Source organism: Cerasicoccus sp. TK19100 (assembly GCF_027257155.1).
Taxonomy (GTDB): Bacteria; Verrucomicrobiota; Verrucomicrobiia; order Opitutales; family Cerasicoccaceae; genus Cerasicoccus; species Cerasicoccus fimbriatus.
Genome location: NZ_JAPWDU010000005.1, coordinates 113,302 through 228,644, shown reverse-complemented (window position 1 = coordinate 228,644; position 115,343 = coordinate 113,302). Strand labels below are relative to the sequence as shown.

The window sequence follows — 115,343 nt, the reverse complement described above, 5'->3', positions numbered from 1 at the left end:
AATGACATCTGGCGCACAGGCGTTTTGCTGCTGTTGGCGCGGATGATGTAGCTCACGTATAGAGGGCGATTGTCATTGGACGTATCGAACTGGAAATTCGGGTCCAACGTGCCAAACGCATCCAGCCACTCGCGCGCCCAGCTCAGTGAGTTGCCATTGGTCTTAAAAGGAAATGCCGACCCCTGCGTCGGGATGCTGCCATTGACCACCTGAATATTATAGGCGTAAGGCGAGCGCGAAGCATGCGTGTCAATCTCGGCAAAATACTTCAACGGTGTGCCGTCAGGAGATTTATTCGTCACCGGCCACAGGGCGGGTGACTGTTTCATCACCGGATATTGAAATCCTTCGTAGGCAATTAGTTGAGCGGATATGCGAGGAGCAAACGACAATGCAAGCAACGCAATTAGAGCGAAAAATGGGGTGCAGCTACGCATTAAGAGTTCAGGTGGTTGTAGGTTCAGGAGGAGAAGAATTATTGAGCAGACAGTCGAAATCACAAATGCACTTGGGCAGGGATGCAATCATGTATGAGAACATCGGCCGACAATTGCGAAAATTAACCAGCAAACGCCTCATGAAGAACTGTTAGTGAATAAGTTCCGAGTATTGTTACGCATACCCCCCTTGCAATTTTGAAATTTCACAATTATGACACTGGGTTTGGTATGTTAACCGCAGTATTCAGAATGTGGCTCTTGGCCGGGATCGCTCTCGTAGCTGGCACATCAGCGGGCCATGCCCGAGAGCCGATCTGGACGCATAACGAGCCGCCGCTCAGGCTGATCGATCAGGAAGACAAGACGCCGGTCCGCGTGCTCCCTGACAACGCCAAGCCCCCCACACTCTCCCCCACCGCGCTGGGCAACTTGCGTCGATATTGGTTGGAGCTGATCAGCGATTACCGTTTGCCCGGTGCCGCCATTGCCATTGTCCAACCCGAGGGCGTTGTGGAGGAGACCTGTGTCGGCCTGCGCAATATCCGCGAAAGTGATGAAATCGATGCGGACACCCTCTTCAACCTAGGCGAGGCTACACTGGCATTCACCACGTTGCTCGCCGCAACGGAAGACCGCCCGGACCGCCCCATATTCGAGCGCAAGGCGACCACGATCAGCCCGCTATTCAAAATGACGGAGCCGCGTGCGCAGGCCAACGCCACCGTAGGCGACCTGTTCGCCATGACTGCGGGCGTGCCGACTTACAGTGATAAAATCCTGGACCCCCAATGGGCGCAGCCCGAAGACGTTTTTGCCCTGCTCGGACAAGCGCCCGTCATGTCCCAACCCGGCCAACATTTTCGCTACAGCCAGCTTAGCGCAACGGTCGGCGGCTATCTCGCCGCCATGGAGGTGGGGAATCAAAAGCGTGGCCTTTACAGCAATTTTATCGATGTAATGCAGCAACGCCTGATCAGCCCGCTGGGCATGACACGGGCCACCTTCTCCCCCCGCAAGGCCAAGGAAAGCGGCAACGTTGCCACCGGGCACATTAAGGCGGAGTTCAGCTACAATCCGGCCTATTTTGAAGAACCGGAACGCCACCCCATGGCCCCACTGAGCGGCTTACGCATCTCCCTGAATGACGCCGCCCGCTGGCTCCAAACCGAGCTTGCCCAAGGCATTGCCCCGGACGGAACGCGCATTGCGCAACCAATTAGCATCCGCGAACGCTGGCAGCCTGCCGCAGTGCAAAATTCCGAGCACCGCGGCCTCGGCTGGACACGCCTTTACCACGCGGAGACGGAAGTCGTTCTCGCCATTGGGCAATACGGCGAGCAATCGGCCGCAATTGGAATTTACCCCGCCTACCGCACGGGATTCGTCGTGCTGACCAATTCCGGCGACGCCGACGCGGAGCGCCTCCTCCAGGCTGTCGCTCTCGGATGCGCTGAAATGCTCAAAGAATCGCGCCAATCGGACCCTACTCCGACTATTGCCCGCGAAGTTACCGCACAGTAACAATTAAATAATTGTAAAAACCGGTGCTAAGTATTTTGAACTGGCTCGGAGGTTGCTCAAAGTGCTATCTTTAGCCACAATTAGGTAATCAATTCAGTTTGGATAGGCCCTACCACCTATACGAACGATACTTACCAAGCGTAAGTAGCCGACCACACTGCTAAATCATGAACATTTTATTCCTCGAGGACGAAATCGAGTTGAACGCGATTGGCGTTGAACAGCTGCGTCACTTGGGGCATAATGTGTATCCCGCACTTGATATCGCGGAGGCCCGAAGCATCGTCGAGGAAAACTGGCAATCGGTCCACCTGATCATGGCCGACCACCGCCTGCCCGATGGCCGGGGAATTGATTTCCTCATGGAGATCAAGCAGCTCTACCCTCGCATCAAGCTAGCCGTGGTCTCCGGATGCCTCACGCCGTCCGACGAGGACACGCTCCGCTTGGCCGAAATTCCTTATTTCACCAAGCCACTACTCTACCGACAGGTCATGAAAAAGCTCCGCGAGCACTACATGATCACCACTCAGCCGCCGTTTAAGAAGAAGACGGATCCACCCATGAAGATCCCGACTCCGCCCAGCCCGCCCTCGGCGAAGCGGACGCCGCCCCCCGGGCCCATCAAGTCTCCACCCAAACCGGTTTACGAGCAGCCACCACCCGCACCACCAAGCCCACCAGTCAAAAGCAACCCTGGTACCGGCCTCTTGGCGTCCGCGGGCTACGATGATAAACCGCCACCCAAGCGCAAAGGCCTGACGGCGTCCATCTTTGGTAAACTGACGCGCAAGGACTAATCGGCAATTAGTTCCGCGAAAGCCTTACCAAAAGCTGACAAATCCCTGACAACTACCATAGCGGGATCTGCTAACTTAGGGCATGAACTTGCAACTCATCCCTCCCGCCATCGCCGCAGGCTACCTGCTCACCGTCACCGGCATTGCCCAGACGGTTTTTCTCGGTGCTGACACGGGCCTCCCAGCCTTCTCAGCTCAGTCAATTCCCAACGCCCATATCGACGCGCCGGGCTTCGTAAAATTGGTCAACCACTCCCAGGCCGACCGGGAAAACAAGCGCCTTACCGAAGCGCAATTTCTCACGGCCCTGACATCGGGAGACTACGTGCTCCTCGATGCCCGTAGCGCCTCCATGTTCAACCTGCGTCACATCGACGGTGCCGTAAATCTGCCACTAACGGAATTCACAGCGGACACCCTAGCCGCCATCATTCCGAACACGGACACAAAGATTCTGATCTACTGCAACAACAACTTTCTGAACAGCCCGTCGTCTTTCGCAACGAAATCCGTCCGCGCCTCGCTCAACCTGCATACGCAAGCCTCCCTACGTGCCTATGGCTACGAGAACATCTACGAGCTTGGCCCCCTCCTCGACGTCAACCAAACCACGCTGCCCTTTGCCGGCAGCGAAGTGGATGATTAGGCAATGCGCAGTTGAAGTTACCAACGCTGAAGTCTCACCTTGCTGATGCTTGCTGTAGCCAACGGAAAAAGTAAGCTCAGCAGTGCAAGGTGAGGTGCCTTTAGCTGGCAATCGTTTCTTTGTCTTTCTTGGCTGGCTTCTCGTCTGACTTCGATTGCTTGCGCTCTTTTCGATCGCGTCGCTGGTAATAGCGGTAGACGTAGTCCGTCGAGCTGTAGGAGTAGCCGTAATAGCCGTATCGCTGAGCACCAGCGCCCTTTACCGAGTTCAAGATCACACCGAGCACGGTAACGCCGATACGGTCGAAGTCCTGCAGCACACGCTTAGCCTTATTTCGGTTAACGGCGTTCTGGCGGGCGATGTAAACGACTTCGTCGATAATCTCACCCAGTTGGAGAGTTTCCACGAAAATACCAGCCGGAGGCGTATCAAACAAAACGAGATCATACTCCTTCTTTAGCTGGAAAAGCAACTCCTCGAAGCGTGGGCTGGACAGCATTTCAGTCGCATTCTTGGAGGTGCCACTGGAAGGCAGCAGCGAGAGGTTGTCCGTCATTGGAACGATACCCAGATCGTCATTCGTCTTGAGCGGAATGCATTCCTGGACTTCCTTTTTGCTGTTCCACCAATTCAGGAGACCCTTTTCGTTCTCCAATTTGTAGAAGCGGTGAAGTACGGGACGGCGCAAGTCGAAGTCAACAATCAGCACCTTCTTACCGTGCTTGGCGAAGGTGAAAGCCAAGTTAGCTGCCACGGTAGATTTACCTTCCCCCGGAACCGTGCTCGTGATGAGGAGTGATTTCGGGAACTCTCTTTCGGAGAGCATACTTATTTGCCCATACAAAACTCTGAATGATTCCGATATTGAGTCGTTCAGATCATCCCGAATGGCATAGGGAAGTTTCTCCGGGTCAATCCGGTTACTACGAGGCACTTCACCGAGCAATTCGCGCTGCAGGAACACGTGGACGTCCCAGTAGCCGTGGAGTCGATTATTGACCAGCTCCAGCAAGATCGGAACACCGATCGCCACGATGAAGAAAATGCCGACAGCCTTGGTAATGATCGCTTTACGGTCAGGAGCAAAGGGCGTCGATGATGCGGCAGCCTCGTCCAAAATACGGATGTTGGTATTATCCAATTGAGCCGAAATCGTTGTTTCGTTCATTCGGGAGAGAATCTGCTGATACAGCTGGCGGTCACTATCCACCTCACGACGCATGCCGTTATAGACAATGCGCAGTTCGTCCAAGTCGAGCGACTCCTGCTCAGCCTTGGTCATTTCCGTCTGCAGATTGGAGAACTTGCGGTTAGCACCGGCAAGCTGGGCTCGCAGATCGGCGATGGCTTTATTAACCGCTTCATCGATCAAAGACTGATTCGCCTTCATGCGATTTTCATTATCAATCATCTTGGGGTGGCGCTCCAGATAGCGATGCTCCAAAATCTCCCGCTCAGCCTTTAGTGACTGCTGAGCTTCCACCAGTTCGTTGACGTTGCCATACAGGTTGACCACGGGAATTTGCAAGAGGTTACTGTTGTTATCGAGTGCCTCTTCCACTTGCTGCAATTGCGTTTCCACTTGCAGCTTCTCCACGCGAGCCGTCGTCAACGCGGCATTCAGGCTAGTCAGTCGCGTCGCGATAACATTCTGCGACTCATCCAAGGAAATCATGTCATTGCTCCGGCGGAAGTCCTCAAGGGCCTTCTCCCCTGCCTGCACTTTCTCCTTCAGCTTATCGGCCTGAGCTTGCAGGAACTGGTTTGCCGAAGTTTCACCGACCGTGGTCCGCTCCAGCAAATACTGAATATACTCGGTCACGTAGCGGTTGGCGATCAGCGCCGCCATTTCCGGATCACGGTGCGTGGAGGTAAAGTAAAACACCTGGCCTTCAGGCAATCCGATGCTGATATTAGAAGCGATGGAGCCCAGATTCCCCTTCGACTCCGGCGTATCGTAGGGCTGCGTAATGCGCGCAGATTCCTTTTCAGTAAAGCTATCGATGACGCGCCGAGTGAAGCTACGGCTGCGCATCTGGGAAAGGTGATTGCGCAGCTCTGTCGAATTGCGAACCGTGTTATCCACAACCTCAGCAATATCAACAACGCGGTCCGCCTTGGACTCAATGAGGAGAGACGCAGTGGACCGGTAAAGCGAAGGCTCTTTGAGCGCGAAAAAGGCAAAGAGGCAGGCGCACAGCAAGCCCAGGCTAACGCCAATGAGCCACCGCTCACGGATCATTAGTAGATAGTCGCGCCAGTTTCGCACGGGCGCGGGAATTGCCAAGCCGCCGTGAGACTGGTTGGGATTCAGCGATGGTTTCGCTTGTTTATTTGACATGGTGTGCGCGTAAAAAAGTAGTAGTCAGGTAGTTACAGTGCTCTGCAAGAGCTATCCCAAAGCGAATTGCCTTAGAAGAGCCGTTGTGGAACAAAAATGATATCCCCGGGATAGATCAGGTATTCGTCCCGAGAGTTGTCCTCATCCTGATCTTCGATCATCGCCTCAACATCAACGATGAAGAATTCCTGGGTGCCATCCGGCTTTTTGCGGGTTACCTTGACTTCGGAGCCCCGGGCAATACCGGTAAACCCGCCAGCGCGGGAAACGGCTTCAACAATGTCGATGGAATCTTTTTCCAATGGAAATGGCACCTGCCCCTGTGAACCCAACTGCCCAAAGACAGAGTATTCTCTGGCCACGTAATCCGAGACTGTCACGTAAACTTGCGGATTCCGGAGCAAGCGCGCGTCAATGAATGCGTTTTGGATCTTGTACTCAGCTTCGCGGATCGTGAGCCCCTCCAAAGAAATTTCCCCCAGCAGCGGTATGCGGATCTTGCCATTAGCCGGAATGCGCTGACTGACCTTTAATTCAGGCTCTTCATAGACATCAATTGAGACCATATCCGTCACGCTAAGCTTATAATTAGCAGGCAGCGCGACCGCTTCGGATTGCCCCATACCGGATGAAGTAGCCGTTGCCTCCTTCTGGGCAAAGGCATGGTGACAAAGGCTCAACAGAGTAAGAACTGTTAAAAATGCTGTTTTGGCAGTAGCTATCATATAGACAATATTCAAACGACGAACTGTAGAGAACCCGCCTAGTTAAGGCAAGACTCATTTCCCCAATACTCCAGACAGAGACCGACTTTGGAGCGGCTTGTTCCTCCACCAAGCCCAATCGCATAACTCAGGTGTTTGATGTAGCTCTAACGGTGATTCCCGTTGACAGGTCTTTTTTGTTCAATAGAAATTGAATCATTTGATAACTTGGCATCCAAGTTAGCCAGCTCACCACACATGCAATATTGGTTTTCTCAAATAGCAGGGATCCGACCAAGGGCGGCAGCGTGTCAAAAACATTAGTTGCAAAGGTATGAAGGAGACAATTATCAGCCCAGATTCTGGCCTAGGTTCCATCAAAGCTACCCTACTTAGTATGGTGAAGAACTTAGGTCCAACGTGGGAGCTCGCACGGCGCATGTTCCTTCGAGATATACGGGCAATGCATCGTCAATCCATCCTAGGATACGCATGGATCATCCTCCCGCCACTGGCCAATAGTCTAGTGTGGATATTCTTGAACCAGCAACAAGTGCTGAACATTGATACCAAAGGCACGCCATATCCGGTATTCGTGCTGACTGGCAATTTACTTTGGGCGGCATTCAACAGCGCCATCGTCGGCCTGCTTGGTGCGGTAAATGAGGCCAGGAATCTGATATCCAAGATCAACTTCCCACACGAATCCCTGCTTTTATCAGCGTTCATGAAGGCAGCGTTTAATGGGCTAATTCCGCTGATAATACTAATACCGATATTACCCTTTTATCTTTCATCGCTGCACTGGCAAATGCTACTTTTTCCAATCGGCGTCCTGTCTTTATTAGCGGCCGGCTCTACAATTGCCATTTTGCTGTTACCCATCGCGACTCTCTATACCGATATAGGCAAAGGCATTCAATTGATTTTACGATTTGGCTTCTTCCTGACGCCAGTCATCTATCCGATGCCAGAACACGGCCTCGCAAGAATCATTGCCGAAATAAATCCCATAACTCCCCTACTCATAACCAGCCGAAGTTGGTTAATTGGTGGGGAATTAGACATGCTCTTACCATTTTGGTGCATCACATTGACCTTACCCCTATTGTTAATAGTAAGCGTGATAATCTTTAAGATCACAGTCCCATATCTGGTCGAACGACTTTCAGCCTAATTATCCATGAACGAAGAGCCACTCATAGTCGTAGAAAATTTGGGGAAGAAATTCTGCAAATCGCTGAAAAGGTCTCTTTATTATGGGACTCATGATATCATTAAAGCCATCAACCCCTTTGCAGGCAGTGGAACAAGCGCGCAAAGCACAATTCCAGAACTACGGAAAGACGAATTCTGGGCATTGCAGAACATCAATTTCGAACTGCGTCGTGGCGAATGTTTAGGCCTAATCGGTCACAACGGCGCCGGCAAAAGCACGCTATTAAAAGTCATAAATGGTCTGATTAAGCCAGACACCGGCAAGATCACCATCCGAGGGCGAGTATGTGCCCTGATCGAGCTCGGTGCCGGCTTCAGCCCCATCCTGACGGGAAGGGAAAACATATATAATCAAGGAGCGCTCTACGGCCTAAGCAAGTCAGACATTGACGAAAAAATTGAAGACATCATCGAGTTCTCAGAAATTCGGGAATTCATCGACATGCCAGTCCAGAATTACAGCTCTGGCATGAAAGTACGATTGGGATTCGCAGTAGCGACAAAGATCGAGCCAGACGTTTTGATCCTTGATGAAGTGCTCGCAGTGGGCGACGTGGCCTTTAGAATGAAGTCACTGAATGCTATCTGCGAAAAAATGAAACGAACGGCAGTTATTTTCGTATCGCATTCGATGCCGCAAATCCACCGTGTCTGCAATGAGGTCTTGGTCATGAATCACGGCAAAAGTGAGTATCAAGGCAACGATATCTCTGAGGGCGTTTCCCGCTACCTTGCGCTGCTAAACAATATAGATCAGCAAGTTTTTGGTGGTAGCGATCTCAATGTGATTGATATCCAAGTCCAAAACAGCACCGGCCAAATAAACAAAGGAGAGACTCTAGAGTGCAACCATGGAGATGACCTTAAAGCACGCCTAACCATTGGAGTCTCAGGCACAATTACCGAGTTTAGAGCACAGCTGGTAATATGGAATTCTGAATTGTTACCAGTAGTCGATATCATGTGTGAAGAATTCAATGGGCAACCAGTGCAAACGAATGGCCAAGGCGAAGTCGTTATCAGCGTAGACATTAATAACCTTGAGCTGAATGGCGGCAAATACGCCATCAGTGTTCACTTAAATAGCATGGATTTCAGCCAGAGTTATTGTCGACATGACAATGTTGCGTTTTTGAATGTAAAATCAGTCGCGTCCACGCACGCACTCGTCCTCAAGCCCTGCTCTTGGCAGCAGGAATAAATTTAGCGACAGAAGTCTTAGGCTCACCTACCGCTCGGGCGATCAGCTGTTAGTAATTGCAAGAGTGGATCAATAAATACCGCCGACTAACACAAATCTGATGGGTAATCAGGGCATTTTCGGATCACTTACAAAAAGATACCGTGGATATCTTCGCTTGCTGGAGCTCTATCTCGAGCAACGAAAAGCCCAACAAATCGAAGCGAAGCGCGATCGAATCTTCAATAGCTACCTGCAAAAATTAGAAGACGCAAAAGCCGAGGTTATCATTGGCGACGTTTTTTGCGGCGGAGGGGTTCTGAATCATATTGAAGCAATCAGAAAGCATTCTACTTTAAAAGTGGAGGCCGTTCCGAATCTAACCATATACCCAGATAGCCGAAACCTCCGAGAACGACACAAGGCAGCCTTACAAGAATACCTCCCCTCACAAATGCGAGCAATTCACACGCACGTGATGCCGTGGATTCTGGTTTGGGGAGAAAACGCCCAAGCCAAAGGCATTCGCTGGGTTCATACCTATCATTTAAACTATTTCCCCGAGCACAGCGGAAAAGCCGAAATGCCTCAGTGGCAATTGGATTATAATGAAAGCCTCATTCATCATGCTCCCCGCGCCGATATCCGCTTGTGTGTCTCCCGCTGGCATCAGCAAGAGCTGCTGGAAGACTATGGCATTGAATCGCTCTACCTCCCGAACGGAGTCGATGTAGCGATCTGCGATAAAGCTCAGGCTGAACGGTTCATTCAAAAATCCGGTCACGAAAACTTTGTGCTCTACGTCGGGCGGGATGATCCAGTTAAAAATCCACGCGCGTTTGCTCAGCTCGCGGAAAAAATGCCCGATCAGAAATTTTTAATGATTGGCCCGGGCCTTGACGCAAAAATCCTGCAAGAAAACTATCAGCAGCAAACACCGGAGAATTTGGTCATCCACGGCAAGGAAGACCGTGCAGGGGTGCAGGACGCCATAGCTGCATGCGCTGCGCTGGTGGTAACGAGTTACCGCGAGGGTTTGCCAACGCTCGTCCTCGAAGCCATGACACAAAATAAGCCGATTGTAGTCGCCGATGAAGCAGGTAGCCGCGAGGCCATCGACCAAGGTCGCTATGGCTTCATCTACCAAACCGACGACATCGAAGATCTGGTCCGGCAAACGCGCCTTGCTTTGGCCGACACCACTCGATGTGCTAAAGCGCGTGAACGCGTTCTGGATCACTACGACTGGCGTAAAATCGCCAAAGCATTGGACATTATTTACAGCGAGCCAGACCTAAACAAGGCCACCCAGGCGGTTGAGCAATGGCTGTAAATACGAACTATGATCGATGACTGGAGAATCTAATGATTCAGCAAATCACAGATTGTCTCGCCTTACACTCACATGCCATGTCTTGGACCAATCATTGGGGTCGAAACGCGAAGCAGAAAGGCTTTGGTTGGATGCACACGTATCATCTGAATCACCTTCCCAATCATGAAACGGCAGGGTTCAAGCCATGGCAAATTGAAGTAAATGATGCTTTACCGAAAGCCCCAAATCACCTGCTATAGATAGGTTGCTCTAGATGATTTTAGACTTAATTCAATCTAAATACACGGGCTACAAAAAGTTGGCAGCCCATAAATTGGCTATGCGCAGTCACAGGAAGCGGACGGAGCGCCAACGCAGACAATACGAGGCTTGGAAGAATGATACGAAAAAATTGCCGCCAGATGTTATCATTGGTGCCAACTTAAAATTTGGCGGCATTCGCAATCATATCCAAGCCATTCATCGCTACACATCCCATCGATGCGATATCATTCCAAGCGAAAAGTATTTTCCCGATCTTAATGATTTAACGCAAATAATCCGTGAAGAGCTAGTAACATACTGTCCAACAGGTGTCCGTTGCATCCACTCGCACGTATTTCCCTGGATGATGCAATGGGGAATGTCTGCACAGAAACATGGCATACGCTGGGTTCACACCTATCATAATAATTACTTCCCGGATAGTGACTCCAGCGCCGTCGAGCCATGGCAGCAGGAAATTAATGACGCCCTGCTCAATCTCGCCCCCTCGGCGGATATCCGCCTCTCAGTCGCTAAATGGCAGCGCGATGAATACCGCGAGAATCATGGCATTTCCACTTTCTATTTACCAAACGGCGTCGATGTCGAGAATTGCGATCAAGGCAGAGCTGAACGCTTCAGGAAAAAATTCGGGTTGAGTCGTTACCTGCTCTACGTTGGCCGAAATGAGTCGGTAAAAAACCCTGCAGAATTTGCGTTGCTCGCGAAGGCCATGCCTCAGCGAAATTTTGTCATGGCTGGTCCCGGTCTTAGCGCGGAGATATTGCGTAAGGACTATGGCGTTGAAGCTCCCGAAAATCTGCAGATCATAGGCGCACTCGATCATCAGGGAGTACAGGATGCAATTGCTGGCAGTGATGGCGTCATCGTCACCAGCAAGCGGGAGGGCCTACCAACCTTGATTCTGGAAGCCATGACCCACCAGAAACCCATTGTGGCCCCCATTGACAAGGGATGCTTGGAAGCCATTTCACACGGTCAATATGGTTTCGCCTATACCCTTGGCGACATTGACGATTTGGCTCGAAAAGTAGAAGCCTCCCTGAAGGACAATTCGCGTGGAAAAGCCGCCCGCGAACGTGTGCTAAAAGAATACGACTGGCGACGCATCGCGGAAAAACTGGACTTCATCTACATGGAAAAAGACCTTAGGTACGTCCGGGAAAAACTCGCCGAATGGGAGGCCAATTGAGATGACTGAAAAACCGCACATTACCTTTTGTGCCTTTGACAAGCCCGGCAATATCGGTGGCCCGGCGTCCTGGTTGATTTGGTTGATGCCCGCATTGCAGAAGCGCGGGTTTGCCATCCATTGCCTCGTGTTTCTACATACCGGAGAAGATGGACCGCTGGTCAAATTTTTAGAGCAGAACAAGATTCCACACGCAAAAACACACAATCCACATTACGTGCAGGACAGCATTCGCTGGACACTGGCGCAGCTTCAACAAACGCCCACCGATGTGTTTTTGCCCAACGTCGTTACCTCCGCTTTTTATGCGTGCAAGTGGGTGCGCCAGGCAGGCATTGCCACCGTCGGCATCCTGCACTCCGATTACGAATACTGCGATGCGCTCCAGGAAGAGTTTGTTGCAGGGCAGCGAGACTTTCGCCTGAGCGGCATGGTCGGTGTTTCCCGTGAGCTGAAGCGCCAGATCAACTCCTGCGCAAGTGACGCCACCAGCGTTTACCGCATTCCCTATGGAGCGCCGGTTCCGGGTCGATGCGTATCGCCTCCCACCGGTAAACTGCGCATCGGCTTCTTTGGCCGGTTAGTCACCGAGCAAAAGAAGATACTCAACGTCGTCCGCGCATTTTGCCACACGGCCAAAGAAGTGCCCGGCGTTGAGCTATATCTCTACGGCGACGGCCCTGAAAAGGATGCCGCTGCCGCACTCTTGACAGAAATCGGCCAAGGCTTGCCGGTCTATTTTGGCGGCTCCATCCCTAGCACGGAAATTCAGGACACGATGCTGCAGTGCCACGTCATCGTCCTGCTGTCCGACTACGAAGGGCTACCCATTGCACTCATGGAGGCCATGGCCTGCGGCGTGGTTCCGATCTGTCGTTTTAATAAAAGCGGCATCCCGGAATTAATCGAAGACGGCGTCAATGGCTACATTCTCGACGACTCGACCGAGGCCTTAACCGGCGCGATTAAAAAGCTGCTGGCCGAGCCAAATCGCTGGGCTGAATTCTCCCGCGCCAGCCGAGAAAAAATTCTCCAAGAATACACCATGGATCACGGTGCGGACATCTGGGCCGACGTCCTGCGTGACCAAATAAAGCGCTGGCGCAAACCGGGCCGTATCAACATCCCTAAATGGATTAGCCTCCCATCGCCCAATCCGGCGATCAACAATGCCGGTGAGCGCAAACGCCCCATCCAAAGCTATCTCAAACATAAAGCGGTTCGCAGCCGCATGTTTGCCGGGAAAATCAAGCGAATCATCATTCCCCGAGCCTGAAACCATGTCTAACCAGAAGAGCACTACCTGCGTAATCGGATTCGATGACGATAAAGTCATTAAAGACTTCATTCGCATTCACATTGAAAATTTGACCGGTGAGATCATCTGCCTTCACAAATATCCTCCCTACTACGAATACAAGGGCCGGCAGATTCAGCATTTCTACAGCCGCAATAAATTCGCGCTGAAGGCCAAGCGTTTATTACCACAGTTCCTATACCATCGTCTGGTAACGCAAAAACTGGAATCGGACGACGCCATCACGGATGCGCTCGGCGGGCTCTTCGATGAGCACGGCGTGGATTTGATTTTAGCAGAGTTTGGAAACATCGGTGCCAGCATCGCGCCTTACGCTAAAAGATTGGGCATCCCGCTGGTTGTTCATTTCCACGGTCATGACGCGCATCGCCAGCCCTACTTAACCAAGGAAATGCGGGCACAATATGAGGTAATGTTCGACTATGCATCTGGTATTCTCGGCGTTTCCAAATACATGATGCGTGAGATTGAGCAACTGGGCTGCAGCCCCACCAAGCTCACCTATAATCCATACGGCCCCCGCGATTCTTTTTACACATTGAGCCCGAGCTATGAGCCGACACTGTTGTCTGTTGGTCGGTTTACGAACATCAAGGCAAATTACTTAAACATCCTCGCCTTTGAGCGCGCCCTCAAGGAAGTGCCCAATGCCAAGATGATCATGATCGGCGATGGCGAGCTGCTCGAAACCTGCAAGACGATGGCAAAAGTCTTAAAGGTCGATGACAAGATTACCTTCACCGGCTCCATTCCCCACGCGGAGATTCAACAACACTTTACCCGGGCCTGCGGCTTTGCCCAGCACTCGGTCATCCCCAGTTATGGTGATGCGGAAGGCACGCCCAATACAATCCTTGAGGCCGGTGCCGCTGCGCTGCCCGTAGTCAGCACACGGCACGCCGGTATTAAAGACGTAGTCATCGAAGGCGAAACCGGCTTCCTGGTGGACGAGTTGGATGTCGACGGAATGGCCCAGGGGATGGTTCGCCTGCTAAAAGATTCCGAGCTGGCGCGACGCATGGGCACCAACGCGCGCGAGCACATCCGATCCAATTATAATACTCAACAGCATGTCCAACGCTTGCAGGAAGTGCTCGATGCCGCTCGCAACACGAGCCGCTGAGCAGGCAAATCCAAGCCGGATTCGGCAGCAATTAAATACTACTAAACCCACCACCATATTATAACTGCTACATGAAAACCTTAAAATTTGTATCCGTCGTTGGAGCGCGACCCAACTTCATGAAAATCGCGCCATTTCTGCGCGCCATCAGAAATAGCAACGAAAGTGAAGTGGGTAAATCCTGCCGCATCGAAAGCATTTTGGTTCACACCGGACAACACTACGATGACCGCATGTCGAAGACGTTCCTCGAAACGCTGCAAATACCGAAGATTGATTACTCCATGGGTATCGGGTCGGGCTCGCATGCGTGGCAGGTGGGGCAAACGATGATCGAGTTTGAAAAAATCCTGGAGGCCGAAAAGCCGGATTGGGTCGTTGTCGTTGGCGACGTGAATGCTACATGCGCTTGCTCCATTACCGCAAAGAAGGCGGGCATCAAAGTCGCCCATATTGAGTCCGGCTTGCGTTCCTTTGACTTAGGCATGCCTGAGGAAATTAACCGCATGGTAACGGACCGCTTGTCAGACCTGCTGTTAACCACAGATGAGTTTGCCGATAAAAATCTCCGCAGGGAAGGCGTCCGAGAAGAATCTATTGTGCAAGTGGGCAACATCATGATCGATACCCTGGAGCACGAGCTAAAGGCCGCCCGGGAGCTATCGCTATCGGAGATCATTCAAGAGAATTATCTGAGCACCGAAATTACCGGCGTGCCTCGCAAAGAGCTACCACAGCCGATGGGCGAATATTGCCTGATCACCATGCACCGCCCGTCCAACGTCGATAGTCCGGAAATCCTGGACCCGATCATTGATTTCATCATCGATGAGGTTGCTGCAGAATTTCCGGTGATCATGCCGCTTCATCCAAGGACGCGCAAAAACCTGCAGGGGACCAGTTCATGGGGCAAGCTAATGAGCTGCGCGAACTTCCACCCGCTTGAGCCGGTAGGCTACCGCGAGATGCTGAAACTTAATTTGGAAGCATCCGTTATGCTTACCGACAGTGGCGGACTCCAAGAGGAGTGCTGCGTCTTGGGCACCCCCTGTTTGACACTCCGGGAAAACACCGAACGCCCCGTGACTCTGGTCGAAAATGGTGGCGTCAGTATCCTGGCAGGCAATCAAGTTGACCGCATCCGCATGGCCTACCAGGAACTACGTAAAATCGCCCCCAAGCCCTACCGCCCCAAGCATTGGGACGGCAAGTCCGCAGAGAGAATCGTCCAATCGATGATCCAGGCATCCTAGCCGCTTTTCCGCCACAGAAGTTATCCAATGAAAGTTTTAGTCGCAAACATTCCACTCCCCGGAAATCGCTTTTTGGTCGATCTACACGAGGCCATGGCAGACATGGGCATTCAGATAACCCATTGCCACGAAACATTCTGGAACCGCGAGGGAGACTACGATGTGGTGCATTTGCACTTCCCCGAATACGTAACCTTTGAGGTCCAGGAAGCCTATCAGAAAGAGCTGACCGACGAGTTGCTAGAACGTGTGGCAGAGCGTCTGAAATTTTGGGCCGATCATTCTCGAATAGTAATCACGCGTCACGTGCTCCTGCCCCATGACTCGGTAAATGATCCGGCGTGGGAGCGGATGTATGAGCTCTTTTACCGCTACGCCGATGTCGTTGTGCACTTCGCCAATGCCAGCATTGAGGAGTTTAAGGAACGCTACCGGAATACGGATTTCTATCGCGACACGCCTCCCACGCACGCCATCATCCCCCACGCCAACTACGCATCCCTGCCCAACGAAATTTCAAGAAAGGAAGCCCGCCAAAAGCTTGGCATTCCGCAGGATGCCCAAGTGATGCTGGTATTTGGCTCGATTCGCAATTTCGAGGAATGCGATCTCATATTGCAGGCTTTCCAGGGTGCCAAAACCAAGAATAAACTACTGCTGGTTTCACGCTGGCGGGAGAAACTCGCAGACGTTTCGTGGATACGGCTCAAGTACTGGATACGGGACTGGAAGCGCCTCTACTACAAGCTTCACCCGCAGTACAATTTTAACTATGACTTTGTGGAAGAAGATGACGCGCAAACCTTCCTGAATGCGTCTGATGTCCTCTTCATCCCCAGGTTCAAAGTCCTCAATTCCGGCAACGTGACTCTGGGCATGACCTTTGGTAAAGTGGTCGTAGGTCCCAACTCGTGGGACGTCGGCGAACTGCTCACCGAAACGGGCAACGTCACCTTCGACCCGGAAAATCCAGCCACCGCATCTGCTGCAGTGGAAAAGGCATTTGAGCTGACTAAAACCGATCTGGGTGCCACCAACCGTAAACGCTCACTCGAAGATTGGACACCGAAGCAGTGCGCCGGTTTATATCGCAAAATTTACACCTCTAAACAGGAAAGCTACACCCGATAATACTATGAAGAAAATCCTAATCACAGGAGGCGCTGGCTTCGTCGGCCGCCGTTTCTGTAAACGCTTTTTGGATCAAGGAGCCGAAGTGCATTGCGTTGACCCGGTGGCAGAGTTCACCGGTGGCATTCACCCGGATAAGGGTTGGCCACTCTTTAACCCGAAGGACTATCCGAACTTCCATTTCTATCAGCAGGATTGCCGCGCGTGGTTCAAGCAACACCGCGACGACGACTTCGACTACGTTTTCCATCTCGCCGCGATGGTTGGCGGACGCGCTATGATCGAGAACCATCCGCTCGCCGTGGCTGACGACCTATCCATCGACGCCGAATACTGGCAGTGGGCGGAGAAGGCCAAGCCTGCCAAGACCGCGTGCTTCAGCTCCAGCGCTGCCTACCCGATTGGACGCCAGCGCGCAGAAGGCTATGAACTGCTCAAGGAAGACATGATCGCCTTTGATGATGACATCGGTATGCCCGACATGTCCTATGGCTGGGCCAAGCTAACCTGCGAATACCTTGCCCGTCTCGCCTACGAAAAGCACGGCCTCAAGTCCGCATGCTACCGCCCATTTTCCGGCTACGGCGAAGACCAGGACGACAGCTACCCCTTCCCCAGCATCTGCAAGCGTGCGATGGCGCATGTGGGCGAAGACACGCTGACCGTCTGGGGCACCGGCGACCAGATGCGTGACTTCATCTACATCGAAGACTGCGTCGACGGCGTGCTGGCCACCATCGATAAAATCGACGACGGCGATGCGCTAAATCTCTCCACTGGCATCTACACCAGCTTCAAGCAGTTTGCACGCATCGCAGCTGAAGTTTGCGGCTATGAGCCCGAGGTTGTCGGTCTGTCCGATAAACCTGCCGGTGTCTTTGCCCGCGGCGGCGACACCACCAAGCAAAAGGAATATGGCTTCGAATACCAAGTGTCTTTCCGCGACGGCATTCAAAAGGCGATAGACCTTTACCGCTCCGCAAAGTAGCGGAACGCCGACTGGCCTATTACACGATTTAGCAAACGTCATGAACATACTCTTTCTAGGCTTTGGCGTAGTCCCGTATTTTCGGGATCTCCTCAATAGACTCCAGAACGAACCGTCGCTTGAGATATATCAAATCTCGCCTGCCGGTACCAACACCCACTTGGGCAAAGGCGTCCACCAGGACTTCGACGGCATCGACTACCACTGGTCAACCTTGGAAGAAAAAGAGATACCTGCCAAAAGAATGCTTGGGCTGTACGACTTGGAAGTGCGGCCCAAGTATGCAACCTTCCTTGGCTTGGAAAGCTTTTTGGCGGAAAAGAAAATTGACTGCATCGTCGTGCAATTAGTTTACCAAGCCGCATTCGCGTTTGACGAAAAACTGAATGACGCGGTCAGGCGCATGGGCATCTCAGTGATCTTCCATAGCATTCCCTTCGAGACGCCTACCAAGGAAGAGGCCATTGATGCGGTGCCCAAAAACATCGAGCTTCAGTTGTCTAGCTTGGGACCAATTGGAGCGCCAATTAAGTGGCTGCAGTTGCACCGTCTTTACGGGAACTGCGTTCGGCGGCGCACATTACTAAAGCCCGTAGAATGGCATACCAGGATCGTCAATCATCCGGACTTGCATGTCGTCTACCACGAGGATGGGGTCCGCATCTACGAGTCATTTGGCGTCCCAACAGAAAAGATACAAGTCGTGCGCAACTCGACGAACACTGATGAAGTGATCAGCCAATGCGAAACGGCCAAAAAGAATGCTCCACCGCAGGACAATAACCCCTACCGCATGATCCATGTGGGCCGCTTGGTGGGTTGGAAGAGAGTGGATTTAATTCTTACCGCGATGACCGACTTGATCAGTCAATTCCCGGCATTGGAGCTCATCGTCGTCGGCGACGGACCGGAGAAAGCCAACCTGGAAGAGCAAAGCATGTCATTGGGTTTATCCAAGCATGTAAAGTTCCTGGGCGCGATTCACAAGGCCGACCAACTCGCCCCACACCTCAATGCCAGCTCGCTATACATTTTGGCTGGCATCGGCGGTCTGTCGATCAACGATGCGATGTGTGCTGGTTTGCCAGTCGTTTGTTCCCGCTGTGATGGCACCGAAAAGTTCCTGGTTCGCGAAGGTGAAAACGGCTACTTCTTCAAGGAAGGTGATGCCGTAAGCCTCAAGGAAAAACTGAGCATGGCATTTCAAGACACCACAAAATTGAAGCAAATGGGCCGCGAAAGCCGTCGCATTATCGACGAAGAAATCAATTTGGAAATTGTGGCGCAAAATTACATTCGAGCCATTCAAACGGTCCAGGCCCACTGACCGAAACCAGCGAATCCAATCCCTAGCAATGCACTGGAGATCCATAATACCCGGCAAGCTAAAATCCCGGCTGAGAGAGTTGGTCGGAAAACCGCCCCCTTCGGCATCGGTTAAATCGAATATGCGCGGCTAAAAAACTTTCCACGTTTTCAATCGGGACTTCGCCTTCTGTGACTCAGCCTCATTCCTCTCGGCGCACGACGAAATCTATATCCGCGGCATCTACGATTTCGAGTGCGGCAAAAAGGAACCGGTGATCATCGATGGTGGCGCAAACATTGGCCTTGCCACGCTCTTTTTAAAGCAGCGCTACCCGCAAGCCAAAGTCACCACCATTGAGGCCGATCCCAACATCAATGAAATCCTGATAAAGAACTGCAACACCTACGATTGTCAAAACGTCACCCATCGGCACGGGGCGCTTTGGGACGAACCGGGCTCCCTCAGTTTTTTATCAGATAATGCCGACGGTGGTGCAGCGGGTGATTCAAGCGATGCGAGCAACGAAGTGCCCGCACTTTTATTGTCAGAGATCATTGCGGACCAGCATGTGGATTTTCTGAAGCTCGACATCGAAGGTGCCGAAATGCGCGTCATTCAAGAAGCGAAGCACGCCCTGCCCCAAGTCGACCGAATCTTCATCGAGTATCATTCTATCAAAGGCGAAGAACAGGAGCTCGGTAAAATTTTGAAAATTTTAACCGAGAGCGGTCTGCGTTACTACGTCGAAGCAACCTGCTTCATTCCCAAGAAGCCATTTATTTCCGAACCGCAAGATGGGCGGTTCGACCATCAGGTAAATATCTTTGCTTGGCGCGAAGCTTAACCTTTCGCAGCATAGAAATCGTATCTCTGCCGCAGTTATGAAAATAGCGCAATACTCCACATTTTCGTCCGGAGGAGCCGGTATTGCGGCTACGCGCATTCACCATGGGCTCAGGGCGCTCGGTGTGGAAAATCAATTCGGCTCTCTTGATGGCCCGGAGGCTCCGCGTGACGGCTGCTTTCGCATTCCGAAACGTTACACGCGCTGGTATGAGCAAATCGCCTGGAGGGCTGGCATTGCGCTCAACGAATCCATGAAACGGCAGCAGGATCGGCAGCGTCTGGACACCGGACACGCCGCATTTTCCTGGCCCCGCAGTGACTACGACATCAACGCCTTACCCCAATCACAGCAAGCCGACGCCATCCACCTGCACTGGGTTTCCGACTTACTGGACTGGCCCACTTTTTTCCAAAGCACCGACAAAAAAGTTTTTTGGACGCTGCACGACATGCATCCATTCATGGGTGGCTTTCATTATGATTGCGACCGCGAGCAGGCATCGCACGCCGTTAAGGCCGAAGATGAAAAGCTCGCGGCGATCAAGGCCGAAAGCATCAAGGCTATGCCCACCGATCGCCTCGTCATCGTGACGCCTTCCCAATGGCTTAGCAATGAGTCCAAAGCATCCGCCATGCTGGGCCGCTTTGAGCACATCACGATCAACAACGGCATTGATACGAACACCTTTAAACCGTATCCGCAGACGTTCGCCCGTGATGTGTTTGGCCTTCCTCAAAACGCCAAGCTGCTGCTGACCGTCGCCGAGCAGCTCGGCAACTACCGCAAGGGAAGCGACATACTGGCGGAGGCGCTGAAACGTATCTCACCCAAGCAAGACCTTGCGGTTATATCCGCAGGCAGTGGTACCTTTTCCGTCGATGGCATACCGAGCTACTCCGTTGGTAGCGTCTCGGACGAGCGTCTGATGGCGTTGCTATACTCCGCTGCGGATTTGCTCGTTCTGCCAACCCGCGGTGATAATTTCCCCAACGTCATCATTGAAGCGCTAGCAACCGGAACCCCAGTCGCAGCCACCTCCATCGGTGGCGTGCCCGAAGCGGTGCTGGATGGCTTTAATGGCATGCTCGCCAAGGATCTGACGCCATCAGGTTTGGCCACCGCCATTGAGTCTGCATTACAGGCAGACTTCGACTTGCAGGCCATCCGGGAAGACGCCGTTAAGCGGTTCGATGTTTCAGTGGCTTCCGCTCGCTACAAGGCGCTGTATGAGAAAACTCTGCACGCCTAGGAGCACTGATAAACCCGCAACGAATTTCTGAATGATCCGGCTATTTACAACCGCCTATCCCATTAGCGATTCAACGCGGCGACAGGAGATCAACGAGTGCCTGCAAAACAATCTCAACCTGGATCTGATTGATGAAGTCAGTGTCCTCTGCGAAGGAAATCCCGAGCTGCCCGCGAGCGTAAAGCTAAGAATCCGCGAGGTGCAAAGCCGCCCGATTTTGCAGGACTACATTGATTGGGTGAATGAAATCGCTGCACCAGACGACATCAGCATCATCGCCAATGCAGACATTTATTTCGGGCAAAGCATACATTTAGCGCAGACCGAGTTACGGCGCGAGCAATGCTGGGCGCTTGCCCGCTGGGATGACCAACCGGCGGCGGCACCGATCCTGTTTGACCGCAATGACAGTCAGGACGCCTGGGTCTTTCGGGGGCCGATCTTACCGCTCAATGCTGACTTCCCGCTCGGCGTAGTCAGATGCGATAATCGCTTTTTATTCGAACTGCAAAACGCTGGTTACGAGGTACGCAATCCCGCCTTTAGCATCCAGGCCTATCATCGCCACTTTAGCCCCCAGCGCCATTATGATGTGGAGCACAAGGCGGACTATGTCGACCCACCCTACCGCTATCTTTGGCCGCACAACCTGTGGCCACTGGCCAAGACGATTTGCTACAACGCTACGGCAGGAAAGGGCCGAATCCCCTGGCGCTTTGATCAGCGAAAATTTGCCGCTACTCTACCAGTACGCGCCATCCGCAAGCTGGGACGCGTCGTTGGCGGGAAAGCTTCGCAGGCACAATGAAGCCCAAGGTTTCCATCGTCATCCCGCACTTCAATCGGAGTAAACTACTGCAAGCAACCTTGGCTTCAGTAGAAGCGCAATCCTACGATCACTGGGAAGTCGTCGTAGTCGACGATGGCTCGAGCGAACCCGAGCGCACAATGATCCAGCAGTATGCTTCGCACAAAGTGCGCGTCCTGGATCGCACCGGCGAACCCAAGGGGCCATCACGCTCCAGAAACTGCGGCATACAAGCCAGCGAGGGCGATTACGTGATGTTCCTCGATTCGGACGACATGCTGGCACCCTGGTGTTTGGAAAACCGCATGCGGCAAGTCAGCCAAAGCCCAGAATGCGACTTTTGGGTTTTTGTGGTCATGCTGTTTCGCGAAAAACCGGCGGACAGTGACGATCTTTGGAACCACCTCCAGGGCAGCGATGACCTTGGCCGCTTTCTACGTTCCGATTGCCCGTGGCAAACCACTTCAACTTTGTGGAAAAGATCTGCCTTGGAACGTATTGGCGGCTTCAATGACCAAGTCTTCTACGGTGATGACTCAGACTTGCACACGCGCGCCATTGCCTCGGAGCTGCAGTATGAAAAATACCCGTCGGCCCTGCCCGACGCATTCATTCGTCGCAGCGACATGGAACGTATCACCAACTCACTCTCGCCAACGCTCATCGCTTCGCGTCGCACGCGGCTGACTGAAGGCACGAAGTTTCTACGCAGGATCAATAGCCCAAGCAACCGGCTACAGGATTGGGAGGGACAGTATTTTTTTGAACTCGAGTTCCTCCTGTTTCAACCGGGAGACTACCGCGAAGACGTAAGCAAAGTTTACAACGAATGGCTGCGCGACTTTTCACCATCGCCCATGCGCAGGTTGGTCGTCGGCGGCTACGTTAAGCTCACGATGATGTTTCAAACCAAGGCCTACCTGCTGGTCCGCCTTGCCCGACGTCTTGCGATGAAGTTTTTGCCCGCCGCGTTCTTTCCGTTTGCCGTGCATTCTGAGCCCGCCCACGCTACCGCTCAACAAATGGAAACCATGCGTCAGTTATTAGTCGAAGCACCCAGGCCCTAGACGCGTTTCAAATCGCTTTTCGATTCAATCATTCCATGCCATCCACTTCGTCTCCAACGGTCTCAGTTCTGGTAACCATTTACAACCGCGCTCACTTCATTGAGGAGACCGTGCGGAGTATTTTGCAATCGGACTACGAAGACTATGAAATCATCCTGCTGGATGATCGCTCCAAGGATGACTCGTATGCCGTCGCGAAGAAGCTGGCGGAGTCCGACCCAAGAATTCGCGCCTACCAAAACGAAGAAAATCTTGGCGACTATCCAAACCGCAATGCGGTAGCGGCAAAAGCACGCGGAAAGTATTTAAAATACGTCGACGCCGATGACGTCATCTATCCGCACACCCTTGGCTTGATGGTGCGCGCAATGGAAAGCCATCCCGAGGCCGGCTTGGGCTTGGAGCATTCCGAACAGCAAGCCGCCAAGCCCTACCCTTTCCTCCTCTCATCCGAGCAGGCGTATCAGAAGCATTTCATTGACCGCGGTTGCCTGAGCTGCGGCCCTTCCGGAGCCATCATGCGACGCGACGCGTTTGCGAAGCTCGGCGGCTTTGGTGCCTATGGCGTGGCGAGTGATAACGATATGTGGCTACGCCTCGCGGCGTTGTCGGATGTCATCCTCTTTGGCCCGGGCTTGATGTGGTGGCGCATTCACGAAGGTCAGGAAATCCGCAGCGCGAAAGCACAGCGCGAGTATCTAATCCTCGGCTACCAAGTGGCCCGGCAAGCGCTCACTGCGGATACTTGTCCGCTAAAGCCCGCAGACCGCGAAGCCGCCTTGCAGAAGATACAACAACACCAAGCACGGCGGATAATTGCTTTGGCCGTAAAAGGAAAAAACCTGGCACTGGCCCGCGAGGCCTGTGAGGCATCCGGCCTGTCTTGGGCCCAACTGTTAAAAGGCCTCAATCGATACGCTAAGTAATGCGCCCGTTGGTATCCATTATCATACCCGCCTACAATGCCGGCCAGTGGATTAAAACCACACTGGAGTCGGCAATACAGCAGAGCTATGAGCATATCGAAATCATTGTCATTGATGATGGTTCCAAGGACGATACCGCGGCCATCGTCAAGACCTTCGACGACAAACGCATTAAGCTGATTGAGCAAAGCAACGCTGGTCAATCCGCCGCCGCCAATCGCGGTATTGCTGAGTCGGCAGGCCAGTACCTAAAATTTCTCGATGCGGATGACGCCCTCTCGCCAAATCACATTCACGCGCAGTTAGCGGCCATAGAATCTGACAGCAACGCGATTGCCGACTGCAGTTGGGGTTACTTTGTAAATGACTGGCAAAGTGCGCGCCCCAGAATTGAATCCACCAATCAGGATTACGAGAACCCCATGGACTGGCTGGTGGAATCGCTCACCAAAAACGAAGGCATGATGGGTGGCTGGAAATGGCTGATCCACAAAGCGGTCATTGAGCGAGCAGGCGGATGGAACTCAAAGCTCAGCCTCAACAACGATTTCGACTTCAGCATCCGGCTACTGCTGGCATCGAGCGGAGTGCGCCATGCACCGGAAGCCTTGTATGCTTATCGCAAAGCGGAAACTGCCTCGCTCAGCGGCTCACGCGGACGCAAGGCAATGGAGTCAGCCTGGCTAACCACCAAGCTCGGTTGCGATAATTTAATTGAGCGAGAATGCAGTGAGCGCATTCGGAAAATCTGTGCCGACCGCCATCAGATGTGGCTGTTTCAATTCTTCCCTGAGTTCGCAGATTTGGCAAAACAGGCGGAGTCAGAAGTCGCGCGGTTTGGTGGTAGCAACCTACAGATGCAGGGAGGCCGCGCATTAGGCATTTTGCTGCCAATTCTTGGCTGGAAGAATGTTCGCCGCTTACAGCAGCTCGCCTACAGCAGTGGTTGGTCTCAAGTTCTGGCTTGGAAGCAGAGTAAACGAATTCAGCAGTTGGAGCCAAAATCACTCCGAAGCTCAGACCGGTGAAACGCACCATCACATACATCACGGACCTGCCCCACCAACCATCCGGTGGAGGTTCCTTCGCGGTTAATTGGCATGCACAGGAGCAATTACGTCGACATTTCAATGTCATCGCCGGACCGCCCATCACACCCAAAGTCAGCGCCCGAGAGAACTTTACCTCGAAGATAAACCGAAAATTCCTAAAGCGGCCGGGCAAGTTTTCCTACTTCTCCGTGAAAACGCTGGATGCCAATGCCCGTCAGGTATCTGCAGCCATCGGTGAAGAATCTGACGCCGTGTTTTTCCGCTCCGCAACCCGCTGGTGCCACTCAGTACCGCGGCTGCCTTACTACGTTTACCTCGATGTCGTCTTCCATACGTTTTTTTTCAACACCTTCCAGTTGGAGGATTTCGAGAAATCAGACCTCGAGCGCATCTGGGCGAAAGAGGCAGAGTTTCTCGAAAATGCCAAAGGGGTTTTCTTTGAATCGCAGTGGGGGCTAGAGCGCGCGCGCGAAGCCTACCATTTGACGGGCGACCACTACCTGGCCCTCGGCCGTGGCGGCGTGCTGGAGCCACCCGAAAACATAGAGTGGCGCAGCGACACGCTCGACTTCGTGACCATCGCGATGCACTTTTATCAGAAGGGCGGTGACCTCGTGGCCGAAGCCTATCGTAAGCTCAGGGCGCAACATCCGGAAATACGCTGGCATATCATTGGCGGCACTCCTCCGGACGATGTACTGGCCCTACCCGGCGTTCAATTTCACGGCAAGCTGCGCCCGGATGTCGATGCCGAGCGACAGACGTTTCGCGAAATACTAGCGAACGCCTTCCTACTGCTACACCCAACCCGCGAAGACACCAACCCGCTCGTCATCACCGAGGCAGGATACTTTGGCTGCCCCTCGATCAGCGTGAACAAGTTCGGCATCCCCGAGCTCATCATCGATGGCAGAACGGGCATTCTGCTGGATGCACCGGTTTCTCCGGATGCGCTAGCCACGCAAATCGAGACACTGATTCAGGATCGTCCGCGCTACATGGCCATGCGCGAAGAAGCCCGCGCCCATGCCTTGGGCAACCACACCTGGGGCGCTATCGGAGATCGATTAGCCGATGTGATGTCCACCAGCTTGGACAAGCACTGAGCAAAATTCACCCGGTCAAACCTCGCCATGAACGCTGTCTACATCGGCATATTGACTCCCGGCACGACATCCCGGATGCGTGCTGAAACTTTGCGGACAATCACCCCGAGATGGCACTGGCATTGGATCGATACGCACAAACCGTATCTGCAAGCGTCTCGGTGGGGCCGCACCTTGGCCATGCGCTTTAAGATTGGCCCAGTCATGCAGGCCACCAATCGACTCGTCCAAAATGAGTTGGCTCAGATCGCCAAGACCAATCAACCGGATCTTATTTGGACGGACAAGGCCGCCTACCTTTCACTGGATACGACCAAGCTGCTGCGCCGCTCCACGGGAAAGCTAATCCACTATACGCCCGACACCGCCTTTCACACTAATAAATCCAAGGCATTCAACGCCTCGCTTCCGCTCTATGATTACGCGGTGAGCACGAAGTCATTCGAGACCGCAGAGTATGCCCAATGGATTCCCGCAGATCGCTTGCTCATGACAACGCAGGCCTATGACGCGAAGGTCCACTACCCACGATTTGCGTTCGAGGAAAAAGTTCCCGAAGTTTCCTTTATCGGCCTGTGCGAACCCGACCGGATGGACTGCGCTGAGCAACTGCTCGCAGCCGGCGTGCCATTGCGCATTGCTGGGGTTAACTGGGAAGACTTTTGCCAGAGGCATCAGCATGACGCGCACTTCAGCTTCGCCGGCCGCGAAGTCTTTGGCGATGATTACGTCAACATGATCTCCAAGTCGTGGATATCACTGGGCTTAATCTCAAAGCGCTTCCCTGAACTCCACACAACGCGCACCTTCGAAATCCCGGCCTGCGGAACGATTCTGGCGACAGAGACCAATCGCGAAACACAGTCATTCTTTAATGACGATGAAGCGCTGTTCTTTACGGATTACCAAACACTGGCTCAAAAAATAAAAGCCCTGTTGCAAGACCCGGAAAAGCTCCGGGCGATGGCGAGCGCTGGCACTGCCCGAGTCCGGCGGGACCAGCGCGACTATCACTCGATCTTGTCCAACATTCTCGCGCAAACCGGCACCCTCTCCCCAAGCTGATTATGCGGCTGGCCTACGTTCATATTTTACCGCTGGAGTATTACCCGCCAGCCACCAATGCGATCCGGATCTTCGCATCGATGGATGACGTCGATGCAGCCGTTTGGACCAGTGCCAACCGGAAGTCCTTACCAGAATTTAACTGCGACGGCGTGCGCATACACCGCCTACCGTTTGTCAACCCTGGCACGTCGGCATTCCTGCGGTTTTATCAATGCCTGAAGTGGCACTGGGATTGCGCCATCGCCCTCAGAAAATTCAAGCCCGACGCAATCCTCTACATTGAGCCACACTCAGCGATTGCGGCCTGGATTTACTACCGGTTGCTTGGCGGCAAAGCCCGGCTCTTCATCCACCACCACGAGTATTATGCCCCGCATGACTACGACCGCCCGGGCATGAAGCTGGTAAAGCTTGGCCAGAAAGCCGAGCAGAGTGAACTGTTTCCCCGCGCTGAATGGATTTCGCAGACCAACGAAAGCCGGAGCGGATTTCTCGCGAAGGATAATCCGGAGATTGCTGCGGAGAAATTTCAGATTTGGCCCAACTACCCACCTCTTTCCTGGAACCGTAAATCTACGCAACCCGCCATAAATGGGCCCGTTCGATTACTCTACCTGGGCTCGGCATCGTTTCACGACACCTACATTCGCGAGCTCGTAGAATGGGTCGCACGATTTCCCGATAAGGCCACGCTGACTATCAGCGGATTTAACGTCGACCCGGCGGTTTGGGAATGGCTCGAAAAAGAGAACTTTCCGAATGTGCAAACTTTCCCCCAAGGCTGGCAATACGATGAACTACCCGAACGGCTGCACAATTACGATGTCGGCCTCATCTTATACCGCGGCAATACCTTGAACTTTGTTTATAATGCGCCGAATAAACTCTTCGAGTATTGGGCGGCGGGCCTGGAGGTCTGGTATCCACAGGAAATGAAGCAGATCACGCATTTGCAGGAGGCCACCACACAAGCTCCGCTGCGTCGGCTGGATTTTAATGAGTTGCCGACAGAGGGTCCGTTTCCGCGCCCGGCCGCACTGCGGGAATTTAGGTCAGACTACAGTTGCGAGAATGCGATAGCCCCACTATTAAGGGCCTTTGATTTATGAATTTTCGCTTATTTTCGATATCAGCCTATGCGGTTATTGGCTTGTTGGGCAGCTTTCAATTGCTGCCCAACAGTACGTTAGCCCTCGCTGTATTCGCCGTTGCGTTTATGTCATTTTATCGGGGACTGGATACGCATATCCCGATTTTGGAGATCACGGCAACCATCGCGAGCTTACAGTGGCTGGTCGGTCCGGTGATTGGTTATGCAATTGGCTCCACGGATATTCGTTACGAAATGTACGTCGAAGAAGCGCGATACTTCGGATTCGTGCTGCCGGCAACCTGCGTATTTTTGATCGGTCTGGCGCTGTTTCCCTATGAAACACATCAGAAAGATTTTTTAACAAAACTTAGCGACAACAAACTCTTTTACCGAGGCATAGCGCTGTTCATCATCAGCCTTGTGGCGCAATACGCTTACCCCTATGCCCCGGGCTCGCTGGCGTTTTTAATGAAGTTGCTCACGCAGCTTCGGTATGTCGCAGCCTTGTATTTCCTCTACAGCGGGCACCAGCGGCGCTACATTTACACCGGGCTGGCGATGTCCACCCTGCTCCTGCAGAGTGCTGAGACGGCCATGTTCCATGACCTTATTATCTGGGTCAGCCTGGTGGCCTGCTATTGGTATCACACGATGTCGTGGAATCCCACCAAGAAGGCCATGTTCTTTGCCGCAGGATTCTTTTGCGTGTTCACGATCCAGGTTATCAAAGCGGATTACCGAAGCAAAGTCTGGGCAAACCAGGACGCTTCGATTGTCGCAGCGGTATACGACAAAGTGTTTGTAGACCATGCCTTCTTCGATACGCAGACACTCAAAGCTGCCGGCCAGCGAATAAACCAAGGTTGGATTATCTCCGCGATCATGCTCCACGTGCCGCTCGTGGAACCCCATGCCGAAGGCGAAACCGTCAAGGAAGCGATCATCAGCTCGATTTTCCCGCGCGCCATCATGAAAAACAAAGCTGAGGCTGGCGGTAAGAAGAACTTCGAGCGGTTTACTGGTCTCGTTCTTGAGCAAGGCACCTCAATGGGAACCAGTATTCTGGGCGAAGCTTATGCCAACTATGCCGGCTTCGGCGGTGCGATATTCATGTTCATATGGGGCGGGGTCTATGCGTTCATCTATCGCATCGCAGTCACTTACACGCATAAAGAAGCGATTTTTATCTTTTGGCTACCCTTCATTTTTTATCAGTCAATCAAGGCGGAAACCGAACTGGTAGTGGTGCTGAATCAGCTAACAAAAGGCGCGATCGTAGCCTTTGTAGCCTACATTGGCTTGCACAAATTCCTGATGCCTGAAGCAGATGACCCGGACGAAATAGAGGATTACGATGAAGACACTGAGGAGAATACTAGATCAGTGTCTCAAGCACATTGAGTAGAATTCTAGGCTGGCAATTGCCCAAAAAATTCATAAGGTAGCCGTTAAAATTATCGAAAAATTGCGGCTGCTGCTCAATTATACTTCTAAAAGAGTGTGGTTGGTATGTCGCATGCTACTATCCAATCCATGACTCGCGCATTTGCACAACTACTTTCGCAAATCACTTCCAATGAGGTGCTTGCGAATTTGCTTGTACAAATCACCTATCCCGCGCAACCAAGATGGCAACTATGTGGGGAGCATGCTACCTCCCTAAACATGTATACCTTAGCCCGTCAAAGCGCTCATGACTACACTACTGAAACATACAGCTCCGGTCTTTGCCAAGGATTCGGCCACCGTAAACTTAGGTTCTCTGACTCAAGTTTCTGGCCGAAGCGATCGTTCACAACGACGTGATTCCTGGCTCTACCGATCTGCGGAAAAGCTAAACTCCGCCAGCGTATTCCATTTTGTCAAAGACCTGGACGCAAGTTCCGGTGGTCTCTCCCGTTCCGTGCCCCAAGTCTGCAAAGAGTTGGTCACGCAAGGCATCGACGTATCCATCATTTCGCGCAGCAGCGCATCTCCGCTCATCGTCAATGGCCCGAAGTGCTACCTGCTCAACGCCGATGCGACCAATGCGGACTCCTATTTGAGCGAGCACATCACGCCGCATCAGGATTCGATTATCCACGTCAACGGATTGTGGCTTCCATTCCTGAACGCAGGTCCCAAATTTGCCCGCCAGACCAATATCCCCTACATGGTCTCTCCCCGCGGCATGACCGCGCCATGGGCCATGAAGCATAAGCGGCTCAAGAAAGAGCTGGCTTGGCGCCTTTACCAAAAGCGGGTGCTGCAGGAAGCGACCTGCCTCCACGCCACAGCGCAAAGCGAGCTGGAGCACATCCGCGCATTGGGCATCACCAGCCCGGTAGCCGTCATTCCAAACGGCGTCGAAATCATTTCCGACGAAGAGTTGGAAATGCTCAAAGCCCAATCAAGCAAGCGCGCCAATCCGGAAATCAGAACTTTGCTGTTCCTGGGCCGCATTCAGAAGGTCAAAGGACTCGTCAATCTGGTCAAAGCGTGGGCAAAAGTCCGTCAGCCCGGTTGGCGCATCCAAATTGTTGGCCCCGAGGAAGACAATCACAAGGCCGAGCTGGAGAAGCTCGCCACACGATTGGGTGTCCGCCAAGACATTACCTTCTGCGAGCCACTATGCAACGACGCCAAGTGGAAGACCTACCAAAACGCGGACCTCTTTGTGCTGCCAACGCACACCGAAAACTTTGGCCTCACTGTGGCCGAAGCGCTCAGCTGCGAAACGCCGGTTATTACGACCAAGGGCGCGCCATGGAGCGAAATCGAGAAGCATGACTGCGGCTGGTGGGTCGATATTGGAGCCGACCCGCTCGCGGACGCCCTTCTCGAAGCCATGAACTTAACCGATAAACAGCGGGCCGAAATGGGTGCTCGCGGACGCCAATTGATCCAAAACCAGTATGGTTGGAAAGGCATTGCCCAACAGATCAATGGTGTCTATTCATGGCTGAGAAACCAATCCAACATGCCAAGCTGTGTTCAACGAGTCGCCTGAAGTCATCGCGGCTGAAATGTCAGATCCAAACGCCATCCAACAGGATCTAGTCGCGCACCGAAACAACATCAACTACCCGCGCCACGTCATGGTCAAGCGGGTCATTTGGGGTGCGCTCAAACCGCTGTTCCGCTTCAGCCCGCGAAAGCTTTATTCCTTTCGCAATTGGCTGCTCACCAGAATGGGTGCCAAAATCGGAAAGAACGTCATTATCTATCCGCAGGCGGAGGTCATATTCCCCTGGAACCTCACCATCGGCGATCACTCCATTGTCTCGTGGGATGTTAAAATTTACAACCTTGGCCCTATCACAATTGGGGAGCACACACTGATCTCGCAAGGGGTTCAGCTTTGCGCGGGCACACACGATTTCCGCCAGCCAAATCTCCCCTTGAGGACACCTCCAATCAAGGTGGGCAGCGGTGTTTGGCTATGCGCGGGCAGCTTTATTGGCCCAGGCGTCAGTATCGCCAACAATGCCGTAGTGGGCGCTCGGGCGATCGTCGTTCGCGACGTCGAGGCCGGAGTAATTGTCGCCGGTAATCCGGCCAAGGTGATAGGCGTTCGCTAACTCCACACCAGCCTTGAGAACCAAAACCAAGCTGGCCATCGGCGGCGCATTTCTATGCCTGACCGCAGCCGGGCTCTACCTGGCCCAAAACCAAAGTCCGGCAGCGATCTTGCGAGACGCGCGGCCAAAGGCTTCAGACGACAGTACCGTTTACATCTGGCAGGAGCCGTCACCAAGCGGTTTGGGTGACTTCACCACCGCGCGGATCGAGATCAGTGAAGCGTCTGAGCGGTTTTTACTACTCGTAAACCCGCCGGGCAAAAATGCACCGGAGTCAGCCAACGCCCGGCTGGAATCACCCCTGAACATGGCTCGGGTTGGCAATTTTCTCGTCGGGATAAACGCCACATCCTACACTCTCCCCGACAAGACACCCGAAGAAACGGAAACGTGGAAAACGTTTCTGCCGGGGACAGATGTTACCCTCCGTGGTTTCGCCAAACTCACCGATGGGAATCAAATAGGCGACGAGCGCGCAGCGCCCGACTACCCAATCCTCTGGATGAGCAGCGATGGCATCATCAGTCTAACCAATGAACCAAATCCGCAGGACGCCGTTTGGGCATTCAGCGCTTATAATTGGCTCGTTCAGGATAGTGCGCCTTACAAAGCGATCAGGCCTTACACCAACCGCAAAAGCCGGACTGCCATTGGTCTATCCAAAGACAACCGCTACCTCTACCTGGTCGTGTGCGGTGCCAACCGCCCCTCCCCCATTCGCGAATCCGGCGCATCGCTGCCCGAAATAGCGGAATTCTTGATTTCACTAGGCGTCGACCGAGCTTTCAGCATGGATGGCGGCTCCAGCACCAGCATGGTCTTGAAAACCAAAGACTCCTACCAGCTCACACCAGCGCCAGAGAAACTCATATCTCGCCCGATTCCCTTCATGTTTGGTTTAAGCGCCCAATGAACTTGCTTCGATTCCTTCCCGGTCTCGCCTGCTGGCTGACCATTTTGTCCGCGAACCTGCAGGGCAATACAACCAGTTGGGACTCCAGCGAGGCGTTGCGACTTTTCCGCCAGTTATCTCAAAACTACCGCCCCCTCGATCCACCCCCAGCCGGGCCAATGCTACTCTGGTCCGGTTTTGGCTACGATCCGTTGTCCCCTGAGGATATTCAAATCATTCGGTCACTAGGCTTCAATCAACACCTGCCCTTGGAAGGCGACCATCTGGCGACAGCCCAAAGCCTGGCCGACGCCGGTGCCCCGCTCCAGATCATGCAGGGCTTAAAGCGATTCAATCTCCCCGACGAAAACGGACAAAGGACGCCGTTTCCCGAAACGCCCAAGGATTCCTTTAACCTCAGCAAATGGCGGCAAGTGGCTCAACATATCAGGGACACCCTCATCCGCTATCAAGACAATGGTTTGGTCATTCAGTCACTTTGGCTAGACTACGAAGGCTATCCTTTTTCAGCGCCATATACGCCAAGCCTGGAAGTTGGCGGACAGCGCGCCGCAACCCCCGAGGCGTGGGGCGACTTCAGACGGCAGATGGCCCATAACATCGCCAGCAGCTACCTTGCGCTGCCAGCCCGGGAAGTCTTTCCGTCCATCAGCGTCCTCAACTGGGTGGCCAATATCTCCTATCCGCAAACGCCAATCATCAATGCCCTCAACCAACCCACCCCTGCCACCGGACCAAGCTTCTTCACTCACTCCAATCCCTACGCCTACGGAAATACACTCTCCTTCGAGCTAGCGGAGCTTCCCCTCACCCTTCCACAAAGAGATATCGATGCATTCTACACTCAGTTGCTCCTAAGGTACACGAGCGTCGATTCGCTCAACCGAGCCCAATCAGCGCCCTACCTTGGCTCCATCCCTTGGGTGGCCCGCGTTGTTAGGGATTCCCCAAATAACAATCTCCCCACAATGAGCCGCGAAGCTTACCGCGAAGCCCTCCGGCACCTCTGGCTGCGCGACATCGACAGCATGCTCGTTTTCAATTCGCCTGCGCTGACACCCGACGAACACCGTGCCGAAATTGAGGACGTCGTTGCTGTCTGGAGCGAGTTTGAAGCTTTCCGAAAGCTACTAGCCGATGGCAAAGCACTGAACTTTGCCGTTACCAATTCTCAAAGCGAACGCTGCCTCTGGTCCGGCATGGCCAACACAAGCACCGCAGTCATCCGGGTGACTCCAATCGGAGATCAGCCAGCAGGTCAAATCAGCATCCCAATTTGGGAGAACGTGATTAAATTGACAATAAATGCCGATAAATGCTCAACCTACAAGATTTGGCGTAGTTTTGGCTCAACAAATTCAGTAATGGTAACAGTCGTAGATACCTCGTTCATAAGAAATTAGTTAAAATTAGCCTTGCGACTGTTATGCATAATGATATCAACATTCCAAACTGCAACTAACTGCATCTTTCAAGCTATGCGCACTAAAAACACTCTGCTTACTGCTACAGCATGCCTTGCTTTAGCGTCTTCAGCTAACGCACTTTACCCAGTTCTCGGTGGAGAGATTGGGGTTTCTCTCGGCACGAAATATGGATACGACTCCAATATTAATGCCAACAGCAACGAAAACGGGGACAATATCCTAACGATTACTCCCGCTGTGCAATTTGTGCGCAATCAGGGCCTAAACGTGATCTCCCTCGGTGGTGGCTTCAACATTATCCGATATGATCGTTTCGGCAATGACCAAACCGTCATCGGACCCAACGCATTTGGTGTGCCGACCCCAACTTTCGTTGAAGGCAACAACTCCATCAACCCGTATTTCTACGCCAGTGTAGCTGGTCCCAACGGGATCCAGGGAGCGCCGCTCACCTACAACTTAATGTTTGCCTTCACCCGTAACACCAGTGCCAACAGCTTGGTTGGTCAAATCACGGATGTTTTCAATTATGATTTCAGCGCGGACTTCAATTATAGCCTGAACGACCTCTGGGCCATTGGTGTTTCACCAGCCGTCCAATACCAAGACTACCGCACCAACGGATTCGCAGACGTCTTCTCCACCAGCTTGGCGCTGGACGGACAGTACAGCTACTCAGAAAAGCTCACTTTTGACGCCGGTTACCGCATTCGCTACCAATATGTGCCCAGCAGCAGCAGCGGCCCAACCAATGAATCCCTCGACCACACCTTGTTCGTCGGTGCATTCGGTGTCCTGGCTCCAAAGCTTACGGGTAACGTCCAGACCGGTATTTCTTACCGCGAATGGCTTAAGCCGAACTCCCAGAGCAATTTCGTTTACCCTTATGTGAATGCGACCGTAGACTGGGCCGTTAACGAAAAGACAAACCTCGGGGCCATGGTTAACGTCGACGTTGGCCAATCACCTGCCAACCAAGGCTTGGAAACGATCAGCGCTGGCGTCAACGCCACCCACTTCCTGACTGATCAATTCTCCGCACAAGCTGGATTCAACTACGTTCACACCTTCTTCACCGGTGCTACTAACCGACTTGACAACGCCTACGTCCTGAATGCTGGCCTATACTACGACATCAACCAGTGGGCGCAAGCTAGCTTGAACACAAGCTATCAGTGGAACGATTCCGACGTCAGCACATTCCAATATGATCGCTGGCAAATCTTTGCTGACCTGACCGTAAGTTTCTAAAAATCCCTACGACTCTGCTCTAACACTAACCACTGTTTACAATGAAAAGCATCATCTATTTCACCATCTGGCTTGCTACAGCATGCCTACTGTCTGCTGCCACAGTGGACAAACCAGTTATCCAAGTCTATCTGGTTAAGGGCGATGTCTCTTTGATCAACATTGAGACCAACGAGACACAACCGCTGAAGCGCGGCGACCTCATCAGCGAAGGCTACGCTATCGAAACACAGGCCGATTCATCCACACTCCTGCTCTTCTCGAATGGTGCCTCCGTCAACGTCGCCCCTGAGTCCTATGTGAAGATTGCTGAATTTACGCAGCAGCCTTTCGACATGGCCGTCGCAAACTACGCTCTGCTGGGCGAAGATCCTTCTCCCTCTTCCACCGAGCTGGAAGTGCACTACGGTAAGATCATTGGTAGCGTTCGTAAGCTCCAGCCCGAGTCCAAGTATGTCATCAACTCCCCGACCGGTAGTGCTGGCATCCGCGGAACAACTTGGGTATTCAGCACGATCACCAAGTCTCAGGCAGTTCAAGCTTCCCAAGGCAGCCTTACCTCGGCAATCACCTCCCTCTCCGTGGGTGAAGGTGTTGTAGAGCTCACTGTCGACGGCACCACCTATGTGGTCAACGCAGGTGAGACCAAGACTATCACCGTGACCTTCGCTGATGGCAGCACTGGTGAACTCGAAATCTCCAGCACCGAAGAAGCACCGGACTCCGGTCAAAGCGTCACCGATGCCCAGCTTCTTACCGAGCTGAACGAGATGCTCACGGAAGCCGAAAACAACACGACGTTGGTTTCACCAGGTGCCCCCGGAGAAAATCTGGTCCTTACTCCGCTTCGCACGGGCAACGATCCAACCAACTTCGATTCGACCAATAACATTACGAACCCGACGAACTCACCGTTCTAAGTTCGGCGTTAATATAACTTTAGAGCTGGAGTGCTTCACGCACTCCAGCTTTTTTATGTCGGGATATGCGCTACAAGGAGCATGAATCTGGTTCGATGCCCCAAATCGCCACTCAAATAGCGATAGGACAAGCCTCGATATTGATCGTATTTTCAAGTTGGGCCCTGGGCGGGCGCTACCCTGGCTGCGGCTACATAATCGCCCTCATTGGATTAGCTGGTTTGATTCCACTGATCAAATTTTGGAGTGACGCCGAATGGGAAGGCTTCAAGGGCTGGTTGATCAAACTAAGCCCATGGATAGCACTCATTTTCCTGATGCTGATTAGTTGGCTCAATCCAATGTATAATCCGGAAATTTCTCCGGAATCAGAATACATCCTCTGGCAACCCAACGAAACCATCCCCTTTCTGCCTATTTGCTACAACCCCATGCGCACGCAGGAGTACATTGCCATTTTCATTGGCTGCATGATCACGGGGGCTTCCGTGTTTACCGTGATTCGAGACCGCAAATCGATCATCACCCTCCTAAGCATTGTGGCAATCAACGGCGTGCTTCTGGCGGTGATCGGCGGTTGGTTCAAATTGTCCAACAACCCCAAGGTTCTCGGCGTATTCGATCCCGTAAACCCGCTATTCTACGCCAGTTTCCGCTATTATAACCACTGGGTCGCCTACGCGCTTCTCTGCCTGGGGGCAGCGTTAACGGTCGCCGAAGCCAAGATCAAGCAATACACTCTTGAGGAAAATTTCGACCGCATCAAGCAACGTTGGGATATCGTCTGGGTCGCCATTTCCGTGATGATTTGGATCAGTATTCCACTATCCGGCTCAAGGTCCGGCCTCCTCTTTGCCGCCCTCTTCATCACCATCGCGGGAATCCATCTAGCCTTTGCCTATAAAAACCGAAGCTCAATCTTCACCCACCTGTCCCGCCGCTCACGCAACACGCTGGGCATCTCGCTACTGGTTACCGCAACGATACTCGGCGGTATAGGTGCCAACTTGAGCTGGGATTTCGTCAACAAGGGCATCGAAAAATCTAAAGCTCAAATTGAATCCGGCGAAATCGACCAGCGGTTCTACGCATCACCGCGCGACTGCTGGCACATGTTCAAGGACAGGCCAATCTGGGGCTGGGGTTTAGGTTCCTACGCCCATGTATTCTACTCTTACGCAGGACCGGAATACCGCCATGAACTGGGAAAAATCAAGGTCCGCAACGAGTATGCCCACAACGATTGGATGCAGTATCTGGTCGAGTTCGGAGCCATCGGTTTTGCACTGCTCATTTCAATACCAAGCGGGATTATTTTCCTCACCATTAAGCATCAGAGAAAAAACTCAGAATCTTATTGGATAGCACTCAGTGTCGGCCTATTTCTCACTTTTGCTTCTTTTGATTTCCCTTTTGGTCCATCAGCGGGAATCGCCATATTTTTTGTATGCTTTGCCGCCTGCGCGAGGCTGAGTTTAGGCCCCAAAAAAGTAACGTTTCGAAGCGATCACTAACGGCATGCCAAAAGTAAAAGTAAAAAAAGAGACGTCTCCAAAACTGCTCGGCATCATCATCATCGTTGTCGTGGCCTCACTCTGCGCAGTGATCGTCTGGAATCGCTGGGTACAGTATGAAAGCAGCGAGGCAAGCAGCTCCATCGATAATCAAGAGGAAGACCAGGCGCTGTCCCACATCAAAAGACTGGGAGTACTGCAGCCAACCGCGGCGCGGAACAAACTCCTCTATGCCAAAGCAATCCAGGCCACCGATCCCGAAGAAGCGATGCAAGCACTGGAGACGCTCTTGCAAAATCCGAACTCCGATGTCTATCGCGAGAGCGCCATCGCTTATATTAATCTCTGCATCGTAACTCAGGAGTTGGAAAAAGCAGCCAACACCCTCAGCGCGATGAAAGAATCTTACAACGGAGACAGCGAAATAATGATGCTAAAAGTCCGCCTGCTCGCACAACAGGGCAAGCTCGAGGAAGCGATGGAGGAATTGACCTACCTGATCAACATTCAGCCGAACAGCGCTGAAGCACAACTGGCCCGGGCCGAGCTGCTCCTGAGCCAACCTCGAATCACTAATTGGATCGAAGCCAAATCAGCACTCAAAGAGGCAAGCAACGCCAAGGACGGCTTCGGCTTGGAAGCGTTGCTCACCATGGGCCGGCGCCCCGAGATTCAGTTGTTCCCGGATGAAAGAACCTGGTTGGCCGCTCAATTGACTGCGCATCCTATGGCCACAACCGAGGCTCACATGATGGCAGCCACGCAACGCATCATCGCCGATGAAGGCGCAAAACAGACCATCATCAGCGAAACGACGACTCAATTTGGTCAAGAACAACCGCTTGCAGTTGCCGAGTGGCTAATTAGCATTGGTGCCGCCAAAGACGCCATGGAACTGCTCAATCGAGCCGACCTACCCAAGTCCCGCGAAAGATGGGTTCTGCAATATCAAGCCGCTTTGCAGGATCAGAACCTTGCCGAATTAAAACGCCTAATTGCGTTGGATTATTCCGCCGCCAATGAAATCCAGAAGCAAACGCTTGAGCTCATTTTCAATTTGGAGGACAGCGAGCAGCTTTCCCCCGCTGTCTGGAAAGAGACGTTCCAAACTGCCGAGAAAGAGGAAGAAATCGACTCCCTGACAGCACTGGCGCGCCTCGCGGGCATCAACAAATGGTGGGATGACGCTGATCAAGCCTACCAAGCCGCAATTCGTTTTGCGCCAAGCCAATATGCTGAGGCCAACCTCAAGCGCGAATACTTGACAGTCATCCTCAGCCAAAATCGAACCGAGGAAGCCCTCCAAGTATCAACTGAGCTGCGGCAAGTTTTTCCGGCCAATCCTGTCTATCAAAACAATTTCTTCTACTTTCGCGCCTTGTTAGGAAAAAATGAGGAAGAAGACCTAAAGCAGCTCACGCATATTCAGCAAATTCTGGGGAGTACCGAACTGAATGCGACCGTTGCCTATCTTTTGTATCTGGATGGAAACCCCACCAAGGCATTGCAAAAACTGGACACCATACCTCAGTGGTTGAAGAATCAGGCCGACGTAAATTTACTTAAAGGGCTTATACTAATCAACTTAGGGGACATTGAGAGCGGAAAGTTACTACTTTCCGCCATTGATCCAGGCCACCTGCTTCCAGAGGAAAACCAACTTAGAACCAAGGCTTTAGCAAAATAAGCCATTCGAAAATTTGGTTAAAAATATCTTTACAATATCAACTGATTTCCTAAATTAAACCCATCATGCGCTACAATACACGTACACTACTGACTGCAACCGCGTTCGCGTCACTTTCGCTAGCGTCCCTAGACGCTGCCAAGCTGATTGAATTCACGTTCGATGCGTCGAACATCAACGAAACTACCGGCTACCTGCCAAATGCACCGGCGGATCATGTCATTGTTACATCGAATCCGGACACGGGCTTCTTCACTGGCACCGGTGGTATTACCATTTTCCAAGAAATTACTAGCCCATTCAGCGCTGGTATGTCTCCAAGCGCCGCACCCGGTTACGGTGCCACCTCGGTTGGCACGACTCCGACTTCGCCCGGTTTTGCTGTCTTCACTGGTATTGCACAGTTCAGCTTTATTAACGATACGGCTCCGGATCTGCCCGATGCACCAAATGGCTACAAAATTCTGCCCGACAGCCTCACCGTTGCTGGCACCGGTACCAACTTGCAGGGCATCGTAATCCGCAACTCCGCGAACCAGTCGATTTTCTTGACCACTGGCGCACCCGCCAACGGCCCCTTCAGCCTCACTTTTGACATTTCTGGCTGGAACGATATCGCATTCACCGGCGGTGAGTCCGAATCCTACTCACTCTTCCTCGTCGGTTCAAGCGGCGGCTCACCCGTTGGTGCTCAGTTCACCACTGGCGACAACATTACCTTCTACGGTGACGTGGTTCCGATTCCAGAGCCTTCGGTTTACCTAGCTGGCGCATCAGCCATTCTTCTCGGCTCGTTCCTCTACGTTCGTCGCCGCAAGAAGAGCGCCAAGCAAGAGAGCTAAGCACTCTCAAGTATCTTTTTTCACTAGCCTGCGATTGAAAATCGCAGGCTTTTTTTTATGGTTTCGTTCCAATGCTTCCTCTTGCAATTACATGCGGTGACCCAGCTGGCGTCGGCCCGGAAATAATCCAGAGCTGGTTGAAATCGAATCCAGGATCAGCAAACGACGTTTGCGTCATCGGACCAGCCTCTTGGCTTGAAAGCCTCCCTTGCGAGCACAAGCTGTCCGTTGACGATAGCGGCTACACTGCCAGCCCCGGCGAGCCAAATACTGAGGGGGCTCGCATTGCCCTGAACGCGCTGGAAGAGGCAGCATATGGGTGCCGCCAGTTGCGCTACCGCGGAGTCGTCACCGCTCCAGTCAGCAAGCATTGGATGGAGAAAGCCGGCTGGTCCTACCCCGGGCAAACAGAGTTTTTTGCCGATCGATGGCACGGCCAACCGTCCATGGCATTTGCCGGAGGAAAGCTCACTGTCGTGCTCACAACGTGGCACATCCCCCTATCCGAAGTCTCCAGTCACCTGAATGAAGAAACCCTCGAACGCGCAGTGAAAAATGCCGCCTTTTTGGCAGAGCGAATGGGTGCGCGTGAACCAAAGATCGCAGTATGCGGCCTGAACCCTCACGCTGGCGAAGGTGGCCTGCTTGGCTTCGAAGAACAGGGGGTGATCGACCCGATACTGGATCAACTCCGCGATCAGTATCCCGGTTTGTCCCCCACCCTGCCTGGCGACACCGTGTTCTGGCGGCAATTAAAGGGAGATTTCGATGTGGTCATCGCCATGTATCATGATCAGGGCCTAGCTCCCCTAAAGACGGTCGATTTTGATCAGGCCGTGAATATTACTTTAGGCCTGCCCTTCATTCGCACCAGTCCCGACCACGGAACCGCCTATTCTATCGCGGGAAAAGGCCTGGCCAGCGCCAAAAGCTTCGAGAATGCAGTCCATCTCGCTAAAAAATTGAGTTTGTAACCATTTTGTCGCCCCAGCGCGGTGATTTTGGAACAGGACGTGGTTACTATAGGCTCTATTCTAAGAATTCCTCAAAACCACGACTCAATCATGAAAAAGACTGCACTCATTCTCTCCGCTGGCGCACTGCTGGCGCTTAACGCTAACGCGGCCATCATCATTACTGGCGTAATGGACGGCGATCTCACCGGCGGCGAACCCAAAGCTATTGAGCTTTACAACACCGGCGCGAGTTCCTTTGACCTGTCGGCTCTTACTTTGGAGTTCTATGCAAACAGTTCTACAACCATTACCACTTCTTCGGCACTCTCCGGCACCATCCCAGCTGGTGGATTTTTCTACCTGCTAGGAACTGGCGACACTCCCGAATTCCAGTCACTGTTCGGCACTTCAGGTGATTTTGCGAATACCGCAGAATTTAGCGCTGTAAACAGCAATGGAGACGACACATATCAGCTTGTTGATGGCCTATCCACAGTATTGAGCAGCTACGGCGAATTAGGTGTGGATGGAACAGGCACTGCATGGGATTTCGTCGATTCTTACGCATACCGCATCAGCAACAACACCGACACGGGCGCATTCGACGTCAATGACTTTACCTACGCAGGGGCTAGCGCGCTCAATGATCTCGACGCTTCCCAGCAAGGCGCTGCCGTTCCTTTCGGCACCTTCACCGCCGTTCCCGAACCGCAAACCTACGCCGCAATCGCAGGCCTGATGGTTCTCGGTTTGGCCGTTTACCGCCGCCGTAAGTAAGCACTTTTTACCATACCACTACGCAGAACCCGGCTCTCGATGAGAGTCGGGTTTTTTATTTGCCCGGAAAGCTACCCGAGGACGCCGTTGGGCGGCAGGACATCCGCCCAGTCTTTAAGCCGTCGATTCCTTTTCCCCTTGTAACAATGCGCATGGCATCAGATTGCATTCATCCGCGATAAGACAGCCCTGAGCGCTTGAAATGAGTCAGCAGCGCTTCATCAGCGTCCCTTCCCTACTCGAAAACAGCCTATTTGCGCTGAAATGGGTCCGCGAGTTCTCGCAAGAGCGGGTTTTCGTCGGTATCATCGATTCCTTCAAACATGGAAGCCTCTGAGGACTTCAGCTTGATTTTGCGCTCGATGACCTCTTCCAGGTATCGCTTCCAGCCAGCCCAGGCTTCCTTGTAATCCTTGTTCAGGCGGCTTAGCTCACCCTGGTAGTAGTAGGCATAGGGCGGCGGCTTCTCCATCTTCAGGAGCTGTTCAATGGTCCATCGCGCGCCATCGGTGTCATTTTGATTCAACTGCGTTTGCAGAAGAATGCCGCCGCGCACGACATCATTGGGGCGCGAGGCGAATATCGCCCGCTGCTCACCTACGTCACGCACGGTCAGCGACTCCATGGCCGGGATCTGAGGCACCGGGGCAAATTGCTTGGCCAGCTCAATTGCGGCTGGATAATTCCCCATGCGGCCCAAAGCGCTGGCCCGATAATACCAAGAGTTAGGCGCGGCATCGGGGTTGGCTTCCAAAAAGCGGATCAGCTGCCCGGCGTCACCACGCTCCAGCCACATGTTCATGATCGAAGCGCGCTGGGCGGGAGTATAAAATGACAACTTAGGGTCACGCTTTAGCTCCGCGCTCAGCGTCAGCAAGAATTCGTCTGGCATGAGGCTGAGCAGGTAATTCGTCCGGAACATCGGATCTAGCTGGCTAAGCCGGTCAAGATCACGCGAAAAACGCGGGTTCTGGCGCGAGGCCAGGATGATGCGATGGTGCAGCTCACCAGGATTCTGCGACTGCCGGGTTAGCGCGTCTTTCCAAGCCTCATAAGCGTAATGGGTGCTGCGTGGCAGCCACACCTGCCCTTCATAAAACGAGGGTGCCACGAGGTTTGGCTCGATAGTTCGCGCGATCTGGAAGTCCTTGCGCGCAGCGGCCGTGTCGTTTTGCAGGTAGAGGTTGTATTGTCCACGCTGGAGGTAGAGCTCCCAGTCCATCGGCAGGAAGGTCAGCCCCGTCTCAATGTCCTCACCGATCTCGGCGCTGCTCCCGGCCTCCATCGCGGCGGTAACCCGGTCAGGCAACTCCCGCTTAACCACGGAGGAATGCAACATGAGCCCGGTCAAATCTGCCGTAATCCAAACCGACCCCGACAAGACCAGCACCACACCCACTCCACGCCATACCCATACAGGGATCAGGCAGCTCGGGCTTTTGAGCAGATAAGGGAACCCCATTCGGAACAGCCAGATCGCGATCAGCACGACGCCCAACTGGTGCCCGGAGACATCAAAAAATGTGTGGACCAAAAATACCGAAGCGGCCACTACCGCAGCCGTTCGCACTGAGGCCAAGCGGTCTTCCCCGAACTCCAGCAACATCCAATACATGAAGACGATCAACATCGCAAAGAGCGAGAATCCGAGCACCCCCATCTCTGAGGCCAACCACATCCAGTCACTTTCAGGGTGAATGATCGGCTCGGGAGACAGCGATTCATTTCGGTAATGAGGGAAAACGGCGGCGAAATTACCCAAGCCGACACCCGTTGCCGGTTGATTCGCCACCATCGCCAAGCTATCTCGGTAAATGCCCCAGCGAAAGTCTTCGAACATGCTGTTTTCTTCACCCAACCAGGTATTAAAACGCGACAGCGTCTGCTGACCGGTGATCAACATCATGCTGAAGCTAAAAGCCACCAGCGGGACGACAAACTTCACCGCACCCTGCCCGCCGAACACGGTAAACCGAAGGATGACCCACACCCCGCAGCCCAGAACGAACAGCAGCATGCCCGCACGTGAGAGGCTGACCGATATCGCCAGCGTCGCGCTCAGGAAAGCCAACCCGCAAATCAGCCCCACGATCTTATTTTGGGCAAAGCAATAGTAGGCCAGCCCAAGCGAGATCACGCCGATCATCACCATCAGAATCGAGGTCTGGTTACGATTATCAAAGAAGCTAAAGCTCGCCGCACGATCAGTGTTAAAATATTGCAGCCCAGTGCTGTCGCCGTAAACCACCACGCCGGCCAGAACGCCGCCCATGATGACAAAGGTCAGCAACAGTCGCGTGCGGTCCTGGATTTGAAAACGCGCATTGGCCAGCAGATAAACATAACTCAGCACGGCAATGAGCAACAGTAACGCCTCCAGCGACTTTAGCGGCTGGGTGGACATCGTTACCGGCAACTCCGCCCCTGACTGGTTGATTTCCTTCCACCACGAAGCGCGGCCGAAAAAGAGATCCGGCAAGAAAGTCAAAATACCGGACGGGACGAAGGAAAAGCAGGCCACCGCGACGATACCCAGGACAATCCAATCCATCTTCTTGTCCAGGCTGACCAAGGGCGGACAAGCCACCAGCAATAGCCCAATCAGCGCCACGAAGCTTCCCTCCACCCATAGGTAGCGGCCACCACTTAGCAGCACCAAGGCAAACAGGCCAATAACGGTCAGAAAGTGCTTCAGCGGAGTCGCCGGTGCAGGCTGCGCTGCCGCAAGATCCGACCCCACCGGCTTATCCGGAAGCGACCCCTTACTGGTGTGGATGGCAGCGTATTTCCTACGTTTGGGTTTCGATCCCATAAAGAGGGCAAGGTATTTATCTGCCCGCAGGCATGGCAACACAAAGTTATTGCCGTAAGGCAATCCAGGAGCCCGGAATCCGCACTACGAGGCGTTCAGCTTCGCCTTTGCTTTGGGATCTTTGCCCTTGGCCCGGTAATTGTAATAATCGTTGTAACGATTGTAGTAGTAGTAATGGCTCGGCTGGCGTGTATCGACAAAGTTCAGCACAAAGCCATCGACCGCGACTCCACGCAATTCCAGGATGTCGAGCGATGATTTGATCTGGCCGGAACGGGTCGAATTCGAGCGCACCATGAACAAAACCGCGTCTGCCTTGGTGGCGAAGGTCGGCGTATCATCTGTGGCAAGCACCGGCGGGCAGTCGAAAATGACATAGTCGTATTTATCGCGCATTTCCTGCAGCAGCTGCTGGAAACGTTGGCTAAGCAGGAGCTCGCCCGGACGCTCAGGATAATCACCACAGGGAATCACGTCCAAATTTTCGGTGTCCGTATGGATCGTCACGTCCTCCATATTCATGGTCGGATCTTCGATCAGCTCCGCCAAGCCCGGCTTGCTATCGATATCGAACTCCGTGTGCACGCGGCCACGGCGCAGGTCCGCATCGACCAGCAAGGTCTTGGAATGCGCGAAAGCCAGCGTAATGCTCAGGTTACTGGCCAGGGTGGACTTGCCCTCGGCGGGAACCGCGCTGGTCAACAGAATCACCTGTGGACGCTGCCCATCGAGGTCCATAAACAACAGCGACGAGCGAATATTGCGGCAGGATTCCGCGAACATCACGCGGTCATCGCCCGGCTGCAAAAGCTGCAGGCGTGAGCCCTTTTTGCTAACCTGTAGCGGGATCACACCAAGTACCGGCGGGCTAAAGCGAGCCCCAATATCTTCCGCGGAAACCACGCGTGTATCAAGCATCGAGAGCAACGCCAGGATACCGCAGCCAACGAGCAGCCCCATCACGCCGCCCAAAACGATCTGCTTATTCGTATCCATCGGCACCTCTTGAGCCTGGCTGGCATGTTGCAAAACCGAGATGGTTTCCTGGTGCGTGTTCTGCGTGATATCGATGGACTCAATCGAGGACAGTAACCGGGCATGCACGGTCTTGGCACTATCGAGGCGCGAATTCAATCGGTCAAACTCCGCCAGCAAGGTGCTGTATTTCAAGGCCTTCACTTCCCACTCTGCAATGATCTCATCCAAGTTCGTAAGCTCGGCTTCCAGTTGCTTGCGACGGTCGTCGAGTTGTCCCAAAGTTTGGCGGCGGTAAATATTCAGCAAGTTGGCCTGACGTTCGATCTCCTGGTTCAGGCGGCGAATCTTGGGGTGCGCCGGCTTCATGTAGATGGAGAACTCGTCGCGCTCCGCCTTCAGTTGCTCCACTTGGCGCTTGGCCTTTTCGTAGCCAATATCCAATGAACTCAGCTTGGACTCCGTGAGCGCATCCAACTCCTGGCCATCATTGCGCCCCATATTATTGAGGATACGGATTTCCGTGCGCAGCTCGGCGCGACGGTTATTCAGCTCGGCCAGATAGGTGCCGGCATTGCTGCCCTGCTCCGTAATGAATACGATGTTATTGGTCCGTTGGAAATTCAGTTTTTCCTCCTCCAGCGCCTCAATCTCCTCCTGCTTTTCGAGCACCTTCTCCATGACGGTCAGGAAGACTTTTTCCGTGGTCTGATTGCGGCGCTCTTCCTTGTAGGCGAGAAACTCATGCATCAGGGCATCCAGGTATTGCTGCGTATATTTCGGCTCAGAGCCTACCGCCGATAGGTCAAAGGCACTCGCATCAGCCGATTGCTGAATACTGACATAGACCGGCACCTTCTTCAGCTCCGGGTAAAGCGCGGCGACTCGTTGTTCGGCCATTTGGCGAACCTGCTGGCTGTTCATCAGCTTGATCTGTGTGCCGAAGAAATTGAGAAATACCTCCTGGTATCGGGCCCCTTCTGGAATGCTCACCTGCCCGTCGATCACCATCAATGCATACGAGCGATACTCCGGGCGGCGCTGCGACTGCTGATACCACTTAACGCTTACGCCAATAGCCACGCAAATAACCACGACCCACCAGAGCCGCGAAAGCGACATCCGCGCGCGGAAGTAAAATGACCGAAGCGCCTCCGACCACTCGAAATCGCTGTCCTGGCTGTTGAATCCGGATATCGCCATCGTGTCTTAGAATTTAATCCACTTCTCGCCGACAATGATGCGGTCACTTGGTTTCAGCAACACATCAGTGTCCATACGCCCTTTTTCCAGGATTTCCTCCACATCAATCTCCTGCTCGTCGCGATTACCCTCTTCATCAAAACGGATCAGCTTTACATCCGAACCGTCACCAAACTGAGTAAAACCGCCCGCCGTGAGGATCGCCTCACTGAGCCGAATCTTCTGCCCAATCGAGATCGGATAAACCCCGGGCCGGTTCACCGCGCCGCTAATAGTGTATTGGCCGCTGGTATCCCCGCGGCGCGCTACAAAAATACGGTCGTTAGCGCGCACAATGATATCCTGATCAAGCCGCCCGGTTTCCAGAATCTGGGCAACGTTGACATCGAATCGCTCCGACGCCTCGGGATTTTTAGGGTTAGGCCGAATTAACGATACGCGCGAGGAATCAGCGTAAACGGTAAACCCGCCTGCCCGCATGATGGCGTCACTCACGCGCAAAATATCGCCGGATGGAATTTCCACCATCCCTTCCTTGTTCACCTCGCCCATGACAATGACCATACCACGGCGGGCATTCCCCTCATGCTCGGAGACCAGAACGGTGGCCTGGTAATAGAAGTCCTGCTTAAGCGCATCGCTAACCTTGCGGGCAAACTGACGGGCTGTTTGACCCACGGCAGAGACATCTCCCAGCAGAGGCACATCCACATTGCCATCCTCATCAACCAACAAGACCTCGGGTGGCTCGCGGTCTTCAAGCACGGTGTACTCCAGGCGATCACCTACCTTGATGGCCTTCGAGTCATCCAACTCGCTCATGGCCACGTTGGAATCGTCTTGGTCAATGGGAGGTGCCGGGGCCCGATAATTCGGCGAGAGTTCGTCATCGGCATCATCCACCGCTGACTGCCCAACGCTAGCTTGGCTACCGGCTCCGGGCACGGGATTGACCGGAGTTGTATCCACTTGCCCGAAAGCGGTTCCCATCATGGCCAGCGCCACCAATGCGAACAGCCTAAAAGTCATACCGCAGACCCAGCGTAACAATATTGGATGTATACGACCGGTTAAACAAATTGGAATCTTTGTGCGAAAAAGCATAATCGAGGCTCGCCGTCAACTTGCTGGACAAAGTGTAGTCAAGACCAACCCCAATGCCATAGCGACCATAATCTTCTGCAGTGGATACCGGCATGCCGGCGGCGTTGAGGCCCGAACCGCCAGAGTCGGCACCAAGTTCGTAAAATATTTGTCCACGAGGATTTAAACGGCTGTTCATTCGCCAATTAAAGGCATAAACCACCGAAAAAACGGAGTCGATGTTCGATAAGTAACCGTAATTAAAGCTGTGACCGACGGTCAACGAATGCTCGTAAACGCTGGAAATACGGTGGCTCACGGTTGCCGAGCCGATAATACCCTGTGGCTGGCTGGAGTCGTTGATCGTTCCTCCGGTATCGAAGTAGAACTGCTGGTAAGCTGCGTTCGCCGCGAAGCTGAGGCTTTCCGTCGCCTGCCAAATCGCCATGGGACCAATCGACCAGCTCCAGCTGTTATTATTGACCCCCTCTTCGTAAACGTTGCGCGATCCGGTAGCTGTCACGCCGACCGTGAGATTGTCCTCCACGATGAAACGGGGGCCACCGGTAAGCTGATACTCATGGCGCTGTGTGTAGTCAAAAATAGATGATGTGGGGATGACGTCAGCACGGCTAAACCCGGCAAAAAGAATGACATCATTGAGTTCCCAGTCCGCATCCACGCCCGCTACGTTATAGAAGCGGCCATAATCGAGCGGGTTGTTCGACACCGAATTGCCGTTGAGCGCAAAGGCGTCCGCGGCATCCACCGTGTAAGACAGGCGATCGTAAATTTCAAACGTCACGTCATCCACAAAGACCGTGAAAGCAAGCTCGGTATTCGGCGTGAGCGTGAGGAAGTTATTGATGGAATCCAGCTCCGGATTACGAATATACTTCTGGTAGCCTGCGCCCACCGTGACGCTGAGCGTATTCAACTCCGATACTTGATACCGGCCGTTCAAAAAGATACCCGGCTGGAGAATAACGTCCCAGATGGGGTTATACTCCGCGTAATTGATATTGTCGTTGTATGTAATATCAAAAGTCGCCGCCAGATCGAATAGGAACCCGCCAATTTTGAAATTTTCGTTCTGCGCCTGCGCATTGGACATAAGGCAGCCAATACACACGGCCAATAGGCCCCAGCGTCGTTTAAAGTGGACTTTGCAGTTAAGAAGCATTATTACCCCTAGATATATAAAGAGAAAAGATTGAGTCCTGTCTATGAATGCAATCGCATTTAATTCAAGATTTCTTTAAAAAAATAGCGTTTTGACCGATAAAATAGCAGTGTCCAAGCTTCCAACGGCTTAATTTGCTGTTAATTTAGTAATAAGATCGTAGCATTAACACGCAATTCAATGAAATTTCTTCCGAAAGCGAAAATGTTCATCGGCCTCATGGCATATGCTGTGAGTGCCCTAGGCGCGCATGCCCAAGCAGGCAGTCCGCCTGTCCAATCGGCCCCAGCCAAGAGTGCAGCAGCTCAAGAAACACCCATTAGCCTGCTCCAAGTGCCTGAGATCAGCCAGGAAGACTTGCTCGACAAGCAGAAGAATTTAGCCCGTTGGCACATGGGGGCAACGCTTTATGACGCATCCGAGGACTTCCTGAATCCCATCACCTGGCAGGAAGCCGATAGCACCGAAACCATGGGCGTGCTCATGCTCGATGACCCGACCGGTGCCTTTGAGGTCAAGCCCGGCGAATATCGGTTCGTGATCGATTTGACGGATTTCTTCAACGTCACCCGTTTCAATTTTAAGAACTTCACCGCCAAAGGCTCCGTCCAGCTTTACTACTCGCGCTCTCTGGATGCACCAGACGCCAATACGTGGACGAAGGTCGCCGCGCCTGACGAATTCACTAAAAACCAGGTGGTGAGCCCAAAGTTCCAGCCCTTCAACGCCCGCTACATCATGGTCCACCTGAATATCACCCAGGCAGGACTCATTGGCAACATGGGCGCGTTCGGCGATCTCTCCGTCGCGGAAATCCGGATGAATAAGAATGAGCGCGACGAAAACCTGGCCGCCAACACTGCCCGGGCATCTGACTCCAAGCCAGTGAAATACAATTACGCCAGCGCCCACTCCGACTCCCGCGTCACCTACGTGAGCTCCGGCCAAGCCAACAACGCGATCTCCATGATCGATGATGACGTGGAAACATTCTACGACTTTGATGAAGGCGATGAGGAAAATATCGTCATTGTCGACCTCAGCGACCAGCGCGAGGTCAACAGCGTATCCATGCTATTTGAATCCGGCCCTGGCGAATTCGACTTCTACGTCGTCAATACGCTCCCAGACGATGTGCAACAAGTAATTGACGAGCAGGAAAAACAAAACCGCGCCAAAACCGAAGCCATGAAAGGCAAGCCCGACAAGGGCGAGGACGACATGGCCATGATCTTTAACAACGGCCAATGGGAACCCCTGCTGCTTGCCCAGAACAGCGCCGGCGACGCGCTCGGCTCCCTCATCGGATTCGCCGGTGACGCCATCTTCTCCACGGTCTCACTGCCAGGCACCTTTTTCTCTTCGATCTCACCCACCGTTAAACAAACGGTCAATGGCTCAGACGAGCGCTTCCGCATTGATTTCTCAAACTTGACGGGCCGTTTCCTGATCATCCGGTTTACTCCAGAGCCCGGCAGCGGTTCCACCATGCGCGTCTATGAGGTCAGCCTGATGGGTGACATTATTGCAGACACCGACGACCCACCCGTCGAGCGCGTCGAGGCCTTCAGCATGTTCAACCCCGGCTCCGGCTCGTTGGACCTGGCACCGCCGCCAACCCAGATTCTGGCACCGCCAGTCCCCTCACCCGCGCCACCGCCGCCAATTAGCCCGTAATGGCTAACTGCCGCTGAGGTATTTTTTAACGGTCCGGCGGTCTAATTCCAAACGACGCCCAAGCTCTTCGTAGTTGGGCGTTTTTTCATAGAGTAGGCTCACGTAGCGCGAAAGCAGATCATTGGCGGTCAGGTTGCCCATTTGGATTTCCAGCGCCAGTTCGCTGGCCGGGCTGTTGGCATCGGGCTTGCCCAAGGGCTGCGGCGCATACTCACCGTGCACGAGAATATTGCGCACACATTGCTCCAGCTCACGGAAATTTCCTGGCCAGGGGTAATCGGCGTCCAAGTCACGCTCCACCACTGCCATGACCTCATCCGTCAACACCGGTGCCTCATCCGCGCCTACCAATTTCCGCGCAATGTGCGACACCAGGTTCTCCAGCTCCCCGGGTGATTCGCGTAAAATCTCCCGCAAAGATGGCGTGCGCACATGGTCGGCGTTGAGCCGGAAATAGAAGTCCTCCCGAAAGCGCCCGGCCTCAATTTCGGCTAGGAGGTCCCGGTTGGTGGCAGCCATAATTTTTCCCTGAAAAGCATGCTGCTCGGTATCCCCAATGGGTGAAAACGAGCGGGTCTGCAACAAACGAAGGAGCTTCACCTGAATAGCCGGCTCGGTCTCGCCAATCTCATCGAGAAAAACGGTGCCATGCTGACCGCAAACCGAAAGGTAGCCCTTGCGGTCGTTCAGCGCGCCGGTAAACGCCCCTTTACGGTGCCCAAACAGTTCGCTTTCGATCAAATTCGAGGACAAGGCCGACAAATTGATCGGGTAAAATGCTTTAATGAAGTCCTCCTCGAACTCGCGCGTGTTTGGGTTAAACGGAATGAACCGGCTCAGCCCAATTGCCCGGGCAACCAGCTCTTTACCCGTCCCCGAAGGACCGGTGATCAGCGTAATGATGTCCCCCATGCGGTCGGCCAACACTCGCTGGTAGCGGTCCATATCGTGCGTAAAAATCGACTGCCAGATGCGCGCCCGTAATTTCGTGGCCGCCGGACTGGTCCCTACGATGTATTGAAAAATGTGCTGGAACGCCCGGCGCACCTGAAAAAACACCCCGAAGAGCCGCGTTTCATCGATCATCGCGTAGGCCCCGACAAAGCCCTGCGGCAACCAGTGGCGCACCTCCTGGCAAAAGCGGTCGTAAAACGGAATACGCTGCGCGGCGCTTCCCCGCACATGAGCCGCCTCGATCACTTTGTCGAAATCACGACGAAACTGGTGGAAGATATGGAAGAAGACCAACTCCTGATAAAGGTAGGCATCCCGGTCATTCGGAGCCCGGCTCAAATCCCAATTACTGCGGCCGGAGTTAATGGTCCGCTCCAAAAGGGCAAGAATAGCCGCCAGATCGGACTTCTCTTCGCCGCGCCCCCCTTGCCCATCCAGGATTTCACGCTCAAGTACTTTGCGTACGTCTTCAAACGGATTCATCCATACCAGCCGCGCCAGGCTCTGTGCCAGCGGCCGCTCTTCAGGGGAAAATAATCGGGTGCCCATTGTGCAAATTATGTAGGCACGTAAACATCTGATGTCAATCGCCGGAAAGCCACGCAACATCCTTTTCCACAAAACAATCAGCATAACACTGATACACAACAACTTATACAGCATTAACTCAAATTGGCATGCTGCGCGCAACTCATAGCGCATGAACACCAAACAACAGCCCAACATCGATCAACAGTCCCAAACTCCTCGCCGCTTCTGCGACAGCATCGGAATCACTGGCCTTGCGTGCCTCGCCTTCTTTGCGGCTTTTGTCGCCCTGATCGAGCACGCGGGAAAATTTTAGCGCAAAGCGGAAACCCTTACTAAACTCTAGCGCCGACGCCGCAGCCAACAAGCGGCACCTCCCGCCAGAACCACCAAACCCAATGCACTGGGCTCCGGCACGAGTGCGAAATTATCAAAGGTTTGGGCGGAAAAATCATAGAGCGCAACTTGGCCGGATGAGAATTGTGTCGTCGTTAGCGTTGTCGCAGCTGTCGGGGAGCCATCCACGAATACCGAATACGTGTCGCCCACAACGGTCACCCGCAAGTGGGGATCACTCACACCTGGCGTGAAAACGCCATTGGCAGTATTCAGAATGGAGCCATAGCCCGTGCCGTCGGTCACAATATGCCAATAAAGGTCCCCACCGCTCGGGCCCGCCACCAGCAACACGCCGCTCCGGCCAACCGCCGTACTGGGCACATCCGCACTGCGCAACCAGATGCCGCCGTCTTGCACATTTTCAATATCGAACTCCACTTCGAAGTCCGTCAGCTCAAACGGAAGCGCGGACAACGCATTCGGAAAAGACGACGGGCTCGCCGCGCTGTAAACACCGCCACTGGCAGCCCAGGAGCCTTGATTATTCTCCCACAATGGGTTGGCACCCGCGTTGAAATCATCGAAAAACAGAATAGCGTGCGCACTCGCGCCGCCAAAGACCAGCGACAGACACACTGCCGCGATTGAACGATTCGTAGTAAGATTTGCCATAGCCGTAGTAGTTGGGTTGCCGTAAGAACAGTGTGATCTTACCAAATTGCGATCTCAAGTCGAGAGCCTACCCTACCGGATACCCCCTAGTCATGATTGGTGGCAATTGACCTTTCGCAGATGGATACGCCCGACACCGACGCCGATTTTCCGCCAGTGCCAGACAGGGCGACATAAAGAAAAACCCGGGCCGCATCGACCCGGGTTGGAAAACTTCATCCAGAGCGCCACTGTGGGCGACCTAGCATTAAAGCGCTTCGACGATCTTCTTCTCGAGCTTTACGATGTCGGCCCCGAAGCGACGAATGCCATCGGAGAGCTTTTCCGTCGCCATCTGGTCTTCGTTCAGCATCCAGCGGAAGGTGTTTTCGTCCATTGAGATCTTTTCAATGTCGGCTTCCTTGGAGGCCTCGGCGTCGAGCTTCTTATCGAGCGTACCTTCGGTCGCGGCGAGCTCACCCAGGAGCTTCGGGCTGATGGTGAGCAGATCGCAGCCTGCCAACTCGATGATCTCACCGGTGTTGCGGAAGCTCGCGCCCATGACCTCGGTCGTGTAGCCAAACTTCTTATAGTAGGTGTAGATTTGCTGGACGGATTGCACACCCGGGTCTTCCGCACCTACGTAGTCCTTACCCGTGGAGGCTTTATACCAATCAAGGATGCGGCCAACAAACGGCGAGATCAACTGCGCGCCGACTTCCGCCGCGCCAATGGCTTGAGCCATGGAGAAGAGCAGCGTCATGTTGCAATTAATGCCGTCTTTCTTCAGAATTTCTGCGGCCTTGATGCCTTCCCAGGTCGTAGCGAGCTTAATCAGGATGCGCTCACGGGAAATGCCGTTCTTTTCGTAGAGATTGATAATGTCCTTGGCCAGAGCGACGCTACCGTCGACATCGAAGGACAAACGGGCGTCCACCTCGGTGGAAACGCGACCGGGAACGATTTTTAAAATTTCGCTGCCGAAGGCGACCAGCAGGTCAATCATCACCTGGCGGCTGAGGGCGTCGCCAGTGAGGCTGGAGCCTTTGTTGTCGGCGATGGCTTTGTCAAAAATCGCCGCATACTCGGGCATTTCGACCGCAGTGTAAATCAGCGTCGGGTTGGTCGTCGCGTCCTGCGGCTGGTATTCCTTCATGGACTCGAAGTCGCCGGTATCCGCAACCACCTTGGTGTATTGCTTCAGGGATTCGAGTTGGTTCGTGGCTGTTTGAGTGCTCATGGTGTGGTATTATAGATTTGGCAGTGTGGCCGGGTGTTAGTTTTTGAAATGGATGTTAGCCAACGCTGCCCCTGAATATGGCGCCAATGCGTGGGTGACTTCAATCTTTTAGCGCAGATTTCACGGCAATTACTGCCAATATCCCCCAGCCAATCAGAAAGCAGGTTCCACCCAGTGGCGTCACCGGCCCCAACCACCGCATATCACTCAACGCCAAAAAATATAGCGAACCGCTAAAGACCAGAACACCGACCGTCCAAAACCAGGCCACAGTCGCAATCGCTCGCCCCTTGGCTGGTGCCAAGCCGAGGGCAAAGAGCGCCAGCGCATGCCAGAATTGGTAGTCTGCCGCCGTCTGCCAAGTGCCAGCTTTTGCACTGGCCTCCAGCGTTTCCTTGAGCCCATGAGCCCCAAATGCACCCAGCGCGACGGCCAGGAATGCCATTACGGCGGCCACAGCTACCATACACGGATGAGAAAAATAAGCTGTTCGATTGTGATCACTCATACAGAAAATACCTTGGTTAAAGAATTTAATTGAGCGTATTTGATCGCATACTAGGGTTTTTGCAACAACTGCCCAAAATCCGGCACATGACATGCTTAAACAAATTCAGAAAAAAATCTTGTTTTTTTGAACAAATTTTGAAAATCTATGTCCTGTTGAGCCTAACCAGCTCATAAAACCTAGCAAACAAACCTAACTGACACACATCATGAAAAAAGCAATCGCGACTATCGCTATCGCAGGTGCCGCAACGGCAGCTTCCGCTGATTTCCTCAGCGACCTGTCCATCGCAGGTACCTTCGACTATGAGTCTTCCTACATCTATCGTGGTGCCAAGCTCGCACAAGCATCCTTCCAGCCTTCGGTTGACTTCGGTTACTCCGTTCTGGGCGGTGACCTCTACGCAGGCGTATGGACCAACCAGCCGATCTCCGGCGGTGCCAACGAAATCGATTTCTACACCGGCTATGCATACCCGGTAACTGACATCTTCACCGTTGACGCTGGTTTCACCTACTACTGGTACCCGGAAGCATTCGGTGCTGGCGCAATCAACCAGACTCGTGAAATCTTCATCGGTGCATCCGCTGACGTTCTCCTGAGCCCTGCAGTTTACGTCTACTATGACTTCGATCTGGAGCAGACCGTAGTAGAATTCTCCATCGGCTACAGCCTCGACCTTGGCGAATACGTTGGCACCGAAGGCCTGTCCTTCGACACCGGCGCATACCTCGGTATCCTGAATGCCAATTCCTACAATGCAGGAATGAACGCACCTAAGCTCGGCAACGGCTACACTTACGGTGGTATCACTGCTGACCTCGTATACGCGTTCAACGAAAACGTATCGAGCTCCGTTGGTGTTCGCTGGTCCGTTAACAACGACGGCGATTCCCAGACCGGTGGTGTTAACCCCGCAACTGGTAACTTCTACGGCGTTGGCCCAGCTAACTTGGCTGGTGCTGAGTCCCAAATCTGGTTCGGTGCTACCCTCGGCTTCGCTTACTAAGCTTAGTTGAGCAAACACTAAAATCACTTTCAACCCGCGCTGGAATTCCAGCGCGGGTTTTTTCTTTCCTGATTTCGTAAATTGGATTTTGCTGCCCTCTTGCCGACTATGAGCGAATCTTCCACCTCCTCCGCAAGCACCCAAAAGCTAACCGTCGATCTCGGCGACCGCAGTTATCCCATTTGGATTACCGGGGACGCCAGCCATCAACTGGCCAGCGATCTGCGCGTGCGCAAAGGCGCTACCGCCAGTCTGATCGATGAAGCACTGCTGGGAAGCCTGCCCGAAATTGAGCAAGCGGGCTTCGTCATTCCCCAACATCCAAAGGGAGAGACGGCCAAGTCCCTGACCATGCTTGGTGCCATCTACGACTCACTGGCCGAGCAAAAGGTCGCGCGCGATGGTTGCCTCGTAGCCATCGGCGGAGGCGTGACCGGCGACCTTGGGGGATTTGCGGCCGCCAGCTACTTGCGCGGTATCGACTTTTATCAGGTCCCCACCACCCTGCTCGCGATGGTCGACAGCAGCGTCGGCGGAAAAACGGGCATCAACATCGCCGCCGGCAAAAATTTGGTCGGAGCCTTCTGGCAGCCTAAAGCGGTGTATATATCCACCAGTATTTTGTCCACCCTGCCCGCCTGGGAGTTTTCTGCGGGCATGGCAGAAGTCATCAAATACGGCATGCTCTACGACCGGGCGCTGTTTGATCAACTCAACGCACTCGAGCAGCCGTTAACCTGGGACCACCCGGCTTTGCCCGGCATCATTCACCGCTGTTGCGCGATCAAGGCAGAGATCGTCAAGGCCGACGAAAAGGAAACCGCCGCCAGCGGCGGCCGCGCCCTGCTAAATCTTGGCCACACCTTCGCGCATGCCATCGAGAATGTAGCCGGTTATGGAGCCTACCTGCATGGCGAGGCTGTAGCGATCGGGCTCGTCCTGGCGGCGCGCCTCTCCGAAAAGCTGGATGGCTTCGACATTGACGCGGCAGATGTGTCAGCGGTTTCCGCCATGATCAGCCGCTATCACTTGCCGACCGATTTGCGCACACCACTCAAGCGGCGCAGCCGCGTGGCCGACTACCAATGGCACCAGCGCGATTCGCAGCCAGCGACTGCCGAGGACTGCCCAGCCGACATCGAGCCGCAGGCCTTGCCCGTCGATCGCCTGCTCGACGCCATGAAACGCGATAAAAAAGTGAAAGCCGGCAAACTGCGATTCGTTGCCATGGAGACCCTTGGCCAGGCCGTCACTGTGAACGAAGTCGACGAGTCACTGGTGAGAGAGCTTTGGCTGGAAGCGGGAGCCACCAGCTAATAGAGCCTGCAAAGGCTTCACATTTAACGACTTGCTAAATCAGACGAAGCTCAATAGTAATTATTTCAGTGAAACGCTTGTCCCTGAGAATTTAACACGCAAATGGCCGGAATCGACGAAACCATAGTCCGCGAATACTTCGAGCTGAACGGCTTTCTGGTCCGCCAAATGCGCAAGTATCAGGTCCAGAGTCGCGCCAAACGGAGCGAGGAAGAGATTGATTTAATCGTCCTCAACCCCGGCTATCGCCAGCAGACGCGCAAGCCGAATTTCATGCTGTTTTCCAACGAACTGCCGCTGATTCAGCGGGCAGTGGTCTTCGTCAAAGGCTGGCACAGCCAGAAATTCACTCCGGCCACCCTGCGGGGAAGCGCAGACATTTTCAAATTCCTGGAGAAGGATGTTTACAAGCGCGCGGAGGAGTTGTTTGCCATCGAGCGTGAGCAAGTGGGCGACCTCGGCAACTTCATGAAAATCCTGGTCCTGCCCGGCCTGCCCACGCACGAGCCGCACAAGAGCGAGTCCATCAAACTGCTGCAGGACGTTGGCCTCGACGCCATCATCTCCTTCCGCTCCATGCTGCAGGACATTGTGGGCAAAATCGAAACCAACCACAACTACTCCAAGGACGACTTCCTGCAAACACTCCGCATCCTCAAAAACTACGACATGGTCAAGAGCCCACAAATGGATCTTTTCAAATCCTAACCGGGGCAGACCGAAACCCGTCGATGTCGGCGTTGCATTGCTCGCTTGAATGCCGGCAAAACGGAGTTTAACGATAGTTCAAAAATGAATAGTGGCCAAGAATTTCAGGGCGTAGAGAACAATGTCGAGCTGGGCGAAGGCGTGCGCATCGCGCCCTTTGCGATCGTGAAGGGTGGCAGCATCCTCGGCGACCGCGTGCAGGTGGACCACTTTGCCGTCGTAGGCGGCAACCCGCAATTTCTCGGCTTTGATGAGTCCCTGAGCACTGGCGTCAAAATCGGCACAGGGAGCGTGATCCGCGAAGGCGTCACGATCAACCGCTCCACCCACGAAGGCGAATTCACGACCATTGGCGAGAAATGCTTCCTCATGGCCAACAGCCACGTGGCCCACGATTGCGCGCTGGGCAACAACGTCATCCTGGCCAATGGCGTGCTGCTGGCAGGCCACGTCACCGTAGGCGACAACGTGTTTTTCGGCGGCAACACAGCCGTGCAGCAGTTTACCCGCATTGGCGAAGGGGCGATGGTCGCCGGCCTCGCGCGCATCTCAATGGACGTGCCTCCGTTTGTCATGACCGGCTATGAAAACGATGTCGTCGGGTTGAACCTCGTCGGGCTCAAGCGGCGCAATTTTTCGGCGGACGAGATTGCAGACCTGAAGCGCTGCTTCCGCGCCGTCTATCTGAGCAAGCCCCACGGCTCCCCGACCAAGAAAGCAGCCGATGCCCTGAATTCACTTCCGGAAACTGCTCGTGGCGAACAGTTTTTGCGATTTTTCACCGACTGCGAAAAACGAAAATTCCTCCGATCTCGCATCAAATAATTAGCCAGCGCTACCTGCAACATGGCCTTGTCATTAGGGTGATTTTCAGCATCCTATTAGGGCCTACTGCATGAAAAAGCGTCGCAACCAGAAGAGCCGTTCATGGCTTAAAAATTTTCTTGATGACTACCACTACTTTCGCACTCACGGCCTATCCAATCGTCGCAAGAAGCTGAGGCAATGGTGGAAACTTCGCCAGAGCTCATTTCGTAAATGGAAGCTAAGCCGCCCCATCGAGAAAAAGATCCGCGAGCAGGAGCGGAAAAAGAGCGCAGAGAAATTTAACCGATCAGTCGCCAAGGCCCCCAAGAAAGCCAAAGAAGGAATCGGCGACTTCAGAAAGTGGGTATTCGGCTTACCTGGCGAAACCATCAAATCGGCACGCAGTTGGATCAAAAAGGCGCGCAAAATGACGCTCCGCGAGTTGGCGGGTGAGCTCTGGCAGGGGTACCTGGGTCTGATCGCCTACCTGATCATCATTCCGCGCAACTATCTCAAATGGGCCAAGCGGAAAAGCGCCTGGCTCCGCTACTCGATGCACGCCGGGATCGTGGGCTTCATCCTCGTCATGATCACCAGCCCACTGATCATCAGGCAGGCAAAGCATTGGCGGGCCAATACCCTTCACCAGGAAGCCAGCTCCCTCCTGGAGCGTGAGCAAGTCCAGCTCGCCTACGAAAAGTCACGCACAGCCTCACTGCTCGAACCCGATCAAAAAGAATCACTGGAGCAAACGCTCGACATCGCAGACCGACTGCGGCACCCGCACACCATTTGGTGGGCTGAGCGCGTGGCCCACTCGCGGAATTTCGATTCCGAATCCCTGGCAAACATCGTGGAGCACTCCATCGATTATGGTCAGTTGGGCATCGGCAACAAATACCTTTCCATCATGCGGTCACGGTATCCGGAGAGCCAGAGTTCCGCGGACATGGAGTTGGAGCTGCTGCTGCGCCAGGAGCGGCGGGAAGATGCCATCTCCAAGTCCATGCGCATGGTCCTGAATCAGAGCAACAGCCCTCTCGCCCACCGCGTGTTCGTGGAGCACGGTATGTTCGCAGGCGATTCGGAACTGCACCAGACCGCGCTCAACATCCTGTCCCAGCAAATTGAGCGCAAAGACGGCGTCGGCCTGGAACTGGCCAAACTGGGGCTTCGCCTGCCTCCGGAGTTCCGTAAAAACATCCCCTTTGATACCCGCGCGTTGCGCGATATCGTCGTCAACCATCCGCTGGCCACCAGCGAGGACCGCATTGAAGCCAACGGACTGGCGAGCTTCCTTGGGGAAATCTCACAAAAGGAGGCCTACGAAGCGATCCTGGCGGAATACGAGGACGATGAAATCGCCGATGCGTTGGAAAGCCTCAGCCGGTTCGACGTCTACTACGGCCGCAACCAACTGATCCCCGAGGAAAAGATTTTCACCGACTCGAACTACGCACTGTCCTACATCGAGTGGCTGGTGCTGGCCGAAGATGGCAACATCCCCGAGGCCGAAGCCCTCCTCACCGGTGAGGCTGAAAGAGCGCTGCCCATAAACAATTCCCAAAAGCGCTTTTGGCAGGCAATGATCGCCAACGTCCGCGGCGATGAAAAGGAATTCTCCGTCCGGCTGCTCCAGTCCCTGGAAAACTCCACCACGTCAGACTGGAACTACATGCATTACCTGCTCGTCAAGCACACGGAATCGCGCCATCAGCACGCATTTTATCGTGAGCTGTTTGGCCGCCCGGAAAGCCCGCTACTCTCTGCCGAGCGCTACCTGATCCTCAGTTATCAGCTCGGCTACGAGGAAGAGCTCCAAATCCTGCTGCGTCAGATTCAACCTGAGCGCTTTGCCAGCCGGCCTGACATTCTGAGCTTTCTGATGTATTTAAACGCCATTCATCAGCGCAACCTCACCTACACCCGGCAGCGCTTGGAAAAGCTCATTGGCCAATACCCGAAAAGCGTCCCGCTCTATCGCAACCTGGCCTTCGTATACGCCATGAGCGGCGAACGCATGCTGGCGCGCTCGATCAACAGCGAGCTGCCGCCCATCAGTGATGAGTCCAGCATCCGCGACCAGCTCATGTGTGCCTACATCATGGATGACCCTTCACTGCTTCCCGAACTGGAGGAACTGCCGTTAAAAATTGAGCAGGAGATGTGGCGGAAACTTGCCAGCGAACGCCCTGCGTTGTGAGGGCAGTCGCCACCCTGAAGCAAACCGGCAGAGGGGTCTTGATAAATACTTCCAAGTGAGCCTTATTGGGCAGCTGATGCCAACGCTACGTCAATCAGAATGAACCACACCACGCTCAAGATTTGGCTGCTGCCACTGGCGTTGCAGTTCGCATTTTACTACCAGATTTCCGGCTTCTGGGATCCCGATTCGCATTATTTCTATGGCTGGGGCATTCCATTTTTGAGCCTGTTTCTGTTCTGGACCCGCAGTGAGGACGAGCCCGAACGCGACGCTCCCTGGATGCTGCTTTTGGTCCCGGCATTGGTCTTTTTCCTGATGTTCGCCGGCATGCGTGTGCTGTGGGAAACCATGAGCTCCTGGCACATGCTGAGCTGGGCGCAGGGGGCTTGCCTGGCTGCGTTTTGCATAACCTGGGGCACTGCCTGGGGCGGATTCCGCTGGTCGTGGCACTACGCCTTTCCCCTGTTGTTCTTTCTGGCGTCCATTCCCTGGCCCGGACGGCTTGAGCTGGGCGTCAGCGATTGGCTCACCGGCCACATTGCCAACATCGTCACCTTTTCCCTGCAAATGCTGGGCATCCCGGCCATGCTACAGGGCATTCAGATTTCCATCGGCGACGCCAAGGTGGAAGTCGCCGAAGCATGCAGCGGCATCCGGTCACTGCAGTTTCTGCTGGTGGCCACGCTCTTTTTGGGTGAATACGGTAAATTTTCCATGCCCCGCCGGATTACGCTGCTCGCCTGCGGCATAGTGGCGTCCTTTATCCAGAATGCGATTCGTGCGTTGGCCCTGGGATGGATCACGGGCATTGAGGGGCAGGAAGCCTATGACCGCTGGCATGACAACGCCGGTGCCATTACCTTCGTGGTAGGCTTGTCCATGGTGCTGATCGCGTTCCTGATTATCGAGCCTAAGGACAACAATAAAGCCACCCCGAAGAAGACAGAGTCCGCGTATCCGATTCCCGGCATTTGCCTGGCACTCACCGCGCTGGTGCTGATTGCCTATGGCGGCGTCGAGCTCTTCCGCTACAAGTGGTATGACATGCCGACCATGCACGAAGCCAAAGCCTGGCAGTTGAACGAGGAGGCACTGAACAAACTGCCTTGGCACCGCAGCATCAAGGTGGATGAGGTCGTGAATAATGTCCTGGAAACAGAAGACATTCAAGCCGGCCAATTCCTCTACAACGACAGCCTGGTAAACTACAATTTCGTCTCCTGGCCGGAGGGCTACTCCGTCATGCGCGTCAACGCGCACAACCCCGAGTATTGCATGGGCTCTGTCCAGGGCCTCGAGCAAACGAAGCCTCTGGAAGCCCAGATGATGACTGGCAATTGGGATGGCATCGAATGCGAGGTCTTCGAATTCCGCCACACCATCAGCGCGGAGAAAATCACCATTTTCCGCAGCCTGATGCTGCCAGTCAGCACCCAAAATTACTATCAGTTTTATCAGCAAGCGTCCGGCAGTTGGTGGGACAAATGGAAAATGGCCTACCATAACTTTTGGGACCGCGTTGACGAAAACAGCATGCTCACCCGGCAGTTACTACTGGTCGGCGTGACCTCGCCCACCCCGGGCCAAGAAGACGCGGCGCTGTATCATTTCCTCAACGAGGCCATCATTGAAAAGCCTTTATAGCGCCCCGTTTCCAGCAATGATCATGCACGCCAAAATCCTCCTACTTCTTGGAATACTTTGGGCTGCGGGATCAGCCCTGAGCGCCAATGAAAGCATCCACTTCGAAGAGCTCCTGGGGCAGAGCTATGGTCGCGAGCTGGTGCAATTTGACGTCCCCAGCGGCGCGCCGAAAGAATTCGCAATCAAGGGGGCAAATGGAGTCGTTCCCCATCAGCGATCCGGCAATTCCATGTGGTTTATCGCCGATCCGGTTGAGCGCTATGGCTCGTTTCAATACGAGTTGGTGGCCCCAACGGAAGCAGCGACCAAGGACACGTTAAGGATCAAGCAAAACAAGGATTCCCTGGAGATTTCCACCGGCCTGCTCAGCGCACGCTTTCCGCTGGGCGAAGGCAAGGGCAACCCACCCCCGCCTCTGCTCAATCTCCGCATTGGCGAGGGCCCGTGGAGCGAGCAAGGCACTTGGCAAACCCCGCCCAGCATCGCGGGCTGGTCGACGCAGCTTCAGGAGTCCGGTCCGGTTTTCGCGAAAGTGCGCATCAGCTACACCTTCAAGGACGACACCTTCGCTAGCTTCATCGCAACGATCATTGCCGGTGATTCCGCGATCTACTGGCGCATGGCCTCCAGCGGCGATCACCCCGAGGCAAAAGCGGTTTTCAACCTGCCCGCCCTCCCCGGCGTGCAAACGGTCCAGCTCCCCAAAGGCTATGGCCAATGGGCGAAGCAAGACCGCAAGGTACCGGCCGCAAGCCTGGTCAACGAAACTTACCAACTCAGCCCCCAGACCAGCCTGCTCGCGCTGTTTCCCAACAACCCGTGGCAAATCCAATTCGACAACGGTCAACGCGATATGCGCCTGTTCTCGCGAGCGCCGGGTGACTGGGTGACACCGATTGCCGAACAGACCTACTACGGGCAGGAGAAGTGGAGCCTGCCCATGATTGAAAGCATGTGGGCCGGCTGGCGCGCCTGCGGCATGCCCGTCAACTACCATCGCGATGGCGGCATCGAGCTGATTGCCCCCTGCTCGCGCGGTGTTCGTGAATGGGCAATCTCGTTCGGCGAACCGCGCATCGGCCGTGAGCTGGAGGCCGTGCTGGCAATGACTCTGGAGTGGCCCGAGGACGACCAGCACCCCTTACTTTTCATGGATCAGGAGGCGATTGACCGCGCCAAGCCTCGCATTGCAAACATCCCCCGGGGTGCCGACTGGGCGGCCAAAGTGCTGCCAGTCCAAACCAATGCGCCCCTTGCCGAAGCCGCGCCTGCCATTGACCAACTCAGCAAACAGCTTGAGCTGTTGGGCGAGTTCGACGTCATGCGCAAAGCCATTGGCACGGCGGGCCTCTATGACGCGCTGGTCGACTCCCCTTGGCTGAGCCCCGAGCAGCGCCAGCGCTTCCGCGCGCAAATGGCCTACCTCGCCTACCTGCTTGCGGACCCCAAATGCTGGTCCAGCGAGCGCGGCTACGGCTCGGGCAACCCCAACATGCACTGCTCGTATATCCTGTCGTTGGGCATCGCTGCCTGCGTGCTGCGCGACCACCCGATGTCCGCCCAATGGGCCGACTACGCGAGCAAATGGATGGACCACTGGCTGGATCATGAGGTCGACGCGAACGGTGCTTGGATTCCCGAGGGCTCCCACTATGGCAACGTCAGCCTGGAAGCGCTCGTGGCCTATGCTATTGCTGCCCAGCGCGCAGGCCACCGGGACTTTACCAATGATCCGCGCTTGAAAAAGCTGCTCCATTTCTTTGCCCAGCAATACACGCCACCTTCCCCGACAAACAACAACGCGCGCGTAACAGGAAACTACGGCCGCGGCGTCTCCAGCGAGCGCCTCTCCACCCTAGGGCTGGCCGCACGGATGACCCAGCACAGCGATCCGGAGTTCTCCGCCCAAATGCAATGGGCCTGGGCGCAAACCGGCTTCGACATGGGACTGGGTGACTACCGCCTCGGAGGCTTTCGCTTCCTCTACCTGGACCCCGGCCTCCCCCAGAAAAAGCCCGAATGGACCAGCGAGCAGTTCCCCGAGTTTGGCGCGGTCTTTCGTGCAGGCTTCGGCTCGGAAACCGAGAGCTTTGTCAATTTTCTCGCAGGTGTTCAGTCCGAGCGCAACCTCGACATCTGGACGCCGTCCGTCACGGACATCGCCCAATGGTACGCGCTGGGCAAGCCGATCAGCAGCTGCTTCACCCTTACCAACGGAACCAGCGACCGGCACGAATTGCTGAGCGAAGGCGTCCAGCTCGCCCGCAATTACCAACGCGGCGAGAGCGGCCTGCCCTTCGGCTATTATTCAACGACGGATTTCACCCACTTCGCCACGCTCCCCGGCATGGACTACGCCCGCACCGTGAAAACCAACACCAAGCCCGACAATCGCAATTGGATGCCGCGCGCCCTGCCCGACTACCCACCAATGAAGGCAGCGCAAGGCGACACATTAACCGTCGACCGGCAAGTAGTTTTCATGCGCGAGGAAGGCGACTCCAGCGGTCCAGCCTACCTCGTCATCCGCGATACCGCCTCAGGCGGGCAACCCACGGCTTGGCAGTTCTGGACACTGACGAACGGCCTGCACGCAAGCGATGATCCGGCATCCTACGAGCTCGCCCAGGATCAGAAAGCACCCGCAACCAAACTCGCCGACAGCGACCGCTACACAGCCAAGGGCCAATACGGTATCGACATGGAATACTTCATTGCCGCCCCCAGCGATACGCCGCGCTACACCCTGCGCTACGGCGGCAACAACGACACCTTCCGCGACCAAACCCAGTGGCAGGACCTTCTTCACTTGCAGCGCCCCAAAGATGGCGCGTATTTCATCGCCCTCTACCCGCACACGCGAAAAGATCAGGCACCGCAGTTTAGCACCAACCGCGATCAGAACGTCATCCATGTCGACGACGAGCACGGCAGTGATTTCATTTTCCTGAACGACCAACTCACTCGCGCCAGTCTCAACGAGGCGCAATTTTACGGCACCGCTGGCAGCATCAAGCAACGTGGGAATGACCATCACTTGTCGCTCGGCGCGGCGGGCACAGCATCAATCGGGAAATTGGAGCTCGAAGCGGAGTTCCCCGCCGCCGTGTCCATCTCCGAAGGCCGGCTCGTGATCAAGGTGCCGACAAATGCCCTTGGCGGCGATCTGCGCCTAACGGCTCCTGGAACCTGGTCGGGCGTCAAAACTCCCGGAGCGCCCGCGAGCTTTAAGGATAGCCTTGAGCTATCACTAAGCCCCGGCGAACATCACCTGATCTACGAAAAGCGCTGACCCCCTCTAGGTATTCGGAAAGAAAAAGCTGAGGCGAGCCTTGTCTGGGGCTTCACGGACCAACGATACGTCGCCAAAGTGGCGCTTCATAATGTTCGTGCTGAGGCGAAGCGGCATGTCGGCTGCGTCGCCACTGGTGGATTTCTGGCTGAGGTCGAGCAGGTCCGGCACCGCGTCCAAGCGATCCGCCGGGGCCTGCCAATTGATTTCCAGCTGCATCGCATCTTCTGCTTTGGTCGCACCCACGGTGATCTCAGCACCAGGCTCAGTAAGCTCCACCAGCCACGGCAGAATCTGCCCCATCATCAGGTTGACCATGCGCACATCGGCAAAAATCTCCGCACCAGCGTCTGCCGTGAGGGTCAAACGAGTCCCTTTGACAGCGAGCAGGTTGTCCCACTGCGCCCAGTCAATCTCCTGCCCGAGCGTGAGCATTGAGCGCATCGTGGTGTCGTTCCCCGCCAAGAGGTCACCCCACTGCCGCACGTTGTGGAAAAAGGTCTGCAACGCAGCGAATTCTTCGCCGAAGTACTTGGCGCTGGAATCAGACAGCTCGGCCAGCTTTTGCTGAACCGGCTCCCAGCGCTCGACCTGGCGCTTCAGCTCTTCGTTGAGCGCTTGGCTGAAAATCTTCTGCTCCTGCGCGAGACGCTTCAGGCGCTTCTGATTCGCATGAGCCTGCAAGTGCTGGCGCACGCGCAGGATTAGCTCTTCCTTGTCGAACGGCTTGATCAGGTAATCCGAGCCACCGACATCCAGCCCGCGAACGATCTCCTCCTTTCGGCCCAGGCCGGTCAGGAAGATCACCGGGATATCGCGAAAACGTGGGTTCTCGCGCATCTTGCGGCACACTTCATAGCCGCCCATTTCCGGCATCATCACGTCGAGAAGCACGAGGTCGATCGGCTGCTCTTCAAGGATCTCCAGAGCCTTGGCACCATTCTCCGCGGGGAACAGGCGGCACCGGTCGTCCTCAAGAAAGCTCTTCAGGATGATCAGGATGCTTGGCGCATCATCCACTACCAGAAGGTTTCCGGATATCCGCCGTGCTGGCTTGGGTGTTGTTTTCAACATTGCGTGGGCTCTTGACTGTAAAGTCTATTAACGGAACTAAAATCGAATAGCGCGAGCAGAAATATTTGACATACCCTACGGCGCACGATGAGTGAAATTATGGGAAGGCACCCGCTTTCCATGAATGAGATTCTCCGATCAATAGCCGAAAATAACTCAATTAAAAACCCCCAGTTGAAAACAACCGGGGGCTTTGTTGGAAAAATACGGTTCGATGCCTTAGCGGCGACGGCGGCGGAACTTGTTCTCGAACTTTTCGACGCGGCCGGCGGTGTCCACAAAGCGCTTTTCGCCAGTGTATGCCGGGTGAGAGTCCATCGTCACATCGCAAACCATAACGCTGTATTCAACGCCGTCGATGGTTTCCTTTTGCTTGGACTTGAGAGTCGAATTGGACAGGAACTTCTTGCCGCTGGAAACGTCGACGAAGCATACCGGATTATAGGTGGGATGTATTTCGGATTTCACGGTAAGTAAAGGGGGCTGATTAACCTTGGCGCGCCTTGAAGCGCGGGTTGGTCTTGTTAATGACGTAGATGCGACCGCGGCGGCGGACTACCTGGCAGTCCGGGTGACGGTGCTTCAGCGACTTAATGGAAGATACTACTTTCATGAGTTGTCAAAATTTGGAAAAGGGGAGAAAAAAGCTTTTCCGCAACATTCTGTCAATGGCTTTTTAACCGATGTGCAAACTTTTCTAAAAAATGATCTTGCCAAGACTTGGGCCTCGCGGCAATTTCCTCCGTTTTTCAAGAAGACAAATCTCAACCATTTGGCAAACCATGTCCAGAATTTGTTCCGTAACAGGCAAGCGCCCCGTCAAGGGCCGTCGTATTCACCGCTCCGGTCTTACTAAGAAGAGCGGCGGCATTGGCACACACGTGACCAAGTGCGTCAAGCGCACATTCCGCCCGAACCTGCAGCACATCCGTGTCAAGCTCCCGAGCGGCCAGGTGAAGCGCATGTGGGTTTCCGCCAAGGCCATCAAGGCTGGCAAGGTCGTCAAGGCCTAACCCTACCGCACACCAAGCACTTTCAAAACCGTCACCAGCTGGTGGCGGTTTTTTGCGTTTAACCACCAACTGGCGCATCCGCCGACTTCAATCTTGCCAATGGGTGAGATTATCCAGATGTTTGCTGCCGGTTTTTCCCCATGCCTAACAAGAGTTTAAACCGGCACTACGCGATCCCCTACCTGGACTTTACGGATTTCTGGGATATCTGTGGCTACCTGCTGCGCGTGCAGCCGCAGTTCCCCAAGGTGCGCTACAGCATCTACTCCGAGGAAGGCCCCATCGTCGAGGACGAGCACGACATCTCGCTGATTCTCCGAATCCTGCACGACAAAGCCACGTCCGTTTGCCGCTTTCACGCCACCTTGTATAATGGCAGTATCGACAGCGGCCCCTGCGCCTCGCTCGACTACGTTACCGAGGAAGGGCACACCAAGGCGACGCCGATGGGACTAACCGTCCAGACGCCCGACATTTCCCGCCTCAATACCTTCGAATTCGAAGGCGTGCTGCTGGAGAAATACCAGCTCGACAGCGACAACGAGCCCCGCATCGAATTCGGCATCCCCTGCGAGGTGCTGACCGCGATCATCGACCTGCGCGGCTTCTCCGTCTTTTGCGAGCAGCCCCACATTGAGAGCCCCTACACCTGCGGCCTCATGTATGCCTTTTACCAAAGCGTCGAGCAGCGCTTTAACAAATACCGCCCAGACCTCATTAAATACCTGGGTGACGGCGTGCTCACCCTCTGGGAAACGACTTACGAGGACCGCCCCGCCGCGCTGGAGGTCTGCATTAACGGCCTGCGCGAGCTACAGGACCAGTGGGACATCGTTCGCCGCGCACCGCAGTTTAGCCACGGTGCCCCGGAAGAAGTCGCCGCCGGCCTCTCCTTCGGCCTGGCGAGCCAAATTCCGGGCGCAGAGGACTACATTGGCCGCCCGATCAATGTCGCCAGCCGCCTTTGCAGCGTGTGCAGCGGCTCGGAAATCATCATCGATAAATCCGTCCCCGGTATCGACCCCTCCGTCCCCAAGGACGACATCTCCGTGCACATCAAGTCCTTCGGCCGCTACCCCGTCTGGCGCGTCAGGACGAGGTGATGGGAGTTAGCAAATTGAAGTGAACAAATTAAAGCGCCCGATATTCACAGGTAGGGCGCTGACTACAGGCAAGCCACCTCTGTTCCGAAAAGGTAGGGCGCAGACTACAGGCAAGCCACCGCGATAGATGAGGAGCCTAAGCGCCCTCTTCTCTTTAATTTTTAATTTGCTCACTGCTCACTTACCGAGCATCTGGAAACCAAGGCAAGAATGGTGCTTTGTTGTCTTTTTCCCAGGTGCCTTCGTCGCAGCCGAAGATTTCCTGGAACACGCCCGGAAACTCGTCATCGATGCGGGACAGCGTCTGCTCGTCCCCCTTGCCGGCGACATACTGGACTTTGCAGATCCAGTGATGCTCCTTAAAGGCGTCTGCCCAGAGCGTGAAAACCACGTCGGGCATCTCCTTGGAGAGCTTTTTCAGCGCCTTGAAGGGCGGCTCCCACTCACAGTGAAAGAAAATGCGGTCATCGCTGGTCTGCACCTTGTCACCGGCTTCTTCGGCAATCTGCTTCACCGCATCGAAGGCGGCTTGGCGCTGTTCAGCGTTCTCGGACGCCACGGCAACTACGTTGTCAATATCGATATGCAGACTCATATTTACTCAAGCAAAGCCGCGCACTAAAGTGCCCACAGCCGGAATTGGCCAGTTTAAAATTGCAGATGCCCGCCCAGCGCGGTCCATGCGGATATCCGAACCCCTTTTCAGCACTAAAATCCATCCTCCAGCAACTGCATCGAACTTATCGGTAAACATCCTTCCGATGACGCACCCGTTCGACCTCAACGATGCAGATGGTATCTTCAATCAGATATACGACCCGATAATCGCCAATCCGAATTCGATATGAGCTTTCTGAGCCGACCAACTTGCGGCTACCCTCGGGCCTCGGGTTCTGTCCAAGACCTTGTATCGCGACGATAATGCTTGGAACTCTCGACTTCTCAATTCGACGTAAATCCTTTTCCGCCGATCGTTTAAGCCGGACGCTATAAGAGCCCATCCTCTTTCAGTTTCGTTACGACTTCTTCGAGCGGAACAGACGGCTCATTTCTGCGCTCTGCGATGACCGCCAAATCCTGAAGGTCCTCCATAAGAGCCTCATAATCAGCAAGAGAGATCACCACATCAGTCCTGCTGCCGTCTTCAGACGTAATGTATCGAGCGTTCATAATAACTCCACACTAGCTAAGCCCCAAAATTTCTCAATCTTAACTTTTCATACAACGTCGAGTGAAGGCGCGCCACAGGCCTTGCCTCTCACGCCTGGTTAGGCCTTTAGTTTTTTACGTGTGGTCTCAAATACCATTCTGATGGCTTTTGTTCTATCAATTCTACGAAGTCGTCTGCTTTGATTCCAGCTTTCTTGTAGAATTCCCCTACTTGTCCTCTTTCCCTTAATTTATTTCCTTGGGACAAGATCTCTGATTTAAACAGGCCTCCTTCTGATGTCTTAACGCGTAAGACTTCTCCTACTTTTATTTCTCCAAATTTCACCTGTTGAGTGAATGTGAGTAAATTCTGATTAATCATTCCTTGCGAGACTCTAATTCGGAAGTTTCGAAGATTTTCACTAGGGGTCTCGTGTGTGATTTTCTTTTTCGAAGACACTTCTGATTCCAGAACTTCAAGGCTCAGTAGCATGTTGCTGAGCTTACTTTTTAGTTTCTCCGCGTCTTCTGCTATTCTTGTGAATTTTGTGATTTCCGATGTGTCCCGATTGGAGGCAGCGATAGAGATTTTCTCCATCGCGGTATTGATGACTGATGTGATGCGTTTTTCTGTGATCATGCTCTAGACTTGAAATGTTAAAAACAACACGTCAAGTTAAACGTGACATTAGTTTGTTTTTTTCGCCTCACAGTGTTATTTGATAACACCTAAAACTTACGAACTGAGAAAAAAATCGCTGCATTCCGTATGCACAAAATGGCCACAAAGGGTTAGTTCGCCATGGTTCCAGCATATCGGGGATAGATTAATTTTAGCAGTGCTTGCTATTTCATCTTTCATGTTATTGCCACATAGCCTCCCCCGCCAGTTCCCCCATACCTTTCGTGACACGAAACCTAGAGGTATTGTGTCGCGAAACACCTAGGTTTCGAGGCACGAAGCCTAGGGGCAAACTGGCACGAAACACCTAGGCAAACTGTCGCGAAACCTATGGGCAAACTGACAGTTTGCCCATAGGGAAACTCCGGGCCGCTGCCGGAGCACTTCCCCAACGCACCCGCCGGGCGACCGAGAAACTCGCGCTGGGGATCATTTTTCCGTCTTTGAAGTTGATTAAACGCAGGAAAGGCGTTGAAACGAGGTTGGTTAAGCAAACCCGCACATTATAACACGCAACCCCCTGCTGTCATGTCCCGACCCGTCACTCTCTTCACCGGCCAGTGGGCCGATTTATCCCTGGAAACGCTTGCGCCCAAGATCAAAGACATGGGCTACGATGGCGTCGAGCTCGCCTGCTGGGGCGACCATTTCGACGTCTCCCAGGCCGGCAAGAAAACGTATTTAAAGGAAAAATGGGAGCTGCTCGCCGATCACGGCCTGTCCTGCTACGCCATTTCCAACCACCTCGTCGGCCAGGCCGTGTGCGACCTGATTGACGAGCGCCACAAGAGCATCATCCCCGACTACGTCTGGGGCGACGGCAAGCCCGAAGGCGTCCGCAAGCGCGCGGCCAAGGAAATGATCGCCACCGCCAAGGCCTGCCGCAAGTTCATGGACGCCAAGCCCAAGGGCGTCGACAAGAGCAAGCTGCCCGCCGTCGTCAACGGCTTCACCGGCTCCAGCATCTGGCACCTGCTCTACTCCTTCCCACCCATCACGCCGAAGATGATCGAAGACGGCTTTAAGGATTTCGCCACTCGCTGGAAGCCCATCCTCGACGCCTTCGACAAGGTAAACGTCAACTTCGCTCTGGAAGTTCACCCGACGGAAATCGCCTTCGACATCGCCAGCGCCGAGCGCGCGATCAAGGCGCTCAAGGGCCACAAGCGCTTTGGCTTCAACTACGACCCGTCCCACCTGGGCTACCAGGGCGTGGACTACGTGAAGTTTATCCGCACCTTCAAGGACCGCATCTACCACTGCCACATGAAGGACGTCTGGTGGGACCACGGCAATGGCGACGTCGGCGTATTCGGCGGCCACACCGATTTCGGCGACCCACGCCGCTACTGGGACTTCCGCTCGCTCGGCCATGGCGACATCATGTTTGAGGACATTATCGTCGCCCTGAACGACATCGGCTACGTCGGCCCGCTTTCGGTAGAATGGGAAGACATCCGCATGGACCGCTTCCACGGCGCCGCCGAAGCCGCAGAGTTCGTCCGCAGCGTCGACTTCCCCACCAGCGACGTCGCCTTCGACGCCGCCTTCGACAAGGAGAAGTAAGCCCGCGCAGAAATAACGGATTGCGCGACGCCCCGTGATTATTTTTAGTAGCCTCCATGAACGAGCGGGGGCTACAGACGGGGCGCGAATGGCTGGCTTGCCCAAGCTGTGACGCACTACACCAGCGGCCGGATAACCCACACCAGGCGGACGGCCTCTGCGGCGCGTGCGGGCATAAGCTGTTTGCGCACAACCCGAACTCCCTGCAACGCACGCTGGCGTTCTCGCTTGGCGGACTGGTGCTCTTCATCCCGGCCAATATTTACCCACTGGTCGCCGTGAGCAGCTACGGGATTAAGAACCAAAACGACTTGATCTCCGGCCCCTTTGACTTGCTCCACTACCACATGCCCGGTATTGCACTGTTGGTGTTTTTAACGAGCGTGGTCTTCCCGCTGGTATTTATGCTCGGCATGGCCGCGGTGACTGGTAGCTCGCTCATGGGGCGCTACCCGGCGTGGTTCCCCAAGCGCCTGCGGCTCACACAGATGCTCAACCGCTGGGCCATGATCGATGTTTACCTGCTGGCCTGCCTGGTGACTTTCGTGAAGCTGGCAGACTTGGCCGAAGTCGATCCTGGCGTCGGTTTGTATTGCTTGGGCGGGGTGTTAATTTTCACGGTGATGGCGAGCATCAGCTTCGACCCCACCCTGCTCTGGGACCGCTACGCCCGGCACAAGCAAGGAGGCCGCCAATGAGCGCGCGCCAAACCGCCCGCAGCCATGGCCTTATCGCCTGCGAAACCTGCGGCCAGCTCTCGCAACCGCCCGCCGAGCACCGGGGCAAGATGGCCTGCCCCACCTGCGGGGGCAAGATAGAGAGCCGCAAAGACCGCATGATTTCCCGCACCTGGGCGCTCGTTATCGCGGGCTTCGTGCTCTACATCCCGGCGAACCTCTACCCCGTCATGACCTTTAACATGGTGGGCAATGCCGAATCCGACACCATCATGTCGGGCGTTGTCGAGCTGTTCCAAAGCGGCATGTGGGCGATCGGCCTGCTGGTCCTCTGCGCCAGCATCACGGTGCCGCTGGCCAAGCTCATTGGCCTGGCTTACCTGCTCTTCACCGTGCAGCGCGGCCACCACACCCGCACCAAGGATCGCACGCGGCTTTACCGCATCATTGAGCTAATTGGCCGCTGGTCGATGCTAGATGTGTTCCTGGTGTCGATCCTGATCGCGGTCGTTAACCTCGGCCAGGTCGCAACGATCAGCCCGGATATCGGGGCCGTGTTTTTCGCCTCCGTGGTGATTGTCACCATGTTCGCTGCCCAAACCTTTGACCCGCGCCTGATCTGGGATCGCGCGGAACGCTAACTCACTGTTTCTACTATGGATAAGAAAGACAAAGACTCCCTGCCCGATGTGGTCATCACCGAGCACCACCGGTTCTCGATCGTGTGGATCGTGCCCATCGCTGCGCTGCTGATCGCCGGTTGGCTGGCCTATCACAGCTATGCCTCGCGCGGACCGGAAATCGAGATCACCTTCACGGACGGTTCCGGCCTCGTCGCGGGAAAAACCGAGATTCAATACCTCGGCGTCAAAGTCGGCCTAGTGGAGAAAGTTCGCCTCGACGAAAAGCTCTCCAAGGTCGTCGTCAAGGCCCGCCTGGACAAGAGCGCGGCCGGTCTGGCCACCGAGGGCGCGGCGTTCTGGGTCGTAAGCCCGCAGATCGGCATTGGCGGCGTGCGCGGCTTGGACACGCTGATCAGTGGCAACTACATCGGCGTGGCTCCGGGCAAAGGCGGCCAGCTGGTCAAGGAATACGTCGGCCTGCCCGAGCAACCGCCCGCCGGCCCCCGCGAGCCCGGGCTAAACATCATTTTGCAGGCGGAGAAGCTGGGCTCCCTCACCACGGGCGATCCTGTTTATTACCGCGAATTCCAGATTGGCGAAGTCGACCAGGTTTACCTCGCCAGTGACTCGCGCACCGTCCACGCCCACGTTCACATCAAGGAGGAATACACGCCGCTCATTCGCGAAAACACCCGCTTCTGGAACGCCTCGGGCATCGGCATGAGCCTCGGCCTGTTTGGTGCCAAGGTGCAAACCGAGTCCCTCGCCGCAATCCTGAAGGGCGGCGTCTCCCTCGCCACGCCCCCCAACGACGAGATGGGTGCCGCCGTTAGCGACAACACCGTGTTTAAGCTCTACGATGAACCAGAGGACGAGTGGACGAAATGGTCGCCCGACATTCAGATTTCCGAGAAAATATCTTCCCTCGCGAAGGCTTCCGGCGCTGCCGACCTCACCCCGGCCAACGCCGACACGGTCGCCCAACCGGCGGGTACCGAGGCAGTTAAAGACGAGAACCAGCCAGAGGTCAAAATGCCGGTCAGCCCGCCTGGGCACCATCGCTAACGCAGCCCTGCGCTTGATTCGGCGGCGAAGCTTGCTATGGTTCCGCCTTTTCCATGACACAGCCCAAGAGAATACTGGTCGCCCTTTCCGGCGGCGTGGATAGCGCAGTCGCCGCCCTCCTACTCAAAGAGCAGGGCTACGCGGTGTCGGCCGCCTACATGCGCACCTGGATGAACGAGGAAGGCAGCGACATCCTCGCTGACTGCCCGTGGGAGGAAGACATCCGCCAGGCCAAGGCCGTCGCCGCGCACCTGGGCATCGATTTTGAAGTCGTCAACCTGATTCAGGACTACCGCGACCGCGTCGTGGAATACCTCGTCGAGGGCTACCGCCGTGGCATCACGCCGAACCCCGACATCATGTGCAACCGCGAGATGAAGTTTGGCGTGTTCCGTAACTACGCGCGGGACAACGGCTTCGACGCCGTCGCGACCGGCCACTATTGCCGCCGCGCCGTGAACGACGACGGTTCCTGCGACCTCCTTTCCGGCCTCGATCCGAACAAGGACCAATCGTATTTCCTCGCCCTCGTTCGCCAGGAACAACTGCGCGATGCGCTTTTCCCCATTGGCGAGTTGCTCAAGCCGGAAGTCCGTGAACTGGCCCGCAAACATCAGCTGCCTAACGCCGCCCGCAAAGACAGCCAGGGAATTTGCTTCCTCGGCAAAGTGAACATTAACGAGTTTTTGCGGCATTTCATCCCCGATCGTCCGGGTGAAATCGTCCGCGCCAGTGATAAAAAAGTGCTCGGCGAACACCAGGGCCTGCACCACTTCACCCTCGGCCAGCGCCAGGGCATTGGCGTGCCCAGTAACACCGACAACGAGCACTTCGTAGTCGTCGGTAAAGACTTCGATACCAACCAGTTACTCATTGCCTTTGATCACCGGGACAGTCCTGGCCTTTGGGGGCAGGACTTCGCGCTGGAGCGCCTTAGCTGGATCAACCAGCCCGTCTCCGAGGCACGCGAATTGCAGGCCCGCGCCCGCTACCGTGACCCGCCGACTCCGGTGGAATTCCGCCCCGCTGAAAACGGCTGCGCAAGCATCCACTTTAAGGAGTCACAGCGCGCTTTAGCCACGGGTCAAGTCTGTGCTATCTACCAAGGTGATATGCTTTTGGGGGGTGGGTTTTATTCTTAGTCTTTACAAGGCATTTTTTGTCGCTTTCACTAAAGCTAAACTTTAAATTGCCGTTAGAATCAAAGCGTTAAACTCGTAGACGCATAAATATTTCTCTCCCCAATGACATTAAAAGAACTTCAGCAGTGGATGCTCAACCACGACGAGGAAGACTCCTGGTGGGTTGCCGTAGACGGTGAAGTTCAAGACAATCTGGCCTCCCTCCCGGACGTCAGCAAAGTTAAGGAACAATTCCCCGCATCCCAGATATCCGTCCTGCACATCAGTAATGCAGACGATGAGGACGCCGAATGGATCATATTCGAACGCGACCCCTCCGAATTCAAGCTGGCTAAGGATAAAAAAGGCGGCAGCCTCAAAATCCCTAACACCCCGACCAGCATTCCCGATGTAGTTGATGCCGAAGAGCTTGAAGAAGAGGAAGACCCTGTCATCCTCGAACCCAAGACATCCGGCAACGTTGCTTCCAGCGAAGAGTTTATCGCCCTTCAGGAAGAAGTTGATGCTCTCAAACAAGAGGTCGAATCACTCAAGGCACTCGCCAACGAGTTGAAGAAGCCAATTATGGAAGCGCATCAGGTTCTGGAAGAACGTGAGAAATTCCTCGAAATCAGCGAGAATTCACTCTTCGACAAAGCGCAGAAACAGGAGGTCCTCCAGACCGAGCTCGAGCAGCTTCGCGAGGAACTTCACGAGCGCGAACGCGTGCTGAATCACCGGGAAAAAGCAAGCCAGCGTTAGGCGGATCAAGCCCCTAACGCTCGCGTCCAAAACACCATTGGGTGCGCGGTTTCCGCAGGCTGGTCAACGTCTTGCCAATCAAAAGTCGTGGCAAGCTCAGGGCGCTTTTCGTAGCCGCGCTTGCGCCAAAACTCATCGTGCGGGCGGTATTTCGCCGGGCGTAGCGGGTGATCGGTCGGCCGCTCAACCGCACAAAATGTCGTCAGCTCAAACCGGCCAAAGCTGCGCGCAAACGCCTCACGCTCGTCGAAAAACCGGTGCCCGATCCCCTGCCCCCGGTATTCCGGCAGCAGCACGGATTCGCCGAAGTAAAACACATCGCGCACATCGAAGCCATTGTCTATAAAGGGCTTCTTAAATTCGTCCGCCTCGTAATCCATGGGCAGTGCCGTAGATGCACCGACCACCTTTTCGCCGTCAAAGACCAGTACAAAGAGGCACTCCGGGCAGTCGACATAGCGCTGCAAGTAGGAGGCCTCGTACGCCATTGTGCCTTCGTAAAGGTAGGGAAAATCGCGAAAGACCGTGATCCGCAGACGCGCCAAGTCGTCCTTGTATTGGGCCATGCCCGGCCCGGTAAAGGTCTTTACGATGAGACTCATTGCTCGACGCCGAGAATCTTCATCGCCTGCTGCACATCCTTGTCCCCACGGCCGGAGAGGTTGACGACCAGCACCTGATCTTTGTCCATCTGCGGCGCACGCTTGAGCGCATAGGCCAAGGCGTGGGTCGATTCCAGCGCCGGGATAATGCCCTCGACACGGCTTAGCACTTGGAAGGCTTCCATCACGTCCTCATCCGTCGCGTAGGCGTAATTGATGCGACCGCGATCGTGGTAAAACGCGTGCTCCGGGCCGATCGCGGCATAGTCCAAGCCGGCGGACACGGAGTGCGTCAGCTCGATCTGGCCATCCGGATTCTGCAAAATAAAGGTCTTTGAGCCCTGCAGCACACCGACCTTACCGCCTTCGAAGCGTGCGGCGTGCTCGCCCTGTTTGATGCCACGGCCACCAGCTTCAACGCCGACCAGCTTGACATCGGTGTCTTCCAAAAAGTCGAAAAACAGGCCGATGCAGTTCGAGCCACCGCCGACGCAAGCGACCATCTCGTCCGGCAGGCGTCCTTCGGCTTCCAGAATCTGACGCTTGGCCTCTTCGCCAATCACCTTATGGAAGTCCCTGACCATCATGGGGTAAGGATGCGAACCCAGCGCCGACCCAAGGATGTAGTGCGTGTCGCGGCAGTTCGTCACCCAGTCGCGCATGGCCTCGTTGACCGCGTCCTTGAGCGTCTTTTGGCCAGCTTCAACGCCGATCACCTCGGCCCCCATCAGCCGCATACGGAACACGTTCAGCGCCTGACGCTCCATGTCCACTGCGCCCATGTAAACCACGCACTCGAAGCCAAACTTCGCACAAACGGCTGCCGTCGCCACGCCATGCTGACCCGCACCGGTTTCGGCGATGATACGCTTTTTGCCCATGCGCTTGGCCAAGATTGCCTGGCCAATGCAGTTGTTTACCTTATGCGCGCCGGTGTGCAGGCCGTCTTCACGTTTCAAGTAGATCTTCGCGCCGCCGCAATGCTCGGTCAAACGCTCGGCGAAATACAGCTCCGTTGGGCGGCCGGCGTATTGCTTGAGCATGAAGGCCAGCTCTTCGCGAAATTTCGGGTCCGCCTTGGCTTCCTCGTAGGCCTGCGCCAGCTCAAAGAGCGGCGTCATCAAAGTCTCAGGCACATACATGCCTCCATAGATGCCGAAGTGGCCCTTTTCGTCGGGCAGCGAATAGCGGTCAATCGGGCTCAAGGTGCTCGGGGAACTCATCCCTCCAAGCAAGTCTTGGAATTCCCGTTTCGCAACAAGAAAACCAAACGTAAACGCCGCGGATAAATGCTTGTTATCCCCGCCAATCGGCCAAGCATAGCCATTTCCCTAATGAGAAATACTCGTATTTCATCACCGGGACTCACCTGCAAGGCAACACTCGCATGAAGAAGTTACTCAAGTCGTTTTTGATCATCGGTGCTCTGGCCGGTGCCTGGTTCCTGCTGGAGCCCCGCTTGTCCGATCCCGGCTCACTGCTTGAGAAAGAGCCCAAGCAAACACTCCGCCCCGGCATGCCCTTCGAGCTCAAGGGCTTTACCGTGTATCCACTGGCCTCGTTTGAGGTGGATGGTCTCGTGCTGGCATTCAAGCAATACGAACCACATGGTAAATTCGACAGACTTTCTCCCTTCGATGTGGGCATCGGCTGGGGGCCAATGAGCTCAAAAGATACAGCGGCTAAGTTTAACTTTCACCACAACGCACGCTTTCTCAAATGGTCAACACAGTATACCGACCTGCCCCACGAAGATTACCAAGAATGCATTGCCAATGTGCACGTCATACCAGCCAACGCTGAGGTTGAGGCGATATTAAGCACGCTGAAAAAGGACGATCTGGTCTCGATGAAAGGTAAGCTGGTCACCGTAACCGATGAGTATGGCCGGTATTGGATAACCTCCATGCGGAGATCTGACACCGGGGCGGGCGCTTGCGAAATCCTATATGCCACCAGCGTGCAAATTATCAATGGTAAGCCCGAATCCATTAATCAACCGACACACAAGCCAGCGGTGGCCCACTACAGCCCAAGTGACATACAACTTCAGCCATTTCGCTACCCGGCCGAAGTCGTGCTGATTTCCGAGTTGGAAATCCCAGTCGATAACGGCGCGATCATTGTGCCAGCCGGAGATTTCATCGAAATCCTGCGCAACGAAGGCCGCTATACCCGAGCCCGCTACCGTAGCCATAATTTCTGGATCGAAAGCGACCAGCTGGACGGCTCGATCTAGTGCTCTACGTATGCTTGACCGCGATCAGGGTCAGGTCATCCATAAACATGCTGCCGCCGGTGAAGCGCTCCACCGTGGAAACGATGCCCTCATTGAGCCCGCTTGCACTGCGATCACGCAAAGACAGGGCGACCTCCTCCAGGCGATTACCGGAGAACTCCGCGCCATCGCGGTTGCTGGCCTCGGTGACACCGTCCGTGTAAAATACCGCCGAATCGCCCTTTTCAAAGGGCACGGTGCGGTCTTCGATGATCATGTCAAAGATTTCACTGGGCACCATGCCAATGGCCATCCCTTCGGAGCCGACCATCTCGGCTTTCGCGGTGCCATTGCCACTTTCGCCATGCACCAACAAGAGCAGCTCATGCCCCGCGCGCGCCATGGTGAGAGTGTCCTTTTCCATGTCGATCACGGCAAAAATGAGCGTGATAAACATATCCTGGCGCATTTCCGGCGTCATCTCGCGGTTCATTTGGCGCAGAATTTCCGCCGGCGAGTCGTAGCGCTTGGCAAAGTGGCGAAGGTTCGTCTGGCAGATCGCCATGAGCAGCGATGCTGGCACGCCTTTGCCGGAAACGTCGGCAATGGCAAAAGCCACACGCTTCTCACCCACTGAAAACACGTCGTAAAGGTCGCCGCCGATCTTCTGCGCCGGGCGGTAAAACGCATCGATATCCAAGCCCTCCAGTTGCGGGTATACGCTTGGCAAAATCATCCCTTGGATGCTGCTCGCCATCGAAATATCGAAGTCCAGTTTCTGCTTTTCCATCTGCACCTGCATGAGGTCGGAGTTGTGAATCGCCAAGCCCGCCTGCTCGGCGAGGGACTCAATCAGGGAAAAATCAGTTTCGTTAAAGGCCAGCCCGTCGGCGGGATTCGCCACAGCCAGCACGCCCAGCACCTCCGTGCGAAACGGGATTGGGGCCACGACCAGCGAACGCACCTGCAGCGAGGCGTCACCATGCTGCACCACGCGCGGATCGCTGGTGGCGTCTTCGATCAGGATCGCCTTGCCAGACTTAGCCACCGAACCGATCACGCCCTCGCCAATATCAAACACTTCCGAGCGTAAAATGCCCTCAATGAACTTGGCCCGCGTGGATAATTTCTCCCGCGAACTTTCCGGCAGAGGTCGCTGCGGCGGAAAGAGCCCCTCCACCGCCACGCCATGAAGTTTGTTGTCCTTACGCTCAAAAACGCACGCGCTGAGGGCCCCGGTGCTGAGAATCGCCGCATGCACAATGCGCTGGAAAAGCTCGTCGCGGTTGACGCCGTCGCCAATCGCCTCGACCAGGTTGTGCATGAACTCCACCACGATCTGCTTTTCCTGCTGGAGCATCTGAATGTCTTCTTCCAGCTTCTCCCGCTGCTTACGCGCGGACAGGCGGTAAAACAAGAAACCACCGAAGCCGCCAAGCAACAAGCCGAGGAAAAAGTACATAGGCCGGTAAGATTAGGAGAAAATACGGCCCATAGCAACTCCGAGGTGCAGACAATTTACCCTCTTCAGCAAATGTAACACGGCAACCCGTAAAACAGCAACATTCCGGATCAGTGCCAGCGCCCCCAAAAAAGGTCCACGATTCGGGAATACGTTATCAATCAATGACAAGTCACGATCCGCGACCCAAAGGTTAAATCCAAACTTAATGGAACCGCAATTAACTTTGCATTACAAAGTTACTTTGCCATGCAAAGCTTAAATAACCTTCACAACTCAAGCGCCTGGATTGATCATTTCAAACAAAACGGCGCACACACCCGGACATTCGACTGGCAGACCCGCCACCGACTGCCCGCCGACGCCATCAAAGACATTGCCACATCCATCGCAGAATTTCAGCGCGGAGAAAGCTCCGAAGGCCGGTACTTCATGCACGTTTCGGCGGAATTCGCCAAAGCCGTGAACGATCCTGAATACCTGCGCGCGACAGAGCTGTTCATAGCCGAGGAGAATCGTCATGGCGATATGCTGGCGCGTTTCTTAGCCCATGAAGAACAAACCATCGTCGAATCGACCCATGCCGATTCCATCTTCCGCTGGCTGCGCACTCTGGGTGGCATGGAAGGCTGCATCATGGTGTTGGTTACGGCGGAGTTCATTGCACAGGTCTACTACCCGGCTTTGCGCGATGCCACCGATTCACCACTTCTGCGCGATATCTGCGAGCAAATCATTGAGGACGAAGTACACCACATACGCTTTCAAATGGAGCGGCTCGCGCTGTTTGCCCTAGCCCGCAGTTGGATGGCCCGAAAGTCCATGGGCATAATGCACGCCGTCCTGATGACGGGTGCCACTGGCGTCGTCTGGGCCAATCATCGAAAGGTGTTTCGACGAGCAAACTTGGGCTTCTTCCGCTACGTGGGTCAATGCTACCAACGATACACCAGCGCCCGTCTGCAGGTAGAGCAAACGCGCACTCGCTGGATCAACGCCATGACAAATTCATCGACGCCCGCTGACGCTACATCTTCGCCACGGCTGCGCGCATGAGCTTCTGCACCTCGGCCGGATTCGCCTTACCCTGAGTCGCCTTCATTACGGGACCGATCAGGGAGTTCAGCGCCTTGTCGTTGCCATCCTTAAACTGGTTGATCGCCTTTTCGTGCTTCGGGTCGGCAACGATTTCGGCAACGATTTTTTCCAGCTCGCCGCTGTCGTTGTCCGCCTTGAGGCCTTTTTCTTCGACGATGGCAGACGGCATTTTGCCGGTCTCGGCCATCTCCGGCCACACTTCCTTGTTGGCAATCTGCTTGGTGATGACGCCATCTTCGGTCAAGATGACCAGCTCCGCGACGTGCGCGGGGGTAATCTTCACCGCGCTCAGCGGCTGGCGGCCCTCGCCTTCGGCGGCGGACAAGTCGCGAATCAGCTCATTGGCCACGAGATTGGCGACGGCCTTGGCTTCGCCTTTGCCCTTGGTCAACGCCAGGGATTCTTCGAAAAATTCGGCCAGTTCGCGGTCCGGGCAAAGCACGGACGTGATTGTGTAAGGCAGGCCCATCTCATCCATGTAGCGACGCTGGCGGTCAAACGGCATTTCCGGCAGCTCGGCGCGAATCTTCTCCACCTGCTCGGCGGGAATCGTCACCGGCATCAGGTCAGGATCGGGGAAATAACGGTAGTCATGGCTTTCCTCCTTCATCCGCATGGACTCAGTTTCCTGCTTGTCCGGATCCCAGCGGCGTGTCTCTTGGACAATCTCTTCAAAGCCAGTCGTCTTGGCGCGGATTTGGCGCTTGATCTCGTAGTTAACCGCATTGCGGACGCCCGAGATCGTGTTCATGTTCTTGAGCTCGACCTTGGTGCCCAACGTTTTCTCGCCCTTCTTACGGATGGAAATATTGGCGTCGCAGCGCATTTGGCCCTTCTCCATGTCGCAATCGGAGAGGCCGGCGGTGACGATCATGTTGCGCAGCGCAGTCATGAATGCAAAAACTTCATCCGCCGAATATAGGTTCGGCTCGGTGACGATTTCACAGAGCGCAGCGCCCGCCCGGTTGTAGTCCACGAGGCTGTCGTTCGTCGTGTGGGTCAGCTTACCCACGTCTTCCTCCAAGTGAATGCGATTGAGCACCACCTTGCGATGCTCGCCCATGACGTTGCGCGACGAGCCAAGCATCTCGATCTCCACCTCGCCGCCAATGCAGATTGGCTGATCGGCCTGGGTGAGCTGGTAATTCTTCGGGCTGTCCGGGTAGAAGTAGTTTTTGCGGTCCCACTTGCAGGTTTCGGCGATCTTGCAGCCGAGAATCAGGCCCATCTGCACCGTCTTGTAAACGGCTTCCTTGTTCATGACGGGCAAGGCACCCGGCAGGCCCATCACGACGGGATTCGTGAGGGTGTTGGGCTCGTGGCCATACTCATAGGCAACGCGCGTAAACATCTTCGAGCGCGTTTTTAGCTGCACGTGAACTTCCAGTCCGATTACCGGTTCAAATTCCATGGGCGTAAATTCAGAACGTTCTCCGCAAAAGGCAAAGATAAAGAGACAAAATAGCCATGTTGACAAAACGTCCACATCTACAAAGCAAACTCCGATAGGTAAAGTCGAGTCTATGCGTTGGGGATCACGCCTGTTCAGCCAGTTTAGCTTTTAGTGAGTTTAGAAACTTCAAGGCATCCTCTGTTGGCTGCATTGGGTCATATTCAATCTCCTTTGTGACCTCAGGGAAGTTCGTCTCAAGCATGCCCCACCCAAGTAACCTATCCGCCTTATTTTTAGATGTGCTCATGGCAAGCAGATGGGGTAAAACTTCTGAAAAGTCTTCATTCCTTTTCTTTAACTCTTCAATCGCAGCCCCAAAAGTGAACTGCTTGCTTCGATCGCTGATAATTTCCTTCAGTTGCTCGTTCGATTTACGGTCCATCGTCTTGATGTTACGCATCGTTCTCCAACCTGTATACAACGTGAATGCCGTCACCGCAAAAGCTAAGAACACCAGGATTAGTTTTACCGATTCGAAGAGTTCATCCATACTGTTAGCAGACTTAAACAAGTTCCCAGGAGTCGTTCAATACTTCGGCTTTGCGTCCTTTTCGAACTTCGGTCCTACAAATCGCTTAAACCACCTTGCGGAAATAGTGGGCCGACACCAGCAGCATTAGCGCAAAGGGCAACCACACGGCCAAGCTCAGCGGCATGACTCCTTGCGAGCCCAGCAGGCGAAAAACTTCCTCCAACGCGAAAAACACGGCGAACAGGCCCAGCGCCTTCGCGACGCCGACCACGGGGTTCACGCGCACGCCAGCCACGGCAAACGGCACCGCAATGCCCACCATGACCAAGCACACTAAAGGCTGCGAGAGTATCCGCTGCTGCCGGAGCTCATACATCGGCAGCTTCGGGTTCTCCGAACTGGAAAGATCGAGCAGCCGCTGAATTTCGTTGAGCGACAGATTGTCTGGCTCGTCATTCAGCGCCTGCATCAGCCAGGGGTCTTCAGTCAGCTCCGGAAACTCCCGCTCCTCAAAGCCAATCGAGTTGTAGGACTCACCGGTCTCCGGATCGAACAACATTTCGCGACCGTTCACAAAAGTCCAATGCCCGGCGACTTCGTCATAGAAAGCCTCATCGCCCACTAGGCGGCGCACTTCGCGACCTTCGTCATCGCGCTCGTAAACATTGACGCCAAAACCATCGTAAGTGAAGTCGCTGAACCGGTTCATGAACCAGATGCGATTCTCGCGCTGATTATCGAAAGACATGTGATACACGTTGCCGGTATTCTTCGAGCCATACACCTCGGCAAAGTGAGTCATTTGCCAATTATTGCGCATGAGGAGCGAGCGCTCGACCGACTCCGGCACCACGCGTGCATTCAGTGCCAGCAGCAACAGCGCTAGCAGCCCCCCCGATAGCCAAAGCGACCGCGTGATGGTAAACAAGTGCAGCCCGCCCGCGCGCATGGCGGTGATCTCGCTGTTGCGGTGCAGGTTGCCCAGCGTAAACAGAATCGAGATCAACAGCGCAATCGGCAGGATCAGCGGCAAAAAGCTGGGCAGTAGATTCAGATAATAGAGCAGTATATCCGTGGAGGAGGCGCCCCACTCCAGGTAGTCCTGCATGTCGTCCTGCACATCCTCCAGCAGCAGCACGCCGATCATCGCCGCCAGGGCCATAATAAACGCCTTTAGCCATTCAAAGAAAATGTATCGGTCGAGGAGCCTCATTCAGCGCAAGGTTCCGCCGCCCGGAGAAATTTCGCAATGCGAAAATCCCGGGCAGCGATACATGCGCGACCAGCCCTGGCAGCCAGGCCTATAGCTTCTTACCCTTGGCGTCCGTGCCGCAGAGCGACACCTCGATGCCCAGTTGGCGTGCGAGCTCAGCCTTCGCGTAGAGGCAGTTATCGGCCTGCTTGGCGGTCTCGGCGTAGGCGACGTTGATGTGGTTTGCCTTGTGGCGGGCCATCATCTGGTCGCGGCTGACGCCATAAGTGACGGCGTGCATGATCGGCCACTGTGGCGTGGTTTCGTCCAGACGGCGCTGGGTTTCGGCCTCGGGCAGCTCGATTGCCTTGGCGCGGCCGAGGTCCATCTTGAGCTTGCCGTCTTCGATGAAAATCCGACTCCAGACGATCTCACCCGGCTTGGCAATGCCGTGCAGCGTGCTGCCACCGAGCGGAAAATACATGTCGGGTTGGCGATAGCCGTGGCTGCCCTTCCAGCCGCCCACGTGGTGCTCAACCGGGGCCGAGCCACTGATGAGGAACACCCACACATACTCGTCGGTCGTGCCGGACTGGTCCCAATCGCCCCAGCGCAGGTCGTGCAGCGTGGTCTCCGTCGGCTGCTTGAGCGCGGTGTGCACGCGCTTGGTCATCATCGCGTCGAGGCCGCAGCATTCGTCGACTTCGTTGAAGTGCGGGTAGGTTTCGCCGGCTTTGATGATCTCGCCCTTGTCGTTTTTAACCGGCGGGCGGTCCGTGCTGTTGAGCATGCCTTCGACCAGGTCGGACGCCGGGCAAATGTCCTTGAGCCCCTGCTGATACTGGATGCCGATCGCCTCGCAGCCGAAGCGGTCACCAATGCGGCAAGCGGCGATGTACATTTTGCACTGATCGAGCACCTGCTTTTTGGTCAGCTCGGTCTTGCCGTTTTTACCAAAGTGGAAGTTGAAACCGCGGCCCTCGATGAAGTCAAAGACCTCCTGCGCCTCCTTGTTCGTCACGGTTTGCATCTCGGCAAAGAGCGCGCTCTGGCTGAGCTGCTCCTTGTAAACACCCAGCGGGAAGAGCAGCTCATCCGGGATCATCGCGTTATACATACCCATGCAGTATTCGTCGAACACGCCCATAATGGCCTTGTTCGTGTCGAGGTCCTTCGCGATCTTTTCGGCAATCTTCTTCAAGCGCCCCGTAGCCTGCTTGCCGGTAAACTTCTTCACGTGCGCGGTCGGGTGCTTCACCTCGCCGGTCTGCAGCCAGCCTTCGAGGTTTTTCTGAAACGCCTTGTCCGTGCTGAAGTCTTCGCTCCACAGCGTGGAATACGTCACGCCGGCCTTGGTCAGCGAGCCGTTCAGGTTGAGCATGCCCACGAGGCCCGGCCAGGTGCCGCTCCAGTTCGCAACGGTCAAAATCGGGCCTTCGTGCGAAATCAAGCCCGCCAGCAGGTGGTGCGAATACTGCCAAACTGCCTCGGCAACGATCAGCGGAGCCTTGCGGTCAATCTTGGCAAAAATATCCATGCCCTCACGTTGGCTGGCAATGAAGCCGTGTTTTTCTTCCGGCTTATACTTATGGGCACGCTTTACGGTCGCGCCAAAAGTCTTCAGCACAGCCGCGAGCTCGGCTTCCATTTTTTCCTGCTCTGCCCAACAGTTTTGATTGGCGGAGAGGCGTAAGTCGCCGTTGGCGACAAGATAGACGGTCTTTTTCTTGGGCATAATCTTCAGGGTTTAAGTTTGGCAAACAACGCTCACGGAGCGGTAATTATGGAAATTATTTTGGCAAAAATAATCCATGCCGAAAACAAAATTCTTCGCCCGCCGGGCTTTATGGACTTTCTTGCGCTTTACGGTCGCGCCTTGCCGCAGAGTGGCTATCGTGGCGGCAATTTGGTATGGAAGACAAGCAACGCGCCGAAGAAGACGCCTGGCTGCGCAGCGCCCAAAACGGCGACGCCGACGCCTTCGGCTACCTGTTTCGCCGTTACCACGAGCGCACCGTCCGCACCCTGCTCGCCATGATGGGCAGCGAGGCCGAGGCACGCGATGTCGCGCAACAGGCATGGGTCAAAGCCTGGCAAAAGATTGACCGCTATAACTTCGAAGCCGCCTTCAGCACCTGGATGCACCGCATCACCGTGAACACCGCACTCGATGCCCTGCGCAAGCGCCAGCGCGAGCAGCAGCGCACGGGCAGCGTCGAAGAGATCGAGCAAAAGCCATCCACCGACGCCACCCCCGACCGCCGGCTCCAGATCAACGAACGTTGGCGCGAGCTGTTAAGCGCCCTCGACCAGCTTCCAGAAGAGCAGCGAAGCGCGCTTGTTTTACGCGAATTAAACGGGTATAGTTATCAGGAAATCGCCGATGCCACCCACGTGAAGACCGGCACCGTCATGTCTCGCCTGCACGCCGCCCGCCAGAAGCTCGCCACCATTTGGAAAAACCGATCATGAAAACCAGCCTCCGCTCTATCCTTCTCCTGCTCATCTTAGCCATCGCCCCGGGCCTCGCCCACGCCGAGGAAGCCGTGCAAATGGAAGTCATCCTCGTCCTCGCCTCCAACACCGGCCAAGGCGTCGACCCCGCGCTCCAGCCCTACGCCGCCAATCTTGAGCGATTGTTCCGCTTTAACACCTACCAGCAGCGCGACAAAAAAACGATGACCATCAGCGTTCCCGGCGCGCGCAATGTAAACCTCTACGGCGGCACGGATTTGCAGCTCGGCTTGCAAGCCGTCTCCGATGGCAAGCTCCCGGTCAACCTCGACTGGCGACGCGGCAAGGAAAAGCTGCTGCGCACGATGATCCGCCTCAACGCCAATACCCCGACGATTATCGGTGGCCCCCAGGGACCCAATAACACCGGCACCTATCTGCTGATCATTCAGTCGCGCATGTAATTAAGAGCCTCGGCGAATCACACCGACCGGAGCAAGGCCCCACAGGGTTTGAGCGAAAGCATCCCCCGCCCCCCAAAGCATACTCATCGTTTTAAGAAAAGCATGGGGTTCGTTTTGCGCATCACATACCCATCGTTTTCCCAAAAGCATTACCATCGTTTAGGGAAACACATGCCGTAGTGTTGCCTCAACACAACTGGATGTGTGGACCCAACACATCCCCATGTGTGGCCCCAACACATTCGCTATTGTTGGACCAACACCCCCGTTGTTGTTTTGGAGAACGATTCCGTAGAGCATTTATCAACCATGTAAGGATTCGAGCGCGTACCATACCGCAGCCGGCACGCGAAGCATACGAAGAGCGGCAGCGGTCCGTTTACGTGTAAATCTAACGGTCCCTTGAGAGACGTTTCACCGTAAACTAACTCTGGGTGAATGCGAATATTTGGCAGCACCTGTGGGCGGCCAAGCGCAGGACGAACACCCCGGAGACAACATGTCGATTGAATACATAACGATCCTGATTTACTTTATCTTTCTGGTCAGCTTGGGCTTCATCGTTTCCAAGATGAATACCAACGTCGACGACTATGTGCGCGGCGGAGCCAAAGGCACGTGGTGGATTGTCGGATCGAGTATGTTCGTTGGCGGCATCAGCGCCTTTACCTTTACGGGTAACGCCTCGGCGGCGTTTAGCGCCGGCCCGACGTTTCTGGTTATCTATGCGGCCAATACAGTTGGCTTTCTGCTTTGCATGATCATCGGGCCGTGGTTCCGGCAAACCCGGGCCGAGACCTGGGCCGACGTTCTACACGATCGCTACGGCGTGCCAGTGGAGCAATTCTCTGCGATTCTTGGCGTGATCCTGTCACCGCTGTCGGCGGGTATTCAGCTCTATGCGCTGGCGGTCTTTGCCTCGTCCTCGCTCGATCTGCCGGTAACGCTGTTGATCCTTTTGCTAGGCGGCATCGCCATTGCCTACTCCACCATGGGCGGGCGCTGGGGCGTGATGACCACGGACTTCATTCAGGGAGTGCTCATGCTCGGCATGACTTTTCTGGTGTTCTTTCTCTCGCTGAAAGCTGTTGGCGGATGGAGCGCATTTATCGGCTACTTCAGTGACCCGCGCTTTGCGGATGACTTCCGATTCGTCAAAGAGCCCGGCGAATTCCACGGCGATAAATATAGCCTGAAGTGGATCATCATCATCTTTTTCATCCAGCTCAAAGGCTATGTAAACCTCGGCACAGCCGGGCGTTTCCTATCCGTGAAAGATGGCCCGTCAGCGCGCAAAGCTGCGCTGCTCGCTGCGATCTTGATGTTTCTGGGGAGCATCATCTGGTTTGTCCCGCCGATGGTCGCACGCTTTCTGTTTGAGGCTGAGATCCAAGGGATGGGCATCAAGGAACCGGCGACCGCCAGCTACTCATTCATTGCTCAGCAGCTACTCCCCAACGGCCTCATGGGGCTGATGCTCGCGGCGATGTTTGCGGCAACGATGAGTAGCCTCGACACCAGCCTTAACGGCATGACCGGCGTCATCGTAAAAAACATCATGCCGTGGGCACGGAAGAAAATCGGCATGTCCGAGCTAACGTCGGAGGAAGGCGTCCGCTGGTGCCAATTGTCGACGCTGGGCCTGGGCGCTGCGATCATCAGCGTGGCCTGCATCTTTGCGCGGCAGGAGAAGCTAGAGCTGTTCGATGCCTTTCTGATGATGGGCGCGATCATCGGCGGCCCGCTGGGCTTGCCCATTCTGCTCGGCCTCTGGATCAAGCGAATTTATTGGGGCAGCTACTTTGTAATCATCAGCATCGCGATGATCCCCTCGATCTACTTCACGTATGATTCAACGGTCAACGAAGTTAGCTGGTCGATCCAGGACCGCATGCTTTGGATCTACATATTCGGCGTTGTCGGCTTTTTCCTGAGCCTTCCGATGTGGCGCTTGGTCAAGGAATCTGAGCGCACCCGAATCGATGCGTTCTTTAAGCGCATGCATCGCCCGATCGACTTTGCTAAGGAAGTCGGCGAAGACAATGACGCCGTCCAGCTCAAGTTGCTCGGGGTGTCATCGTTGGCCATGGCGGGCTTCGTTTGCCTGCTACTACTGGTTCCGAACAGCTTGGATTCACGCCTGCACATTCTTAGCCTCAGTGGCTTCATGGGCGTTATCGGTGGTCTACTGATGACTGCCTATCTGCGCAAAGCCAGGGCGCTCCGCAAAGCCCACAAAGCCAACCCGGACATGATGCCGCAGGCCAATGCGACTTCGGGCAACAACCAGTAATCCGCAAACATGGTCACCCAGAGAAAGCTCCTTCCGGCCCTTGGCCTCACTGCGCTCAATGCATCCAGGCGAGTGCAAACCCTGGTCACCGATTACAAGCAGACGCAGGGAATCTCCACCTTCGCGCATAAACCTTGACGAAAGAACGCCAGTTGACAGCCGGAAACCAAAGACTCAATGTGAAGGCGCTGATGGACAGTGCCGCCAAGACCCCGACGATGGCCGAGGTAGCCGCCAAAGCGGGTGTGTCCAAGATGGCCGTATCACTCGCATTGCGCGGCAGCCCACGTGTATCTGAGGCCAAGCGGAAGATGATCCTCGAAGTCGCCGCGGCGATGAACTACCGCCCCAACCCGCAGGTCCAAACACTAATGGCCAACCTGCGCGCAACGCGGCCTGTGGAAATGCACTCCGTGATCGCATGGATTACCACCTTCGGTACCGAGTTTGGCTGGGAAAAGCATCGCGTCTCCGTGGACTATTTTAAGGGCGCGTTGCTGCGCGGCAAAGAGCTGGGCTATCGGGTCGAACCGATGTGGGCTTTTTCCAAAGGAATGCGCGGCTCCCGCCTGAGCGACGTGCTCGCCGCACGGGGCATTAACGGCGTCATCATCCCCCCGACGCCCAATACGGAGACCCAGCTCGACCTGCGCTGGGAAGAGCTTGCCAGCGCGACGATCGGCTACAGCTTCACGCAGCCCAAGCTGCACCGCGCGGCCGCAAACCTACCCGATGCGATGTCGGTGGCGCTCCATAAATGCGAGCAACTTGGCTACGAGCGTATCGGCTTCGTGATTACCTCGGACACGGACTTTCGCGTGAACCACTCGTGGATGGCCGTTTATTTGGCGTGGCAACATTTTCAAAAACCAAGCCGCGTTCTTCCCATTCATTATGTGGCGGAAAACACCCCCATCGAGAAGCACCTCGGAGCCTGGGTTAAGAAACACAAGCCGGATGTAATCATCAGCCCGTACCGGGAGATTAAACTCTGGCTGCCCGAAATGCTCGGCATCAATATTCCGGAAGACGTAGGCTATGTGTCGCTCGCCAACCGGGCCGATCAGTATCTTGACATGTTGGGCGTCAAGGTAAGCGGGATCGATCAGCAGGATGACGCCATTGGCGCGGCTGCGGTGGATCTCGTCGTTGCACAATTACAGCGCAACGAAAAAGGCCTTCCGGTAACGCCCAAAGTCGTGCTCACCGAAGGCCTTTGGCGAGACGGTGAAACAGTCGGCAAGAAGATCAAACCGGCCAAGCAACAACCTGCGAAGAAAGTAAAAGGCCGCGCCGTGAGAAAAAAGCCATTGGCCACGAAGTCCTCTTAAAAAAAGAAAGCCGTCTCTCCCCAAAGAGACGGCTTTCACATTGGAGCGTTAGTAGAAAAAAGCTTATTTCCGGCGGCGCACCATCACCACGATCAGTGCAAGCGACGCAATGCCGAGCGCATAGGTGGACGGCTCTGGAACAACGGTCAACATTCCCGAGCCGGCGAACCAGTCATCGTTAATGTTGGCCGCGCCGCTGCCAGTCGCACCCCAAGTGCCGGATGCCTGGAGGACGTTGTCGAAGTATAGCCCACCAATCGTTTCATTCACACCGGCCGAGAGAGAGATCGTCGCGAAGTTACCGCTGTCACTTCCGAGGAAAAGCAAAGCAGCATCATCAATACCGTCCGTGACGCTTGAGCCGATGCTCAAGGCTGCTGTTGAATCGATGGCCGACTGTTCTACACGAACATCGCCCGTGCCGAGCGCGCCATCCTTCTCCACAAAGACCGAGCCGTTGCTAACATTCAATCCGCCCGAGAAAGTATTGGCACCCGCAGTTCCCTGAAAACTGATGAGACCAGCACCCGTCTTATTAATGGCACCTGCGCCAGTGACTTGCTCACGGAATATGATACCCGTGCGGCTGCCACCATAAACCTTTTGCACGAAAACATCCAAAGAATCGCTCAGCGCAATATTCACATCAAAGTTGATGCCAGAATTATCAACCCCAGTAGCACTATTGGTAATGAAAGCATTACCGGATGAGGCAGCGAATGTGAGCGTGGAAGTACCGGCAGTTGGTGAGCGAAGATCAAAGCCGCGTCCCGAGGTCGGCCCTACCAAGGTCATGCCGCCCAAAGTAACGTTCAACACGGAGCCATTGCCACTGGTATCGGTCGCCATGTAGAGGCTACCACCACTGCCAAAGAAGGAGTTGTTGTCGAATTGTGCGACGTCGCCTACGCCGTTAGGAACCGTCGTATTGGAGCCACCATCAACCCAGCCAACGGAGGCACCAGCGATAGCCCAGCTACCATTGTAGCCTGGACCATCCCAGAGGGCGGACGCAGCGAACGTTGAACTGGACAGGAGTATGCTAGAGGCAATTGCGAAGCGAATATTCATGGTTATTTGTGTGTGGGGTGTTGTTGTTTTGAAACGTCTCAAATGCGCCGGTTTCGCTAACGAAATGCGGCTTCTGAAATTTGAAAATAGCAATGTCAGCCGGCAATGATTTACGCAATGCACTGGCTGGTTTACGCGTAAATCAATTGCCAACCGGGCTAGCCTTGCGAGCGTGGCGTGTAAGCAGATGGCGCGACTTGCTCGTAGGTGGAGTTCTCGCCGATGGCCATGCGATAGGCGTCGAAGAGTAGCTGTGCGCCAGCCTCCTCGCCCTGCCATTTGTTGGAACCTTTGTAGATACCCATCTTGAAGAATGGGCCCTTGTCCTTGCCTTCATACCAGGTCGTGCCTTCGTAGTCGGCGACCAGTTTGTCATCCTTATAAAGCTTCATCCAGCCACCGTCACCCTCGGCCTGAAAATTAATCTCAAGCACCCAGTCGACCCATTTGCCGCGGTCTTCATCCACTGAGCCGAGCATAAACTGGTGGTTATCCGTGGTGTGCCCTTCGCCTTGATGACGGAGCTTAAAACGCCATTGGCCGTTGGAGATGTAGAGATGCGTCGGGGCACCGCCGTCTTGTGGATACTCCTTGCCCGTGCCCCAGTCATGCCACTGCGTAACGATGCTAAACATCGTATTGGCATCGAAATCTTCTGGTACGAAAATGCTCCAACCATAGCGGGCAACGCCGTAGGCCGGCGAACGCTGACCAACGACTTCAGTGCGCTCACGCTTCTTGCTAAGCTGGGCAATGTAAGAGTATTCACCTTCGCGAACCGGCCCCTCGGACTTGGCGACAATCTTGCGCGTGGAGCCCTCCAGATTCGCTGACTCGGAAAAATCACCGCCTTCGAAATTCATCCAATCGTAAAGACCGGTAGCGACGGCTTTAGCGGCAACCGGATCGTCCACTCGTTTCAAGCTCAGCTTGCTCACGGCAAGATCACAAGTGCTGGCCGATGGGCTATAGAGCTCAAACTGCACCCAAGAGGCATCGCCTGGAGCAATTGCCGTAATCTCGGCTTCCTCGCCGCCCTTGACCCAGCGGCTCTTATTCGTGAGCAGTTGTGCTTTGTTGTCGGCGTCAGACACCGGACGCTCCCGATAAAAACGGAAGTATGCCGAGAGGCCGTTGCTCCCTTCGAGCAGCATTGTGGCACTGCATCGTTGGCCCGGCTTGATGGGTAGCCACTTTGCCACGGCGACGGTGCCCTTGGAATCTGTGTCGCGGATCACGAGTTGACGCCGCCCTGCCGAAGCATAGCTGCTGGTGGACTGCGCCGTGCCGCTCACCACCCAATCACTGCTGAGTTCGTCTTCGCTCCAGCCATTGGTTGAGTAATCCAGCACCGCGCTAACGTCGCTGTTTGGCGCATGGTTAGAAGCGGATTCGGCTGACGGTGCGCTCGGTTGGCCCGCACCATTTGAAGTCAGCGTCATATTTTTTGCGACGAGATTGGTCGTCCCAGAACTGGGGCTGTAAATCCAAATACGCAGATTCGTGGTTCCCGTCGGCGCAGTGGCACTGAAACTGATGGGGCTACCACCGGCAGGCACGGGCTTAAACCATTGGCGTTTTTCTTCCAACGTTACGTCGCTGGTGTTGGCCGCCTTGACCGGAATTTTCGAGGTGAAAGTAATGTAAACGAACAGACCACCTTCACCCGTGAAATCACCCGACAGCGTGTAAGTGGCACCAGCTTGCGCGGGCAACCATTGTATCGCGCCCAGGCCTTTGCTTTTGCTTGAGTCGTGGATTTGCAGCCCACCCTCGGGTAAGCCCTTTAAGCCGGAACCGCCTGGATAGGCACTCCAGCCGGGGGGTAGTCCGCTATCAGCCGCATTGGCGAACGTGGGGTTCTCTATCAGGTTTGGCGCTTCAGCCGAGAGACTGGCGCAGAGCCCGATGATGAGAGTAGTTAAAACGACGAGGTTTTTGATCACGGTATTTATCACAGGGGTGTGGTTCATTCCTAAGACATCCAACACGAAGGGACAAATGTAAACGTATGCCGATGTTTACGCGTAAACGAATCGCCAAATTGAAAAGATCTCTCTAATGTAGTTTCGTTTTACCCATGCAGCTTGTTAGCAATTTACCCCTGCGGAGAACCAAGCTCAATCACCGCAACCCAGATTCCAAACGCCGCGGAGGCTTTGCGCTGGTGATTGCGCTATTGTTGATGGGGCTGATGGTGTCCCTGGTCCTCTCACTTTCCTCACTTACTTTGGTGGAAACCGCCTCAACCACCCAAGCCGTTAAGCGCGTCGAAGCGCGTGAAAATGCGAAGTTTGCCCTACTGGAGGCACTTGGCCAGCTCCAGCGTTTTGCCGGGCATGATCAACGCGTAACGGCGCGCGCCGACATCAACTCCGCTAACACCGGCAGCCCGGCATGGACCGGCGTGTGGGACGCCACACCTGCCGATACCAACAACCCCAGCCACGCATTGGCCCCCAGCGACAACGAACCGCTGGCATGGCTCGTCAATGGTGGCACGGCCGATGATCCACTTTCGCCGCAAGCCCCGGTTGCCGAGCCTTCGCCAAGTAACAACAATGTGTGGCTGGTAAAGTCCTTTTTGCAAACCGACTTAGCGGCCGAGCAACAGGTAAAAGTAAAGACCAGTGAGATTTCCGGGACCGATAACGACGGACGCTATGCGTTTTGGATTGGCGATGTCGGTATCATGGCATCACTCGCAGTGGTCGATGAGTCTTCGGTGGCGATTTCCGGCTCCGATGAACAAGTTCGCAAGCTAACGATCGCATCCGAATTTGATGCCGAAATGCTTTCCCCTTTATCCGCGGTTTTCCAAAAACAGAAAGAGGAAAGTGAAGATGCGCAAAACGTATTTCGCGATCAGCTATCGCGCTTGTCCAACTACGAGGAACTGCTCTTGCTCAATGATGGCGACGGCAGCGTAACGCCGCAAAACGTGGCCGATCTCTTGGGCAATGCTAGCGCACAGAGCAGCATCGGCGTGCTCAGCGACACCTTGCGGGGCGGACTCAGGCGAGACTTGACCCGCGGGCTCAGCGAGAATTTTGACTTTACCGAAGAGCCTGCGATGAGCGAAATTGGCGAAGGCTTAGCCATTGATTTTGGCAACTATGATCAGGATGGCCGTCGTATTCTTCCGGACCCTGGACCAGTGGGTATGGTGGCCCCACAAAGCACCTACACAAACAAGAAGGAGCCCGCAGCGCCGACCTGGGATTTCGTCCGCTCCTATGTCAATAATCGCGCTGGCTCAGACAACTCCATGGCTCCGGCCTTCGCGCCGTTTGCCACGCTGAACAACTACAATGCGACACCATCCGCGACGCATCCGGTCATGCCAATCGTCACCATGATAGAGCTACGATTCGGCGTGGATATTTCCGGCTCCACTTACAAGCTGGTCATTCAGCCAAACCTCATTTTATGCAATCCGTATAACGTCACCTTGGAAGAGGCGGATTATTGCGTGATGTTGAAGCCGCGCTCGAACGCGAAGAAAAACCCCAGCCCTCCTGGAGTTGAATTTAATGTCAGCGACAGCACCCAGCCGCACCTCAATCAAAAACTGGGCCCGCTGAGTTTCGCCAACCATTTGGGTAATGCCGAACTTGCGTTTAACATCACCGATTCGTTCAAACCGGGAGAGGTCAAGGTGTATTCTCTGCCGATGGACCAAGGAATGGATAGCAACACGGGTGGCGTAGTAGAGCTCAAAAAAGGCTATACCGCGAGTAACATCCTGATCGATACCGGCATTCATATAGACCCACTGCTGACGGCGGAGGGTTCGAAAGCAAAGATTGAGATTGAGGAAATTGCTCAACCGCATCCATCCATCATCTTAGCCGGTGGCCATGCCACTGCGGGCAGTTTTCCCGTTCCGTCGCAGATCATCCACTACGTCGAAACCGAGCCGAGCCTCATGGACATTAAATACGATAAGGAGACTGGCAGCAAACAAACCAAACCTTATGCGCGCATGGAGTTTCTGGAGGGCTCCGCGCCAACAAATACACTGTCGCTGATTACGTTTCGCTTTACCCTGACCACGCCTAGCAACGGCTATCTAACGAGTGGAAATCAGCCTGGATCGGCCAATCACGAATTACCCAATGATCACCCCGCGCGCACTTCATCCGGGGGCACCGCCAAAGAAGAATCGGCAGGCATGCGCTCACTGATCGACGCAAACCCGCGCGCACTCCTCTCCCAACGTTTGGCCGGATGGGACAACAGCCCGCTGTTTCACTTCGACAGTTACCGGAATGCCGATTACCAGGTGCCCGTTGCCTATGACATGGAACACGCATTCTGGGGCGGCAGCATTGAAGACGATGGCAACGGCTCGAGCGAAGTCATTCTTTTCAATGTGCTGCGCGAGAATGACGAGCTCGTTTCCCTCGGCCAGTTGGCCCATGTCAACTGGGGGACCGGCGGCAAGCATCCCGCCTATCCATTGGGCAATAGCTATGCATCCATTTTCTATGAGCATGATTCCCGCGACTTCAGCTACGCGCTGAACGAGGCCCTATGGGACCGCTTTTTCTTCTCATCCCTACCGGAAGGAATTGATGAAGATACGACTGCCGATCTCGCCAATTCACGACTGGTCTTTTACGATGCCAATGCGCTATCCGATCTAAGCGGGCTAGGTGGCATGCGTGGCTATGATGAAGCGGCCGCTCACTTGATGATCAATGGTGCCTTCAATGTGAACTCAACGTCGGTTGATGCGTGGGCGGCTTTTCTCGCGGGCATTCCACAGACGAATTACGGTTACGAAGCGCCGGATGGCGCGGCCCAAACCGATGGTGACGTGCGCCCATACTTACGAATGCGCCGACTGCATGCAAACGATCCACGCGCTCAGCAGGGCCAGCTCTATGAGTGGTCCGGCTATCGCACATTGAGCGGCGAAGAGCTCTACCAAATTGCCGAGCAGATTGTGCTGGGCATCAAAGAACGTGGACGCCCCTCGCGCAGTTTGGCGGAGTTTTTGAATCGCGACTTAAACGTCGACGCGACCAATCCCCGCAACCAGAAAGGCATCGTTCAAGCTGCGATCGATTACGTGGTCAACCAAGATGACCCAAGCATCGACAGTCCCGGCAAAACAGTTCTCGACGAGCTACCCGGCGTCATCGCGGCCAATAGCATCAACCAGGCACTGATCGTTGAGGAGGCATTAATCAATGCCGACAACCCCGACGCCGCCCGCGGAAAACTTCGCGCTACCGGCGCACCCGGCTTTGTCATGCAAAGTGACTTGATCACGCCCCTCGCTCCAGCAATGAGCGCGCGCTCGGACACTTTCATGATTCGGGCTTATGGCGATTCGCGAAATCCCATTACCAATGAAATCGAAGGCCGGGCATGGTGCGAAGCCTACGTGCAGCGCCTGCCAATTTTTCTCAACGATGAACCACCCGAGACTGCACTCGAGGATTTAGCAGCGGAATCTCCCAGCCGAAAGTTGGGCCGCCGCTTCGTGATTACCTCTTTCCGCTGGCTCTCAGACAACGAAATATGAGAACGCTGATCGTCATTTTAATCGCCGCCCTGTTCGCGGCAGCTCCCATGCTTAGCGCACAGGATGAAGAAACACCCTGGGTAAAGACCGAGCTGAGCATCATCTGCTGGGATAGCGAACTGCAGCTTAGCTACCCTGGCTACGACGATGAATCGCCCATCATTGCCCCAAGGCAAATGCGTTCGCAGCGCATTGCCTACGAAGGGCCTGCGCTTTTCACGCTATCTGGAACTCCGACCCTGGACGGCGTAGCGATCGCATCCCCAACCGCAATTGCCAAGGTCGAGCTAAAACCGGGAGTCTCCAAGCAGTTGCTGATTCTGATTCCAAACAGCGAGCCCAGCACCCCCTACCGGGCACTCGTGATCGACGACAGCTTCGGCAAATTCCCGCCGCAATCGATCCGGTTCATGAATTTCACAGACAACGAATTTTCCGGACAATTGGCCGATGTGCAGTTTCAAATAGCGGCGCGCCAAGAAGCCATAATCACGCCAGCCTCGCTGAGCGCCCCCAAGTATCTGGCACCGCTGCGCCTGATTCGGAAAATGGAAAATGATGGCTCTTGGCGTCCAGTCAAATCGACGATTTTCCAACTGCACACCAACATGCGCATTCTCGTGCTACTGCTTCAAGACCCGCAGCGTCCGTTTGACGTGAAGTTCGTGCTCCTGCGCGATGAAACGCCTAAGACTACGGAAGAAACCGTGGAAATCGAGAGTTAGCCAATAGAAACACGCCCTCAAAAGGGCACTCTAATTCCCCAAAAAATGGAGCCACCTGTCGGAGTCGAACCGACGACCTGGAGATTACAAATCAACCGCTCTACCAGCTGAGCTAAGGTGGCCAAGTGGGTCTTATAACCCGTAAAAGTTGAACTGGTTTAGTGATACCCGCGCAAGGGGCAAGCGCTTTTTAGAAAAACCTACTTCAGCACGTTTTCCGTTTCCGGATCGAAGAGGTGGGCTTTTTCCAAATCCAGCGATACTTTGACGCTCTGTCCGAAGTCGAACTTGTGCTCTGAGTGGACCTTCGCGATGAAGCTGTGGGCTCCGGTATCGAAGTAAAGATAGGTCTCAGCGCCCATGGGCTCGGAAACTTCCACCTTGGCGGTGAGGCAACGCGACTCGTCGAGATTGTGCACGGTTACGGCGTCGGCGATGTCCTCGGGACGCACACCGAGCACGATGCCCTTGCCCTGGTAATTCTGGGCTAGGCGCGAGAGACGGTCGTCGAGCGTAATGCGGATCGGGGCACCGGCGGTGTTGTTCTCCACGAAAATCAGCTTACCGCCTTCGGAAACGAGTTGGCCGTGGAAGAAATTCATGGGCGGGCTACCGATGAAGCCGGCCGTGAACATGTTCTCCGGGTGGTTGTAAAGGTCCAGCGGCTCATCAACTTGCATGATGTTGCCGTCCTTCATGACGCAGATACGATCACCCATGGTCATCGCCTCGGTCTGGTCGTGCGTCACGTAGATCATCGTGGCATTGAGGCGTGCGTGGAGCTTAGAAATCTCCGTGCGCATTTGCACGCGCATCTTGGCGTCGAGGTTGGAAAGCGGCTCGTCGAAGAGGAACACCTTGGGTTTGCGGACAATCGCGCGGCCCACAGCCACACGCTGGCGCTGACCACCCGAGAGCTGCTTGGGCTTGCGGTCGAGCATCGAGTGCAGACCGAGGATTTCAGCGGCGTCATCGACACGCTTTTTAATTTCGTCGCGCGGGTATTTGAGCAATTTCAGGCCAAAGGCCATGTTGTCGAACACCGTCATGTGCGGATACAGCGCGTAATTTTGGAAAACCATGGCGATGTCGCGGTCCTTGGGCTGCACGTCGTTGACGACGCGGTCAGCGATAGAAATCGTGCCGCCGGAGATGTCTTCCAGGCCAGCGATCATGCGTAGCGAGGTGGACTTGCCACAGCCGGAGGGGCCAACGAGCACCATGAACTCGCGGTCGCGAATTTCCAAATTGATGCCTTTAACGGCACGGAAGGTCGTACGCTTGTCGTCGCGGTATTCCTTGACCAAATCTTTGAGGGTTACTTCTGCCATGGTAATTATCCTTTCACCGCGCCTGCGGAGAGACCTTTCACAAAGAGTTTCATCGAAAATAAGAAGAGAATGAGTAGCGGCACTGAGGAGATCGCAAAGCCCGCCATGAGTTGACCGTATTGCTTCACGTATTCGCCGTCGAGGCGATACAGACCAACGGGGATCGTCAGCAGCTCGTTGTCACGAAGAAGCAAGAGCGGCAAGATGACGTTGTTCCACGAGGCCAGAAAGTCCATGATGCAGGTAACGGAAATAATCGAGGCCGAAAGCGGCAGCACAATGTGCCAGATTTGCTGTAGGTGCCCTGCCCCGTCAAGCTGCGCGGACTCAAATAGCTCCTTCGGTATGTCTTCAATAAAGTTACGCAGGATGAAGACACCCGTCACCTGCCCACCGACAGCGGCCATCACCACCAGAGCCCAGAGGCTATTGATTAAATTCAATTGCCGGAGCAGGTCGAACAAGGTCACCAGCGCAGCAACCGTGCCGGGCAGGAACATCGTTGCCATGACGAGATAGAAGATAAGGTTCTTCCCCGGGAAGTTATACCGCGCGATGGCGTAACTCGCGCACAAAACGATAACCAAGGTGATCGCGGTGCCGCTGACGGAGACGAAGATCGAGTTGGCGATATAGCCGCTGACGGTGTCCCAAGCATAGGCCCAGTTACCCCATTTCCAATCGGCGGGAGAGTCGAAGAACCAGGGATTGGCCAGATACTGTTCGTTGCTTTTGAAGCTGACAACGAGCATCACGAACAGCGGCACGAACGCAAAGAACAGCACGAAGATCAGATAACTGACCTTAATTGCTTCGCCTATTTTGCTGTTTTGTTGCGACATAATTATTTATCCACCTTTACGTATTTCTGGTAAACGATCGTCAAGAGCAGGATGATCACGAACAGCACCATGCCCAAAGCACAAGCGTAGCCGAAACGGCCTTCTGAGAACGCCGAGCTGAACATATACAATCCGGGCACCATCCCCTTGTTGCCAGGACCGCCATCGGGGCCGAGTAAGATCAGGAAGGTCTCATACTGTACGAGCGTGCCGATCGTCATGAAGATCATGTTGATGCGGACCTGCGTCATGATCAGCGGCAGTTCGATGCGGAAAATCATGCCGAGTGGGCCAACGCCATCGAGCTCAGCAGCTTCGTAAACATCCTTGGAAATATTTTGCAGACCGGACAGGTAAATCAACACACCAACGGTGCCGACCCATGGGAAGCCCCAGAAGAGCAATGCGGGAATCACGAGATCCTTGTTACCGATCCAGGCAGGTGTGCCCATATCGAACTGACCAATGGGGTTCGTCCAGATTTCGCCAAATAAAATGAAGAATGAACCAACGGCCAGCACGCCCAAGCCGATCCAATTAAGCAGCGGACGTCCAGTGAAGTAATCCATTTTCGAACGCACGGCCTCGAAGACAGCGATGCCAATAACCAATGCAATCGGCAGGCGCCAGAGCTCGCCCCAGAACACCACCGTGCCAGCAAGCATCATGAAGGGCCAGGAAATCCAGCTGTTCCCCAAGCGCTTAGAGAGCCAATACATCCAGGCAATCAGGGCGATGAAAGGGACCAACAAGGTCGCTGGTGTCGCAAACAAGCCGAGAATACTAGCGAGCGGTAAAACAATGCTGCCGGCCAGTAGAGCACCGTAATCCGTGAAACGCGATTTGCTCAACTCTTGGCGCGTGCCAAAGGCAATGATCATGGCACCAATAACCAAGACACCGCCCAAGCCTCCGAAGACCGGGCTGATAAAACCGTTCGTCACGGGTGACAAAACAGAGGCCACCTTTGGCATGGCGGTATCCATCCAGTTCAGAACGCTCATACCGCCAGTCGCGTTGAGGAAGCGATTGAGCAGACCAAAGTCCGGATCGTAGAAGCTTTTCCAGATCAGGAGCCAAACCATGGCCGGAATGATCATGGGCACCACAAAGCACACTTGGAAGATGTAGCGGAGCTTGTCGTTCATCAAGCGGTGCAAGGCAATCGCGGCGAGAATGCCCGGCCAGAGCTTTACCATGTTTGCTGCCAGCAAGATACCCACCAGCTTAAACGAATCCCAGAACTGCGGGTCGGAAAATGCCTCAAGGAAGTTGCGCAGGCCAATGAACTCCTGCACCACCGGGGGCTTCCACCGGAAGAACGACATGAAAACCACGTCAATCTTCGGGTAGTAACTGAAGATCAGCAGGGAGACCGTCGTTGGAAAGCAAAGCAAATAGAGCGCAAGGTAAAGCTTTCCCTTCGGAAAGAGTCCCTTGGATGGACTGCCTTTGGTCGCTTTTAAATTAGTAGCCACGGGGAATTCAAATACAGTAATTAATCAATATCCGGGAAAGGTTCGCCCGGGTGAAGTCGGCTCCAGATCAAATCAAGCATTACGCCTTCATCGCTACCCAGGCTCTGATAGAACAAAGACTGGAAGCGGTTAGCCACTTTGGAATCATGATCCTTCGCCGCAAAAAACTCTTCGACCGACAAGTTGCGATCCAGTGCACGGGTGCGATCTCTCGCATTTTGACGATCTTGATACCAGTAACCTTGCATGCCCTGGTATGGATTTTCCAAAAATTCCATGAATCCGTTGGAGAAATCTTCGTAAGACATTTCACCAGTCACCATGAGCTTAAAGTCACCCTGCCACTTACTGCGAATCGGGGCACGTGAATTGGTGGGGTTAAAGGTCATTTCACCCGGATAACCCTCGATGATTGGAGAAAACTCCACCATAGATTCCACCGGCTTCGCGCCAAGGGCAGCAGGCAGCCAAGCTGCGCGGCGGTTGAACTCCTCATTGATCGGCTGCGATGAGAGGAACTTGAGGAAGTCCAGGGACCAATCAAAATTCCGCGACTGCTTATTCACCGCCAAGGGTACGCCGGCCTTAAAGTTAGCCTCCGATGGCAGGTAGTATAGCATATCAGCCCAACGCTCATCGGGCGCGGGCGTGGGAACTGGCTTGATCTGCACCTGGAAGCGCTTGCTGGGGTCCTCACTTTCCTGTGAGCCTTTGTAAACGCCAGCGGCATCCCAGCCACCAGATGCAAAGACTGCGGCATCACCGGAAACGAAGCGACGCTGCACTTGCTCGCGGTCGAGGCCCATATACCCAGCGGGGTAAAAACTGCTAAAAAGCTTGGCCAGCTTGACGAACTCAATAATCGGCTCGTCCTGGAAGGTCCAGGCACCACGGTGCAATGCATCCATTGCCTCCAAGCCACTGATGCCCGGCGACCCATTTTGCTCGATCTGGTTGTTACCCAGATGACGGAAGAAGCTGATCTGATAGCGGTAGATAGGGTCACCAATCGCATAGTTACCAACCGAGATTGGCGTGAGGGTGCTACGGTCCTTCTCGATAGCCATTTCTTCAATCGCAAAGCAGAAGAGAATGAACTGCCCCAAGGTTTCGGGGGGAACATCCGCCTTGTCCAACCAAGTCCGCAACCGCTCATTGTCGGGCAAATAACCAGTCACTTCGCCATCGACATCATTGATCCAGACCTGCTGCAACCACTCTGGCTGCGGTTTCTTGTCGATGTTGGCGAGAATGTATTCCTTCGCTTCATTAACCAGCTTGGTGTTGTAGAACATGCGAACGCTGCCGAAGCTACTAACCGGCACCGAGTAGTAATCGTTCAGCTCACCTTTCCAGCCACCTTCCATACCATCGAGGAAGGTTTCCTTCCATGGAGAAACTGCCAGATATTCGCGCAATTCCTCTTCCATCTCTGGGTCTGTATACTCACGGGAATTGTAAGGATTGGGCTCCTTCACATACTCACCCAGCGACGCATAAAAGCGCGCGATCGAGCTACCCTCAATGATGGTGGACATACCTGCGGCTGCGATGTCTGGCGCGGTGCCACTAATCAGGTGCACGTTCATGAATTGGGGATACACCCGGGTGGGCAGCGCCATTTGTGTCACTGTGATCCCGGCTTCCTTAACATGCGGAAGATTATTGTATTCATTCATAGCCCACTCAAGGGCCTCACGATAACCTGGCTCTAGCTGCCAATGCGCCACGCGCACGATTTTGTTATCACCATCATCACTATGAGTAGCGCTATAAATGAAGAAACGGCCGGCACTAAAAAGGTAAGCAATCAGCAAAATGCCGAGCGCCACCAAGTTCCAGTTAAAGCCTTTGCTCTCTGAATCGTCTTTGCTCATACTACCAGGTCTGCAGTTCAGGAGGAGTAATACCGCTATCCGGGTGTTTTTTCACGTATGCGCGAACATAATCGCGTGAAAGTGTGCCATACGGGCTGCGGGGAAACTCGTTAACAATACGTGTCCACAGGCGGACTGCTTCGCGCTCCTCCCCTAATTCATTAGCCCATTCGGCCATACGCCAAAGGAAAAAGTGCGTCGACGCGTCATTGGAGAATCCGAGTTCTTCCGCAATGAGATAATACTCCAGCGCCTTGCTCGGATCTTCCATGCCAAAATAATAGGTATCACCCAAATACTGATAGGCGATGTTCGCCCAGTTGGAGTCCGGATCACGCTCAATCTGCTCTTGGATGATTTTGATACCTTCTAGAATAGAAGACGTATCCAGTTGCTGGATGTAAGTCTGCGCCAATCGCAGCGAGGACTGGTAACCGAACTCCCCGGTGGGATGGGTTTCCATTACATCGCGGTAAAGGGCGCGAGCCTTGTCCAAGTCAACAACATCGCCGGGGTAATCATTCACCTCATAGATACGCGCCAGCGAAAGCTTAACGCGTGTCTTCCAATCGTCGGAAATATCTGCCGCCAGCAGCTCATTGAACAAACCTTCTGCTTGGTCGATCGTCTCAGCGCGAGGCGGTGGGCGATGCCAGCTTGCCAAAGCGTAGGCATATGTCGCATCAAGCCATTTTTCATCCGAAGGCGAGAGCTCGGGTTGTGCGATGGAGAGCTGATCATAAGCCTCGCCGAAATCAAACATCTCCAGCGCGTCCAGGCCTTTTTCGTAGGCTGAGAGTTCTCCATCACCCGACCGATCTTGAGCGTCACAACCGCTAAAGATGAGCGTAAATGCCGTAATCACTTCTATGATCACGAGCCTACCATAAAAGTTAAACTTGGAGTTATTGGGATTCATTGATCGGGGGAAACCACCAATGAGAGTAAATGAACTAACCTTGTCCACCTAAAAATTGCATCCTTTGTTTAATAACTTGTTAGAGAGTATGGTTTAATAAATTTACCGAAATCGAGGTCATCAACTTGCTGACTTACTCACCCGTCAGACGAATCGATAGTCAAGATTTTCAAGTTACAATAATTCTGCAACCGGTGCATTTTTGGCAAAAAGTTTCACCGTTTCGATTCCTTTTCGAACATCATTTCCAGCGCCGCTGATCGTGCTGGGTGTAAACGTCAGCATCAACAAAAGATAGAAAATTGAAGCTCAAGCGTAGCCAAAAGCGAAAACATCTGCTTACTCTTGCGCCATATGTCGTATTCCCCCTCTGAAAATCGCTACAAGAACAACCCCGCCAACTGGTTTCGCTACTGCGGCAACTCCGGCTTGAAACTACCCGCGGTCAGCATGGGTGCCTGGCACAACTTCGGCGCGCCGGGTACCGACTCCCTCCACAGCGGTGACGAGGCGACCATCCACGCGAATTGCCAACAAATGCTTTTTACCTCCTTCGATCTGGGCATCACCCACTTCGACTTGGCCAACAACTACGGCCCTCCCCCCGGCTCAGCCGAAGAACGCTGCGGTAAAATTATCCGCGAGGACTTTGCCAATCACCGCGACGAACTCATCATCTCGTCGAAGGCCGGCTACCACATGTGGGATGGCCCCTATGGCGACGGCGGTTCGCGCAAATACATCATCAGCTCCTGCGACCAGTCACTCAAGCGCCTGCAGCTTGATTATGTGGACATCTTTTATCACCACCGCCCGGATAACGAGACCCCGCTGGAGGAAACCCTGGCCGCGCTCGACTATCTCGTCCAAAGCGGACGTGCACTCTACACGGGTTTTTCCAACTACTATGCGCCGGAGCATGCCCGGCAAGTCGTGGAAACCTGTCGCCGCAATGGCTGGACGGTGCCCATCATCCACCAGTTCAGCTACAGTATGCTCAATCGCGAGGGGCGCGACGCATTACTTAAAACCAACGCTGCTGATGGCGTCGGCACAATGATATTTAGTCCGCTTGCAGGTGGCCTTCTGACTGGGAAGTACCTGCAGGACATCCCGGAGGATTCCCGCATCGGCAGCCAAAGCGTTTTCCTGAACGCCGACCGCATCACCCCCGAACTCCAGCAGAAGCTCCGCGCCCTCAATGAAGTCGCCTCCGAGCGCGGGCAAACCCTCGCACAACTCGCGTTAGCGTGGGTGCTTCGCCACCCGGAAACCACCAGCGTCTTGATCGGTGCCAGCCGCCCCAAGCAGATTACAGACTGCGCCAAAGCACTGGACGCAGGCCCTCTGAGCGACGAAGAATTGGCGAAAATCGATTCCATTTTGAGCTAAGTCTCCGTTCCGAATCGCTATTTCGATGATATCGGGTCTTAGCTGACAACTGACACCGGGAATCACCTATACAGCAAGGATTCGTCAACCAATGCTTGCAATTAGTCCGCAGTTGATTAATCGTATGCATTCAAACCCCTTACTTTATGAAACTCCCCTATCGTACCCCCCGACAGGGTTTTACCTTGGTAGAACTCCTGACAGTTATCGCCATCGTCGCCATTTTGGCCACGATCCTCATACCCGCAGTCGGCAAAGTCCGACATGCCGCCAAAACCAGTGAGTGCCAATCAACACTTCGCAACTGGGGAAGCTTACTCCAGGTTTATGCGCAGGAAAATGATTTCCGCATGCCAAACCCATGGTTGCCCAAACAAGCGAGTGAAGAGTTGGACGACAACCTGCCCTGGACAGCTAGCTTGGTAAATAATGGCTACATCACAAAGGACGAAACTTATAACATGATGGTTTGCCCAAATACCGACTGCCTTGCTGGGGAAGGCACGGTCTGCTATGCAATGAACAAAAACCTGGTGACCAGATGGGATCAGCAATATTGGTATCATAACAAGCTGATAAACCCAACCGACACGGTCATGCTTGGCGATGTTGGCATCAATGAAAACTGGGGTTTCGGAGGCAAAGGTAGTGGTGGCACCACACTGGCCCACCCCGACGAAGCAACCCGACCGGTTGACACGCTTGGATTTCGCGAGGCCAACAACACCGCAAACATTCTTTTTGCCGACGGCCACGTGGAGGGCCTGACCATTGATGAGGTGACACTCAAAATGTTTCACCCCTTCTAAGAGAATCATTTTTATCTCGCACTAGCGAAACGCTTCGCAACTTACTGGGGGGGCATGTCATCGCCCCCCACCCTGACACCAAACCACTGTTTAAACCAGAACTGGGAATTCCGCCAGGCTGGCGAAAAAACATCGCTCCAGGCGACCGTCCCGGGTTGCGTACATACCGATTTGCTCAGCCATGGGTTAATCCCTGATCCCTTTTGCCGTCGCAACGAGCATGACCTGCTCTGGGTCGAACAGACGGACTGGCAATATCGCACGAGCATTACGTTAACCGAGGCTGATCTGGCCGCCCAGCACGTGAGCGCCGTGGATATTTACACGGTATTCGACGGCGTCAAAGCCGCTTCCGGAGAACTCTCCTGGCAGGTCTGGTCAGTCGCCGAAAACAAATTGCTGCTGGAGGAATCCAAGGCCGTCAAGCTCACCCCCGGCAAACCCATTTCTGGCAAAAAGCTCGACCTGGCCAAGCAAGTTGAATCCCACAGTTTCGATGACTTGATCATCCGCACGCGCCTCACCGCGGAGGGTTACGAAGACAGCGTTAACACCACCTGCCTGACCGGACCCAAGCGTCTGGAATTCCAGTTACCGAAAATAAAAACCAAGGTAGCCAAAGCCAGCGACGGTGCGTTCGCCATCACATTATCCACGGATAAAATCGCCTACCGCGTCTACCTGAATCTCGACGGCGCGATTCCGCATCGCTTGAGCGACAACTTCTTCGACCTCTTCCCTGGCGAAGAAAAAAACGTCACCCTGCGACTGTTTGACAATATCTCTGTCGCCGAAGTACGAAAGAGGCTGACCGTTTACTCTTACCGCGAAAGTTATCTCGACTAAATGAGCACAGAAAAGACAGTTCGACTCGGCATCATCGGCCTTGGCACGATGGGCAACATTCACGCCAGAAACATCCTCGAAGGACGAGCGTCCGGCCTGACGCTGGCCGCCATTGCCGACGCGGATGAGGCCCGCCTCAGCGTATTTTCGGAATCGGTGGCGAAGTTCACTGATTCCACCACAATGATGGACTCCGGCCAGGTGGAAGCGGTGCTTATCGCGACGCCGCACTTCAGCCACACTCCCCTGGGAATTGCGGCGCTCGAGCGCAATTTGCACGTGCTGGTGGAGAAGCCTATTTCAGTCCACAAGGCCGATTGCGAGAAACTGATCCGCGCCCACACCAACCCTGATCTGGTCTTTGGCGCGGTCTTCAACCAACGCTGCACGCCACACTACCGAAAGCTGCGCGAGCTGATCCAAAGTGGTCAGCTGGGCGAGATACAACGCGTCAACTGGACCATCACCGACTGGTACCGCACCGACACCTACTACCGCATGGGTAGCTGGCGCGCCACTTGGAAAGGCGAAGGCGGCGGCGTGCTGCTCAACCAATGCCCGCACAACCTGGACTTGCTACAATGGCTGTTTGGCATGCCGAAAAAGCTCACCGCCATCTGCCAGTTTGGCCGCCATCATGACATTGAGGTGGAAGACGACGTGACTGCGATGCTGGAGTTCGCCAACGGGGCCACCGGTGTCTTTGTCACCAGCACGGGAGAGGCTCCCGGAGTCAACCGACTCGAAGTGGCCTGCGATCGCGGGCTGATCATCATTGAGGGCGAGAAGTTTCAGTTCACCCGAACCGAGAAACTCGTCTCCGAGCACTTGCGCCAGTCCACTCACGGCTTTGATCGCCCGGAAAAATGGCACATCGATATACCGCATCAGGCCGGTGCAAACGGCCATGTCGCCATCCTCACCAATTTCGCCAATGCGATTCTCCACGGCGAGCCGCTCATTGCGCCAGCCGCGGAAGGCATCCACTCGGTGGAGCTCGCCAATGCGATGCTTTACTCCACCTTCAAGAGCCAGCCGGTCGTCCTGCCACTGGATGGGCAAGCCTACGAAGCAGAGCTGGTCGCACGCTATTAGAGCAACCAGAAAGTATCTCGCGCGGGCCGCTACGCTTCCAGCGTAACGACGCAGTTTTCGGACATCTTCAAAATACGAGTACCCAGAACTTTCTGGGGCTCGTCGCGCGGCACTTCCACGCCATCAAGTTTGGTCGAGTTGCTGACGGCCTTGGGCACAACCACGAACCAATGGCCTTCCTGCTTCAAGATTTTCACATGAATCCGGGACACCGTCTTAATGAAGTAAAAAACGTCTTTGGCCACCGTGCCTTCGCGACCAAGAATGTCGCCATGGTGCGCCAGGTAGGTCTTGCCTTCTACGGTCACCTTAAGGCCGGGTTCAATCGTCGTGGAATCGTGTAAGCTATCAGGCATTGTGCAGGAATTAATTTTCGGGCGAATTGTGGAAAGTAATCGGTATCAGTGCAACGCGAAAGCCGATGCGCGGGTCCTTTGTTTCCGGTGGGTAACTTTCGCGAACACTCACACGTAAGTCGGAACCACCCTGCGTATAATTTCCACCACGGACGACTTTGGCCTCGCCGGTTTCCGGGCCAGCAAAGTCTTTAACCTCGCCCCCAGGCAACGGGCCATACCAGTCCAGCGTCCACTCGGAAACATTGCCCACGGTGTCATATAACTGAAACTCGTTCGGCTCCAGTTCGCCCACCGGATGCGAGCGCATCTCAGAATTAACGGAGTTCCAAGCAAATCTTTCAAATCTGCCCTGCTGTCCGTAGTAGCCATTCACGGCACCAAGGGATGCGTATTCGAACTGAGCCTGAGTCGGCAGGGAAAACGTATAGCCCTCCGGAATTTGGCTCGCATAAACCTCGTTCAATTTCGCGCAAAACGCCATAGCCTCGCTCCAGGAAACATTTTCCACGGGGTGCTTGCCATGGACGTTTTCGCTGGGGTTCATGCCCATGAATTTTTCATATTCATGCTGCGTCACCTCATGCTGGCAGATCCAGAACCCTTGGGTGAAGTCGACCAGCGTGGAGCTGTCATTCACGGAATCCCCTACACGATGCGCAGGTGATCCAATCTGAAAACGAAATGGCGGTGCCCAGCGAAACACCATGCCGGTATTCTGCAATTTGAAATCATAACCGCGGCGTGGGGCCTCTACGATATCCGGCCCCGCGCGATTGGTAATACCCGTGGAAATAATGCCCTCAGGCACACCACGATGCATACCGGTGTTAATCGTCTGGCCGGGGCCAAAGTTGGGGGATGGCGGACCCTCACCCATGGTGTCAAAGTTGGGCGGACCGGGATACTGTCCACCCGGCGTCGGCCGCGCATTCAAACCTGATGGCCCTGGGCCCGCGGTCAGGTTTGCGTTGTTGGCCAAGGGTGACGCATTAGCCTTAATCGTGGCTTCATGACTCCCCTGATGAAACGCGAGATAGGCGATAGCGCCGCCACCCGCCACGCTGCAAAGCACCAGTAGCACCAAAACCAGCCCAGACAATGGCGACTGCCGCTGCTGGATCGTGACCGGCTGCTGAGTGTTTGCGGAATCCGTTGGCTCTTTTACCGTTGTTTGCGCTGTCGGCGGGTGGCGGTAATTACGGCCACTAAGTTCAATCGAGTCCCCCGCATCACGGATCGTCGGCGCCGCTGGCCCAGACGAATACGCCCCGCTCATCGGCATGGGAAAAGGCGTGGCACTGTTGGCCAGCCCTTCAGTCAGGCAAAGTCGATTAATGACTTCCGCCGCCGAGCTGGGGCGATCGGCAGCGTCCTTCGCCAGACAGGCCGCGATAGTGTCCTCCCATGCTGGCGGGATTTCCTCACCGATGATTTCTAATTCGGTGCGCCGCTCCTGAATACTTGGCGGCATGCTCTCGCGAATTTGCAGGCTGATGTCGCCCGTGTAGAAAACCGGTTTGCCCGTGAGCAAATCAAACAGCGTCGCCCCCAGCCCGTAAATATCGTGGGAAATACAAGGGCGCTGCCCCATGAGCTGCTGCGGGCCCATGTAAAGCATGGTGCCGCGCAGCCCCATCGTGCCCGTTAGCCGGGTATGGGCGTCATTCAGACTCGAGGAAATGCCGAAGTCCGCCACCTTGAGGCGGTTCTTTTGGTCGACCATCAAATTGGCCGGCTTCAGGTCGCGGTGGACGATCTCCGCATTCGAGTGCGCATAATGAAGCGCCGAACAAAGCTCCATCGTCAAAGAGGCGATTTCTGCCACTTCAAAATAGCTACCATGCCGGGTATCGCGCAGAGTGGAGAGGTTGTTCCCCTCCACGTATTCCATGGCGACCGCTGCACGGTCATCACCGGAGAAAAACCCGTAAACCCGGATGATATTCGGGTGCGCGAGCTCCATGCCACGGCGGGTTTCCTTCTTCAGGTCTTTAATCGCCGCACTGTCGAAAAGCAGGTTTTCGGTGAGAAATTTGAGCGCAATATCTTTCTCCAGCTCAATGTCGTGCGCCAGCCAAACCACACCCATTCCGCCTCGTCCCAAGAGGCGTTTTAAACGATACCTGTCAAAAACCGTCAGGCCGTTAGTGAGCTTAGCCGTGGCATTCATTTACGTTATAAACCTGACTTATCATTCAAGTTGAGGCAATTCATGAAGTAAAACCCGAAAATGCACCTTAATTCAGGCATATTAGGCCCTAAACCCTAACAGACCGAGGCAAGATTGGAGTATTCCGCAGAGGTAGATATTCCCCTTGATAGAATCGAAATCCCATTGCCCAACATTGAGGCATTAAACGGGCCAAATTGCCCAAGGTCACTTGATTCACAAAAATCAGGAATGGAGGTGCGGGGCGGAATCGAACCGCCGAATACAGGTTTTGCAGACCCGGGCCTTACCACTTGGCTACCGCACCATTGACCAAAGCGAACAAGCCAACGTAAAAATCCGAACCTTTCAAGCGCTTTTTGCGTTTTTTCCACATTGGCGTTTTTCGTCTTTCGCCGAAGAGCAATATAATCTAAACCCACCCCAATGCCGACCAAGGTCTTCTCTATCGCCAATCAAAAAGGCGGCGTGGGCAAAACCACGACCGCGATCAACCTCGCCGTGGGCTTGGCCCGCCGCAAGGTGCCTACCCTCCTGATCGATCTCGACGCCCAGGCCAACGCAACCAGCGGCCTCGGATTCGAAAAAGAGCCCGGCGGCAGCCTCTACGACGCCCTTCATGGCGAAGGTGAGGCCATGGACAAGATTCAGGAGACCCGCGATAAGAATCTGTGGATGATCCCCTCGGAAGTCGACTTGTCCGCGATCGAGGTGGAGCTTGGCCAAAAAGAAGACTACCTGATGCAGCTCAAAAACGTGCTGGAGCCCGTCAAGCAAAGTGGCCAGTTCTCCGCGATCATTCTGGATTGCCCCCCTGCCCTCGGCATGATCTCGATGAACAGCCTGACCGCGGCGGACTACCTGCTCGTCGCTCTGCAGTGCGAATACCTCGCACTCGAAGGCCTGGGCCAAATCCTAAGCGTGGTCGACCAGCTCCGCGAAGCTGAGGTGAACCCCGATCTATCTGTCGGTGGCATCCTGATGACGATGTATGACTCCCGCACCAAGCTTTCCAAGGAAATCGTCGATGAGGTCCGCAACTACCGCCCAGACCTCCTTTTCAAGACGATCATCCCGCGCACGGTCCGCCTGTCAGAGGCACCCAGCTTCGGTAAATCCATTTTCGAATACGCCCGGCTCAACCCCGGTGCCTTCGCCTACGGCAAGTTCGCCAAGGAAGTCATCGAGCGCTTCGGACTGGAAAAGAACGGGTAAACGCGGAGAGGCAAAGTTTTCTTTTAGCCGCGGATGAACGCGGATTAAACGCTGATCCATTGCATTTGGCGTGGACGCGGCATTTTGCCGCTTTCCTTAGTCATTGATACTAAAGGCGGCTGGAAGTCGCTTCTACAATCGGCGAGGCAACCAACGGCCATGACGAACCATCCCCAAGAAAGCTATGTGCGGCGATGACGAAGCATCGCCCTAAAAAACTCAGTCACGCTGGCATCCGTGTTACATCCGCGTTCATCCGTGGCTAAAAACCCACGTATCGAACCTAAAAATCCGAACCTCCGCTACTCAGCGGTGTCTTCAGCGTCTAGTTTGGACAAATCTAGATCTTTCAAGTGCGCCTTCAGCTCCTTGCCCGCCTTGAATTTAATCACGGCACGCTTGGGAATGACGACGTCTTTCTCCGGGCGGTTGGGATTGCGGCCGATGCGACTTTTGCGCAACTGGACCTCAAATACGCCGAAATTTCGCAGTTCAACGTTGCGACCGGCGGCAAGTGCGTCCGCAATGGCATCGAGGGTCAATTGGACAGTTTCCCGAACCTCCTTTTGCGGAAAATTGGTTTTTTCGTAGATTTGTAGAACGATATCCCGTTTGGTGAGGTTCCCGGACATGACAAGGAAAGAAAAGAGATGTTATAGACGCAACACGGTGGACTGGTGGAAGTCATAGTCTTGCAACACAAACAGACTGTCAAACATTATTTAGTCCCTCATCATCTATTAGTTAGGAAATTTTTTACACCCACGGACACACCGTCCAAACCCATATAACCCATCCAATTTCATACAAAACATGAGCGATAAAGACGACGGCAACCTCCTCGAAGAAATCCAGAAAAAGCTTCAGAATATGATGCCTCCCGGCAGCAAAGTCATGGGCATGCACCCCATGGGCAGTATGGGAGCCACCGAGGAAGAGCCCACCAAGGGCGAGATCGACCAGGAAGCAGAAGACGCCGAAACCCTGCGCCGCATCCGCGACTTCAACCTTAAACCCAAAGACATTCGCGACCACCTGAACCGCTATGTCATCAAGCAGTTTGACGCGAAAAAGGTCCTCTCCGTCGCCATTTGCGACCACTACAACCACATCCGCCAGTGCCTGGAAAACGAGCGCCTGCTGGAGCAGGACTACGCCAAGCAGAACATCCTCCTGCTCGGGCCCACGGGTGTGGGTAAAACCTACCTGATGCGCAACATCGCGCGTTACATCGGCGTGCCCTTCGTCAAGGCCGACGCCACGAAGTTCTCTGAGACCGGCTACGTGGGCTCCGATGTGGAAGACCTCGTGCGCGACCTCGTCAAGGCGGCCAATGGCAATGTGGAGCTCGCTCAATACGGCATCATTTACATCGACGAAATCGACAAGATTGCCTCCGCCGGCAACGCCCAAGGCGGCAAGGATGTGTCTGGTCGCGGCGTGCAGATCAACCTGCTCAAGCTGATGGAAGACACCGAGGTCAACCTCTTCTCGCCCAATGACATCATGGGCCAGATGCAGGCAATGATGACAGGCGGCCGCGGCGGCAAAAAGCCCAACAAACGCACCATCAATACGCGGCACATCCTGTTCATTGTCAGCGGTGCTTTCGATAAGTTGGGCGAAAAAATCCAGAAGCGCGTCGAGCAGACCTCCATCGGCTTCGGTGCCAATCTCAGCGATGCGGCGGCGGACGACCCCTTCAAATACCTCCAGCAGGCCGCCACGCGCGACTTTATCGACTACGGATTCGAGCCGGAATTCATTGGCCGCATCCCGGTGCGCGTGGCCTGCGAAAGCCTGAAGCCCGAGGACCTCGCCGCGATCCTGACCAGCTCCGA

100 protein-coding genes and 2 tRNA genes (2 of these 102 only partly in view) are annotated in these 115,343 nt (G+C 54.7%); 65 read left to right on the top strand and 37 right to left on the bottom strand.

The window, feature by feature from the left end; genetic code table 11:
- Positions 1–329, bottom strand: partial view of a hypothetical protein gene (locus O3S85_RS13675; protein WP_269541016.1) — the 5' end (the start) only. The gene continues 745 nt to the left of window position 1, outside the view; only the first 329 of its 1,074 coding nucleotides appear in the window; its start codon is at positions 327–329; the stop codon falls past the left edge of the window.
- A gap of 339 nt (positions 330–668) precedes the next feature.
- Here O3S85_RS13675 and O3S85_RS13670 point away from each other — a divergent pair, with 339 nt between their 5' ends.
- From O3S85_RS13670 to O3S85_RS13660, 3 genes are all read left to right on the top strand, one after another.
- On the top strand, positions 669–1,961 hold the full coding sequence (locus tag O3S85_RS13670; protein ID WP_269541014.1) for a serine hydrolase domain-containing protein: 1,293 nt from the start codon (positions 669–671) through the stop codon (positions 1,959–1,961).
- A 167-nt stretch (positions 1,962–2,128) separates the two neighbouring features.
- Entirely contained in the window at positions 2,129–2,761 is a 633-nt protein-coding gene (locus O3S85_RS13665; RefSeq protein ID WP_269541012.1) for a DNA-binding transcriptional response regulator, read from the top strand.
- An 82-nt stretch (positions 2,762–2,843) separates the two neighbouring features.
- On the top strand, positions 2,844–3,407 hold the full coding sequence (locus tag O3S85_RS13660; RefSeq protein ID WP_269541010.1) for a rhodanese-like domain-containing protein: 564 nt from the start codon (positions 2,844–2,846) through the stop codon (positions 3,405–3,407).
- Positions 3,408–3,507: 100 nt separating this feature from the next.
- On the opposite strand, the gene O3S85_RS13655 is transcribed toward O3S85_RS13660, so the two are convergent.
- Positions 3,508–5,748, bottom strand: coding sequence for a GumC family protein (locus O3S85_RS13655; protein WP_269541008.1), 2,241 nt, complete (start codon positions 5,746–5,748; stop codon positions 3,508–3,510).
- Positions 5,749–5,819: 71 nt separating this feature from the next.
- A complete protein-coding gene (locus O3S85_RS13650; protein WP_269541005.1) occupies positions 5,820–6,488 on the bottom strand; it encodes a polysaccharide biosynthesis/export family protein in 669 nt (222 codons plus the stop codon).
- A 298-nt stretch (positions 6,489–6,786) separates the two neighbouring features.
- On the opposite strand from O3S85_RS13650, the gene O3S85_RS13645 reads away from it, so the two are divergent.
- The 31 genes from O3S85_RS13645 (at position 6,787) to O3S85_RS13495 (ending at position 41,827) form a co-directional block, all read left to right on the top strand.
- Positions 6,787–7,629: an ABC transporter permease gene (locus O3S85_RS13645; protein WP_269541003.1), complete on the top strand. Its 843-nt coding sequence runs from the start codon at positions 6,787–6,789 to the stop codon at positions 7,627–7,629.
- A gap of 6 nt (positions 7,630–7,635) precedes the next feature.
- Positions 7,636–8,871, top strand: a complete 1,236-nt coding sequence (locus O3S85_RS13640; protein ID WP_269541000.1) for an ABC transporter ATP-binding protein — start codon at positions 7,636–7,638, stop codon at positions 8,869–8,871.
- Between the two features lie 100 nt (positions 8,872–8,971).
- Positions 8,972–10,183: a glycosyltransferase family 4 protein gene (locus O3S85_RS13635; RefSeq protein ID WP_269540998.1), complete on the top strand. Its 1,212-nt coding sequence runs from the start codon at positions 8,972–8,974 to the stop codon at positions 10,181–10,183.
- 256 nt (positions 10,184–10,439) lie between these two features.
- Entirely contained in the window at positions 10,440–11,642 is a 1,203-nt protein-coding gene (locus tag O3S85_RS13630; protein ID WP_269540995.1) for a glycosyltransferase family 4 protein, read from the top strand.
- Between the two features lies 1 nt (position 11,643).
- Positions 11,644–12,918 (top strand): glycosyltransferase family 4 protein, encoded by a 1,275-nt coding sequence (locus tag O3S85_RS13625; protein ID WP_269540993.1) that lies wholly within the window; start codon positions 11,644–11,646, stop codon positions 12,916–12,918.
- A gap of 4 nt (positions 12,919–12,922) precedes the next feature.
- On the top strand, positions 12,923–14,083 hold the full coding sequence (locus O3S85_RS13620; RefSeq protein WP_269540992.1) for a glycosyltransferase family 4 protein: 1,161 nt from the start codon (positions 12,923–12,925) through the stop codon (positions 14,081–14,083).
- Between the two features lie 71 nt (positions 14,084–14,154).
- Positions 14,155–15,336 carry a non-hydrolyzing UDP-N-acetylglucosamine 2-epimerase gene (gene wecB / locus O3S85_RS13615; protein ID WP_269540990.1) on the top strand — a complete coding sequence of 394 codons (1,182 nt, stop codon included), beginning with the start codon at positions 14,155–14,157 and terminating at the stop codon, positions 15,334–15,336.
- 27 nt (positions 15,337–15,363) lie between these two features.
- Positions 15,364–16,467 (top strand): glycosyltransferase family protein, encoded by a 1,104-nt coding sequence (locus tag O3S85_RS13610; protein WP_269540988.1) that lies wholly within the window; start codon positions 15,364–15,366, stop codon positions 16,465–16,467.
- Between the two features lie 4 nt (positions 16,468–16,471).
- Entirely contained in the window at positions 16,472–17,455 is a 984-nt protein-coding gene (locus tag O3S85_RS13605; protein ID WP_269540986.1) for an NAD-dependent epimerase/dehydratase family protein, read from the top strand.
- 40 nt (positions 17,456–17,495) lie between these two features.
- Complete coding sequence (locus tag O3S85_RS13600; protein WP_269540985.1) at positions 17,496–18,782, top strand: glycosyltransferase family 4 protein; 1,287 nt, start codon at positions 17,496–17,498, stop codon at positions 18,780–18,782.
- 253 nt (positions 18,783–19,035) lie between these two features.
- Positions 19,036–19,608: an FkbM family methyltransferase gene (locus O3S85_RS13595; protein WP_269540983.1), complete on the top strand. Its 573-nt coding sequence runs from the start codon at positions 19,036–19,038 to the stop codon at positions 19,606–19,608.
- A 37-nt stretch (positions 19,609–19,645) separates the two neighbouring features.
- The gene (locus O3S85_RS13590; protein ID WP_269540981.1) at positions 19,646–20,860 is read left to right on the top strand and encodes a glycosyltransferase; all 1,215 of its coding nucleotides are present in this window, start codon (positions 19,646–19,648) and stop codon (positions 20,858–20,860) included.
- 31 nt (positions 20,861–20,891) lie between these two features.
- Entirely contained in the window at positions 20,892–21,668 is a 777-nt protein-coding gene (locus O3S85_RS13585; RefSeq protein WP_269540979.1) for a hypothetical protein, read from the top strand.
- Positions 21,665–22,735, top strand: a complete 1,071-nt coding sequence (locus O3S85_RS13580; protein ID WP_269540977.1) for a glycosyltransferase family 2 protein — start codon at positions 21,665–21,667, stop codon at positions 22,733–22,735. The genes O3S85_RS13585 and O3S85_RS13580 overlap by 4 nt, the downstream gene beginning before the upstream one ends.
- Positions 22,736–22,770: 35 nt before the next feature.
- On the top strand, positions 22,771–23,661 hold the full coding sequence (locus O3S85_RS13575; protein ID WP_269540975.1) for a glycosyltransferase family 2 protein: 891 nt from the start codon (positions 22,771–22,773) through the stop codon (positions 23,659–23,661).
- Complete coding sequence (locus O3S85_RS13570; protein ID WP_269540974.1) at positions 23,661–24,689, top strand: glycosyltransferase family 2 protein; 1,029 nt, start codon at positions 23,661–23,663, stop codon at positions 24,687–24,689. The genes O3S85_RS13575 and O3S85_RS13570 overlap by 1 nt, the downstream gene beginning before the upstream one ends.
- Positions 24,686–25,819 (top strand): glycosyltransferase family 4 protein, encoded by a 1,134-nt coding sequence (locus O3S85_RS13565; RefSeq protein WP_269540972.1) that lies wholly within the window; start codon positions 24,686–24,688, stop codon positions 25,817–25,819. Before O3S85_RS13570 ends, O3S85_RS13565 begins: the two co-directional genes overlap by 4 nt.
- A 27-nt stretch (positions 25,820–25,846) precedes the next feature.
- Positions 25,847–26,884, top strand: a complete 1,038-nt coding sequence (locus O3S85_RS13560; protein ID WP_269540971.1) for a CgeB family protein — start codon at positions 25,847–25,849, stop codon at positions 26,882–26,884.
- 2 nt (positions 26,885–26,886) lie between these two features.
- Complete coding sequence (locus O3S85_RS13555; RefSeq protein ID WP_269540970.1) at positions 26,887–27,996, top strand: glycosyltransferase family protein; 1,110 nt, start codon at positions 26,887–26,889, stop codon at positions 27,994–27,996.
- Positions 27,993–29,381: a hypothetical protein gene (locus O3S85_RS13550; protein ID WP_269540969.1), complete on the top strand. Its 1,389-nt coding sequence runs from the start codon at positions 27,993–27,995 to the stop codon at positions 29,379–29,381. The genes O3S85_RS13555 and O3S85_RS13550 overlap by 4 nt, the downstream gene beginning before the upstream one ends.
- Positions 29,382–29,673: 292 nt before the next feature.
- Positions 29,674–30,969: a glycosyltransferase gene (locus O3S85_RS13545; RefSeq protein ID WP_269540968.1), complete on the top strand. Its 1,296-nt coding sequence runs from the start codon at positions 29,674–29,676 to the stop codon at positions 30,967–30,969.
- A 16-nt stretch (positions 30,970–30,985) separates the two neighbouring features.
- Positions 30,986–31,540, top strand: coding sequence for an LbetaH domain-containing protein (locus O3S85_RS13540; RefSeq protein WP_269540967.1), 555 nt, complete (start codon positions 30,986–30,988; stop codon positions 31,538–31,540).
- A 13-nt stretch (positions 31,541–31,553) separates the two neighbouring features.
- Positions 31,554–32,453, top strand: coding sequence for a phosphodiester glycosidase family protein (locus O3S85_RS13535; RefSeq protein WP_269540965.1), 900 nt, complete (start codon positions 31,554–31,556; stop codon positions 32,451–32,453).
- Positions 32,450–33,856, top strand: a complete 1,407-nt coding sequence (locus O3S85_RS13530) for a hypothetical protein (RefSeq protein WP_269540964.1) — start codon at positions 32,450–32,452, stop codon at positions 33,854–33,856. Before O3S85_RS13535 ends, O3S85_RS13530 begins: the two co-directional genes overlap by 4 nt.
- Before the next feature lie 261 nt (positions 33,857–34,117).
- Positions 34,118–35,131 (top strand): outer membrane beta-barrel protein, encoded by a 1,014-nt coding sequence (locus O3S85_RS13525; RefSeq protein WP_269540962.1) that lies wholly within the window; start codon positions 34,118–34,120, stop codon positions 35,129–35,131.
- A gap of 41 nt (positions 35,132–35,172) precedes the next feature.
- Positions 35,173–36,051, top strand: coding sequence for a FecR family protein (locus tag O3S85_RS13520; RefSeq protein WP_269540961.1), 879 nt, complete (start codon positions 35,173–35,175; stop codon positions 36,049–36,051).
- 65 nt (positions 36,052–36,116) lie between these two features.
- A complete protein-coding gene (locus O3S85_RS13515) occupies positions 36,117–37,565 on the top strand; it encodes an O-antigen ligase family protein (protein WP_269540960.1) in 1,449 nt (482 codons plus the stop codon).
- A 4-nt stretch (positions 37,566–37,569) separates the two neighbouring features.
- A complete protein-coding gene (locus O3S85_RS13510; protein ID WP_269540959.1) occupies positions 37,570–39,252 on the top strand; it encodes a tetratricopeptide repeat protein in 1,683 nt (560 codons plus the stop codon).
- 65 nt (positions 39,253–39,317) lie between these two features.
- The gene (locus tag O3S85_RS13505; protein WP_269540958.1) at positions 39,318–40,094 is read left to right on the top strand and encodes a hypothetical protein; all 777 of its coding nucleotides are present in this window, start codon (positions 39,318–39,320) and stop codon (positions 40,092–40,094) included.
- Between the two features lie 71 nt (positions 40,095–40,165).
- A complete protein-coding gene (gene pdxA / locus O3S85_RS13500; protein ID WP_269540957.1) occupies positions 40,166–41,068 on the top strand; it encodes a 4-hydroxythreonine-4-phosphate dehydrogenase PdxA in 903 nt (300 codons plus the stop codon).
- A 90-nt stretch (positions 41,069–41,158) separates the two neighbouring features.
- Positions 41,159–41,827, top strand: a complete 669-nt coding sequence (locus O3S85_RS13495; protein ID WP_269540956.1) for a lamin tail domain-containing protein — start codon at positions 41,159–41,161, stop codon at positions 41,825–41,827.
- Between the two features lie 250 nt (positions 41,828–42,077).
- Here O3S85_RS13495 and O3S85_RS13490 read toward each other — a convergent pair whose 3' ends face one another.
- The 4 genes from O3S85_RS13490 to O3S85_RS13475 all read right to left on the bottom strand — a co-directional run bounded on the left by O3S85_RS13490 (position 42,078) and on the right by O3S85_RS13475 (position 49,014).
- A complete protein-coding gene (locus tag O3S85_RS13490) occupies positions 42,078–44,639 on the bottom strand; it encodes an O-antigen ligase family protein (protein WP_269540955.1) in 2,562 nt (853 codons plus the stop codon).
- A gap of 84 nt (positions 44,640–44,723) precedes the next feature.
- Positions 44,724–46,817 (bottom strand): polysaccharide biosynthesis tyrosine autokinase, encoded by a 2,094-nt coding sequence (locus O3S85_RS13485; RefSeq protein ID WP_269540954.1) that lies wholly within the window; start codon positions 46,815–46,817, stop codon positions 44,724–44,726.
- A gap of 6 nt (positions 46,818–46,823) precedes the next feature.
- Positions 46,824–47,810 (bottom strand): SLBB domain-containing protein, encoded by a 987-nt coding sequence (locus O3S85_RS13480; RefSeq protein WP_269540953.1) that lies wholly within the window; start codon positions 47,808–47,810, stop codon positions 46,824–46,826.
- A 25-nt stretch (positions 47,811–47,835) separates the two neighbouring features.
- Positions 47,836–49,014: a porin family protein gene (locus O3S85_RS13475; RefSeq protein WP_269540952.1), complete on the bottom strand. Its 1,179-nt coding sequence runs from the start codon at positions 49,012–49,014 to the stop codon at positions 47,836–47,838.
- A 402-nt stretch (positions 49,015–49,416) separates the two neighbouring features.
- Here O3S85_RS13475 and O3S85_RS13470 point away from each other — a divergent pair, with 402 nt between their 5' ends.
- Positions 49,417–50,760 carry a hypothetical protein gene (locus O3S85_RS13470; RefSeq protein WP_269540951.1) on the top strand — a complete coding sequence of 448 codons (1,344 nt, stop codon included), beginning with the start codon at positions 49,417–49,419 and terminating at the stop codon, positions 50,758–50,760.
- Between the two features lie 3 nt (positions 50,761–50,763).
- On the opposite strand, the gene O3S85_RS13465 is transcribed toward O3S85_RS13470, so the two are convergent.
- Positions 50,764–52,263 (bottom strand): sigma-54-dependent transcriptional regulator, encoded by a 1,500-nt coding sequence (locus O3S85_RS13465; RefSeq protein ID WP_269540950.1) that lies wholly within the window; start codon positions 52,261–52,263, stop codon positions 50,764–50,766.
- A 151-nt stretch (positions 52,264–52,414) separates the two neighbouring features.
- Between O3S85_RS13465 and O3S85_RS13460 the strand changes: the two genes are divergently transcribed.
- Positions 52,415–52,558, top strand: coding sequence for a hypothetical protein (locus O3S85_RS13460; protein ID WP_269540949.1), 144 nt, complete (start codon positions 52,415–52,417; stop codon positions 52,556–52,558).
- Positions 52,559–52,584: 26 nt separating this feature from the next.
- Here O3S85_RS13460 and O3S85_RS13455 read toward each other — a convergent pair whose 3' ends face one another.
- The 3 genes from O3S85_RS13455 to O3S85_RS13445 form a co-directional block, all read right to left on the bottom strand.
- A complete protein-coding gene (locus tag O3S85_RS13455) occupies positions 52,585–53,253 on the bottom strand; it encodes a PEP-CTERM sorting domain-containing protein (protein ID WP_269540948.1) in 669 nt (222 codons plus the stop codon).
- A 247-nt stretch (positions 53,254–53,500) separates the two neighbouring features.
- On the bottom strand, positions 53,501–54,472 hold the full coding sequence (tal, locus tag O3S85_RS13450) for a transaldolase (RefSeq protein WP_269540947.1): 972 nt from the start codon (positions 54,470–54,472) through the stop codon (positions 53,501–53,503).
- Positions 54,473–54,572: 100 nt separating this feature from the next.
- Entirely contained in the window at positions 54,573–55,073 is a 501-nt protein-coding gene (locus O3S85_RS13445; RefSeq protein WP_269540946.1) for a DUF423 domain-containing protein, read from the bottom strand.
- A gap of 115 nt (positions 55,074–55,188) precedes the next feature.
- Here O3S85_RS13445 and O3S85_RS13440 point away from each other — a divergent pair, with 115 nt between their 5' ends.
- The 7 genes from O3S85_RS13440 to O3S85_RS13410 all read left to right on the top strand — a co-directional run bounded on the left by O3S85_RS13440 (position 55,189) and on the right by O3S85_RS13410 (position 65,963).
- Positions 55,189–55,989, top strand: coding sequence for a TorF family putative porin (locus O3S85_RS13440; protein WP_269540945.1), 801 nt, complete (start codon positions 55,189–55,191; stop codon positions 55,987–55,989).
- A gap of 108 nt (positions 55,990–56,097) precedes the next feature.
- Positions 56,098–57,306, top strand: coding sequence for a 3-dehydroquinate synthase (gene aroB / locus O3S85_RS13435; RefSeq protein ID WP_269540944.1), 1,209 nt, complete (start codon positions 56,098–56,100; stop codon positions 57,304–57,306).
- Positions 57,307–57,408: 102 nt separating this feature from the next.
- Complete coding sequence (locus O3S85_RS13430; RefSeq protein ID WP_269540943.1) at positions 57,409–58,014, top strand: hypothetical protein; 606 nt, start codon at positions 57,409–57,411, stop codon at positions 58,012–58,014.
- 84 nt (positions 58,015–58,098) lie between these two features.
- A complete protein-coding gene (gene lpxA / locus O3S85_RS13425) occupies positions 58,099–58,839 on the top strand; it encodes an acyl-ACP--UDP-N-acetylglucosamine O-acyltransferase (RefSeq protein ID WP_269540942.1) in 741 nt (246 codons plus the stop codon).
- Between the two features lie 70 nt (positions 58,840–58,909).
- A complete protein-coding gene (locus O3S85_RS13420; RefSeq protein ID WP_269540941.1) occupies positions 58,910–61,024 on the top strand; it encodes a hypothetical protein in 2,115 nt (704 codons plus the stop codon).
- A 99-nt stretch (positions 61,025–61,123) separates the two neighbouring features.
- Positions 61,124–62,671: an exosortase/archaeosortase family protein gene (locus O3S85_RS13415; protein WP_269540940.1), complete on the top strand. Its 1,548-nt coding sequence runs from the start codon at positions 61,124–61,126 to the stop codon at positions 62,669–62,671.
- Between the two features lie 22 nt (positions 62,672–62,693).
- A complete protein-coding gene (locus tag O3S85_RS13410; protein WP_269540939.1) occupies positions 62,694–65,963 on the top strand; it encodes a hypothetical protein in 3,270 nt (1,089 codons plus the stop codon).
- A gap of 6 nt (positions 65,964–65,969) precedes the next feature.
- Here the strand turns inward: O3S85_RS13410 and O3S85_RS13405 are convergent, their stop codons facing one another.
- The 3 genes from O3S85_RS13405 to ykgO all read right to left on the bottom strand — a co-directional run bounded on the left by O3S85_RS13405 (position 65,970) and on the right by ykgO (position 67,650).
- On the bottom strand, positions 65,970–67,037 hold the full coding sequence (locus O3S85_RS13405) for a response regulator (protein ID WP_269540938.1): 1,068 nt from the start codon (positions 67,035–67,037) through the stop codon (positions 65,970–65,972).
- Between the two features lie 219 nt (positions 67,038–67,256).
- A complete protein-coding gene (locus O3S85_RS13400; protein ID WP_269540937.1) occupies positions 67,257–67,505 on the bottom strand; it encodes a type B 50S ribosomal protein L31 in 249 nt (82 codons plus the stop codon).
- A gap of 19 nt (positions 67,506–67,524) precedes the next feature.
- Complete coding sequence (ykgO, locus tag O3S85_RS13395; protein ID WP_189511251.1) at positions 67,525–67,650, bottom strand: type B 50S ribosomal protein L36; 126 nt, start codon at positions 67,648–67,650, stop codon at positions 67,525–67,527.
- A gap of 169 nt (positions 67,651–67,819) precedes the next feature.
- Between ykgO and rpmB the strand changes: the two genes are divergently transcribed.
- Both rpmB and O3S85_RS13385 read left to right on the top strand, forming a co-directional pair.
- Positions 67,820–68,050 carry a 50S ribosomal protein L28 gene (gene rpmB, locus O3S85_RS13390; protein WP_269540936.1) on the top strand — a complete coding sequence of 77 codons (231 nt, stop codon included), beginning with the start codon at positions 67,820–67,822 and terminating at the stop codon, positions 68,048–68,050.
- 140 nt (positions 68,051–68,190) lie between these two features.
- Entirely contained in the window at positions 68,191–69,153 is a 963-nt protein-coding gene (locus O3S85_RS13385) for a nucleotidyl cyclase domain-containing protein (protein WP_269540935.1), read from the top strand.
- Between the two features lie 181 nt (positions 69,154–69,334).
- On the opposite strand, the gene O3S85_RS13380 is transcribed toward O3S85_RS13385, so the two are convergent.
- The 4 genes from O3S85_RS13380 to O3S85_RS13370 form a co-directional block, all read right to left on the bottom strand.
- On the bottom strand, positions 69,335–69,748 hold the full coding sequence (locus tag O3S85_RS13380; RefSeq protein ID WP_269540934.1) for a hypothetical protein: 414 nt from the start codon (positions 69,746–69,748) through the stop codon (positions 69,335–69,337).
- Positions 69,749–69,893: 145 nt separating this feature from the next.
- Positions 69,894–70,154 carry a type II toxin-antitoxin system RelE family toxin gene (locus tag O3S85_RS21285; protein ID WP_425499854.1) on the bottom strand — a complete coding sequence of 87 codons (261 nt, stop codon included), beginning with the start codon at positions 70,152–70,154 and terminating at the stop codon, positions 69,894–69,896.
- Entirely contained in the window at positions 70,141–70,323 is a 183-nt protein-coding gene (locus O3S85_RS13375) for a hypothetical protein (RefSeq protein ID WP_269540933.1), read from the bottom strand. The genes O3S85_RS21285 and O3S85_RS13375 overlap by 14 nt, the downstream gene beginning before the upstream one ends.
- A gap of 106 nt (positions 70,324–70,429) precedes the next feature.
- Positions 70,430–70,942, bottom strand: a complete 513-nt coding sequence (locus O3S85_RS13370; protein WP_269540932.1) for a hypothetical protein — start codon at positions 70,940–70,942, stop codon at positions 70,430–70,432.
- Positions 70,943–71,512: 570 nt separating this feature from the next.
- Here O3S85_RS13370 and O3S85_RS13365 point away from each other — a divergent pair.
- The 6 genes from O3S85_RS13365 to O3S85_RS13340 all read left to right on the top strand — a co-directional run bounded on the left by O3S85_RS13365 (position 71,513) and on the right by O3S85_RS13340 (position 76,798).
- Complete coding sequence (locus O3S85_RS13365; RefSeq protein WP_269540931.1) at positions 71,513–72,550, top strand: sugar phosphate isomerase/epimerase family protein; 1,038 nt, start codon at positions 71,513–71,515, stop codon at positions 72,548–72,550.
- Between the two features lie 56 nt (positions 72,551–72,606).
- Positions 72,607–73,248 (top strand): paraquat-inducible protein A, encoded by a 642-nt coding sequence (locus O3S85_RS13360; protein ID WP_269540930.1) that lies wholly within the window; start codon positions 72,607–72,609, stop codon positions 73,246–73,248.
- The gene (locus O3S85_RS13355; RefSeq protein ID WP_269540929.1) at positions 73,245–73,868 is read left to right on the top strand and encodes a paraquat-inducible protein A; all 624 of its coding nucleotides are present in this window, start codon (positions 73,245–73,247) and stop codon (positions 73,866–73,868) included. The genes O3S85_RS13360 and O3S85_RS13355 overlap by 4 nt, the downstream gene beginning before the upstream one ends.
- A 15-nt stretch (positions 73,869–73,883) precedes the next feature.
- Positions 73,884–74,915, top strand: a complete 1,032-nt coding sequence (locus O3S85_RS13350; RefSeq protein ID WP_269540928.1) for a PqiB family protein — start codon at positions 73,884–73,886, stop codon at positions 74,913–74,915.
- Between the two features lie 53 nt (positions 74,916–74,968).
- Positions 74,969–76,057 (top strand): tRNA 2-thiouridine(34) synthase MnmA, encoded by a 1,089-nt coding sequence (gene mnmA / locus O3S85_RS13345; RefSeq protein ID WP_269540927.1) that lies wholly within the window; start codon positions 74,969–74,971, stop codon positions 76,055–76,057.
- Between the two features lie 102 nt (positions 76,058–76,159).
- A complete protein-coding gene (locus O3S85_RS13340) occupies positions 76,160–76,798 on the top strand; it encodes a hypothetical protein (protein WP_269540926.1) in 639 nt (212 codons plus the stop codon).
- A gap of 5 nt (positions 76,799–76,803) precedes the next feature.
- Here the strand turns inward: O3S85_RS13340 and O3S85_RS13335 are convergent, their stop codons facing one another.
- On the bottom strand, positions 76,804–77,400 hold the full coding sequence (locus O3S85_RS13335; RefSeq protein WP_269540925.1) for a GNAT family N-acetyltransferase: 597 nt from the start codon (positions 77,398–77,400) through the stop codon (positions 76,804–76,806).
- Entirely contained in the window at positions 77,397–78,623 is a 1,227-nt protein-coding gene (trpB, locus tag O3S85_RS13330) for a tryptophan synthase subunit beta (protein ID WP_269540924.1), read from the bottom strand. Before trpB ends, O3S85_RS13335 begins: the two co-directional genes overlap by 4 nt.
- 164 nt (positions 78,624–78,787) lie before the next feature.
- On the opposite strand from trpB, the gene O3S85_RS13325 reads away from it, so the two are divergent.
- Entirely contained in the window at positions 78,788–79,639 is an 852-nt protein-coding gene (locus O3S85_RS13325; protein ID WP_269540923.1) for a hypothetical protein, read from the top strand.
- 4 nt (positions 79,640–79,643) lie between these two features.
- On the opposite strand, the gene O3S85_RS13320 is transcribed toward O3S85_RS13325, so the two are convergent.
- The gene (locus O3S85_RS13320; RefSeq protein ID WP_269540922.1) at positions 79,644–81,080 is read right to left on the bottom strand and encodes a GAF domain-containing SpoIIE family protein phosphatase; all 1,437 of its coding nucleotides are present in this window, start codon (positions 81,078–81,080) and stop codon (positions 79,644–79,646) included.
- 249 nt (positions 81,081–81,329) lie between these two features.
- Here O3S85_RS13320 and O3S85_RS13315 point away from each other — a divergent pair, with 249 nt between their 5' ends.
- On the top strand, positions 81,330–82,136 hold the full coding sequence (locus tag O3S85_RS13315) for a ferritin-like domain-containing protein (protein ID WP_269540921.1): 807 nt from the start codon (positions 81,330–81,332) through the stop codon (positions 82,134–82,136).
- Here O3S85_RS13315 and gatB read toward each other — a convergent pair.
- From gatB to O3S85_RS13295, 4 genes are all read right to left on the bottom strand, one after another.
- Positions 82,108–83,589 (bottom strand): Asp-tRNA(Asn)/Glu-tRNA(Gln) amidotransferase subunit GatB, encoded by a 1,482-nt coding sequence (gene gatB / locus O3S85_RS13310; RefSeq protein ID WP_269540920.1) that lies wholly within the window; start codon positions 83,587–83,589, stop codon positions 82,108–82,110. The two genes, O3S85_RS13315 and gatB, sit on opposite strands and share 29 nt — an antisense overlap.
- A 124-nt stretch (positions 83,590–83,713) precedes the next feature.
- Complete coding sequence (locus O3S85_RS13305) at positions 83,714–84,121, bottom strand: hypothetical protein (protein WP_269540919.1); 408 nt, start codon at positions 84,119–84,121, stop codon at positions 83,714–83,716.
- 85 nt (positions 84,122–84,206) lie between these two features.
- Entirely contained in the window at positions 84,207–85,316 is a 1,110-nt protein-coding gene (locus O3S85_RS13300) for an LptF/LptG family permease (protein WP_269540918.1), read from the bottom strand.
- A gap of 88 nt (positions 85,317–85,404) precedes the next feature.
- A complete protein-coding gene (locus O3S85_RS13295; protein WP_269540917.1) occupies positions 85,405–87,030 on the bottom strand; it encodes a hypothetical protein in 1,626 nt (541 codons plus the stop codon).
- A gap of 176 nt (positions 87,031–87,206) precedes the next feature.
- Between O3S85_RS13295 and O3S85_RS13290 the strand changes: the two genes are divergently transcribed.
- The 4 genes from O3S85_RS13290 (at position 87,207) to O3S85_RS13275 (ending at position 91,837) form a co-directional block, all read left to right on the top strand.
- The gene (locus tag O3S85_RS13290) at positions 87,207–87,767 is read left to right on the top strand and encodes an RNA polymerase sigma factor (RefSeq protein ID WP_269540916.1); all 561 of its coding nucleotides are present in this window, start codon (positions 87,207–87,209) and stop codon (positions 87,765–87,767) included.
- Positions 87,764–88,213: a hypothetical protein gene (locus tag O3S85_RS13285; protein ID WP_269540915.1), complete on the top strand. Its 450-nt coding sequence runs from the start codon at positions 87,764–87,766 to the stop codon at positions 88,211–88,213. Before O3S85_RS13290 ends, O3S85_RS13285 begins: the two co-directional genes overlap by 4 nt.
- Positions 88,214–88,661: 448 nt before the next feature.
- Complete coding sequence (locus O3S85_RS13280; protein WP_269540914.1) at positions 88,662–90,506, top strand: sodium:solute symporter family protein; 1,845 nt, start codon at positions 88,662–88,664, stop codon at positions 90,504–90,506.
- 134 nt (positions 90,507–90,640) lie between these two features.
- Positions 90,641–91,837 carry a LacI family DNA-binding transcriptional regulator gene (locus O3S85_RS13275; protein ID WP_269540913.1) on the top strand — a complete coding sequence of 399 codons (1,197 nt, stop codon included), beginning with the start codon at positions 90,641–90,643 and terminating at the stop codon, positions 91,835–91,837.
- 63 nt (positions 91,838–91,900) lie between these two features.
- Here the strand turns inward: O3S85_RS13275 and O3S85_RS13270 are convergent, their stop codons facing one another.
- Together O3S85_RS13270 and O3S85_RS13265 are read right to left on the bottom strand one after the other, a co-directional pair.
- Positions 91,901–92,908, bottom strand: a complete 1,008-nt coding sequence (locus O3S85_RS13270) for a PEP-CTERM sorting domain-containing protein (protein ID WP_269540912.1) — start codon at positions 92,906–92,908, stop codon at positions 91,901–91,903.
- Between the two features lie 158 nt (positions 92,909–93,066).
- Complete coding sequence (locus tag O3S85_RS13265) at positions 93,067–94,881, bottom strand: polysaccharide lyase family 20 protein (protein ID WP_269540911.1); 1,815 nt, start codon at positions 94,879–94,881, stop codon at positions 93,067–93,069.
- Positions 94,882–94,988: 107 nt separating this feature from the next.
- Here O3S85_RS13265 and O3S85_RS13260 point away from each other — a divergent pair, with 107 nt between their 5' ends.
- Together O3S85_RS13260 and O3S85_RS13255 are read left to right on the top strand one after the other, a co-directional pair.
- A complete protein-coding gene (locus O3S85_RS13260) occupies positions 94,989–98,444 on the top strand; it encodes a hypothetical protein (RefSeq protein ID WP_269540910.1) in 3,456 nt (1,151 codons plus the stop codon).
- Positions 98,441–99,169 carry a hypothetical protein gene (locus tag O3S85_RS13255; RefSeq protein ID WP_269540909.1) on the top strand — a complete coding sequence of 243 codons (729 nt, stop codon included), beginning with the start codon at positions 98,441–98,443 and terminating at the stop codon, positions 99,167–99,169. Before O3S85_RS13260 ends, O3S85_RS13255 begins: the two co-directional genes overlap by 4 nt.
- Positions 99,170–99,215: 46 nt before the next feature.
- Here the strand turns inward: O3S85_RS13255 and O3S85_RS13250 are convergent.
- The 6 genes from O3S85_RS13250 to O3S85_RS13225 all read right to left on the bottom strand — a co-directional run bounded on the left by O3S85_RS13250 (position 99,216) and on the right by O3S85_RS13225 (position 105,574).
- Positions 99,216–99,291: transfer RNA gene (locus O3S85_RS13250), tRNA-Thr, on the bottom strand.
- 78 nt (positions 99,292–99,369) lie between these two features.
- Entirely contained in the window at positions 99,370–100,500 is a 1,131-nt protein-coding gene (locus O3S85_RS13245; protein ID WP_269540908.1) for an ABC transporter ATP-binding protein, read from the bottom strand.
- Positions 100,501–100,505: 5 nt separating this feature from the next.
- A complete protein-coding gene (locus tag O3S85_RS13240) occupies positions 100,506–101,342 on the bottom strand; it encodes a carbohydrate ABC transporter permease (RefSeq protein WP_269540907.1) in 837 nt (278 codons plus the stop codon).
- Between the two features lie 2 nt (positions 101,343–101,344).
- Positions 101,345–102,820 (bottom strand): carbohydrate ABC transporter permease, encoded by a 1,476-nt coding sequence (locus tag O3S85_RS13235; protein WP_269540906.1) that lies wholly within the window; start codon positions 102,818–102,820, stop codon positions 101,345–101,347.
- A gap of 20 nt (positions 102,821–102,840) precedes the next feature.
- A complete protein-coding gene (locus O3S85_RS13230) occupies positions 102,841–104,697 on the bottom strand; it encodes a type 2 periplasmic-binding domain-containing protein (protein WP_269540905.1) in 1,857 nt (618 codons plus the stop codon).
- A gap of 1 nt (position 104,698) precedes the next feature.
- Positions 104,699–105,574, bottom strand: coding sequence for a tetratricopeptide repeat protein (locus tag O3S85_RS13225; protein ID WP_269540904.1), 876 nt, complete (start codon positions 105,572–105,574; stop codon positions 104,699–104,701).
- Positions 105,575–105,970: 396 nt separating this feature from the next.
- Here O3S85_RS13225 and O3S85_RS13220 point away from each other — a divergent pair, with 396 nt between their 5' ends.
- The 4 genes from O3S85_RS13220 (at position 105,971) to O3S85_RS13205 (ending at position 109,758) form a co-directional block, all read left to right on the top strand.
- Complete coding sequence (locus O3S85_RS13220) at positions 105,971–107,008, top strand: aldo/keto reductase (RefSeq protein ID WP_269540903.1); 1,038 nt, start codon at positions 105,971–105,973, stop codon at positions 107,006–107,008.
- Between the two features lie 146 nt (positions 107,009–107,154).
- Positions 107,155–107,817 (top strand): prepilin-type N-terminal cleavage/methylation domain-containing protein, encoded by a 663-nt coding sequence (locus O3S85_RS13215; protein WP_269540902.1) that lies wholly within the window; start codon positions 107,155–107,157, stop codon positions 107,815–107,817.
- A gap of 54 nt (positions 107,818–107,871) precedes the next feature.
- Positions 107,872–108,663: a glycosyl hydrolase 2 galactose-binding domain-containing protein gene (locus O3S85_RS13210; RefSeq protein ID WP_269540901.1), complete on the top strand. Its 792-nt coding sequence runs from the start codon at positions 107,872–107,874 to the stop codon at positions 108,661–108,663.
- Positions 108,664–109,758 carry a Gfo/Idh/MocA family protein gene (locus tag O3S85_RS13205; RefSeq protein WP_269540900.1) on the top strand — a complete coding sequence of 365 codons (1,095 nt, stop codon included), beginning with the start codon at positions 108,664–108,666 and terminating at the stop codon, positions 109,756–109,758. It begins immediately after the preceding gene.
- Positions 109,759–109,787: 29 nt separating this feature from the next.
- Here O3S85_RS13205 and O3S85_RS13200 read toward each other — a convergent pair whose 3' ends face one another.
- The 3 genes from O3S85_RS13200 to O3S85_RS13190 all read right to left on the bottom strand — a co-directional run bounded on the left by O3S85_RS13200 (position 109,788) and on the right by O3S85_RS13190 (position 112,594).
- A complete protein-coding gene (locus O3S85_RS13200) occupies positions 109,788–110,114 on the bottom strand; it encodes a hypothetical protein (RefSeq protein WP_269540899.1) in 327 nt (108 codons plus the stop codon).
- Positions 110,115–110,124: 10 nt separating this feature from the next.
- Positions 110,125–112,287 (bottom strand): bifunctional serine/threonine-protein kinase/formylglycine-generating enzyme family protein, encoded by a 2,163-nt coding sequence (locus tag O3S85_RS13195; protein WP_269540898.1) that lies wholly within the window; start codon positions 112,285–112,287, stop codon positions 110,125–110,127.
- 232 nt (positions 112,288–112,519) lie between these two features.
- A tRNA-Cys gene (locus tag O3S85_RS13190) sits at positions 112,520–112,594 on the bottom strand.
- 119 nt (positions 112,595–112,713) lie between these two features.
- Here O3S85_RS13190 and O3S85_RS13185 point away from each other — a divergent pair.
- Positions 112,714–113,502, top strand: a complete 789-nt coding sequence (locus O3S85_RS13185; protein WP_269540897.1) for a ParA family protein — start codon at positions 112,714–112,716, stop codon at positions 113,500–113,502.
- A gap of 302 nt (positions 113,503–113,804) precedes the next feature.
- Here the strand turns inward: O3S85_RS13185 and O3S85_RS13180 are convergent, their stop codons facing one another.
- Complete coding sequence (locus O3S85_RS13180) at positions 113,805–114,134, bottom strand: HU family DNA-binding protein (RefSeq protein ID WP_269540896.1); 330 nt, start codon at positions 114,132–114,134, stop codon at positions 113,805–113,807.
- 181 nt (positions 114,135–114,315) lie between these two features.
- Between O3S85_RS13180 and O3S85_RS13175 the strand changes: the two genes are divergently transcribed.
- Positions 114,316–115,343, top strand: partial view of an AAA family ATPase gene (locus O3S85_RS13175; RefSeq protein ID WP_269540895.1) — the 5' portion only. Its footprint extends 628 nt past the window's final position; only the first 1,028 of its 1,656 coding nucleotides appear in the window; it begins with the start codon at positions 114,316–114,318; the stop codon falls past the right edge of the window.

Bases quoted from the DNA above. Each gene is read 5' to 3' on its own strand.
- O3S85_RS13420 (WP_269540941.1), top strand. From the start codon at position 58,910: ATGAAAAAGCGTCGCAACCAGAAGAGCCGTTCATGGCTTAAAAATTTT.
- O3S85_RS13630 (WP_269540995.1), top strand. From the start codon at position 10,440: ATGATTTTAGACTTAATTCAATCTAAATACACGGGCTACAAAAAGTTG.
- O3S85_RS13385 (WP_269540935.1), top strand. From the start codon at position 68,191: ATGCCTAACAAGAGTTTAAACCGGCACTACGCGATCCCCTACCTGGAC.
- O3S85_RS13575 (WP_269540975.1), top strand. From the start codon at position 22,771: ATGCCATCCACTTCGTCTCCAACGGTCTCAGTTCTGGTAACCATTTAC.
- O3S85_RS13490 (WP_269540955.1), bottom strand. From the start codon at position 44,639: ATGGGATCGAAACCCAAACGTAGGAAATACGCTGCCATCCACACCAGT.
- O3S85_RS13640 (WP_269541000.1), top strand. From the start codon at position 7,636: ATGAACGAAGAGCCACTCATAGTCGTAGAAAATTTGGGGAAGAAATTC.
- O3S85_RS13270 (WP_269540912.1), bottom strand. From the start codon at position 92,908: ATGAATATTCGCTTCGCAATTGCCTCTAGCATACTCCTGTCCAGTTCA.
- gatB (WP_269540920.1), bottom strand. From the start codon at position 83,589: ATGGAATTTGAACCGGTAATCGGACTGGAAGTTCACGTGCAGCTAAAA.
- O3S85_RS13670 (WP_269541014.1), top strand. From the start codon at position 669: ATGTTAACCGCAGTATTCAGAATGTGGCTCTTGGCCGGGATCGCTCTC.
- pdxA (WP_269540957.1), top strand. From the start codon at position 40,166: ATGCTTCCTCTTGCAATTACATGCGGTGACCCAGCTGGCGTCGGCCCG.
- O3S85_RS13365 (WP_269540931.1), top strand. From the start codon at position 71,513: ATGTCCCGACCCGTCACTCTCTTCACCGGCCAGTGGGCCGATTTATCC.
- O3S85_RS13320 (WP_269540922.1), bottom strand. From the start codon at position 81,080: ATGTACTTTTTCCTCGGCTTGTTGCTTGGCGGCTTCGGTGGTTTCTTG.
- tal (WP_269540947.1), bottom strand. From the start codon at position 54,472: ATGAGCACTCAAACAGCCACGAACCAACTCGAATCCCTGAAGCAATAC.
- O3S85_RS13555 (WP_269540970.1), top strand. From the start codon at position 26,887: ATGCGGCTGGCCTACGTTCATATTTTACCGCTGGAGTATTACCCGCCA.
- O3S85_RS13660 (WP_269541010.1), top strand. From the start codon at position 2,844: ATGAACTTGCAACTCATCCCTCCCGCCATCGCCGCAGGCTACCTGCTC.
- O3S85_RS13515 (WP_269540960.1), top strand. From the start codon at position 36,117: ATGCGCTACAAGGAGCATGAATCTGGTTCGATGCCCCAAATCGCCACT.
- O3S85_RS13410 (WP_269540939.1), top strand. From the start codon at position 62,694: ATGCACGCCAAAATCCTCCTACTTCTTGGAATACTTTGGGCTGCGGGA.
- O3S85_RS13360 (WP_269540930.1), top strand. From the start codon at position 72,607: ATGAACGAGCGGGGGCTACAGACGGGGCGCGAATGGCTGGCTTGCCCA.
- O3S85_RS13495 (WP_269540956.1), top strand. From the start codon at position 41,159: ATGAAAAAGACTGCACTCATTCTCTCCGCTGGCGCACTGCTGGCGCTT.
- O3S85_RS13540 (WP_269540967.1), top strand. From the start codon at position 30,986: ATGTCAGATCCAAACGCCATCCAACAGGATCTAGTCGCGCACCGAAAC.
- aroB (WP_269540944.1), top strand. From the start codon at position 56,098: ATGAGCGAATCTTCCACCTCCTCCGCAAGCACCCAAAAGCTAACCGTC.
- O3S85_RS21285 (WP_425499854.1), bottom strand. From the start codon at position 70,154: ATGGGCTCTTATAGCGTCCGGCTTAAACGATCGGCGGAAAAGGATTTA.
- O3S85_RS13475 (WP_269540952.1), bottom strand. From the start codon at position 49,014: ATGTCCAATGCGCAGGCGCAGAACGAAAATTTCAAAATTGGCGGGTTC.
- O3S85_RS13580 (WP_269540977.1), top strand. From the start codon at position 21,665: ATGAAGCCCAAGGTTTCCATCGTCATCCCGCACTTCAATCGGAGTAAA.
- O3S85_RS13370 (WP_269540932.1), bottom strand. From the start codon at position 70,942: ATGATCACAGAAAAACGCATCACATCAGTCATCAATACCGCGATGGAG.
- O3S85_RS13635 (WP_269540998.1), top strand. From the start codon at position 8,972: ATGGGTAATCAGGGCATTTTCGGATCACTTACAAAAAGATACCGTGGA.
- O3S85_RS13520 (WP_269540961.1), top strand. From the start codon at position 35,173: ATGAAAAGCATCATCTATTTCACCATCTGGCTTGCTACAGCATGCCTA.
- O3S85_RS13335 (WP_269540925.1), bottom strand. From the start codon at position 77,400: ATGAGTCTCATCGTAAAGACCTTTACCGGGCCGGGCATGGCCCAATAC.
- O3S85_RS13505 (WP_269540958.1), top strand. From the start codon at position 39,318: ATGCGCTACAATACACGTACACTACTGACTGCAACCGCGTTCGCGTCA.
- O3S85_RS13290 (WP_269540916.1), top strand. From the start codon at position 87,207: ATGGAAGACAAGCAACGCGCCGAAGAAGACGCCTGGCTGCGCAGCGCC.
- O3S85_RS13220 (WP_269540903.1), top strand. From the start codon at position 105,971: ATGTCGTATTCCCCCTCTGAAAATCGCTACAAGAACAACCCCGCCAAC.
- O3S85_RS13240 (WP_269540907.1), bottom strand. From the start codon at position 101,342: ATGTCGCAACAAAACAGCAAAATAGGCGAAGCAATTAAGGTCAGTTAT.
- O3S85_RS13610 (WP_269540988.1), top strand. From the start codon at position 15,364: ATGAAAGTTTTAGTCGCAAACATTCCACTCCCCGGAAATCGCTTTTTG.
- O3S85_RS13440 (WP_269540945.1), top strand. From the start codon at position 55,189: ATGAAAAAAGCAATCGCGACTATCGCTATCGCAGGTGCCGCAACGGCA.
- O3S85_RS13325 (WP_269540923.1), top strand. From the start codon at position 78,788: ATGAAGAAGTTACTCAAGTCGTTTTTGATCATCGGTGCTCTGGCCGGT.
- O3S85_RS13350 (WP_269540928.1), top strand. From the start codon at position 73,884: ATGGATAAGAAAGACAAAGACTCCCTGCCCGATGTGGTCATCACCGAG.
- O3S85_RS13600 (WP_269540985.1), top strand. From the start codon at position 17,496: ATGAACATACTCTTTCTAGGCTTTGGCGTAGTCCCGTATTTTCGGGAT.
- O3S85_RS13305 (WP_269540919.1), bottom strand. From the start codon at position 84,121: ATGGATGAACTCTTCGAATCGGTAAAACTAATCCTGGTGTTCTTAGCT.
- O3S85_RS13605 (WP_269540986.1), top strand. From the start codon at position 16,472: ATGAAGAAAATCCTAATCACAGGAGGCGCTGGCTTCGTCGGCCGCCGT.
- O3S85_RS13285 (WP_269540915.1), top strand. From the start codon at position 87,764: ATGAAAACCAGCCTCCGCTCTATCCTTCTCCTGCTCATCTTAGCCATC.
- O3S85_RS13195 (WP_269540898.1), bottom strand. From the start codon at position 112,287: ATGAATGCCACGGCTAAGCTCACTAACGGCCTGACGGTTTTTGACAGG.
- O3S85_RS13530 (WP_269540964.1), top strand. From the start codon at position 32,450: ATGAACTTGCTTCGATTCCTTCCCGGTCTCGCCTGCTGGCTGACCATT.
- O3S85_RS13460 (WP_269540949.1), top strand. From the start codon at position 52,415: ATGAACACCAAACAACAGCCCAACATCGATCAACAGTCCCAAACTCCT.
- O3S85_RS13200 (WP_269540899.1), bottom strand. From the start codon at position 110,114: ATGCCTGATAGCTTACACGATTCCACGACGATTGAACCCGGCCTTAAG.
- O3S85_RS13480 (WP_269540953.1), bottom strand. From the start codon at position 47,810: ATGATGGGAACCGCTTTCGGGCAAGTGGATACAACTCCGGTCAATCCC.
- O3S85_RS13230 (WP_269540905.1), bottom strand. From the start codon at position 104,697: ATGAGCAAAGACGATTCAGAGAGCAAAGGCTTTAACTGGAACTTGGTG.
- O3S85_RS13590 (WP_269540981.1), top strand. From the start codon at position 19,646: ATGAAAATAGCGCAATACTCCACATTTTCGTCCGGAGGAGCCGGTATT.
- O3S85_RS13485 (WP_269540954.1), bottom strand. From the start codon at position 46,817: ATGGCGATATCCGGATTCAACAGCCAGGACAGCGATTTCGAGTGGTCG.
- O3S85_RS13380 (WP_269540934.1), bottom strand. From the start codon at position 69,748: ATGAGTCTGCATATCGATATTGACAACGTAGTTGCCGTGGCGTCCGAG.
- O3S85_RS13205 (WP_269540900.1), top strand. From the start codon at position 108,664: ATGAGCACAGAAAAGACAGTTCGACTCGGCATCATCGGCCTTGGCACG.
- O3S85_RS13245 (WP_269540908.1), bottom strand. From the start codon at position 100,500: ATGGCAGAAGTAACCCTCAAAGATTTGGTCAAGGAATACCGCGACGAC.
- O3S85_RS13255 (WP_269540909.1), top strand. From the start codon at position 98,441: ATGAGAACGCTGATCGTCATTTTAATCGCCGCCCTGTTCGCGGCAGCT.
- O3S85_RS13560 (WP_269540971.1), top strand. From the start codon at position 25,847: ATGAACGCTGTCTACATCGGCATATTGACTCCCGGCACGACATCCCGG.
- O3S85_RS13625 (WP_269540993.1), top strand. From the start codon at position 11,644: ATGACTGAAAAACCGCACATTACCTTTTGTGCCTTTGACAAGCCCGGC.
- O3S85_RS13185 (WP_269540897.1), top strand. From the start codon at position 112,714: ATGCCGACCAAGGTCTTCTCTATCGCCAATCAAAAAGGCGGCGTGGGC.
- O3S85_RS13645 (WP_269541003.1), top strand. From the start codon at position 6,787: ATGAAGGAGACAATTATCAGCCCAGATTCTGGCCTAGGTTCCATCAAA.
- O3S85_RS13180 (WP_269540896.1), bottom strand. From the start codon at position 114,134: ATGTCCGGGAACCTCACCAAACGGGATATCGTTCTACAAATCTACGAA.
- mnmA (WP_269540927.1), top strand. From the start codon at position 74,969: ATGACACAGCCCAAGAGAATACTGGTCGCCCTTTCCGGCGGCGTGGAT.
- O3S85_RS13405 (WP_269540938.1), bottom strand. From the start codon at position 67,037: ATGTTGAAAACAACACCCAAGCCAGCACGGCGGATATCCGGAAACCTT.
- O3S85_RS13415 (WP_269540940.1), top strand. From the start codon at position 61,124: ATGAACCACACCACGCTCAAGATTTGGCTGCTGCCACTGGCGTTGCAG.
- ykgO (WP_189511251.1), bottom strand. From the start codon at position 67,650: ATGAAAGTAGTATCTTCCATTAAGTCGCTGAAGCACCGTCACCCGGAC.
- O3S85_RS13570 (WP_269540974.1), top strand. From the start codon at position 23,661: ATGCGCCCGTTGGTATCCATTATCATACCCGCCTACAATGCCGGCCAG.
- O3S85_RS13300 (WP_269540918.1), bottom strand. From the start codon at position 85,316: ATGAGGCTCCTCGACCGATACATTTTCTTTGAATGGCTAAAGGCGTTT.
- O3S85_RS13210 (WP_269540901.1), top strand. From the start codon at position 107,872: ATGTCATCGCCCCCCACCCTGACACCAAACCACTGTTTAAACCAGAAC.
- O3S85_RS13510 (WP_269540959.1), top strand. From the start codon at position 37,570: ATGCCAAAAGTAAAAGTAAAAAAAGAGACGTCTCCAAAACTGCTCGGC.
- O3S85_RS13215 (WP_269540902.1), top strand. From the start codon at position 107,155: ATGAAACTCCCCTATCGTACCCCCCGACAGGGTTTTACCTTGGTAGAA.
- O3S85_RS13295 (WP_269540917.1), bottom strand. From the start codon at position 87,030: ATGCCCAAGAAAAAGACCGTCTATCTTGTCGCCAACGGCGACTTACGC.
- O3S85_RS13655 (WP_269541008.1), bottom strand. From the start codon at position 5,748: ATGTCAAATAAACAAGCGAAACCATCGCTGAATCCCAACCAGTCTCAC.
- O3S85_RS13550 (WP_269540969.1), top strand. From the start codon at position 27,993: ATGAATTTTCGCTTATTTTCGATATCAGCCTATGCGGTTATTGGCTTG.
- rpmB (WP_269540936.1), top strand. From the start codon at position 67,820: ATGTCCAGAATTTGTTCCGTAACAGGCAAGCGCCCCGTCAAGGGCCGT.
- O3S85_RS13545 (WP_269540968.1), top strand. From the start codon at position 29,674: ATGACTACACTACTGAAACATACAGCTCCGGTCTTTGCCAAGGATTCG.
- O3S85_RS13265 (WP_269540911.1), bottom strand. From the start codon at position 94,881: ATGAACCACACCCCTGTGATAAATACCGTGATCAAAAACCTCGTCGTT.
- O3S85_RS13430 (WP_269540943.1), top strand. From the start codon at position 57,409: ATGGCCGGAATCGACGAAACCATAGTCCGCGAATACTTCGAGCTGAAC.
- O3S85_RS13585 (WP_269540979.1), top strand. From the start codon at position 20,892: ATGATCCGGCTATTTACAACCGCCTATCCCATTAGCGATTCAACGCGG.
- O3S85_RS13620 (WP_269540992.1), top strand. From the start codon at position 12,923: ATGTCTAACCAGAAGAGCACTACCTGCGTAATCGGATTCGATGACGAT.
- O3S85_RS13355 (WP_269540929.1), top strand. From the start codon at position 73,245: ATGAGCGCGCGCCAAACCGCCCGCAGCCATGGCCTTATCGCCTGCGAA.
- O3S85_RS13260 (WP_269540910.1), top strand. From the start codon at position 94,989: ATGCAGCTTGTTAGCAATTTACCCCTGCGGAGAACCAAGCTCAATCAC.
- wecB (WP_269540990.1), top strand. From the start codon at position 14,155: ATGAAAACCTTAAAATTTGTATCCGTCGTTGGAGCGCGACCCAACTTC.
- O3S85_RS13315 (WP_269540921.1), top strand. From the start codon at position 81,330: ATGCAAAGCTTAAATAACCTTCACAACTCAAGCGCCTGGATTGATCAT.
- O3S85_RS13455 (WP_269540948.1), bottom strand. From the start codon at position 53,253: ATGGCAAATCTTACTACGAATCGTTCAATCGCGGCAGTGTGTCTGTCG.
- O3S85_RS13665 (WP_269541012.1), top strand. From the start codon at position 2,129: ATGAACATTTTATTCCTCGAGGACGAAATCGAGTTGAACGCGATTGGC.
- O3S85_RS13340 (WP_269540926.1), top strand. From the start codon at position 76,160: ATGACATTAAAAGAACTTCAGCAGTGGATGCTCAACCACGACGAGGAA.
- O3S85_RS13375 (WP_269540933.1), bottom strand. From the start codon at position 70,323: ATGAACGCTCGATACATTACGTCTGAAGACGGCAGCAGGACTGATGTG.
- O3S85_RS13465 (WP_269540950.1), bottom strand. From the start codon at position 52,263: ATGGGCACCCGATTATTTTCCCCTGAAGAGCGGCCGCTGGCACAGAGC.
- O3S85_RS13445 (WP_269540946.1), bottom strand. From the start codon at position 55,073: ATGTCATGTGCCGGATTTTGGGCAGTTGTTGCAAAAACCCTAGTATGC.
- trpB (WP_269540924.1), bottom strand. From the start codon at position 78,623: ATGAGTTCCCCGAGCACCTTGAGCCCGATTGACCGCTATTCGCTGCCC.
- lpxA (WP_269540942.1), top strand. From the start codon at position 58,099: ATGAATAGTGGCCAAGAATTTCAGGGCGTAGAGAACAATGTCGAGCTG.